Source organism: Streptomyces chengmaiensis (assembly GCF_029846775.1).
GTDB lineage: Bacteria > Actinomycetota > Actinomycetes > Streptomycetales > Streptomycetaceae > Streptomyces > Streptomyces chengmaiensis.
In genome coordinates this window covers 54,984-170,326 of the sequence record NZ_JARWBG010000004.1, presented here as the reverse complement: position 1 = coordinate 170,326, position 115,343 = coordinate 54,984, and the positions used below count along the sequence as shown (strand labels likewise).

The window sequence follows — 115,343 nt, the reverse complement described above, 5'->3', positions numbered from 1 at the left end:
GGGAGGCACCGGGGCTTCAGGAGTCGGCGCTTGAGGGGTCGGCGCCTCCTGCGCGGGTGCGGGACTGCCCTCGGGATCGGGCGCGGCGGCCGGGGCAGTGGGAACGTCTTTGCCCTCGTTCTCGGTGCTCACGCTGTCGTCTCCTCAGTCAGTCTTCACCGGCTTGTTCCGCTGGTCTCCGCTGTGCAGGTGTCTGCACCAGCCTGTCTCACAGCACGTCAGGCCACTGTAAGCAGGACCTGTGCGATTCCCTGGAGTCTTTATATCGGATATTTCAGACGTCGCCCCCGCCAGTGCGACATAGACCCTGCGCGTACCCGCCTCGGACCCCGATGACACCATGACGCGGTGACCCCAGCACGGCAGCATCGCATCCAGGTCGTCGCCCATCGAGGCGCGTCGGAAGACGCCCCGGAACACACCCTCGCCGCGTATATGAAGGCGATCGAGGACGGCGCGGACGCCCTCGAATGCGATGTGCGGCTCACCGCCGACGGCCATCTCGTGTGCGTTCACGACCGCCGCGTCAATCGCACCTCCAACGGCCGCGGCGCCGTCTCCGCCCTTGAGCTGGCGGATCTCGCCGCACTCGACTTCGGGAACTGGAAGGGCCGCGAGGATGCGACGGAGAGCCCTGACTGGAGAGATCCCTCCCTCACCTCCGTACTCACCCTGGAGCGGCTGCTGGAACTGGTCGCCGACTCGGGCCGCCGCATCGAACTGGCCATCGAGACCAAGCACCCGACGCGCTGGGCGGGCCAGGTGGAGCAGCGCCTGATCGAGCTGCTGGAGCGTTTCGGCCTCGCCTCGCCCGAGCGGGCCTCCGAATCCACCGTGCGGATCATGAGCTTCTCGGCACGGTCGCTGCACCGGGTCGCGACGGCCGCGCCGTGCATCCCCACGGTGTATCTGATGCAGTTCCTCAGCCTCCGGCTGCGGGACGGGCGACTGCCGGCCGGCGCACGGATCGCGGGCCCGGGCATCCGGCTCGTCCGGAACCATCCCGGTTTCGTCGAGCGCCTACATCAGGCAGGGCACCGTGTCCATGTATGGACGGTCGACGAACCGGAGGACGTGGAGCTGTGTGTACGGCTCGGCGTGGAGGCAATCATCACCAATCGCCCTAAACAGGTTCTGTCCCAGCTGGGCCGTGCATAACCTCCGTCACAGGGAGTGCACCGGCGCGCTCGTTCCGTGTTCGATCATGTCGAGTGCGTCACCAGCCGGGCGCTGGCCGGTTTCCGGTCCAGTCCATTGGGGCATTCACACCGTGGCGTGGGGCAAAGGAGGTCTCGGGGGTGGCGTTGGTGGTGGCACAGGAGGTGCCCACGTCGTCGAGCATGGCCGTACCCCATGGCCCTGCGGGCGTGGGTGAGGCACGACACCGGATGCGTGAGCAGCTGGGCCGCAGCGGGGTGTCCGAAGCGGTGGTCGACGACGCTGTTCTGATCCTTTCCGAACTGCTCAGCAATGCCTGCCGGCACGGCAGACCGCTGAAGCGCGAAGACATGGGAGACGGCGACGTCCGCGCAGCCTGGCGCGTCGACACGGCCGGGCGGCTGACGGTCGAGGTGACGGACGGCGGCGGCCCGACCCGTCCGGTTCCGGCCACGCCGTCGGTCACCGCGCGCGGCGGCAGGGGGTTGAACATCATCACGGCGCTCGCCGAGGAGTGGGGGGTGCGCGACGGCGCCACGGGCGAGGTCACGGTCTGGGCGGTCGTCGGCAACGCCTGTCGGCATGACGATTTCGCTACGCGCGTCACGGGTCCAAGGTCTGGTTCCATATCCGGTTCCGGCATCGGGTCCGGTTCCGGCATCGGGCACGGTTCCGGCATCGGGCACGGTTCCGGCATCGGGTACGGCGGGTACGGCGGTCTGGACTTCGCGGAGTCGTTCGACGACCTCGTCTAAGGAGCGTGGTGCGGCCCGCCGAGACGTGCCGTTCCCCCCTCGGCACGGCGGACGGCTAGGCTCGCGCCCGAGACAGCAGCAGCACCGCCGCAATCGGGAGAAAGCCACACCATGGCCAAGAAGCGACCCCAGACGAAGGCGACGAAGCCTCAGCGCAAGGACGGAGCCGGCGCCGCGGGCGCGAACGGGACCGTCCCCGTGGTCGGAGGTCGTGAGCCCTGCCCCTGCGGTTCCGGCCGCCGCTACAAGGCCTGTCACGGCCGGGCCGCCTCGCACGCCGCGACCGAGCTGGTGCAGCGGCCCTTCGAGGGGCTTCCCGGCGAGTGTGACTGGGTCGCGATGCGCGAGCTGGTTCCCGCCGCGACCGCCGAGTTGACGCTGAAGGACGGGCTCCCCGAGGGCGTCCCCTCCGTCACGCTCGCCACCGTGCTGCCCATGGCCTGGCCCGCGCTGCGCCGCGACGACGGCTCCGTGCTGCTCGGACTGCAGAACGACACCTCCTCCGGCGACCTCAGCCGCGACCTGGCGGACACGCTGCAGCGCGCGCTCACCGCGGAGCCCGGCAGCCCCGTCGCCGCACAGCGCGTCTCGGCCGACGGCCCCCGGCTGCAGGATCTGCTGGACACGAGCGCAGCATTCCAGCCGACCGTGCACTCCGGCTTCGAGTTCTGGATCCCGGACTCGGCGGAGAACGCCACCCCCGAGGTGGCGGCCTCCCTGGAGCGCGCCAACGCCGCCGCGATCCCTACGGTGAAGCTGTCCGACGTGGACGCCGCGTACTGGTGCGAGACCCCGGAGAAGAACCACCTCCGCTGGGTCATGGCGCACCCCGAGGAGCGGCTGCTGGACTCCCTGGCCCGGCTGCACGCCGCCGGCTCGTCCTCACTGGGCGAGGGCACCAGGCTCGTCGGCTCCTTCCGGGCGCACGGGCTGATGGTGCCGGTCTGGGACCTGCCCAGCGGGATGGGCGCCGACGAGTGCGAGAAGCCCGCGGCCGAGTTCGCCGAGCGGCTCGCCACCGCGCTGGCGAGCGACGCCCCGCTCACCGCCGAGGAGCGCCGGGCCCGCGGCGGGCTCACCAACCGCCAGGTGACCCTCAGCTGAGGAAGTCGAGGAAGCCGGGGAAGCCCCACAACCGTCCGGCTCGGCGCACTGCTGGCGGGCATCTGGTGACGCCAGTCACAACGCGTGGGCTGAGGGCGAGTAAATCTCTGTCCGAATACCAGAGATCGAATTTGCGAACCGGCGATCTCTTGTTACCGTTCTAGAAGCCCGGTCGCTGGTGCATCCCCCGTCGCCAGCGACCGGGCGCTTCCATGTCTACGGAATAGCCCATTCCGGCTCTTGACCGTACGGCCCGTTCAGTCCGCCGCCAGGCGCCGCCACGCCGTAGCCCTGTTCAATGCCGGCGGCCGTCTCAACGCCCTTCACGAGCAGCCGAGTTGCTTCCCGACCGCAGCAGCAGCGGCCCTTCCTCCGCCTGGTCCGCAGCGGCGAACTCGATCACCGCCGAATACTTCCGCGCGTCGCCTCTTGAGGGCTCTCTCGGAGTTTCGCAAACATCCGGCTCGTCGTCCGCCGCCACCGCGCAGTACGTCTGCACGGTGCGGTCCGCGGGACCCATCAGCGTGAGCACCGCCTTCAATTCCCTGCCCATGGCATTGCGGTAGTAGGTGCGCCCCCAGGTTTCACCGGCGTGGGTCAATACACAGGTCTGGGCTTCCACGCCACCGGGAGAGGCGACTTCCGGCCCACATTGCGACGAGCGGTCAGCGCCTCGGTCCCCATCCCCGCCCCCGTCCGCGCCATCGCCACCACCACCATCGCCGCCATCGGCACCATCACCGCCACCGTCGCCCAGGCGGGGCAGCAGCCCAGTCGCCGTCGACGGCCGGGCCGGGCTCCCCCGCTCTCCTCGGACCTTGGCATCGGCCTCAGGCCGTGCCGCCCGCACATCCCGGACCGCCTCTCCGGCCCGCACATCTCCGGCACGTGCATCCCCGGCCGGGCCCGCCGCTGCGGCCAGCGGCAGCAGGGCGGTGCACACCACGACTGCGGCCAGCCCGATCAGACGGAGGTTCATGGTGGGTCCACCTGCCGATGCCGCGGGAGTCGTTGACGGTGGGCCGAAGATAGCGAGGTGTTCAGGACGCGCGGAGGCCCGTGCGCCCGATTCCCGTACAACTCGGTCGAGCTCCTACCCGTACGGGTGACATGCCCGACCCCGGGCGCCGGGCGGCCCTGCGTGCGGCAGCCCAGGTCCGGGTGGCAGCCGAAGTCGGTCCGTCAGTAGGCGAGCTTGCTGTCCTCGCCCGCTTCCGGGGCGCCCACGCTCGCCTCCACGAGCGCGTCCACCACCGCCTCCACATCCGGCAGCCAGGGGGTCGCGGAGCCGGGCAGCGGCGCCCGTTCCCACCACACCTGGCCCATGCCCGTCTCCGAGGGGGGCAGCACCAGATGGCCGCCTTCACCGTGGAAGCGGAGCGAGCTCGGCACGCAGTCCTTGAGGTAGAGGAGTTCGCCGAGGCGCTCCAGGGTGTACGGGGCGACGAGCAGCGACCAGCGGGTGGGGGTGGCCACGACCGGTCCGAGCCGCATGCCCATACGGTCCAGTTCGGACAGGGCGGCCGCGCCAGCGGCCGCGGGCAGGCTCAGTGCACAGGGCGCACGCCCTCCCGTCGCGAGGATGATCGGCGCGTACGGCCTGTTGGTCCACCACCAGCGCACCAAGCGCTCGTCGGTCGTCGCGGCCAGTACGACGGGGTCGAAGGGGTGTGCGCCGGGAACGACGCAATCGGGGTCCGGGCAGGCGCAGCGTCGGCCCGGCCGGTCGCCGCGCCCCACACCGGGAAGCACGGGCCATTCCCACTCGACGGCGCAGACGAGCGCCGCATCAAGCTGAGCAGGCCCTCTCCTGCGCCGGAACCGGAGCCTGCGTCGCCTTCCGAGGATCTCGCGCATGAGCGCTCGTTCCTTTCCGTTGAACGCCGAGGTCCACTTCACACCATGTGAGCAGTCTTCTCTGTGCACACGAACGGCGGCAGGAAGATCGCCGCTCGTACTTCGAGGCCGAACCCGGCCGGTGTCCATTAAACGCATGGCGAGGGGTGGCGCACGCCTGGCGTTTCCCGCCTTGCCCGTCCCGCTGATCCCGCTGGTGCCGCTGATCCCGCTTGCCGCGCCATCGCCGACCCGTCACCGTCTGCTGCCGCCGCCGTCGACCCTGCCGCTGCGGCGGCTCCTGGCTGTTAGGACGCCGGCGCCCGTTTCCGGGTTCCGGGCGCGGCCCCAACTGCCTCTGCCCGTCACCGTTTACGTACCCGTCGGGCTCGGTGTGACGCTCGGCGCGTGCTCGGTGCGACGGCCGACCAGACATCAGCCGGATGTGCTCGGCACTGCCTCAGTCGACCGCAACGGGCCTCCATCCGCTGCTCTTTCCAGCCAAGTTTGGGGCCCCTCGGACACCAGCAATCCCACTGGGACAATGCTGGACATCCACTCACTTGTGCGTGTACATGTGGATGCATTGCTAGCAGCGCAGAATGACATGGGGGTTCGCGATGCTATTGAGCGAAACGCACCAGTCGGAAAGCCGGCTGCCATGAGCGCCCCTCACCTGCCGAAAGTGGCTGGATTCAATACAGAGGTTCCCACTCCCGCGCACACTGCGCCACCCCTGTCACCAACCGTTCCTTCCGCGCCCGCTCCGCCCGGAGCGGTGATCCAGGACCGGCTGGCCGGCTGGGTCTCCGATCTCACCACCCTCCACGAACTGACCGAACGCCTGGTCAGGACCGCCACGCTCGAAGCAGCCCTCCAGGAGCTGCTGCGCGCCGGAGCCGCGCTCGTCGGGGCGCGCCGCGGCATGGTCGTACTCCAACCCCCCGAGGGGGGCCCCGATCGCGCCGACTGCTTCGAAGGCGGCCGCGGCCCGTCCCTGACCAAGGGACTCGGTCTGACGCACGCCGAGCTGGGGCACTTCGAAACCGTGCCGCGCAGCGCCACCGCGCTCGGCTGCATCCTGGACGGCGGAAAGCCTCCGGACGGCGGACCGGCCTTCGGACACGCCGTCTCCAACGCCGATCTGCTCGCCGACGACTCCCTCGACCCGCGCCACCGCGAAGTGGCCGTACGGCTCGGTTACGCCGCCAGCTACACCCTCCCCCTCGCCGCCGAGGACGCGGGCACGCTCGGAGCCGCCGTCTGGCTCTACGACGAACCGGCCTCCCCCATGGAGCGCCAGCGCCATCTCGTGGGCCTGTACATGCGTTACGCCACGGAACACCTGGCCCGGCTGTTGGAGCTGGAGCACGCCCGCGCCACCGTTGCGACGGTCGCCGAGGAGTTGCTGCCCACCAGGCTGCCCCGGGTGCCGGGGGTCCAGCTCGCCGCACGACACCTCACCGGACCGCGCGGCGGCGGCGACTGGTACGACGCGCTGCCGCTGCCGGAGGGCGCCCTCGGGCTGGCGGTGGGCTCCGTCTCCGGATCCGGGCCCAGCGCGCTGGCCGCGATGGGGCGGCTGCGGGCCTCCCTGCGGGCCTATGCGGTGATGGAGGGCGAGGACCCGGTCGCCGTGCTGTCGGACCTGGAGCTGCTGTTGCGGCTGACCGAGCCGGCCAGGACCGCCACCGCGCTGTTCGGCTACGCCGAGCCCGCCGCCGGGAAGATGGTGCTGGCCGGGGCGGGCCACACCCCGCCGCTGATCATCGGCGAGCAGCGTGCCGAGTTCGTGGAGACGTCCCTCTCGGCTCCCCTGGGGATGCTCTCCTGCTGGGAGGCGCCGAGCGTGGAGCTGGCGCCCGCCCCGGGAGAGTCGGTGCTGCTGTACACGGACGGACTGCTGCGTCGTACCGGAGACCCCATGGACCGTGCGTTCGCGCGGCTGCATGCCGCGGCCGCTGGCGTGCCCAAGGCGGCGCGCAAGGACCCGGGGGCGATCGCCGACCATGTGCTGGCCGCGATGCTGCCGGATGCCGCGGCTCGGGTGCGACGGCCGGGCAGGGACGGCCCGGCCGGAGCCCCCGGGCCCGGCCGCGATGGCTACTGCGACGGACGCGGCCACGGCCGCGGCGGAAGCAGCCTCGGCGACGGTGGCGTAGACGCGAGAAGCGCCCAGTTCACCGGGGGCGCCGAAGGCGCTGCGGGCGCCGAGGACGTCGTTCTGCTCGCCGCCCGCTTTGCATGATCCCCCCTGTGTTTTCCACAGGGCCCCGGCAGTCTTCCGGTCGCACATACGATGGTGAGGTCACCCCACCCAGTGGCCCAGGAGGCAGACGTGGCCGAGGAGCTCACCCCGGAGACCCCGGAGATCCCCGAGACCCCGGAAGAGGACGAGCAGCCGATCAAGCAGCGCAAGAACGGCCTGTACCCGGGCGTTTCCGACGAGCTCACCGAGAACATGAAGACGGGCTGGGCGGACACGGAGCAGCACGATCTGCAGCCCGTCCCGCAGGCGTCGTACACGGCCGCGCGGCGTGCCGCGCTGTCGGCCAGGTTCCCGGGCGAGCGCCTGGTGATCCCCGCCGGCAATCTCAAGACGCGGTCCAATGACACGGAGTACAGCTTCCGCGCCGCCACCGAATACGCGTATCTGACCGGCGACCAGACCGAGGACGGCGTCCTGGTGCTGGAGCCGAAGGGCGCCGCGGGCGACGGGGGCCACCAGGCCACGATCTATCTGCTGCCCCGTTCCAACCGGGAGAACGGCGAGTTCTGGCTGTCCGGGCAGGGCGAGCTCTGGGTCGGCCGGCGGAAGTCGCTGGGCGAGGCCGAGCAGCTGCTGGGCATCCCCGCCGAGGACGTCCGAGAGCTGCCGGATCTGCTGCGCGGGCTGTCGGGTCCGGTGCGCGTGGTCCGCGGGCATGACGCGGGCATCGAGGCAGCGCTCACCGACAAGGTCACCGCGGAGCGGGACGAGGAGCTGCGGGTGTACCTCTCCGAGGCGCGGGCGGTGAAGGACGAGTTCGAGATCGCCGAGCTGCAGAAGGCGTGCGACTCCACCGCGCGGGGCTTCGAGGACGTCGTGAAGGTGCTCGACAAGGCGGAGGCGACCAGCGAGCGCTATATCGAGGGCACCTTCTTCCTGCGCGCCCGCGTCGAGGGCAATGACGTGGGCTACGGCTCGATCTGCGCGGCAGGGCCGCACGCCACCACTCTGCACTGGGTGCGCAACGACGGCCCGGTGCGCTCCGGCGAGCTGCTGCTGCTGGACGCGGGCGTGGAGACGACGGAGCTGTACACGGCCGATGTCACCCGCACCCTGCCGATCAACGGCCGGTACACCGAGCTTCAGCGCACGATCTATGACGCGGTGTACGAGGCGCAGGAGGCGGGCATCGCGGCGGTGCAGCCGGGGGCCAAGTTCCGCGACTTCCATGACGCGGCTCAGCGGGTGCTCGCCGAGAGGCTGGTCGAGTGGGGCCTGCTCGAGGGGCCCGTGGAGCGGGTGCTGGAGCTGGGGCTGCAGCGCCGCTGGACGCTGCACGGCACCGGCCACATGCTCGGCATGGACGTCCACGACTGCGCGGCAGCGCGCACCGAGGCGTATGTCGACGGGACGCTGGAGCCGGGCATGTGCCTGACCGTGGAGCCGGGCCTGTACTTCCAGGCCGACGATCTGACGGTGCCGGAGGAGTACCGCGGCATCGGCGTCCGCATCGAGGACGACATCCTGGTCACCGAGGACGGCAACCGGAATCTGTCGGCCGCGCTGCCGCGCCGGGCGGACGAGGTCGAGGCCTGGATGGCGTCGCTCACGGGCTGAGCCGCGGCGCGCCGTACCGGATGCCGGTGACGGGTGGCGCGTGGCAGGCGGCCGTCTCGCCGCTCACCACTCGCCACCTGTCGCTCCTCACCCCTCGCCCCACCCCTCATCCCCGGCTCCTGTGGTGGCCGTGACCCGATGCTCGACGGCGGCCTCTCATGCCTCCGTGCGCCCGGGTGCGGAGACCGCCCACAACGAGTGATCGCGGTCTACGACAGGAGCGTCGATGCCGGCGCCCGGCGGGCGCCGGGCCAGAATGCCCCCATGAGCGGCGCCGATGCCTGGACCGGGGTGGCGGTCGCCGCCGTCACCGGGGGGTACGCACTCGTCTCGCGGCGGCTCGCCTCGACCCCGGTGTCGGCGCCCATGGTCTTCGCCGGCCCGGACGCTCCCGGACATGACAAGTCCGCGCGGGACGGCGTCGGCCTGAGGTGGGCTCCGCTCCTCGTCGTACACCGGCCGTGGCGCAACATCCCGGGATTGCCCTGCCCCAGCCGTACATCACCCGGCCCGGGTGACCTCCTCGGCGCGCACAGCGGTGACCATGCGGGAACGGGGTGTCGGGAAAGGAGATCCGGCCATGGACACGGTGAACGACGGTCCGCTGTCTCCGTCCGAGCGTGCGGCACACGGCAAGCAGGCACGCGCCCGGCTGCGGCGGAGCGCCCATGCCGCCTTCGCGCCCGACGACGGACGGCCGGATCCCCTCGACATCATCGAGCGGCAGTCCGCCGCCCGTGTTCCCGAGCTCGTCCCGCTCCGCTACGGCCGGATGCTGGAGTCCCCGTTCCGCTTCTACCGGGGGGCCGCGGCCATCATGGCCTCCGATCTCGGCGCCGCGCCGCACAGCGGGCTCACCGTCCAGCTGTGCGGCGACGCCCACCTGCTGAACTTCCGGCTGCTCGCCTCCCCCGAACGCCATCTCGTCTTCGACATCAACGACTTCGACGAGACCCTGCCGGGCCCCTTCGAGTGGGACGTCAAGCGGCTCGCTGCGAGCCTGGTGATCGCCGGCCGGGCCAACGGGTTCCCGGCCGGCCGGTGCGGCGATGTCGTACGGGCGGGCGTGAGGGCGTATCGCGAGCGCATGCGGGCGTTCGCCGGGATGCGCACCCTCGACGTCTGGTACGCGAGGGACGACGCCGACCAGATGGAGGCGCTGCTGCCCGGGCGGCCAGGCAGGGACGACCGGCAGCGCGTCGCGAGGGCGACGGCCAAGGCCCGTACGCGGACGAGCCTGCAGGCCGCTGCGAAGCTGACCCGCGTGGTGGACGGCGCGCCCCGGATCGTCTCGGATCCCCCGCTGCTCACACCGCTCGACGAACTGCTGCCCGACGCAGAACGCGAGCAGCTGGAGCAGGCCCTGCACGCGGTGGTCGCGGGCTATGCGCGCACCCTGTCGACGGAGCGGCGGCACCTGCTGAGCCGCTTCCATGTGGTGGACCTGGCGCGCAAGGTGGTCGGCGTCGGCAGTGTCGGCACCCGCTGCTTCGTCATCCTGCTGCTGGGCCGCGATGGCGACGATCCACTGCTGCTGCAGGCCAAGGAGGCCGGGGAGTCGGTGCTCGCGCCCTACTGCGGAGCCAGTGTGTACGACAACCAGGGCCGGCGGGTGGTGGCCGGGCAGCGGCTGATGCAGGCGGCCAGTGACATCTTCCTCGGCTGGCAGCGCGTCACAGGGATCGACGGCCGTGAACGCGACTTCTATGTGAGGCAGCTGCGGGACTGGAAGGGCATCGCACAGCCGGAGACCATGGGACCCGGGACGCTGACCCGCTTCGGGCAGCTGTGCGGAGCCTCGCTGGCCCGGGCCCACGCCCGCTCGGGCGACCCGGTCGCGATCGCCGCCTACCTCGGCCGCGGCGACGCCTTCGACCGCGCCGTGGCGCAGTTCGCCCACGCCTACGCCGACCAGAACGAGCGCGACCACCGGGCCCTGGCGGAAGCGGTGGCCGCGGGCCGCGTCACGGCCGGAACCGAGCCGGCCACGTGACCTTGCGGGGTGTGTCCGGAGGACGAGCGCTACCCGGCCATCAGAGGCGCGTCCTCCCGCCATTTGAGGATCTTGTCAAAGCTGACGACCGCACCGCGTTCCGGGCCGTTGTGGAAGTGCACGTGATCGGCGAGTTGCTCGATCAGGCACAGCCCGCGCCCGCTCTCCGCGCCCTGAGTGGCCAGGGGCGTGGTGTAGCCGCAGGGGCCTCCGGGTCTGACCGGGAATCCGGGACCGGAGTCCGAGACCTCGATACGGCACATCTCGCCGTCCAGATAGGCGGTCACCCGGTACGCCCCCGAGGCCCCGCCGGGCTCCTGGCCGCCGCCGTGTTCCACGGCGTTCGCGCACGCTTCACTGAGCGCAACGGACAAATCGTAAGAAATATCTGGATCGACACCTGCGGTCTCCATGGTGCCGAGCAGCAGACGCCGGGCGAGCGGAACGCTCGCGGCTTCGCGCCGCAAATGCAGAGACCACCAGATGCTCATGCTCCAGCCTCCTGGCTGCGGCTCGACATACCGTTACTTATTGCCCCCAAAGCACTTCCTGTAAGCCCAGAGTTGACGCGATAGCGCTCGTTCGGCGGATGCGACTTCTCCGTACAGCGGTGTACAGCAAAGGGGACCTTCCGGACCTGCCGTACGGGCCGCCTCCTCTCAGTGCGATGATGGCCCGGCCATGTCGTCCACGTCCGTCGTACGCGCCGGAGCCGGTTTGCGGCTTCTGAGGGCCGCGGTGTTCACCGCGGTCTGCGTTGCGCTGTCCGCGACGGGACATGCGCTGGCAGCCTGCGCGGCCGTCCCCTGGTGGACGCTCCCCGTCGGCTTTCTCTTCCTGTTCGTGCTGGTCGCACCGTTTGCGGGGCGGGAGCGCTCGCTGCCGTCGATCGCCGCGGGGCTGGGCGCGGGACAACTCGCCCTGCACGCGCTGTTCGGGGCGGGGCAGCACCAGCAGCTGCGACTGGCGCCCGGCGCCGACGACGCCCTGATCAGGATGGCCGCCAAGCTGATGTGCGGCGCGGGCGCTTCGTCGATGTCCGCGGCGGACGCCCGCCGCATCATCACCACGGCGGGACTCGATCCGGCGACGGCGACCGCCGCCGCATCCTCGGCCAGCACGGCGCAGGCGGCGCACCCGACGCACACCCTGCCCGGAGGTGCACTCCCCTCGGTCACCGAGGCCGCCGCCTCCCCCGAGCTGCTGCCCTCGCTGCCCATGCTGCTCGGGCATCTGCTCGCGGCGCTGGCCACCGGCTGGCTGCTGCGCCGCGGCGACCTGGCGCTCTGCACGCTGGCCCGGCTGTCGGCCGGCCCCGCGCAGTCGGTGGCCCAGGAGGCCCGGCTGCGTTCGCTGCGCGCCGCGCTCGCCCTCGTACGGGCGCTGCGCACAGGGCTGAGGGGTGCGCCCGCGGCCCGGACGCCCTGCCGCCCCCGGCCGGCGGACGAGCCGCCCGTCCCGGCAGCGGACGAGGCACTCCAGCACACGGTGATCAGGCGCGGGCCTCCGGCAGAGCTCGCACTCGCAGCCTGACGCGGCCCACCCTCCGGGAGCACCGGGAGTGGAGTCGCCGTGCCGGCCCTGCCCTCGTGCGCCCGGCACCTCTCACACACCTCTCCCTCACTCTGGAGTGACCTCCGCCATGAGCACCGCCCCCATCCCGCGCCGCACCGCGGCCACGCTGTCCCGTCTCGCCGTCGCCACCGGCGTCGCCGCCTCGTCCGTGCTGCTGCTCTCGGGCACGGCCTTCGCGCACGTCACCGTCCAGCCGCAGGGCGAGGCGGCCAAGGGCGGCTACGCGACGGTCAACTTCAAGGTCCCCAACGAGCGGGACAACGCCTCCACCGTCAAGCTCGAGGTGAGCTTCCCCGCCGACCACCCGCTGGCCTCCGCGATGCCGCAGCCGGTGCCGGGCTGGAAGGCCGAGGTGACCAAGTCCAAGCTGGACAAGCCGCTCGAAGTGCACGGCAAGCAGATCACCGAGGCGGTCACCAAGATCACCTGGACGGCGACCGACTCCAAGATCGCTCCCGGTGAGTTCCAGCAGTTCCCGGTCTCGATGGGCAGACTGCCCGAGAACGCCGAGCAGCTGGTGTTCAAGGCCCTCCAGACGTACGACAACAAGGAGATCGTGCGCTGGATCGAGGAACCGGCCGAGGGCGGCGAGCAGCCCGATTCCCCCGCACCGGTCCTGAAGCTGTCCGCGGCGGCCGACGACCACCACGGCGCCGGCAGCGCCTCGTCGGGCGACGCCGCGAAGGGCGAGGCGAACCACGGGGAAGCGAAGGGCGGAGACGCAAAGGACGGGGAGACGAAGGACGGGGAGACGAAGTCCTCGGCCGCCGCCGACGCCGGCGACACCACCGCCCGCGCCCTCGGCATCGCCGGCATCCTCGTCGGGGCCGCCGGTCTGGCCTTCGGCGTGCTGACCCGCCGCCGCGCCTCCTGACACACCGAACCCGACATCTGGGATATTTCTCAATGCGCACGAAGACTGTGCTCGCGGCCGCGCTCGTCGCGGCCGCCGGGCTCACCCTCTCCGCCTGCGGAACCGACGGCAAGAACGATTCCGCGGACCGCACCGTCGCCGAGGTCTCCGCCCAGCCGAAGACCAAGGCGGCCACGGTGCTCGACCAGCCGTTCACCAAGCCCGACCTGGTCCTCACGGACACCAAGGGCGAGCAGTACGACCTGCGCGAGCGGACCAAGGGCAAGCCGACGCTGATCTACTTCGGCTATACGCACTGCCCCGACGTCTGCCCGCTGACGATGAGCAACATCGCCATCGCCATGAAGCAGCTCCCCCAGGCCGACCGCGACAAGCTCCAGGTCGTGTTCGTCACCACCGACCCCGAGCGGGACACCCCCGCCGAGCTCGCCAAGTGGCTCCCGAGCGCCGGCGATCCGTCCTTCACCGGGCTCACCGGCGACTTCTCGACCATCCAGGCCGCGGCCCGCTCGATCGGCATCGGCATCGACCCGCCGAAGAAGAACAAGGACGGCACGGTCGAGTCCATGCACGGCGCCCAGGTCATCGCCTTCTCGCCGAAGACCGACCGGGGCTATGTGCTGTACGGCGAGGACACCACCGCCGACGAGTACGCCGAGGACCTGCCCAAGCTGATCCAGGGGGAGAAGCCGTGAGCCGCCGCCTCACCCGCACCGCGGGTCCGTCCCGCACAACCAGCACCCGCACAACCAGCACCCGTGCGATCAGCACCCGTGCGGCAAGCACCGCCCACCGCTCTCGTACGTCCCGCGCGGCGGCACTCGCCGCGGCCGCGTCCCTGGCCGCTGCGGCGGTCCTGACCGGCTGCTCGTCGACCGCGTCCGGGCCCGAGTTGAAGGTGAGCGGCGCGTTCATGCCGCAGCCCGTCAGCGATATGGCGGCCGGCTTCCTCACCGTGGAGAACACGGGGGACGCCGGGGACAGGCTGACCGCGGTCACCAGTGACATCTCCGACGACGTCACCATCCACGAGACCGTGGACCAGAAGATGCGGGAGGTGAAGTCCTTCGACATCCCGGCCGACGGCCATCTGGACCTCGAACGCGGCGGCAGCCACATCATGTTCATGAAGCTCAAGAAGCAGCCCCGGCAGGGCGAGAAGGTCGCCGTGGAGCTGCACTTCGAGAAGTCCGACCCGATCAAGGTCGCGCTGCCCGTCGAGGCGCCCAACCACAACCCGCAGCACGCGAAGAAGCACTGAGGGACCGGTCACGCCATGAAAGCCATCCCCGCCCCGGACTTCGGGATCGCCAGAGCCGCCTGCCGGCGGCCGGTCGCCGTGCTGACGCTGGCCGGCACGCTGCTGGCCGCGCTCTGCGCCGTACTGGCCGGTGCGGACCCGGCCGCGGCACACGCCGCTCTGACGGCGAGCGACCCGAAGGACGGGGCGGTGGTGGCCACCGCCCCCAAGCAGGTCACCCTCACCTTCTCCGAACAGATCGCGGTGGGCGAGAACGCCATCCGCGTCCTCGAACCCAGCGGCAAGCGCGCCGACACCGGCGAGATCCGCGAGATCGGGGAGAACGGGGCGATCGTCTACGGCGTCGGGCTGCACTCCGGACTGCCCGACGGCACCTACACCGTGGCCTGGCAGGCTGTCTCCGCGGACAGCCATCCGGTGTCGGGAGCGTTCACCTTCTCCATCGGAGCGCCCTCCGAGACCACGGTCGCGCTCCCCGAACAGACCGCGGGCGGTGGAGTCGTCGGGGCGCTGTACGGCATTGCCCGCTATGCATCGTATGCCGGTTTCATTCTGCTCGTGGGCGGCGCGGCATTCATTCTCGCCTGCTGGCCGCGCGGCGTCCGAGTGCGTCCGCTGCAACGCCTCGTCGTACACGGCTGGGTGACGCTCACCGCGGGCACCCTCGCCATGCTGCTGCTCCGCAGCCCCTACACCACCACCGGTTCGCTCGGGGACGCCTTCGATCTCACCGGCCTCGGGCTGGTCCTGGAGACGAAGACCGGGGCGGCCCTGGTCTCGCGGCTGCTGCTGCTGGGCGCGGCCGCGCTCTTCGTCGCCGTGCTGTTCGGCACGTACGCGCGCGGCGACGACACCGGCACCAGTACCAGCACCGACACCAGTACCGACACCAGCACCAGCACCAGCACCAGCACCGCGGACGCCGAGCGGAGCGAGGAGGGCAGGACCGGACGGAAGGACCTCGCCTTTGGCCTCGCCGTCGGCGGAACGGTCGTCGCCGCGGGCATCGCCGCCACCTGGGCACTGTCAGAGCACGCCTCCACCGGCATCCAGCCGGGCATCGCCATGCCCGTCGACGTGCTGCACCTGCTGGCCGTCGCCGCCTGGCTCGGCGGTCTCGCGGCACTGCTCACCGCGCTGTACCGCGGTCCGGCGATCGAGCGGACGGCGGTGCGGAAGTTCTCGTCGGTCGCGTTGGGCAGCGTCGTCGTCCTGGCCGTGACCGGGCTCTACCAGTCCTGGCGTCAGGTCGGCTCCTGGTCGGCCCTGACCGGGACCGCGTACGGACAACTGCTCGTACTGAAGGTGGGGCTGGTCGTCGTCCTGCTCGGCGTCGCCTGGATCTCACGACGGTGGACGGCGCAGCTCGCCGAGGTGCCGGCGGACGACACCCCCGCCCCCGGCAAGGCGGCGAAGTCCGACAGCGGGAAGCCGTCCAGGAAGAAGGCCGCCGCGAAGCCGGCGGGCGGCGACGTTGAGCGGGCCGGCCAACTGGCGCGGCAGCGGGCGGCGGTGGCCACGGCCCAGCGGAAGAAGGAGCGGGACGCCGACCCGCAGCGCTCCGGGCTGCGCCGCTCCGTGCTGACCGAGACCGGTGTCGCCGTCGTGCTGCTGGCCGTGACGACGGTGCTGACCTCCACGGAGCCCGGCCGCACGGAGGAGGAGGCGGGGGCCGGTCGGTCGGCGGCCGCGGCTCCGGCGGGCGGCCCTGCCGAGCTGAAGCTGCCGTTCGACACCGGCGGTGAGAACGGCAAGGGCACACTGCTGCTCACCCTCGACCCGGCCCGCTCCGGCGCCAATGAGCTGCACATATGGGCCAGCGCACCGGACGGGAAGCCGCTCGACGCCCCCGAGGTGAAGGCGTCCTTCACCCTCGAGGACAAGCAGATCGGCCCGCTGCCGGTCACCCCCGACCGGATCTCGGCAGGTCACTGGAGTGCGGCCGGAGTGCAGGTCCCGATGCCCGGCGACTGGCAGCTCAAGGTGACCGTGCGCACCTCCGACTTCGACCAGACGACGGTCAAGAAGAACGTGAAGATCGGCTGACGTATGACAACGCAGAAAGAGACCCGGAACGACCGCAACGACCGGAACGAGACGGCGGAGAACGGGCAGGGCCGCATCTCGCGGCGCCGGCTGCTCGGCACCGCCGGGGCCGCGGGCGCGACCGGGCTCGCCCTGGGCGCCGCCGGCGGGACCGCGGTCCACGCCGCGACGGCCTCTCCGGCCACGGCGCTGAACACGCTCGGCTCGACCGGCGTCCCCTTCCACGGCGAGCGCCAGCCGGGCATCACCACACCGCTCCAGGCCCGCGGCCATCTGATCGCCTTCGATCTCGCCCCGGGCGCCGGGCGCAAGGAAGCGGCCGCGCTGCTGCGACGCTGGTCGCGGCTGGCGGCCGAGGTGATGGCGGGCCGGCCCGCCGGGGACGGCGACACGGGCGTCGCCCTGGACGCCGGCCCGTCCTCGCTGACGGTCACCTTCGGCTTGGGCCGCACGTTCTTCGACCGTACGGACCTGACCGCCCGCCGGCCCGCGGCACTCGACCCGCTGCCCGCGTTCTCCTCCGACCGACTCGACCCCAAGCGCTCCGACGGGGATCTGTGGGTGCAGATCGGGGCCGACGACGGGCTGGTCGCCTTCCATGCGCTGCGCGCCGTCCAGCGGTCGGCGGGCGACACGGCGCGGGTGCGCTGGCAGATGAACGGCTTCAACCGCTCTCCCGGCGCCACCCGCTCCCCGATGACCTCCCGCAATCTGATGGGCCAGGTCGACGGAACCAACAATCCGAAGCCCTCCGACCCCGACTTCGACCGGCGGATCTTCGTCCCCGCGGAGGGCGAGGCCGCCCAGGGGGATGCGGCGTGGATGGCGGGCGGCTCGTACGCGGTCGTGCGCCGGATCCGGATGCTGCTGGACGACTGGGAGAAGCTCCCGCTCGACGGGCAGGAGGAGGTGATCGGCCGCCGCAAGTCCGACGGTGCACCGCTGACGGGCGGCTCGGAGACCACGCCGCTCGCCCTCGACAAGACCGGCCCGGACGGCAAGCTCGTCATCCCGGCCAATGCGCACGCCCGCATCTCGGCCCCGGAGGCGAACGGCGGCGCGGCGATGCTGCGGCGGCCCTTCTCCTTCCACGACGGGATCGGCCCGGACGGCACCGTGGACGCCGGGCTGCTGTTCGTCTGCTGGCAGGCGGACCCGCTGCGGGGCTTTGTGCCGGTGCAGCGCAAGCTCGACCGCGGCGACGCCCTGTCGGCGTTCATCCGACACGAGGCGAGCGGGCTGTTCGCCGTGCCCGGCGGTGCGCGGGAGGGCGAGTACGTCGGACAGCGGCTTCTGGAGTCGTGAACCTCGTCCGCGACCTGCCGGTGAAACCCGTCCGCGACCTGCGAGTGAACCCCGTCCGCGACCTGCGGCCCGGCAATTTGCGACCCTGCTATTAGGGTGACGGTGATGTCCGCGCCCACCAGCCGCCAGCAGGGATGACGCAATGTCCGCTACCCGCTACACCTATCTCGGCCCCGAGGGCACCTTCACCGAGGCCGCGCTGCGCACCCTCCCCGAGGCCGCCACCCGGGAACTGGTGCCGATGCTGTCGGTGCCCGCGGCGCTGGACGCCGTACGGAACGGGGAGGCCGCGGCCGCCCTCGTGCCGATCGAGAACTCCGTGGAGGGCGGGGTCACCGCGACCCTTGACGAGCTGGCCTCCGGGCAGCCGCTGATGATCTACCGCGAAGTGCTGCTGCCGATCGCGTTCGCGCTGCTCGTGCGGCCGGGGACGAAGCTGTCCGAGGTGAAGACGGTGACCGGGCACCCGGTGGCCCAGCCGCAGGTGCGCAACTGGCTGCGCGACCATCTGCCGGACGCACACTGGGAATCCGCAGCCTCGAACGCGGACGGGGCGCGGCTGGTGCAGGAGGGGCGCTACGACGCCGCCTTCGCGGGCGAGTTCGCCGCGGCCACCTACGGGCTCGAGCCGCTGGTCACCGACATCCACGACGCGGAGAACGCGGAGACGCGCTTCGTCCTGGTGGGCCGGCCTGCCAGACCCGCGGCTCCGACCGGAGCGGACAAGACGTCGGTGGTCATCTGGCTGGGCGACGACCACCCGGGCGCGCTGCTGGAGCTGCTCCAGGAGTTCGCGGTTCGCGGCGTCAACCTGATGCTGATCCAGTCCCGTCCCACGGGCGCGGGAATCGGGAACTACTGCTTCGCGGTCGACGCGGAGGGGCATCTCTCGGACCGGCGGGTGGCCGAGGCGCTGATGGGGCTGAAGCGGATCTGCCCGAAGGTGCGGTTCCTCGGGTCGTATCCGCGCGCCGGGGTCGCGCCGGAGGACGTGCAGCCGCTGCGGAGGGGGACGACGGACGAGGAGTTCCTCGCGGCGTCGGACTGGCTGGCACGGTGCCAGGACGGGCGGGCCTGAGAGGCGGTCGCCGCCCGGACCGCCGGTCGTACCTGCCGATTTTCACTGTCGAGCGCTGTCCACAGGACTTATCCACAGGTGGCCATCTCGATCTGGGGACAAGTCGACATCACCATCGGACCGCCATCCGACATCATCGACAAATCGCCTCTCTGACTTCAGACCGACCCACAGGGGACAGGATTCCCCGTGTCACCCCAATTCCTTCGATCAACTCTTTAGAGCGAGGAATTCCCACCCGAATGAGTGTGTGAAGTGAGCACAGAAGGGGAATCAATGGGCCTCGCACATGGGCAGCAGAACGATCTCCACCCCAGTCCACAGGCGCTTCACACACCCTGTGGATAACTTTCCGCAAGATCGCATTCCTGTGGACAAGTGCACCCGGACAGGAGAGTCGGACGCGGGGCGGCATACCCTGATCCGGCGACCGGCGGCGATTCCCTTGACCGCCGCATTGACGTTTTCGAAATTCGCTGCAATTCCGTCAATTCGGGCAAAACGACACGCATGTCAATATCGCGTGGGGTGGGCTCTGTCCGCACCGGTAGCCTGGTGGGGTGATTGACCTTCGCCTGCTCCGTGAGGACCCCGACCGTGTTCGCGCCTCCCAGCGCGCCCGTGGAGAGGACGTCGGCCTTGTCGACGCCCTGCTCTCCGCCGATGAGCGGCGCAGGTCGTCCGGCGTCCGCTTCGACGAGCTGCGCAGCGAGCAGAAGTCGCTGGGCAAGCTCATCCCCAAGGCGTCTCCCGAGGAGCGCGCCGAGCTGCTCAAGAGGGCCGAGCAGCTGAAGGCCGACGTCAAGGCAGCCGACGCCGCCCAGGGCGAAGCCGACGAGGAGACCAAGCGCCTGCTGCTCCAGCTGGGGAACCTGGTCCACCCGGAGGTGCCCGTCGGCGGCGAGGAGGACTTCGTCGTCCTGGAGACGCACGGCACGATCCGCGACTTCGGAGCAGAGGGCTTCGAGCCGAAGGACCACCTGGAGCTGGGCGAAGCTCTGGCCGCCATCGACGTCGAGCGCGGTGCGAAGGTGTCCGGATCGCGCTTCTACTACCTGACGGGCGTCGGCGCCCTGCTGGAACTGGCGCTGGTCAACGCCGCGATCGCACAGGCCACCGAGGCCGGGTTCACTCCGATGCTGACCCCGACGCTGGTGCGGCCGCGCGCGATGGAGGGCACCGGCTTCCTCGGCCAGGCCGCGGAGAACGTGTACCACCTGGAGAAGGACGACTACTACCTCGTCGGCACCTCCGAGGTCCCTCTCGCCGCGTACCACATGGACGAGATCGTCGACGCCGACAAACTGCCGCTGCGGTACGCGGGCTTCTCGCCCTGCTACCGCCGCGAGGCGGGGACATACGGCAAGGACACCCGCGGGATCTTCCGTGTACACCAGTTCGACAAGGTCGAGATGTTCTCGTATGTCGCGCCGGAGGACTCCGAAGCGGAGCACAAGCGGCTGCTGGAATGGGAGAAGCAGTGGCTGACCAGCCTTGAGCTGCCGTTCCAGGTGATCGACGTCGCCACCGGCGATCTGGGCGCCTCCGCCTCGCGCAAGTACGACTGCGAGGCATGGATCCCCACCCAGGGCAAGTACCGCGAGCTGACCTCCGCGTCGAACTGCAACGAGTTCCAGGCCCGGCGGCTGTCCGTGCGGATGCGCGACGGGAAGAAGGTGGCCCCCCTGGCCACGCTGAACGGCACGCTGTGCGCCGTGCCGCGCACCATCGTGGCGCTGCTGGAGAACCACCAGCTGGCCGACGGCTCGGTGCGGGTTCCCGAGGTGCTGCGGCCGTATCTGGGCGGTCGTGAGCTGCTGGAGCCGGTCGCCCGGTGAGCTTGCCGTACCGCCTGATCGCGACGGACCTCGACGGGACGCTGCTGCGCGCCGACGAGACCGTCTCGCAGCGCACACGCGACGCGCTCGCCGCCGTCACCGAGGCTGGCGCCGCACATATCGTCGTCACCGGCCGGTCGGTGCCGTGGACCAGGCATATCCTCGAGGACCTGGGATACGAGGGCCTCGCGGTCTGCGGCCAGGGCGCCCAGGTCTACCACGCGGGCGAACAACGACTGCTGACCTCGGTGACCCTCGACCGCCAGCTCGCCGGCCTCGCACTGTCCAAGATCGAGGCGGAGGTCGGCCCGCTGGCTCTGGCCGCCAGCCGCGACGGGCTGCACGGCGAAGTGCTGGTGGGCGCGGGCTACCGGGTCCAGGAGGGGCCGCTGCCCGTGGTGCCCTTCGACGACCCGTCGGAGCTGTGGTCCGCGCCGCTGAACAAGGTCTATATCCAGCACCCGGAACTCGACGACGACGCCCTGGCCGAGGCGGCCAGGGCCACAGTCGGCGCACTGGTGGACGTGGTCATGGCGGGCCCCGGGGTCGTGGAGATCCTGCCGCTCGGGCTCACAAAGGCGACCGGCCTCTCCCTGGCGGCCCGCCGCCTGGGGCTGCGGGCCGCGGACACGATCGCCTTCGGCGACATGCCGAACGACATCCCGATGTTCGGCTGGGCGGCGCACGGCGTGGCGATGGCCAACGCCCACGACGGACTGAAGGCCGTCGCCCACGAGATCACGGCCTCGAACGAACACGACGGCATCGCGGTGGTTTTGGAGCATCTGCTCCGCACCATCTGAACCGCTTGGCGCTCTCGTGAACCGCTTGGCGCTCTCGCCGACCGTCTGCTGCCCCTGTCACCCGTGGGTCAGGGGCTCCACCTCGGACCATACGACCGCAAGGCCCCGTAGACGCCCGCCGGCAAGCCGTCCGACGGGAGCTCCGACGGGAGCACGGCGCGAAGCCGCCGGAACGAGCGTGGAGCGGCAGCCCTGCCGCTCCCTCCACTGCAGGGCCTGGGGCGAGTCCCCGGGTTTGCGGGAGGGGGCGGCCCGCGCGGATGCGCGCTCGAAGCGGCCGCCCCCTGGGCAGCTCCCGGGCGGCTCCGCGGAGTGGTCGGTGGCTACTCCGCGGCCTGCCCTGCGCTGCCCCGACGAGAGCCCGACGGCCCCGCGCCCGTACTGTCCGTACCGGCGGTCACCGTCGTGCTCCTCTCCCGGTTGGTGGCCTCACCACTGTGCCGTTCCGGGCACAGCGGACGCCACCGGATTTTCCGCCCGCGACCGGACTCACTGCTCGCGGGACCCACTCCCTACGGGACCCACTCCTTACGGGACTCATTCCTCACAGGGTTCGCTTCTCACAGGGTTCAGTCCTCACACAGGCTCACTCCTCACCGGCGAGCTTGAGCACCCGCAGCTTCTGGCCTGCGTACCACGTCGCCGCGGCCGTTACGCCCACCAGCAGCGCCACCGCGGTCGGCAGGCCCACATCGGAGCCGATCAGCCCCTCGCCCGCGATCCGTTCGGCCAGCGACAGCGCCCACTGCTGGACGCTGAGGGTGCGGGCGCCCGAGACCAGACTGCCGAAGAGGGTCTCCCAGACCAGCGCGTAAACAAGCCCTATGACGACGGCATGCCGGCTGACCGTGCCCAGCAGCAGGAAGAGCGCGCTGTACGCGATCGAGGCGACGAGTGCCGCGACGGTGTACGCCATGGCCACCTGCTGGCCGTTGCCGTTGAGTATGAAACCGGCGATGCGGGTCGGCACGGCGGAGAAGACCATTGTCACCGCGATCGCCACGGTCAGCTTGGTGACGATGATCGTCGGCCGCTTCACCGGCTTGGCGAGCAGATAGACGATCGATCCGTCGTCGATCTCAGGCCCGATCGCGCCGGTGCCCGCGATCACTCCGATCAGCGGGACCATCACAGCGAGCGCGAACCCGCCGAGCACATCCGCCGCGACCTGGTCGTCCACGCCGTTGAAGGTGCGCACCGCGACGGCGATGGCGAGCAGCAGGGCGGGCAGGACGAACAGGATCGCAGCCCGCCGCCTGCCGAGCACGGCCCGATAGGTGAGCCGGGCGACTGTGGGGTTGTACATGGAAGTCACCGCTCCTTTCTGTCGGGCCTTCAGGCCGCTACGAGGTAGGAGAAGACCGACTCGAGCGACTCGTCCGAGGGCGAGACCGTGAGCAGCCGGATGGAGTGTTCGCGGGCGACCCGCGGCAGCAGTTCGGTGAACCGCAGGAAGTCGACGGCCTGGATGCGCAGCCCGCCCTCCGTCATATCGACCTCGATGCCGGCGGTCGACGGGTCGGAGATCAGCGCCGCGGCGAGCGCACGGTCGTCGCTGGACCGGACGAGATAGCGGTGCGGCCGGTCCGTCATCAGCCTGCGGATCCTGCGGAAGTCGCCCGACGCGGCATGCCTGCCGGCGACGATCACCTCGATATGGGAGGCGAGTTGCTCCACTTCCTCCAGGATGTGGGAGGAGAAGAGCACCGTGCGGCCCTCCGCGCCCATCCGCCGCAGCAGATCCATCAGCTGCATGCGCTGGCGCGGGTCCATACCGTTGAACGGCTCGTCGAGCAGCAGCACCGAGGGCTCATGGACCAGCGCGGACGCCATCTTCACCCGCTGGCGCATGCCCTTGCTGTATGTCGCGATCTTGCGGTCCTGGGCATACTCCATCTCGACTGTGGCGAGCGCCTTCTGCGCCTCCCGTTTGCCCAGCCCGTGCAGTTCCGCGTTGGCGACCACGAACTCCCGGCCGGTGAGGAAGTCGTACATCGCCTCCCGCTCGGGCACGATGCCGATCTCCCGGTAGACCGACTCACTGCGCCAGATCTGCTGCCCGTCGAGGGAGACGGCGCCGGTGGACGGGGCGAGGAAGCCGCCCATCATGTTGATGAGCGTGGACTTACCCGCACCGTTGGGGCCCAGCAGGCCGGTGACCCCGGGGCCGATGCGCATGCTGACGTCGTTGACGGCGACGACGTTCCCGAACCAGCGCGAGGCGTGGTCGATGTCGATGACGGACATCACAGACCGACCTTTCGGTAGCGGCGCATCAGGATGCCGTAGGAGCCGGCGATGAGCGCGAGGACGACGAGCAGATAGACGGCGCCCGCACCCGCACCGGGCGCGGAGGGGTCGCCTCCCGGAAAGGCGGTGGCCGCGCCGAGGAAGGCGGTCTGCACACCGTCTATGAGAGTGATCGGGGAGAACAGGCCCAGCCACTTGACGGCGCCGGTCGAGCCCGCCTCGATGGCGATGGCCTGGATGGTGGAGACCGCCCCGTAGGTGATGGTCAGCGTGGCGATCACCGCAGCGACGCCGAACCCGCGGCGCGGGGTGAGCGCGGCCATGACGAGGCCGATCCCGCCGAAGAGGAGTGAGAGCAGCCCCACCGACACCAGTCCCTGTCCCAGCTCCAGCGTCTGGTCGGACAGATCCATCTTGGCGAGCAGGGAGCCCACGTAGAGGATCAGCAGCGGGGCGCCGGTGAGGACGAACAGGGCCGTGGCCATCGCCCCGTACTTGGCGAGGACGTAGTCGACTCGCTCGATGGGGCGGGAGAAGTACAGCGGGACGGTCTTGAAGCGCAGGTCGCGGGAGACGGTCTGCGGCGCCTGGGCGGCCAGGTACAGCCCGATCACCGCCTGCATCACGATCGCGTAGCGCGTGTAGTCGACCGGCAGGTCATCCAGGTCGGTGGCGACGGCGACCGCGACGATGATGGCCGCGGGCAAGCACATCACCGCGAACAGGATCATCGGAAGGACCTTCGACTTGGCGCTGCGGCCCAGTCCGTAGGCGCCGCGGAGCGACTGGGAGTAGAGGGAGCGGCGCGCATAGGCGCGGCCGAGCCGTGTCCCTTCGTAGTTGCGGTACCCGATGTTGTGGATCTGTGTGGCGGTATCGGCGCTCATCGGGCCTGCACCTCCATGGCGTTGTCGGCCGGGCGTGCCGCCCCGTCAGGGCGGGCCGCGGCGGCGTCCGGACGGAAGACCTCGGCGATGTGGTGGCGGCGCTGCTCCATGCGTACGAGGCCGAGGCCGAGTTCGGCGACGGCGTCGCGCACGATGTCGTATGTCTCCTCACCGGCAGCTTCCAGCAGGAGGATGTGACCGGCTCCGGGCAGACCCTCCTCGAAGCCCGCGTGCAGCGTCACTCCGGCGGCGGTGAGCGCCTCGCGCAGGGCCGACGTGCCGTCGGGGCAGACGTCGGAGTCGGTCACCTCGACGGCGAGCGTCGCCGTGGCCTGGGTGAAGTCGCTGGTGGAACTGGACCGCAGCAGCGTGCCGCCGTCGATGACGACGACATGGTCGCAGGTGCGCTCCAGCTCGCCGAGGAGGTGCGAGGTGACGAGGACCGAGATGCCGAAGTCGGTGTGGACGCGGCGGATCAGTCCGAGCATCTCGTCACGGCCGACGGGGTCGAGGCCGTTGGTCGGCTCGTCCAGAAGGACGAGCTTCGGGTCGTGGACGAGGGCCTGCGCGAGCTTGACGCGCTGTTTCATGCCGGTCGAGTAGCCGCCCATGGGGCGGTACCGCTCCTCGTAGAGACCAACGTGGCGCAGCGTGTCCGCGGTGCGCTCACGGGCGGCGGTGGGAGGCAGTCCGGACATGCGCGCCATATGGACGACGAACTCCGTCGCCGAGACGTCGGGCGGCAGACAGTCGTGCTCGGGCATATAGCCGACCTGCTCGCGGATGGCGGCGCCGCTCGTGGCGACGTCGAGGCCGAGCACCGAGGCCCGGCCTTCCGTCGCGGGGGACAGACCCAGCAGGATCTTGATCAACGTGGACTTGCCGGCTCCGTTGGCGCCCACCAGGCCGGTCACACCGGGGCCGATGTCCAACGAGAGCCGGTCAAGAGCGGTCACTCTGGGGAACCGCTTGCTCAGGCTTTCGGTCGCGATCACAGTCACACCTCGACGGTAGTGGCGCAGGACACAGGGGTCGTCAGCCTCGGCGGCTGGTTCCGGATCCGACTCGAGACGTAGAGGCCCGTAGGGGGCTACGACCTAAGAAAGCACAGCCATGCGACTTTCGTGGGTTGTCCACAGGCGGGCCCGGCGGAGGCGGGGAGGGTTTTCCACAGGGCGTGCAGCGCTCTTGACGTCGCCGTCAGGCATTGTCACATTCGTCAGTGTCAAGTTACGTCGGGTGTACCGCTCAGGGACGGACGGTGGTTGGCCTTGGCAGTGGCAAGCGAACTGACCCCGGATCTGCGGGGTTTCAGAGATGTCCGGCGTCTCGCGTATGACTGCGGGGAGGCGGTCGCGTCGGCGCGAGGTTCGAGGAGATCCTGGTGGTCACCGACTCCCGGGATCCGGAGCAGAGCGCGTTCTGGCTGGATGACGATCTGCCGCATGTGCGGCGTCGACGGGAGGACATCTGATGGCGGGCGTGCGAGCAGGGGAGGAGCCGAGCATGTCAGGGGCGTCGTTTTCACGGGGGCCGTCGGACCTGCCGGAGGGGTCGCGGCTGCCGGGGGCGCGGGAGCGCTGGGTGCGTACGGGCGGGGTGGAGCTGTGCGTGGCGGAGCTGGGAGACGCCTCCCACCCGTCCGTCGTGCTGCTCCACGGGTACCCGGACACCAAGGAGGTGTGGTCCAGGGTCGCCGAGCGGCTGGCGGACCGCTTTCATGTCGTGCTCTACGACGTCCGGGGGCACGGCCGCTCGACCGCGCCGGTCCCGCTGCGCGGCGGCTACACCCTGGAGAAGCTCACGGATGACTTCCTGGCTGTCGCGGACGCGGTGAGCCCGGGCCGGCCGGTGCATCTGGTCGGGCACGACTGGGGCTCGGTGCAGGCGTGGGAGTTCGTGACGGTCAGCAGAACCGAGGGCCGTATCGTGTCCTTCACCTCGATCTCCGGCCCTTCGCTCGACCATTTCGGGCACTGGCTGAAGAAGCGGATGAGGCGTCCCACGCCCCGGAGGGTCGGACAGCTGCTGGGCCAGGGCGTCAAGTCCTGGTACGTGTACGCGCTGCACACCCCGGTCCTTCCGGAGCTGGCCTGGCGGGGGCCGCTGGGCAAGCGGTGGCCCGCACTCGTCCAGCGGGTCGAGAAGACGTCGGGGGACGACTACCCCACGGCTTCATTGCCGATGGACGCCGCGCACGGGGCATGGCTGTACCGGGACAACGTCCGTGCCCGGCTGCGCCGGCCGAGGGCCGACGCCTTCGCTCATGTCCCCGTTCAGCTCATCACGCCGAACGGGGACGCGTTCCTCTCCGAGCGGCTCTACGACGATCTGGGCGAATGGGCACCGCAGTTGACGCGCCACACGCTCGCCGCCAAGCACTGGGCGCCGCGTAGCCGACCCGATCAGCTGGCGGCCTGGATCGCCGACTTCGTCTCCGCGCACGAGGCGGGAGCCGGTTCCGGCGGTCCGTCGGCCGTGCCGGTCGTCACGCGTCCGACGGCAGGCCGGCCCTCTGCCGAACGGTTCGGCGGACAGCTGGTGCTGGTGACCGGGGCGGCGAGCGGCATCGGGAGGGCTACGGCCTTCGCGTTCGCCGAGGCCGGAGCACGGATCGTGGCGGTCGACCGGGACGGCGAGGGGGCGGCCAGGACCGCGGAGCTGACCCGGCTGATCGGAGCCCCCGACGCCTGGGGCGAGACGGTGGACGTCAGCGACGAACAGGCCATGGAGAAGCTCGCGGAAAAGGTCGCCGCCGAGTACGGCATCGTGGACGTGCTGGTCAACAACGCGGGCATCGGCCTCTCCGGCCCCCTTCTGGAGACGACGGCCGAGGACTGGCGCGCGGTCCTCGACGTCAATCTGTGGGGCGTGATCCACGGCTGCCGGATATTCGGCAGGCAGATGGCGGAGCGCGGCCAGGGGGGCCATATCGTCAACATGGCCTCGGCCGCCGCCTATCTGCCCTCCAGGACGCTGCCCGCCTACAGCACCTCCAAGTCCGCGGTGCTGATGCTGAGCGAGTGTCTGCGTGCGGAGCTGGCCGGGAAGGACATCGGCGTCACGGCTGTCTGTCCGGGTTTCGTCAACACCAACATCACCTCAACGGCCCGCTTCGCCGGGGTCGACGCGGCGGAGGAGAAGCGCCGCCAGAGGAAGTCGGCCCGACTGTACGCGCTGCGCAACTATCCGCCGGAGAAGGTCGCCACGGCCGTACTGCGAGCCGTACTGCGCAATGAGGCGGTGGCGCCGGTGACACCGGAGGCGCGCGGGGCACTGCTGCTGTCCCGCTTCGCGCCGCGTGTGCTGCGCGCGATGGCACGCTGGGAGCCCCGGCTGTGACGGCGGGGCAGTCGACGCAGTCCGGCGCCGAATACCGGATCGAGGATCTGGCACAGCGCAGCGGCGCCACGGTTCGCACGATCCGGGCCTATCAGGACCGCGGGCTGCTGCCGAAGCCTGAGCGGCGCGGCCGGTCCAATGTGTACGGTGCCGCTCATCTCGCCCGGCTGCGCCAGATCGCGGATCTGCTGGACCGCGGCTACACCCTTGCCTCCATCAAGGAACTGCTTCAGGCGTGGGACACCGGCCGCGGACTCGGCGGGGTGCTGGGGCTCGTCGCAGAGGTACAGGGCCCCTGGTCGGACGAGGAGGCGACCCGGATCACCCGCGCGGAGCTGGATGCCAGGTTCGGCGGTGAGCCGGACGATGAGGCGGTGGCGGATGCGATGGAGCTGGGCGTCCTGGAGCCGGCTCCGGGGAGGGACGATGAATTCCTGGTACCCAGCCCCCAGGAGCTTGCGGTGGCGGTGGAGTTGTATGCCGCGGGTGTGCCGCTCTCCGCGATCTCCGGGCATCTGAGGGAACTTCGCGGTCAGGTCGAGCACATCGCCTCCCGCTTCCTGGAGTTCACCACGGAGCATGTCTTCGCCCGCTACCTGGGGCACCGGCCTCCGACGGACGCGGATGCGGCCGAGGCCGCAGCCCTGGTGCGGCGGCTGCGCCCGCTGGCCCAGCAGACCGTGGACGCCGAACTGGCCCGCGCGATGCGGTTGTTCGCCACGCGCCACCTTCAGCAGCATCTGCGCCCGGACGGCCCGCCGCCCATGGAGTCGGGGCCGCGGGCGGTGGCCCTGCCCCCGGAGACGATACGGGCCGTACAGGGGCTCGTTGGCGACGAGAACACAGCCGCGTTCATCGCGGCTGCCGCTGAACGGGAGGTGAAGGCAAGGACATTGGACACTCTGACCGCAACAGGGCGCTGTCCACCGGATGGTTGCCAACAAGCCTGAATCCTGGTCGCGTTGTCCACAGAAAGTCCAAAAGGCCTGTGGATAAGTCGGGTTGACTGTGGATCAAACCTTTTCGATCACCTGCATTGATTGAATTCTGAGTGGCGAGCCGTCTCGGCCGCCGGGCAGGCTAATGGCATGAGCACGACGCCACAGCGCACCGTGAAGGTGTCGAAGTACCTCTCCAAGCATCTGCGCCATCGACCGGACCGCATCGGCATCGCACTTGACGCACAAGGCTGGGTGGAGATCGACGAGCTGATGCGGGCCGCGGCCGCCCACGGCTTCCCCTTCACCCGATCCGAGCTCGACCATGCCGTCGCCGTCAACGACAAGCAGCGTTTCACGGTCCGGGATGGGCGGATCCGGGCCAACCAGGGCCATACCGTCACCGTCGACCTGGACCTGCCCATCGCACAGCCACCCGGGTGGCTCTACCACGGCACGGTGGCCCGCAACCTGCCCGCCATCCGCACCGAGGGCCTGCTTCCCATGCGGCGCCACCATGTCCATCTCTCACCCGACCGGGAGACCGCCACCGCGGTGGGCGCCCGCCGCGGACGGCCCGTCGTCCTGTCCGTGGACGCGGACGCGATGCACCAGGCGGGTCATGTGTTCCACGTCAGCGCCAATGGCGTCTGGCTGACCGACGCCGTGCTGCCGGAGTTTCTGCGCCTCGCCGAATGAGCCCCGGCTGCCGGCGCCGGACCCGCACGGCTCGGCCGGCCGTCGCCTCAGGCGAGCTGCGCCGGCGCCTCCGCGGCGATCCGCTCGAAGACCGCCTGATCCGCCGAGAAGTCCGAGTCGGGAATCGGGCTGTGGACGGCGATCTCCGTGATGCCCAGAGCGAAGTGCCGACCGGCGAAGTCGACGAAGGCGTCCAGCGACTGCAGCGGGCCGCCGCGATCCGGGGTGAAGCCGGTGAGGAGGACCTTGTCCAGCTCGGCGGAGTCGCGGCCGATGTCCGCGCACGCCTTGTCGAGCTTGTCGATCTGGCCGCGGATCGCCTCGCGGGACTGGGCCGGGGTGCCCGACTCGAACAGCTTGGGGTCCCCGGTGGTGACCCACGCCTGTCCATGCCGCGCGGCGAGCTTCATCCCCCGTGGTCCGGTCGCCGCCACGGCGAAGGGCAGCCTCGGCCGCTGGACGCAGCCGGGAATGTTGCGGGCCTCCACCGCCGAGTAGAACGTCCCGTCACTCGTGACGGCGGGCTCGCTCAGCAGCCGGTCCAGCAGCGGAACGAACTCTGCGAACCGGTCGGCCCGCTCGCGCGGAGTCCATGCCTCCTGGCCCAGCGCCGTCGCGTCGAAGCCCATCCCGCCCGCGCCGATCCCCAGGGTGATGCGCCCGCCGGATATGTCGTCCAGTGAGATCAGCTCCTTCGCCAGGGTCACCGGATGGCGGAAGTTCGGCGAAGTGACCAGCGTGCCGAGACGCAGTCGCTCGGTCGCGGCGGCCGCGGCCGTCAGCGTGGGGATCGCGCCGAACCAGGGGCCATCGCGGAACGAGCGCCACGACAGGTGGTCATAGGTGTACGCGGTGTGGAAGCCGAGCCGCTCGGCGCGCAGCCACTCGTCACGGCCGCCCTCGTGCCAGCGTCGGACGGGGAGGATCACGGTGCTCAAACGCATGACGTCGAGCGTACGGGGTCCCACGGACACGCTCCCATGCGGCACACGAAACCCCAGGTCCCCGCTGCCCCCAGAGGGCTCGCACTCAAATGTGCAACCGGCCGCACGCCCGTGCGCCCTCATACGGGAGAATGGATCTGTGATCCCAGACACTGTTCCCGCCCCGCTGTCCGCCACGCCCCGGTTGATCGCCACCGATCTCGACGGAACCCTGCTACGCGACGACAAATCGGTCTCGGAGCGTACGATCGCCGCCCTCGCGGCCGCAGAGGAGGCCGGGATCGACGTCTTCTTCGTCACGGGCCGCCCCGCCCGCTGGATGGACGTCGTCAGCGCGCATGTGCACGGCCACGGACTGGCGATCTGCGCCAACGGAGCGGCGGTGGTGGATCTGCATGCGGGCGGCGAGCTGCTGAAAGTCCGTGCGCTTCAGAGGGAGCACGCGCTCAGCGTCGTACAGACACTGCGCGACGCCGCGCCGGGCACCTCGTTCGCCGTCGAGCTGACGACCGGAATCCATTACGAGCCGGAGTACCCCCCGTTCCATACGGACCCGGGGGCGACGGTCGCCGCCGCCGAGAAGCTGCTCCAGGAGGACCCGTCCGGCAGCAGCGCTCCGATGCTCAAGCTCCTCGCCCATCACAGCGAGCTGTCCCCCGACGGCTTCCTCACGCTGGCTCGCACGGCGGCGGGAGAGCTCGCGTCCTTCACCCGCTCCAGCCCCAGCTCCCTGCTCGAAATCAGCGGGCTGGGCGTGAGCAAGGCGAGCACGCTCGCGCTGTGCTGCGCGGAGCGCGGCATCTCCGCCGATGAGGTGGTCGCGTTCGGGGACATGCCCAACGACGTGGAGATGCTGGCGTGGGCCGGGATGTCCTATGCGATGGGCAACGCCCATCCGGAGGTGACCGCGGCGGCGTCCGGACGGACGGTGGCCAACAACGACGACGGCGTCGCGGTGGTGATCGAGGAAATCCTCGCCGACCGCGCCCGGAGCACGGCGGGCTGATCTCATCGCCGCGGCCACGCGGTTCGGCCCGCACCCTTGAGTCAGCCCGCCCAGCCCGTCGCCCCTGGGCCGACGCCTTTACCGCGCTCTGCCGGTCCCATGCACCTGAACCGGCCGCGCCCGGCCGGTCGGCCCGCTGCCGCTGCCGCTGCCGCTGCCGCTGCTACAGCGTCACCCCGCGCTCCCGCAGCCACCACACCGGGTCCACGCCGGAGCCCAGGTGCGGGGTGAGCCGTACCTCGAAGTGCAGATGGGGGCCTGTCGAGTTGCCTGTGGTCCCCGCCTGCCCGATCTGCTGACCGGTCGCCACCCGCTCCCCCTGCTCGACGGTGACCGCCGCCAGATGCGCGTACTGCGAGTAGTAGCCTCCCGTGTGCTCGACGATCACTTCGATGCCGAAGCTGCCGCCGCAGGACACGGAGACCACCCGCCCCGCGCCGATCGACCGCACCGGGGTGCCGATGCCGACGGCGAAGTCCTGCCCGGTGTGCCGGTGCGCCCAGCGTTCGCCGACGCTGTCGAAGCCCGCGGACAGCTCATAGTCCTCCACAGGCGGCACCCACTCGACGCCGCTCGGCACATCCGCGCTCTGCTCGAGCTGTACCGCGCCCGCGCAGGCGCCGGCCGCGACGCTGCGGTCTGCCTCCCCCTGGAGCTGCCACTGCGCGGCCTCCAGCTTGGTCTCGATGTCCTTCTTGATCGCCGCCAGCCGGTCCCTGCGCTCCTTGAGCCTCCGCCAGGCCGCTCTGGCCGTCTTCTCGGCCGCTGCAAGCCGGCGCTCGCCCTGCCTGGCGCGTTGCAGCAGCTGGTTGACGGCCAGTTCGGCCTGCCAGACCAGCCGCCGGGCTCGCATGAACTCCTCCGGGCTGCTCGCCATCAGCAGATGGGCGGCGAGCGCGAGCGGTCCTCCGGTTCGGTACTGGTCGCGGGCGACTCCGCCGATCTGATCGTGGAGGGTGGCGAGGTGACCACGCTGTCTCTTCAGCTGCTCCTGGAGGTGCAGAGCCCTGGTGCGCTGTGCGTCGGCGGCGCGTCTGCCCTTCTCGTACACCAAGGTGGCCTGCGCCGCCTCGTCGAAGAGCCGCGCCACCTCGGCGCTCGTCGTGGTGTCCGGCCCGTCGGAGGCGTACGCGGCCGGCGCCGCCGCACTCGCCGCAGTGCCGAGGAGCACGCACAGCACCGCCGGGACGAGCATCAGCCGGTCGCGGTGGATCAAGCGCATTCCCGGATCGTCCCCCGTGGTCCAAGGGTTCCGTGGTACCTGTGCGGTGTGTGGGGCACGGTACGACCGGCTGGCCCAACCTCCCGCCGCCAGCGAGCCTCCTGCGGCAGCAACCGCATCGCCTCCAGCAGCTGCGGCATGCGCGCGGTCAGCTCGGTGGACAGGCCCGGAAGGCCGCGGGTCGCCGCGGGCGCGGCTTCGAGCGGATCATCGTTCGGCTCGGTTCACCGTCGTGACCTTCAGTCAGAAACGTCCGATTCGACGAGAAAAGTCAGCCTCTTGCGCCCGCACCTGCCATGACGCCGGGGGCGGGCGGGCCGGCGAGCAGATCAGCGGCCCGCTCGCGCTCCAGCATCCGGCGCAGCGGCCCGTCCGCCGAGGCCAGCTGCTCGTACGTGCCGCGCTGCACCGTCCGCCCCTCGTCCAGGACCACGATCTCGTCCACCTCCTCCAGCCCCTGCAGCCGGTGGGTGATCAGCAGGGTGGTGCGGCCTTCGGTCGCGCTCAGCAGATCCCGCGTCAGCGCGTCCGCCGTCGCCAGGTCCAGGTGTTCGGCAGGCTCGTCGAGGACGAGCACGGGGAAGTCGGCGAGGAGCGTCCTGGCCAGGGCGAGCCGCTGCCGCTGGCCCCCGGAGAGCCGGGCCCCGTGCTCGCCGACCAGAGTGTCGAGACCGTCCGGCAGGGTGTCCGCCCACGCGAGGAGCCGGGCCGCGGCCAGGGCCTCGCGCAGCTCCGCCTCGCTCGCGTCCGGGCGGGCGAGCCTGAGGTTCTCGCGCAGCGAACTGTCGAAGACATGGGCATCCTGTGCGCACAGGCCGACGAACCGCCGCACCGCGTCCCCGTCGAGGGCACGGGCGTCCACACCGCCGAGGCGGTATGCGCCGTCCCGGGCGTCCAGGAAGCGGAGCAGCACCTGCGCGGCCGTGGTCTTGCCGGAGCCGGAGGGCCCGACCACGGCGACGCGCCGACCGGGGGTGAGCAGCAGGTCGAAGCCGTCGAGGGCGCTCTGCCGCTGCCCGGGATGCCGGGCGGTCACCGACCGCAGTTCGAGAGGGAAGGGCGAGGCGGGCGGCGCGGCGGGGTGCTGGGGCTCGGCCACGGGCACGGGCGCGTCCAGCAACTCGTGGACGCGCGCGGCGCTGTGGGCGACGCGCTGTCTGTGCTGCACCGCCGCGGGAAGCCCGGCGACCGCCTCGAACGCTGCGAGCGGAACGAGCACGACGACCGCGAGGGCCACTCCGTCGAGCCGACCCTCGCCCACCGCCCGTACCCCGGCGAGTGCTGCCCCCGCTGTCGTGAGTCCGCAGATCAGTGCGGACAGGCCGCTGCCGAGCCCGGCTGCGGCGGCTCCGCGGGCGGCGATGCGGGTCAGCTCACGGTCCGCCTCCCGCGCCCTGCCGAGCCGCTCGCGCAGGGCGGCGCCGGCGACCGTCAGCTCGGCGGTGCCGCGCAGCAGATCGACGACATGGACGGTCAGCGCCCCGCGGGCGGGGGCCAGCCGCCGCTCGGCGCGGCGCGCGAACGCCCCGCTGACCAGAGGGACCGCAACCCCGGCAGTCAGCAGCCCGCCGGCGAGCACGGCCCCCGCCTCGGGCAGCAGCCACGCCGTGAAGCCGACCGAGCCCGCGCCGACGGCCAGTGCCGCCCCGGCGGGCAGCAGCCAGCGCAGCCAGTAGTCCTGCAGTGCGTCGACGTCGGCGACGAGCCGCGACAGCAGATCGCCCCGGCGGCTGCGGCGGAGTCCCGCGGGCGCGATCCGCTCCAGCCCGCGGTAGACGGCGACCCGGGTCTCGGCGAGCATCCGCAGCACGGCGTCGTGCGAGACGAGCCGCTCCGCATAACGGAAGACCGCCCGGCCGATGCCGAAGGCCCGCGTCGCGGTGACGGCCACCATCAGATAGAGCACGGGCGGCTGCTGGGAGGCCCGTGAGATCAGCCATCCGGAGACGCCCATCAGACCCACGGCCGATCCCAGCGCCAGGCTCGCCAGCAGCAGCGCGAGCCCGAGCCGCCCCCGCAGCCCGGCTGCCGCGTCGCGTATCCGCGCGAACGGGTCCCGGTGACCGCGCCCGGGTCGACCGCCCCCGGGGCGCTCGCTCTGCCCATCGCCCGTATACCGGGCTGCGGCACGCGTGGCGGCGCCCGTCCGCCCCGCCGCCGCAGACAGTTCTTCCGTCGTACGGTGGCCGGTGGCCGGTTCCGGCTGCGCTGCCGCATCCGGGTCCATGCCCGGTTCCGGCGCCCGGAGTCGGCCCCTTACCGGCACGGACGGCGATGACGCATCGGCGGAGTCCGGTCCGGGGCACGGTCCGCGGTGCGGCTCCACCTCTGCCTCCGCCTCCGCCTCCGCCTCCGGCATCGGCATCGGCATCGGGCACAGCCCAGGGCAGGGTCCCGAGCACGGCTCAGCACAGGCTTCCGCGCGCGGCGGCGGGCCCAGTGCCACCACCCGGTCGGCGACCGCGAGGAGGGCGGGGCGGTGGACGACCAGCAGGACCGTACGCCCCCGGGCCAGCCGACGCACCGCTTCGACGACGGCCTCCTCGGTCGTACCGTCCAGCGCCGCTGTCGGCTCGTCGAGCAGCAGCAGCGGACGGTCCGCCAGAAACGCTCTGGCCAGGGCGAGCCGCTGCCGCTGGCCGGCCGAGAGGCCCGCGCCGTCCTCGCCGATCCGGGTGTCGACGCCCTGGGGGAGTGCGGCGACGAACTCCTCGGCCCCCGCGTCCGCCAGCGCCGACCAGACCTCGGCGTCATCGGCGTCCGGCCTCGCCAGACGTACGTTCTCGGCGACCGTCCCGGCGAAGAGATACGGTCGCTGCGGCACCCAGGCGATCTGCTCGCGCCAGCGGTCCAGGTCCAGCCCCGCCAGATCGGCCCCGGCGACCCGCACCCGCCCCTCGGACGGCTCGGTGAACCCGAGCACCACATCGAGCAGCGTGGACTTGCCCGCCCCGCTCGGCCCGACCAGAGCCACGGTCTCGCCCGGCTCCACCACCAGCGAGGCACGCATCAAGGACGGTTCTGCCCACCCCGAATGCCGGACGGTCACCTCCTCAAGCTCCAGCCGGATTCGGCCGGGCGCCTGCCCGGCGCCGCCGCGCCGAGGCTCGGTCTGCAGTACCCGGAAGATCTCCTCCGCCGCCGAGAGCCCTTCCGCCGCCGCGTGGTAGTGCGTCCCGACCTGACGGATCGGCAGATATGCCTCCGGGGCCAGGATCAGAATCACCAGACCCGTATGGAGATCCAAGTCTCCGTGCACCAACCGCATTCCGACCCCGACGGCCACCAGCGCCACCGACAGCGTCGACAGCAGCTCCAGAGCGAACGACGAGAGGAATGCGATGCGCAGCGTGCGCAGGGTGGCGCGCCGGTACTCCGAGGTGATCGCCCGGATCGACTCGGCCTGTGCCTTGGCCCGTCCGAAGACCTTCAGTGTGGGCAGCCCGACGACCACATCGAGGAAGTGACCCGACAGTCGGGAGAGCGTCCGCCACTGACGGTCCATCCGGGATTGTGTGGCCCAGCCGATGAGCACCATGAACGCAGGGATCAGCGGCAGCGTCCCCACGATGATGGCCGCCGATACCCAGTCCTCGGTCACGATGCGCGCCAGCACCGCGACCGGAACGACCAGGGCGAGCCCCAGCTGGGGCAGATACCGCGCGAAGTAGTCGTCCAGCGCGTCCACCCCGCGGGTGGCGAGCGCGGCCAGCGAACCGGTCCGCTGACGGCCCGCCCAGCCGGGGCCCAGCGCCGCGGCCCGCTCCAGCAGCAGTGCCCGCAGCTCCGACTTGACCGCCGCGCTCGCGCGATGTGCTGCCAGGTCGGTCAGCCAGGCGACCAGGGCGCGGCCTGCCGCCACCGTCGCCAGCAGCGACAGCGGCAGTCCCAGTGCCGAGACCGACAGCCCACGCTGAAACGCCCCGACCACCACTTCGGCGATCAGCATCGCCTGGGCGACGACCAGTCCGGCGCCGACCAGGCCGAGCACCACCACCGCGGCAAGGAAGAGCCGGGTGGCCCGGGCGTACCGCAGCAGACGCGGGTCGATCGGTTTCACGTGAAACACGCCCCTAGCGCGAAGCGTGCGATGGGTGCGAAGCGTCGGCGATGTGCTGGGTGCCGATCCGCTTGCGGAACACCCAGTACGTCCATCCCTGGTAGAGCAACACCACAGGAGTGGCGATGCCCGCGCACCAGGTCATGATCTTCAGCGTGTACGGGCTCGACGAGGCGTTGGTCACCGTCAGGCTCCAGGCGTCGTTGAGCGAGGACGGCATGACGTTTGGGAAGAGCGTCAGGAAGAGCATCGTCACGGCGGCCGCGATCGTCACCCCGGACAGGGCGAACGACCAGCCCTCGCGTCCGGCCCTGATGGCGGTGATCGCACCGGCGAGTGAGGCCACGGCCACGATCATCGCGATAAGGCTGACGCCGTCGCCGCGTTGGGCCTGGGTCCAGAGCAGAAAGGCGAGTGCCAGTGCCGCCGTCAGCAGCCCCAGTCCCAGAGCGGCTTTCCGGGCTCGCTCACGGATGTCCCCCACCGTCTTGAGCGCCGTGAACACGGCTCCGTGGAAGGTGAACAGCGTCAGAGTCACCAGTCCGCCGAGCAACGCGTACGGGTTCAGCAGATCGACCAGGGAGCCGACATACTCCATCTCCGCGTCGATCTTCACTCCGCGCACGATGTTGCCGAAGGCCACACCCCACAGGAAGGCCGGCAGCAGCGAGGTCCAGAAAATCGCATGCTCCCAGTTGGTCTGCCAGCGCTCCTCCGGCCGCTTCGCCCGGTACTCGAAGGCGACTCCGCGCACGATGAGGCAGACCAGGATGAGCAGCAGCGGCAGATAGAAGCCGGAGAACAGTGTGGCGTACCACTCGGGGAAGGCGGCGAAGGTGGCGCCGCCGGCCGTCAGCAGCCATACCTCGTTGCCGTCCCAGACGGGCCCGATCGTGTTGATCAGCACCCGGCGCTCCGCACGGTCGCGAGCCAGCAGCTTGGTCAGAACCCCGACCCCGAAGTCAAAGCCCTCGAGGAAGAAGTAGCCGATCCACAGAACGGCGATCAGCACGAACCAGACGTCGTGGAGTTCCATTGCTCGACTCCTCAGTACGAGAAGGCCATGGGCCTGTCGGCGTCACGGTCGTCGCCGCCGATCCTGGTGGGCGGGTTGAGATCGGACTCGCTGAGTTGGGGCGGTCCCGCCTTGACGTACTTGACCAGCAGCTTGACCTCGATCACTGCGAGCACCGCGTACAGCAGGGTGAAGACGATCATCGAGGTGAGCACCTCGCCCTGAGAGACACCGGGGGAGACGGCGTCGCGGGTGCGCAGCACGCCGTAGACGACCCACGGCTGGCGTCCCATCTCCGTGAAGATCCATCCCCAGCTGCTGGCGATCAGCGGGAAGCCGAGCGTCCATACGGCGGCGAGCCAGTACCACCTGGTCAGCCGGGGTCCCAGCGCCTTCCGGCGGAAGAGCACCAGATGCGGCACCTCGTCCTCGCCCGTCCTCAGCCCCCGCGGCAGCAGGAACTTCCTGCGGGTCAGCCACAGCCCCGCCATGCCGATGGCGAAGGAGGCCATGCCGAAGCCGATCATCCAGCGGAAGCCCCAGTAGGTGACCGCGATATTGGGCCGGTAGTCGCCGGGGCCGTACTGCTCCTGGAGCGCTTTGTTGGTGTCGTTGATGCCGGGGACATGGGAGGAGAAGTCGTCGTTGGCGAGGAAGGACAACAGCCCCGGTATCTCGATGGCGACCTTGTTGTGCCCTTCCTCCACATCGCCGTACGCAAAGACGGAGAAGGGGGCGGGGGCTTCGCCGTCCCACAGGGCCTCGGCGGCGGCCATCTTCATGGGCTGCTGCTGGAACATGACCTTGCCGAGGAGGTCGCCGCTGACGGCGGTGAGCAGTCCCGCGACGGCCACGGTGACCAGACCGAGACGGAGCGATGTCCGCATGACCGGGATGTGCTTCTTGCGCAGCAGGTGGTACGCAGCGATGCCGACCATGAACGCGCCGCCGGTGAGGAAGGCCGCCGACATGGTGTGGAACACCTGGGTCAGGGTGGTGTTCTGGCTGAGCACCGCCCAGAAGTCGGTGAGCTCCGCGCGCCCCGACTCCTCGTTGATGCGGTAGCCGACCGGGTGCTGCATCCAGGAGTTGGCGGCCAGGATGAAGTAGGCGGAGAGGATGGTGCCGATCGACACCATCCAGATGCAGGCCAGATGGATCTTCTTCGGCAGCTTGTCCCAGCCGAAGATCCACAGCCCGATGAAGGTCGACTCGAAGAAGAACGCGATCAGCGCCTCAAAGGCGAGCGGCGCGCCGAAGACATCGCCGACGAAGCGCGAGTAGTCGGACCAGTTCATGCCGAACTGGAACTCCTGGACGATGCCGGTGACCACACCCATGGCGATGTTGATCAGGAACAGCTTGCCCCAGAACTTGGTGGCCCTGAGGTACTTCTCCTTGCCCGTGCGCACCCAGGCCGTCTGCAGACCGGCGGTGAGCGCGGCCAGGGAGATCGTCAGGGGAACGAAGAGGAAGTGGTAGACGGTGGTGATGCCGAACTGCCATCGCGCCAGGGTTTCCGGCGCCAGAGCCAGGTCCACGTCGCTTCTCCTTACATCGCCGTGGTCACAGCGGCAGCCCGCCCTGCCGATTCCTCCGATATCTGGAGAAGCAAGGCGCGCTTGTGAACGCGTTCACATTCACAAGCATTATGGACCACGCCTCTCGGCGGCCATTCGGGGGGGGTCCCCTTTCCGCCATCCCTTCCCAAGAACTTCAACATATTGTTGAATCCGCGGCATGCAGATTCGCATCTCCTGGCCCGCAGGACAGCTGACCGCGACCCTTGGGGACACCCCCACGAGCATGGCGCTCGCCAAGGCTCTCCCGATCGTCTCCACCGCCTGCACCTGGGGCGAGGAGGTCTACTTTGACACACCGGTCTCCGTCGCCGCGGAGCCGGACGCCCGGCAGGTGGTGGATCCGGGCACCGTCGCTTTCTGGACCGAGGGCGATGCGCTCGCACTGCCGTACGGCCCCACCCCCATCTCCCGGGGCGAGGAGTGCCGGCTGGCGAGCCCGTGCAATGTCCTCGGACGTTTCAACGGAGATCCCCGGCTGCTGGCCACCGTCCGCTCAGGCGACCCGATCCGCGTGGAACGCGTCGACCCGGCCTGAGCCACGCAGGTCAGGCCGGGTCGAGGGGCGGTGTGCGGCGGCGCCGGGACGGCGGCCGCCCGCTCATGCCTCCTTGCGGAAGCCCTCCGCAGTCTTGAGGAAGACGTCGTTGGCCTCGTGTTCGCCGATGGTGACGCGTACGCCCTCGCCCGCGAACGGCCGGATGACCACTCCGGCCTTCTCACAGGCCGCGGCGAAGTCGACCGTGCGGTCCCCGAGCCGCAGCCAGACGAAGTTCGCCTGTGTCTCGGGGACGGTCCAGCCCTGCTCCACGAGGCCGTCCCGGACCCTCACCCGCTCGGCGACCAGGGAGCCGACCCTCCCCAGCAACTCGTCCTCCGCGCGCAGCGAGGCCACCGCGGCGTCCTGGGCGAGCTGGCTGACGCCGAAGGGGACCGCGGTCTTGCGCAGCGCGTCCGCGACCGGCTCATGGGCCACGGCGAACCCGACCCGCAGGCCCGCCAGCCCGTACGCCTTGGAGAAGGTGCGCAGCACCGCCACATTGGGACGGTCGCGGTAGATCTCGATGCCGTCGGGGACCTCGGGGTCCCGGATGAACTCGCGGTAGGCCTCATCCAGCACCACCAGGACATCGGAGGGGACCCGGTCGAGGAATCGTTCCAGCGCGGCCCGGCGCACCACCGTGCCGGTCGGGTTGTTGGGGTTGCAGACGAAGATCAGCCGGGTCCGGTCGGTAATCGCGTCGGCCATCGCGTCGAGATCGTGGACCTCGCCCTCGGTCAGCGGCACCCGCACCGCCGTCGCCCCGCTGATCTGCGTGATGATCGGGTAGGCCTCGAACGAGCGCCAGGCGAAGATGACCTCGTCGCCCGGCCCGGATGTGGACTGCAGCAGCGACTGTGCGACGCCGACCGAACCGGTGCCCGTCGCCAGATGGGTGAGCGGCACCCCGAAGCGGTCCGCGAGCTCCTCCATCAGCCCGGTGCACGCCATGTCCGGGTAGCGGTTGAAGGACTGGGCGGCGGACAGTGCGCTCTCCATCACACCCGGCAGCGGCGGATACGGGTTCTCGTTGGAGGACAGCTTGTATGCGACCGGCCCGCCGGCGGCGGCCGGCCTGCCGGGCTTGTACGTGGGGATGCCGTCCAGCTCGGGGCGCAGCTTGGGGGTCGTCTCGCTCACCGCAGGTCCTCCTCGACCTTCCACATCCTCGACATCGCCGATCTCACCGCCGACGCTCAATGCTTCTCACCCTATGAGGATTCGGGCCCGCTGCGAATGCCGTGACCAAGTTGGTGTGCACGACCGGCTCCGGCGGCCGCCACGACCGCAGGCACCCGGCGGGAAGCAGCGCTCTTTCAGGACAATCAGGCGCGCATTCAGTGAGCTATGCGCCCCCTGCGATGTCACGCGCTGGTGGCTCGCTCCGTGGCGCGCATCCCCCGTAGTAGTGAGTTGAGACCTCTTCGAAACTTCGCCCGTATGCCAGGCCTATGCCGTCAGAGACCCGAGGCCCCACGTCGGCAGGAGGTAACTCCCTATGTTTCCAAGGCAATTGACGAGGTTCACCCATGCAGAAACGTACCTGTCAACGAGTGAATATGCGACCGGCTCAACCACCCGCCCTCGCCCTACTATCGGCTCGCCATGACAGCAGCAGGGAAGCACCAGGTGAGCCGGACGGACACATCCCGTCGGGGCAGCCGGCAGAGCCGCGCGGGCATCCGAGACGTCGCCGCAGCAGCCGGTGTCTCCATCACGACTGTCTCCGACGCGCTCAACGGCAAGGGCCGTCTCCCCGACGCCACCCGCCGCCACGTCCGGGAGGTCGCCGACCGGCTCGGCTACCGCCCGTCCGCAGCGGCCCGCACACTGCGCACCGGAAAATCGGGCCTGATCGGTCTGACGGTCACGACATACGGGGATGAACCTTTCACCTTCACCGAGTTCGCCTACTTCGCCGAGATGGCCAGAGCCGCCACCTCCGCTGCGCTCGCCCGCGGCTACGCCCTGGTGATCCTGCCCGCCACCTCACGCCATGACGTCTGGCAGAACGTCGCCCTCGACGGCACCGTCGTCATCGACCCCTCCGATCACGATCCGGTCGTCACCGAACTGGTCCGCCAGGGTCTGCCCGTAGTCTCCGACGGCCGGCCCGCCGGCACCCTCCCCGTCACCGCCTGGGTCGACAACGACCACGAAGCCGCTGTGCTCGGCCTGCTCGACCATCTCGCCGCCGCGGGCGCCCGACGCATCGGCCTGCTCACCGGCAACACCACCGACACCTACACCCGGCTGTCGACCACGGCCTATCTGAGCTGGTGCGAGCGCATCGGCCAGGACCCGGTGTACGAGACCTACCCGGCCCACGACCCGTGCGCCGGGGCCGTCGCAGCCGACCGGCTGCTCGCCCGGCCCGACCGGCCCGACGCCGTCTACGGGCTCTTCGACCCCAACGGCACCGATCTGCTCGCCGCCGCACGGCGGTACGGACTGCGCGTACCCGACGATCTGCTGCTCGTGTGCTGCAGCGAGTCGACCGTGTACGCCGCCACCGAGCCGCCGATCACCACCCTCTCACTCAAGCCGCGCCGGATCGGCACGGCCGTCGTCCAGCTTCTGATCGACGCCATCGAAGGAATCGACGAGAACCGGCCGGTCGAGCAGGTGATACCGACGGAGCTGATCGTCCGCACGTCCTCGCAGCGGCGTCGTTCACCGCGGACGAAGGTCAGCCCTCCGCGCTCCCCGGCACAGGACTAGGGCCCTCCCCGCACGATGGCAGAGGAGAGGGCGTGGACGCGGGTAACCGGTCTGACCAGAAGCAGCCTGGACTAGACCTCCCTAAAGGGGACGAATCGATCGACCAAGCAGGAGTGCGTGCGGATTCACCACCCCTGGTGCGTCACAGAGCGGGGACCTCATTCCTATGATGGGCGCACGACACCGCGGGCCACCCCGACCAGGCTGGACCGACTGGTGAACGGCGCAACGGTGGTGGAGGGGTCGATGACTCAGGGGGCCGGTCAGGGACCCGTGGTGCGGACGGCGACGTTGCGTGACTTCCGCGTACCGCCGTATGCGCAGGTTCCCGTGCAGTCGCAATCTCCGGGCCACCCGGATCACCTGGACCACAAGGACGACCCGAGCGACCGACGGCCCCCGGAACACCAGGGGTCTCCCGAGACGGCGCAGGCCCCGCACCCCGTGGCCGGCCGGCCGCACCCCGCCGCCGTACCCACCCCTGTGCACCCCCCGCACCCCGCCGCCGTCCAGGCCGGCACGGACGGGCCTCATCCGGACCCGGTCCACCCCGGCAACGCCGTCCCCGAGAGCGAGCCGGACGGCTACACCCCCACCGAGCGGGATCTTCCCGTGCTCGGCGACGGGCCCGGTCACACCCTTCAGGTGCAGATCACCCCGTCCCCGGCACCCGTCCCCGAGGGCCTCGGCCCGCTCTACGTCGTCGGCGACATCCACGGCTACCTCGACGAACTCCTCGCGGCGCTGGCCGCCCAGGGCCTCATCGACTCCGAAGGCCACTGGGCCGCGGGCAACGCCCGTCTGTGGTTCCTCGGCGACTTCACCGACCGGGGCCCCGACGGCATCGGCGTCATCGACCTCGTGATGCGGCTCTCCGCCGAGGCGGCAGCGGCCGGCGGCTACTGCAAAGCCCTGATGGGCAATCACGAGCTGCTGCTGCTCGGCGCCAAGCGTTTCGGCGACACACCCGTCAGCTCAGGTGCGGGAACGGCTACTTTCCAGGCCGCCTGGCTCCTCAACGGCGGCCAGAAGTCCGATATGGACCGGTTGCAGGATGTGCATCTCCAGTGGATGTCACGGCTCGACGCGGTGGTGGAAGAGGACGAGCACCTGCTGCTTCACTCGGACACAACCGCCTATCTGGAGTACGGCGACACAATCGCCGATGTCAATGACACGGTCCATGACATCCTCAACCGCAATGACGCCGACGAATGCTGGGACCTGTTCCGCAAGTTCACCAAACGCTTCGCCTTCCGCGACGACGAGGCCGGACCGATGGCCGTGCGCGAGCTTCTCGACACCTATGGCGGCCGGCGCATCGTCCACGGCCACAGCCCCATTCCGTACCTCCTCGGCGAGGTCGGCACCGAAGACGGCGAGGAAGGCGAGCAGCCCGTCGTCAAAGGACCGCATGTGTACGCGGACGGGCTCGCCATCGCCATGGACGGAGGCATCACCATGGCCGGAAAGCTCCTTGTGGCACAGCTTCCCCTGCATAACTGAACCGTTCCGAGACGGGCGATTTACGGAAACCCCCTGTCTCCGCGCGGCTTGACCGCTCTACCATCGGCTTATCCGCAGCAGGCTCTCCTCCGTTTCCGCCCGACTGCCCGCTCGACACGGGCGATCCGGCCCTACGGAGCATCGGGGGATGCACATGAACAGCGCTGGGCACCTGATGGCCGAGGACCGCGCCGAGTACGGGCGCCTCCTCGACGAGGCGCTGCGCACTGCTCGTCACCGCCCTGAACCGGCAGCCAAACGGCGTCTCACCACCGAACAGCTGCGCACGATGGCCCTGAACGCCACGGCATTGATCACCGCTTCAGCCGCGGCCGAGTACGAGCACTACGTCAAGGTCCGCGACGAACTGCGCGCCTCGGCTTCCTCCGCATCCATGCACCACTCGGTGCTCGCCCCCGCCACCGTCGGCGAGGCCGCCGAGCGCGGCGCCGGCCTCGGCGCCGTCATCACCGTGCTCGCGCCGGTCCTCGCCGGGGCCGCCGCGGCGATATTCCTGATCGTCGGCTACATCCTGAAGCTCCTCAGCCCCACCCCGACCTTCGCCGAGACGCTGCTCACCGCGGGCTGGCTCTTCGGCGCGCTCACCGCGGTCGGCATATTCGCCGCCGCGGTCGGGCTGCTGGTCACAGCCCTGCGCAACGGCCCGACCCAGGTCTCCGCAGACGCCTCGGCTGCAGGTGTCCCCGACGAGCTGTCCCGCGCCAGGGACGCCTGGCGGGAAGCCCTCCTCGTGCGGGGCATCCTGCCCTTCCTCGATGCCGCCCTCACCGCCCCGGGCGCGACGCCGGGGACGGTTCCCGGCCAGGGCCGCACTCCCGCCGACGACGCCTTGGAGGACGGCACGCCGTCGTCACACCGACCCGGCAGCCGTATGCCCAAGATCGGCTACAGCGGACCGGACTTCACCAGTCCCGACTTCGGCGGCCATGACTACGGCACCCCGGAACGCCGTCAGGACTGACCCCGGCGACCGACCCCGGCATGGGCCCCACCTGCCGACACACACGGTGAAGGGGCTGTGTGCGGCTCACAGCCGCACACAGCCCCTTCCCATGCTCCGAACCGGGACCGTCGTCTCAGGCGGCGGACACGAACTTGGGATTCGGGCCGTACTTGTTCTCGGCGGCCTGCCCCTCCGTCGCCATGAAGACCAGCATGACGATGGCGCCGACGAGCGGCACGAAGTACATCAGCAGCCACCAGGCCGAACGGTCGGTGTCATGCAGCCGACGGACCGTCACGGCGATCAGCGGAACGAGGATCGCGATGTAGTAGAGAGCGTAGGGGACCATCGACTCGATCAGAGCGCCGATGATCGCCAGCAAGACGAAAGCGATGATGTTGAAGAGGGTGAACATCCAGTATTCCTTGCGGCGCGCACGGCCGCCGAATCCGGCGTAGTTCTTGAGCACTGCCAGGTACCAGTCCACTGCGGTTCCCCTCCCAATGTCCCTTGTCAGGGACGCATCGTTTTCAGCCAAGCAGGCGGAAACCTAACCATGCGCCGACGGCAGATCAAGTCCGTTCTCCCCACTGCCAAAAGGGACGCCGACCTGCCGCACAACCGTGTCCATACCGATGCCAAGACGACCGGTCCGACTCCGCAGAACGGGAGAAAGACGACCGGCCCGCGACCCCCCGTGGGTCGCGGGCCGGTCCTGTGCGCTTGGCCCTCGGTCAGCTCAGCCCTCAGTCCGCCAGCGGCAGATACACGCGGTTGCCCGCGGCTGCGAACTCCTTGGACTTCTGGAGCATGCCCTCGGCGATCTCGTCGTCCGTCGCCTCGGACGCGTCGCCCCCGAACTGTTCCGTGATGCTCCGACTGATCTTCATGGAGCAGAACTTCGGCCCGCACATGGAGCAGAAGTGCGCGGTCTTCGCGGGCTCCGCCGGAAGCGTCGCGTCGTGGTACTCCCGCGCCGTGTCCGGGTCGAGGGCCAGGTTGAACTGGTCCTCCCACCGGAACTCGAAACGGGCGTCCGAGAGTGCGTCGTCCCACTCCTGCGCCCCGGGGTGCCCCTTGGCGAGGTCTGCCGCATGGGCGGCGATCTTGTAGGTGATGACGCCGGTCTTCACATCGTCGCGGTCCGGCAGGCCCAGATGCTCCTTGGGTGTGACGTAGCACAGCATGGCCGTGCCCCACCAGGCGATCATGGCGGCGCCGATGCCGGAGGTGATGTGGTCGTAGGCCGGCGCCACATCGGTCGTCAGGGGCCCCAGGGTGTAGAAGGGCGCCTCTTCGCAGATCTCCTGCTGCAGATCGACGTTTTCCTTGATCTTGTGCATCGGGACATGGCCCGGCCCCTCGATCATCGTCTGCACATTGTGCCGCTTGGCGATCCGGTTGAGTTCCCCGAGCGTCTTCAACTCGGCGAACTGCGCCTCGTCGTTGGCGTCCGCGATCGAGCCGGGCCGCAGGCCGTCACCGAGCGAGAACGTCACGTCGTACGCCGCGAGAATCTCGCAGAGCTCCTCGAAGTTCTCGTACAGGAACGACTCCTTGTGGTGCGCCAGACACCAAGCGGCCATGATCGAACCGCCGCGGGAGACGATGCCGGTCTTGCGGCGCGCGGTCAGCGGCACATAGCGCAGCAGCACGCCCGCGTGGACCGTCATGTAGTCCACGCCCTGCTCGGCCTGCTCGATCACCGTGTCCTTGTAGATCTCCCAGGTCAACTCCTCGGCCCGGCCGTCGACCTTCTCCAGGGCCTGGTAGAGCGGCACGGTCCCGATCGGGACGGGGGAGTTCCGCAGCACCCACTCGCGCGTGGTGTGGATGTTGCGGCCCGTCGACAGGTCCATGACCGTGTCCGCGCCCCAGCGGGTCGCCCAGGTCATCTTCTCGACCTCCTCCTCGATGGAGGAGGTGACCGCGGAGTTGCCGATGTTGGCATTGACCTTCACCAGAAACCGCTTGCCGATGATCATCGGCTCGATCTCCGGGTGGTTGACGTTGGCGGGCAGCACGGCCCGGCCGGCCGCGATCTCCTCGCGTACGACCTCGGGCGAGACGTTCTCGCGGATCGCCACGTACTCCATCTCCGGGGTGATCTCACCTCGGCGGGCATAGGCGAGCTGGGTTACGGCCTGGCCGCCGCGGCCGCGGCGCGGCTGGCGCGGGCGTCCGGGGAACACCGCGTCGAGATTGCGCAGGCCGCCGCGCGGCGACGTGTGCTTGACCCCGTCGTCCTCGGGGCGGACCGGGCGGCCCGCGTACTCCTCCGTGTCACCGCGGCCGATGATCCAGTTCTCTCGCAGCGGAGGAAGCCCCCGGCGTACGTCGGTCTCGATGTTCGGGTCGGTGTACGGCCCGGACGTGTCGTAGAGGGTGACGTCCTTGCCGTTGGTGAGATGCACCTTGCGGACCGGCACCCGGATGTCGGGGCGTGTTCCCGCCGGACCCTCGATGTATCCCTTGTGCCAGCCGATGGACTTCCCGGCCTCGCTGCTCGGAGCACTCGAAGTGCTCGAAGTGCTCGAAGCGGAAGCGCCCTGAGCGGAGGCAGGCGTGCGTGAAACGTCCGATGTGGTCATGAGACCTACTCCCTACGCCGGCATTACCCGGTAACAGGTTCGGCGGTCGACGCAGCGGCTTCCGTACCCGTCGTACGGAGGTCAGCGCCCTCTCAGCCCGGTGCTCCGAGCTCCCGCGTGTGCAAAGGTGCCACCACGCTAGCGCCATTTCTGGCGTGCTGAACAGAGGGGTCCCTCCGTTCTTGCGATGATCGGTCGGTGACTTCCTCGCCGCAGACGCCCGAACCCCACAGCCACGGCCATGCCCACGGTCCCGCCGCGCCTGTCTCACAGCACCTCCGCAGAGTGATCGCGGCGGTGCTGATTCCTTTCGCCACCGCGGTCTTCGTGGGCCTCGCCGTTCTCTGGCCCGGTGGGGCCCCGGCGCATGAGCGCACCGGTGTGGGATTTGACCGGCAGACCCAGCAGGGAGAGGTCGTCAAGATCGAAGAGGTGGACTGCGCGGACGTGAACGTCGGGCAGGTCCCTCCGACCGGAGACTCCTCGACGGCACAGGGCCGTGAGGCGATCAACTCCCAGCAGGGCGTCTGCAAGCGAGCGACGGTGGAGGTCACCAGCGGACCGGACAAGGGGCGGACCTTCGTCGAGATCGTGCAGCCCGACGCGCCACGGCAGTTGGAGGAGGGGCAGGGCGTGGTGGTGGCCTATGCGCCGGACGCACCGCGTGATCTCCAGTACTCCGTGATCGATGTGGACAGAAAACTCCCCATCGCCCTGCTTGCCGGGATTTTCGCGCTTGCAGTGATTCTGGTGGGCCGTATGCGAGGGGTGATGGCGCTGGTCGCACTGGCGGCATCCTTCGCCGTGCTGACGCTGTTTATCCTGCCCGCGATTCTGCAGGGCTCGAACCCTCTGGTCGTGGCCGTGGTCGGAGCCAGCGCGATCATGCTGATCGCGCTCTATGCCTGCCATGGCGTCACCGCACGCACTTCGGTGGCGGTGCTGGGCACATTGATCTCGCTGCTGCTGATCGGGCTGCTCGGCTCCGTCTTCATCGACTGGGCCAGTCTGACCGGCGACACCGACGACTACACGGGTCTGATCCACGGCTTGTACCCGGATATCGACATGAGCGGCCTACTGCTGGCCGGGGTGATCATCGGATCGCTCGGCGTGCTCGACGATGTGACGGTGACACAGACCTCCGCGGTCTGGGAACTGCACCAGGCGGACCCCGGGATGGGGCCCCGCAAGCTGTATCAGGCCGCCATTCGGATCGGCCGCGACCACATCGCGTCCGTTGTCAACACCCTTGTCCTCGCCTATGCGGGTGCGGCGCTGCCGCTGCTGCTGCTCTTCTCGATCGCGCAGAGCAGTGTGGCCACGGTGGCCAACAGCGAGCTGGTGGCACAGGAGATCGTACGGACGCTGGTCGGCTCGATCGGGCTGGTCGCCTCGGTGCCGCTGACGACGGGCCTCGCCGCGCTCGTCGTCTCGGCGGACCGGCCCGCCGAGGGGGCCGTCGGCGCGGGGGCCGGTGCGGGCGGCCCGGGGGCCGGTGCGGCGTCGGCGGAGAAGTCGAGCGGTCCGCGGCGGGGCGGCCGGGGCCGCCGGCGCAAGAAGTAGCCGCCGGGGAGCAGCTCCACCGGGCTCCATGGGATGCCGGGCTCAATGCCGGTCGCGGCGCGGCGCCGGGTGCGGAAGGAGGGCTCAGCCGGCGTTCTCCTCGGCGAGGATCCGTCCGAGCGCCGCCTCCAGATGTCCCTCGAAGTCCGAGAGCGCCCACTCCTGCCCCAACGGGACCAGCGCGTCCGTACGGTCGAGAAAGGCCACCAGAGGCGCCGCGCCCACCCGGAACAGCGCCCGGTCCTCCCCGACCTGCAGCCTGATGGTCACATCGCGCAGGACTCCCGATTCGCCGTGATCCAGTGGTGCGATGTGCACATCACCGCGTCCCGACGGGGCGTTGACGCCGTCGAGCAGCAACTCTCGCCCGAACGCCCAGGTCACCGGCGCGTCCCCGGGGAGGTGAAAGGTCATGCGCACCGCATAGGGATCCTCAGTGCCATAACACAGCTCCACTGGGACTTTGAAGGAGAGCTCCTCCGAGACCAGAAAGCACATGAGGACCTCGGCCTGAACCGACTCGCGCATCAGATACCCCGCAGCAGATGAAACAATGAAATGAAATTCATGGTGAGAAAGGGACGCTGCTCGGGAATGACCCCATCGGCCTTCTTGAGCAGCCCACTTGACGCCATCGTGCTGGAATCCGCACCTGATCACAAGCAGTGGTTTTTCAGATACTGATAGAGAAGGCGAGGGAGCTCAGAAGCCGGCCAATTCCGCTGCGCAACTGCTCCACCGCCGGAAGCAGCCGTCCCTGCTGATCGGACGGCAGGGAAATGGCCATCGCCGCGGCGCCGGAGCCGGCGGTGATCGGAATCGCGGCGCACACGGTGCCCAGCGCATATTCCTGCCGCTCCACGACGGGCTGCATACGGTCCATGGCGTTCAGCCGCTCCAGCAGTGTGCGCTGGTCGCGCACCGTGTACGGGGTGATGGCCTGGACGGGGTGCCGGTCCAGATGCTCGAGACGGGACGGTTCATCGAGCTGGCTGAGCAGACACTTGCCCAGCGCATGGGCATGCCCCGTCTCGCGGAAGTCCGCCCACTCGTCGACGGCGGGCGCGTAGGGGGTGTCGGCAACTGCAACGATTTCGATTTCACCCTCGCGGTAGACCGCGAAGTAGACGGGCACTCCGATCGCATCCCGCCAGTACGTCAACGACTCCTCGAGCTTGGTCAGACGATTCTGCTGTGCCGCGTCCATGGCGAGCCGGCTCACCGAAGCGCCGAGGACGAACACGCCGTTCTCACGCCGGAGATAGTCCTCGTGCGTCAGAGTGCGCAACAGGTGATAGGCGGTGGGCAGGGGGAGCCCGGCTTCCCGTGCGAGCTGCTTGGCGGGAGCTCCGTCCGGGTGGGAACCCACGGCTTCCAGAAGTCTCAGCGCCCGCTGCACCGAGCCGATCAGCGTAGGGGCAGCGGCGTGGGCCGCCGTTGTCGCCATGGCCGTGGTCACCCCCAGGCATGGTGACGGGCCGCAAAGACCCGCCCGCGGGGGCCGCCCCCGCGCACCCGCCGCCCCTTCTGTCGACCGCAAGGGCGGCAGAGCTTTGCCACTGTAGGGGCAGGTCCTGCCCGGGCAAGGGGTTTGCCTGGGGCGTTCCCCCCTGCGGGCTAATGCCGGGGGCGAGGGTGTGCGAGCCCCGCTCTACCAGTCGCCGCGTGAGCCCGACGACGACATGAACTTCCGAACGACGAAGATGAGCCCGCCGACCAGCGCGACGAAGAGCAGTACCTTGAACAGCAGGCCGATCACAAAGCCGACGACACTGGCGATCATCCCCCCGAACAGGACGAGGGCGATGACGGGCACCGCTACCCACTTCACCCACCAGGGCATCCCTGCGAATATCTCCCGCACGGCCATCGTCCATACCTCGCTTCTGAAGACTCGCTGCGTTCTCTCGGTATCGATGCTAGGCGTGCGGGGGAGGTGAGTGGGGGAACGCCGGCCCTTGATAACCCCTGAGTGAGCCCCTAGGGATTGCCGGGCGCGGCCGTCAGCCCTCCGGCGGAGAGAAGACCACCATCACCCGCAGGTCCTCGGTGATGTGGTGGAACTTGTGCGGGACCCCGGCCGGCACGTAGATCACGCTGCCCCGTGCCACCTCCGTCGTCTCCGTGCCCACCGTGATCGACGCGCGGCCGCTGACGACGAAGTAGACCTCGTCCTGGTTGTGCGGAAGCTGCGGGTCCAGCTCCCCCGCATCCAGTGCGTACAGCCCGACCGACATGTTCCGCTCACGCAGGAACTGGAGGTATGCGCCTTCGTTGGCGGCGCGCTCCGCCTCCAGCTCATCCAGTCGGAATGCCTTCATCGTCCGTCCGCCCCTGCCCTTCACCCGATCGCGTCTGCCACGATCGGACCCATGATGAATTTTATAGTCAAGACGATCGCCAACGCGGTGGCTCTGGCGGTCGCCATCTGGCTCTTCCAGGACATCACCCTCACCGGTGAGAGCACCGGCAAGAAGACCGTGACGCTGATTCTGGTGGCTCTGCTCTTCGGTCTGGTCAATGTCATCGTCAAGCCGTTGGTGAAGCTGCTCACGCTGCCGCTCTTCATCCTCACCCTCGGACTGATCACCCTGGTGATCAACGCGCTGATGCTACTGCTGACCTCGTATCTCGCCGACACGCTCGATCTGGACTTCCATGTCGACGGCTTCTGGACGGCCGTCGGGGGCGCGCTGGTCATCTCGATCGTCTCGTGGGCGATGAACGTGGCCCTGCCGGACGGGGACTGACCGGATGAGCGGCACTGTCGAGCCGGGAAACCGGGCCGGCGACCCGGTGGGCGACGGCACCAGGGCGGTACGGGCGGGACTGCCCGATCCCGTGCCGTACGAGCCCGCGCTGCCGGGACCGGTCTTCGCGGCCCACTTCCATCTGCCGGGCGAGCCGACCGGACCATACACCTACGGCCGGGACGAGAATCCGACGTGGACGCGGCTGGAACAGGCCGTCGGGGAGCTGGAGGCGCCGGGGGAGAACGTCGAGACGGTCGCCTTCGCCTCCGGCATGGCGGCCGTCTCGGCGGTGCTGTTCTCACAGCTGCGGTCCGGAGACGCGGTGGTCCTGCCGGACGACGGCTATCAGGCGCTGCCGCTGGTGCGGGAACAACTGCGGACGTACGGAGTCGAGGTGCGGACCGCTCCCACCGGCGGCGACGCCCAGCTCGGCCTGCTGGACGGGGCCCGGCTGCTGTGGATCGAGTCGCCGTCCAATCCGGGGCTGGACGTCTGCGACATCCGCCGGCTGGCCCGGGCAGCCCACGCCGCCGGCGCGCTGGTCGCCGTCGACAACACACTCGCCACCCCTCTGGGGCAGCGCCCCCTCCAGTTGGGCGCCGATTTCTCGGTGGCCAGCGACACCAAGGGCACAACGGGCCATGGCGATCTGCTGCTCGGCCATGTGACCTGCCTCGATGCGGAGCTCGCAGCCGCCGTGCGGCGCTGGCGGAAGGTCGTCGGAGCCATTCCGGGGCCGATGGAAGCCTGGCTGGCACACCGCTCGCTGGCCACGGTGCAGCTACGGGCCGACCGGCAGTGCGCCAATGCGCTGGCCCTCGCCGAAGCGCTGCGCCGACGCGCCGAGGCCGGTGACCCGCGGGACGTGCGGACGGTGCGCTACCCGGGGCTGCCGTCCGACCCCTCATACCCGACCGCCTCACGGCAGATGCGACGCCACGGCTGTGTCGTCTCCTTCACCCTCCCGGACCGCGCTCACGCCGAGCGGTTCCTGTCCGCGCTGACGCTGGTCGACGACGCCACCAGCTTCGGGGGCGTCCGGTCCACCGCGGAGCGGCGCGGCCGCTGGGGCGGCGATGCGGTGCCGGAGGGCTTCATCCGCTTCTCGGCGGGGATCGAGGACACGGACGACCTGGTGACGGACGTCCTCAGGGCGCTGGACAAGGCAGCGGGCTGAACGGGGCGGTCCGAGCCTCCCCCCTCCTGGCTCGGACCGCCGGCGGTCCGAGCGTGAAGAGCCGCTGCAAGGACCGCGCCAACAAGGCTAGTTGACTCTGCGTCAGTGTCCAATCACAGTAGCGACAGCGACCTATCGACTTATTTATAGTTGGACTGGTCCGGGGGAAAGGTCGGATCGGGAGGGGCATGGCATGGATCTGGCCCTGCTGCGCACGTTCGTCACGGTGCACCGGGCCGGCTCCTTCACCCGTGCCGCCGCACTCCTCGGGCTCTCCCAGCCCGCCGTGACCGGGCAGATCCGCACGCTGGAACGGCAGCTCGGCCGCCCGCTGTTCCTCCGTCAGGCCCGCGGCGTCACCCCCACCACCATCGGCGACGAACTCGCCCACCGCGCGGCGCCGCATCTGGACGCCCTGGTGGAGATCGCGGAAGCCGGTCTGGACGAGGAGTCCGGGGTGCGGACCCTGCATCTGGCCGGGCCCCCCGAGTTCACCTCGCAGCGCGCCCTGCCGGCGCTCACCCCGCTGATCGCCCAGGGTCTCGCCGTGCGGGCCGCCTTCGGCACCTCCGAGGAGACGCTGGACGGGCTCGCCGCGGGCCATCACGACCTGGCCATCGCCACCGCGCGGCCGCGCGGCCGGCTGCTCGCCTCGACCCCGCTCTGCGACGAGGAGCACGTCCTGGTCGCCGCGCCACGCTGGGCCGCCCGGCTGGGTCCCGACGTCCTGCGCGAGGGCCGCGTGCTGCTGGAGCAGTTGCCGGTCGTGGAGGTTCATGAGTCGCTGCCGCTGGTCTCCCGCTACTGGTCCGCGGTCTTCGAGTCCAAGCCGGCCGCCGCCGCGGCCGTCATCGCACCCGACCTTCGGGCTGTGCTAGAGGCGACGACGACGGGGGCCGGGCTCGCCGTGCTGCCGCGCTATCTGTGCGAGGAGGCGCTGGCAAAGGGCCGGGTGGTCGCCCTGCTGGAGCCCCCGGTGCCGCCGCTGCGCACCTACTTCCTGGTCGTACGCACAGGAACGCTCGCCCTCCCGCATATCGCACGGGCGCATGAGCGGCTGCTGCGGGCCGCCGCGGGCTGGTGACAGCGAGCCCCGCACCATGAGAGGGCCGCCGCGGGGTCGAGGGGAGTTTCAGAACCGCCCGTACGGGCGACTCTCTTGCCATGACCGAACGACCAGTGGTCAAGCGCACCGCACGCGCCATCCTCCTCGACGGAGACGATCTCATCCTGATCAAGCGCACCAAGCCCGGGGTGGATCCCTACTGGCTGACTCCGGGCGGCGGGGTCGAGCCGGGCGACGCGACCGTCGTCGACGCCCTCCACCGGGAAGTCGACGAAGAGCTCGGCGCGAAGATCACTGATGTGGTGCCCTGTTTTGTGGACACCGTCGAGCACATCGCCGAGGGCGGTGTGACCGGAGTGAAGGTGCAGCACTTCTTCGTCTGCCGACTGGAGTCGATGGACCCCGCACGGCGTCATGGGCCGGAGGTCGACGAGCCCCTCGGCGAGTACGAGATCGTACGGGTGCCGTTCAGCCGGGTCGGCATCGCCGCGGTGCACCTGGTTCCGCTGTCGCTGCGGCACTATCTGGACGGCAATATCGAGGGTGTACGGGCGATGCACGCCCCCGACCTGGGCTGACCGCCGGACATCAGGCGGTTCAGGCGGTCAGTCGGCTGCGGTGACGAGCTCCTCGAGCGAGTCATGGCGGATCCGCTCCGACGGGATGCCGACACCGCGCAGCGCGTCCACGCCACTGCGGATCATCCCTGGCGGGCCCGAGAGATAGGCGTCGTACTCGTACCAGGGGCCGAACTCGCGTACGGCGTCCGGGAACTGCGCGCGGTCGTCGACCACCGCGCGCACCGACAGCCAGGGATGCGACTGCTGGAGCCGGAGCATGGTGTCGATGTCGTACAGATCGATACCCGTGCGTGCCCCGTAGAAGACCTCGACAGGACGCCGCTCGCCATGCTCGGCCACATCCTCGACCAGCGCCTTGATGGGGGCGATGCCCGTCCCGCCGCCCAGGCAGAGCAGTCCGCTGTCGGTGCTGTGGTCGACCGTCATGGAGCCTGCGGGCGGACCGAGGCGCAGCACATCGCCCGGGCGGGCGTGGTGGACCAGGGCATTGGAGACCCAGCCGGCCGGAACAGCCTTCACATGGAACGACAGCAGGCCGTCCGCGCGGGGTGCCCCCGCGAAGGAGTAGTGCCGCCAGACCCTAGGCCACCAGGGTGTCTCCAGGCTGGTGTACTGCCCCGCCAGAAACGGATACGGCTGATGGGGCCGCACCGTGACAATCGCGATGTCGGAGGTTCTGAGCTCATGCGAGACCACCTCGGCCTCCCACCACGCGGGCGCGCGGAGTTCGTCCTCGGACGCCGCATCGATCATGATCTGGGAGATCGTCGTATAGGTGCGCACCCAGGCTGCCTCGGTCTCCTCGTCCCAGGTGGTCGTGGCATAGCGGGTCAGCGCGCCGATCAGCGCGTCGCCGACGGCCGGGTAGTGAGCGGGCTCGGTGCCGTACTTGCGGTGACCGCGGCCCAGGTTGCGCAGATAGTCGGTCAGCACGCCGGCGTTGTCCATATGCTCCGCGGCCGTCAGCAGGGCTTTGAGCAGACGGTCGCGCTGGGCGTCCATGGCGGCCGGGAAGAGGGCCCGCAACTCGGGGTGGCGCACGAAGAGCAGCGCGTAGAAGTACGAGGTGACCTTGTCGGCGACCGGTGCGATCTCGGCCATCGTCCGTCGGACCAGCAGTGCGTCTGGCGAACCGCCGGGCGAAGCGCCCGTGACCGGTGCGGAGGCCGCAGGGGCGGGTGCCGGGTTGGCAGACATCGCCGGGGCGGGAACGGATGCCCGTTCCGCAGCCGCCGGCGCGACCGGTTCATGGTCGTGTGGCCGGCCTGCAGTCGCAGTCTCCGGCCGGGCCGGGGCATGCTCGGCTGCGGGCGGCTCATGCCGCGGCGGAGGGGCCGGGCGTGACCCGCTGGAGCCCACCGGCCTTATCGCGGCGACGGTGCGCCGTGGCGGGGGTATTCGCTCCCGCCCCGTCTCCTCCCCCGCGGACTGCTCGGCCTCCGCCGGACTCCCTTCAGGCGTCTCGGCGGAGTCGGTGGCAGGGCGGGGTGTCGGCTCCTTACGAGGGGTGAACCATCCGCCGCCCCCTCCCTGCCCGTCGGAAGAACTTCCCCCCGAGGTGCCGTTTCCGGCCGCCGTAGTGGTCGGAGCGTCCATCGTGTGCCTCGCCTCGAACATCTCTCGGTCGGTCCACGCGCTTCCGCCGATCCGGAAGTGCCTTGAATTCCCGCCCTGCCCAGGACTGCCCCCAGCCCACACTAACGTTTGGCCGCTCACTGATTCGGGAGAACCGGCACCGGAATGTGACTTTGGCCGTAGCACGCCCGTCCACCCCTGCCCCGGGTTCTGCACAGAGCCAACGCCCGATCTTCACGGTGACGCTTCTCAGCCGGTGTTTCACGTGAAACCCCGCTCCAGGGCGGCTCACTTGTGGATCTTGGCCAGATCATGGAAAGCGCTGGACGAGCGATCACTGCATCCGACAGCCTGATCCCCATGCCGACATCCCTTGCCGCACTGCCCGTCAGACGTCTGACCTTGGGCGACCTCCACTTCTGCGCCGATCTGTCGGAGGATCGCGGCTGGCCGCGCGAGGAGCACAAATGGGGTCTGCTGCTCAGCGCCGGCACGGGCTATGGCATCGACGACCCTCAGGGCAAGGGGCTGATCGCCGGCTGTGTGGTCACGTCATACGGCCCCGGCCTCAGTGCGATCGGCATGGTGCTCGTGGCCGAACGGCATGCACGCCAGGGCATCGGAAAGCGGCTCATGCAGTATGTGTTGAAGGAGCACGAAGGCACCCCGCTCACCCTGCACGCCACCCCGAACGGTCAGCCCCTGTATGAACAGTTGGGCTTTGTCACGACAGGCCGTGCCGAGATGGTCCGCGGCGCCTTCGTGCCCTCCGGGGAAGCGCCCCGGGTGAGCACCCGGCCGGCCACGGCTGATGACCTCCAGGCCGTTCTGCGGCTGGATGCCGAGGTCTTCGGGCAGGACCGCACCCATATCATCGCCCGCCTTCCCGCCTTCGCCGATCAGCTCCGGGTCGCAGAGGAGTCCGGCGCACTGATCGGGTTCGCCGCGGCCTGGCCCAATATGGGCACCTATGTGGTCGGCCCGCTGATCGCCCGAGACACGGAGACGGCCAAGGGCTTGATCTCCTCGCTCGCGGTAGAGGCGGAGCGCCCGCTCCGTACGGACATCGATGTACGTCATGAGGAGCTGCTCACCTGGGTGAAGGCCCAGGGGCTGGAGTCGATCGCCCACAATGCAGTGATGACCCTTGGCATCCCGGCCCTGCCCGGCGACTGGACACGTCGCTTCGCGCCTCTCACCGTCGCCGCTGGGTGAACCCGCGACGACCAGGGCCGTCGCCTAGGCTGCGAGCTATGAGCGATCTGGAGATACGCCCCGCGTCAGTGGACGATGTCCCCACCATCGTCGCCATGCTCGCCGACGACCCGCTTGGCGCCCAGCGGGAGTCGCCCGACGACCTCACGCCCTATCTGGTGGCGCTTGAGCGCCTGGCCCAGGACCCGCTTCAGCACCAGATCGTCGCGGTGCGGGACAACCGGGTCATCGGCACCCTCCAGCTCACCATCATTCCGGGCCTGTCCCGCAAGGGCGCGACGCGGGCTCTCATCGAGGGGGTGCGCGTCCATTCCGAGGAGCGCGGCAGCGGGCTCGGCGCCCAGCTCATCGAATGGGCCATCGCCGAATCCCGCCGCCAGGACTGTCAGTTGGTCCAGCTCACTTCGGATGCCACGCGCACCGATGCCCGGCGCTTCTATGAGCGGCTGGGCTTCGAGCCTTCCCATATCGGTTTCAAGATGAAGCTCTGATTGCCGGTCAACCAGGCGCGGGTCCCACGTTTCACGTGAAACGCCCGCATCGGTCAGAGGTCACGTCCACGCCAGCCGTCCTTGTGTACGCCTCCGGGCACCGCTGCGTGCGGCTCATACGGCTCCCGGGTGAAGACGAACGAACCGAGGTCAAGGTGGCTGACCGATCCATCGGTGCGCTGGACGGTTCGCAACGTCTCCCCCGCGAAGTACCCGTCGAGCCCGATCCAGGTTCCGTCGGGCTGCGCATGGAACCGTGATCCCCGGCCCCGGCCTGCCAACGGCTCCAGTTCGACCCCGCGGTCGGCCGCGAGCCGCAGCGCATAGGCGTATGTCCCCCAGTACCAGGTGCCGGTGAGGTCCAGCAGCTCCTGCTCGACGTTGTGCAGCGGCATCCACGGCTGGGGGATGCGGGGCTCGGCCTCGGCCACGGTACGGATGAGATCGCCCGCCACCATGCCGGGCAGCGGCCCCGAGGTGGCGTTGGCGAGCACCGCCGCCCCCACTCCGTCCTCGACGCTCAGCCAGAGTCCGGCGACAAAGCCGGGCAACGAGCCACCGTGTCCCACGAGTGTGCGGCCATCCATCCGTAGGAGCTGCATGCCCAGGCCGTAGCCGCTGTCCCACCCGCCCGGCTCGCACGGCGCGGCCGGAGTCCGCATCTCGCACATGGACGCCGCACTCAGCACCCGCTCATCCCCATCGGCGAGAAAGGCTGCGAACCGGCACAGATCTGCGACTGTCGACCAGAGCTGCCCGGCGGGAGCCATCAGCCCGAGATCCTCGGACGGCTCGGGCAGCAGCGCATCCGCCCAGGGATGCACTGCCCACCCCTCGGCATGGGGCGCCTGTGGCTGCACAGTCGTACGCGTCATCCCCAGTGGTTCCAGGATCTCTCTGTTCAGCGCCTCCTCCCAGGATGCTCCGCGCACCGCCTCGACCAGCGAACCCAGCAACGTATAACCGGGGTTGGAGTAGTGATGCCGTCGCCCGACGGGATGCTTGAGCGGCTGAGGGCCCAGTACATCGGCAAGCTCCGGGCGCAATGTCCCCGGCGTACGCTCCCACCACGGCGACGGCGTCTCGGCTCCCAGGCCGGCGGTGTGCGCGAGAAGCTGAGCGATGGTCGCCTCCCCCACGCCGGTTCCCGGCAGATGCTTCTCCAACGGATCGCTCAGATCGAGTAGTCCTTCATTCCGCAGCCGCATCACCAGGACGGCGGTGAACGTCTTGGTGATCGACCCGATCCGGTACTGCGCCTCAATGCCCTCAGCCGCCTCTCCGCGGCCCTGCCCGCCCGTCCACACCAGACGCCCGTCCCGCACCACACCCGCGACCAGCGACGGCGTCCGCCCCTCGACCTGCGCCACGGCGACCCGATGCAGCAGCGCCCGCCGGGTGGCCGGCAGCAGTTCTTCGTTCAGTGAAGTCATGGAGCAGGTCTACCGGCACCGTGATCACGGCGTCGAACTCGTGGATTCGAGAGGAAGGGATGACAGGAGGAAGAAGGGCATCCGTCCACACCTCTCACAGGCTCGCGAGGAGGCCGTCGAGCGGGGGCGGTGTCCGGTCCGGTGCGAGGGCATTGACAAGGAGACGGCCGTAGCGGATCTTGCGGCCCTTCTTCGTGCCGAGGAAGCGCCGCACCTGCTGATGCCGGGGCCGACCGTGCTGTGCGGGCTGACGCTGGAAGGACTGCCAGGCACGGAAGTCACCCTCGGCGCGGAGGATCTCCTCGACTCCTGCCGTACCGAGCGCGCGGATGAGTTCGTCCTCCAGATCCGCGGTGCATACGTAGATGTCCTGGAGCGGAGCCTGTGAGCGCGTCAGCCCGCGCTCGTAGAAGCCCTTCTCTCCCTCATCACACAGCCCTGTCAGGCGCAGACCGAGGCCGGGCGGCCCCAGGAGCCCGGCATAGCGGCCGACGCTCATCGCCCCGCCCATCGGCACGACACACACTCCCTCGGCGGACAGGTTCCGGCCGCGCCGGGCGGCCAGCGCCTCGACGGCCGCGAGATCGCTCAGCCCCTCCAGGAGCACCGCGGTCCGCACTCCCAGGCGTTCCGCCAGATCGCGTGCCGACCCGTCGGGTCCCCCCGTCGCCCAGCCGGTGACCGCATCCTGGAACGCCCTCATGTCCGCCATGGGGTGAGTCTGCACGTTTCTGGGCGGCTGCAGCGACGCGTTTCCCGAATCGGGTGCGGGCTCAGGTCTGAGCCATGTCGACGAAGCGGGAGTAGTGGCCCTGGAAGGCGACCGTGATGGTCGCCGTGGGGCCGTTGCGGTGCTTGGCGACGATCAGATCGGCTTCTCCCGCACGCGGGGACTCCTTCTCGTAGGCGTCCTCGCGGTGGAGAAGAATCACCATGTCCGCGTCCTGCTCGATCGAGCCGGACTCTCGCAGGTCCGAGACCATCGGTTTCTTGTCCGTGCGCTGTTCCGGTCCGCGGTTCAGCTGGGAGAGGGCGATCACGGGGATCTCCAGCTCCTTGGCGAGCAGCTTGAGATTCCGGGACATGTCCGAGACCTCTTGCTGGCGGCTCTCCGCGCGCCGGGAGCCGCCTGACTGCATCAGCTGGAGGTAGTCGATGACGACCAGCTTCAGATCGTTGCGCTGTTTGAGCCGACGGCACTTGGCGCGGATCTCCATCATCGACAGATTCGGCGAGTCGTCGATATAGAGCGGGGCCTGCGACACATCCGGCATCCGGCGCGCGAGCCGGGTCCAGTCCTCATCGGTCATCGTGCCCGAACGCATATGGTGCAGGGCCACCCTCGCCTCGGCGGAGAGCAGGCGCATCGCGATCTCGTTGCGGCCCATCTCAAGTGAGAAGATGACGCTCGGAAGATTGTTCTTGATGGAACAAGCGCGGGCGAAGTCCAGCGCCAGCGTGGACTTGCCCATGGCCGGACGCGCCGCGATGACGATCATCTGGCCCGGGTGCAGACCGTTCGTCAGAGAGTCGAAATCCGTGAAGCCCGTGGGCACACCGGTCATCTCACCGCTGCGGGAGCCGATCGCCTCGATCTCGTCGAGGGCGCCCTCCATGATCTCGCCGAGCGGAAGATAGTCCTCGCTGGTGCGCTGCTCGGTGACCGCGTAGATCTCCGCCTGAGCGGAGTTCACGATCTCGTCGACGTCGCCGTCGGCCGCATAGCCCATCTGCGTAATCTTGGTGCCGGCCTCTACCAGTCTGCGCAGGACCGCTCGCTCATGCACGATCTCCGCGTAGTACGAGGCATTGGCCGCGGTGGGCACCGTCTGGACCAGGCCGTGCAGATAGGGGGCGCCGCCGACCTTGGCGATCTCGCCCCGCTTGACGAGTTCGGCGGCTACGGTGATCGGGTCCGCCGGCTCGCCCCGTGCGTAGAGGTCGAGAATCGCCTGATAGACCGTCTCATGAGCCGGCCGGTAGAAGTCCTGGCCCTTGATGATCTCCACGACGTCGGCGATGGCGTCTTTGGACAGCAGCATGCCGCCCAGCACAGACTGCTCCGCGTCGAGATCCTGGGGCGGCACTCGCTCGAAGGCTGCCGAGCCGCCGTCCCAGCCGTGGTCGACACCGCGCTCGTGCTGGTCCTCACGCCCGGTGCGGCTGTCGCCACGGCGCTGGCGGGAGACGGGCAGACGGTCCCCTGGGCTGCTGCTGTCGGCCCACGGGTCGTCCAAAGGCTCGGAAATGCTCACCGGACCACCTCCTCCCGCCCGCTCCGCGGACCTCGCCGTGCCCCTCTTTCTACGGCACGACACTGACAAAACACGCTGCCAGACTCCGCTTCCGGCGCGTCAGGCGACGGTCCACGGTAGGCCCGCGGGCACCGTCAGCCAATCTGGTTATCCACAGGCAGCGGGGGCAGGGTGTGGATGACGGACCAGATGCTGTGGAGAACGTCCGCAAACCTGTGCACGGAGCGGGGGACAGGCCTGTGGACAAAGTCTCAGCGCCGCTTCCCAACCCCTTCTGACCTGCACTTTCTCCATCCACCGGCTGTGGGGGAGAAAAACTTTCCCGACTGGACCAAGATCAGAACAAACGGCGCACAGCAGTTACCGCCCCCACCCTCTCAGTAAGGACTGATCTTTATTTGCATCTATTACCTGTGGAAGACTAGATTGCCGCCATGACGCAGGCCCCCGAGTTGCCCAAGGAACGCCGACACCGACACGACCGAGAGATCATCGGGCTCGCCCTGCCCGCCTTCGGCGCTCTGGTCGCCGAACCGCTCTTCGTGATGGCCGACAGCGCCATCATCGGCCATCTCGGCACCACGCAACTCGCAGGCCTGGGTGTGGCGGCAGCCCTGTTGATGACCGCCGTCAACGTCTTCGTCTTTCTGGCCTATGCGACCACCGCCGCCGTCGCCCGCCGTGTCGGCGCCGGCGATCTGACCTCCGCCATTCGCCAGGGCATGGACGGCGTCTGGCTCGCCCTCCTGCTCGGCGTGGCGGTCGTCGCCATCGCGCTCCCCGCCGCCCCCTGGCTGGTGCATGCCTTCGGAGCCTCCGAAACCGCGGCCCCCTATGCGATCACCTATCTGCGTATCTCCAGCCTCGGCATACCGGCCATGCTGACAGTCCTGGCGGCCACCGGCGTGCTGCGCGGTCTGCAGAACACACGGACTCCCCTCTACATCGCCATCGGCGGTTTCACATCGAACGCGGCTCTGAACGCGCTGCTCGTCTACGGGGCGGGCCTCGGCATCGCCGGCTCTGCCTGGGGGACCGTCCTCGCCCAGTGCGCCATGGCCATCGCCTACCTGATCGTTGTGGTCCGCGGGGCACGGCGGCACGGCGCCTCGCTCCGGCCGGATGCCGCAGGCATCCGCGCAAGCGCCCAGGCAGGTGTCCCACTGCTGATCCGTACGCTGTCCATCCGCGCCGTACTGTTGATCGCCACCGCGGTCGCGGCACGGCTTGGGGATGTGGACATCGCCGCCCATCAGATCGTGCTGGCTCTGTGGAGCCTGCTGGCCTTCGCACTCGACGCCATCGCCATCGCAGGGCAGGCGATCATCGGACGGCATCTGGGGGCGGGGGACGCCGTGGGCGCACGGCAGGCCTGTCGCCGGATGGTCGAATGGGGTGTGGCTGCAGGGGTGGTGCTGGGGCTGCTGGTCTCGGTCTCGCGACCGCTCTTCATTCCGCTGTTCACCAGCGACCCTGCCGTCTACGACACCTTGCTGCCGGTGCTCCTCATCGTCGCCGTAAGCCAACCGATCGCGGGTGTGGTCTTCGTTCTCGACGGCGTGCTGATGGGCGCCGGGGACGGTCCATATCTGGCCGGGGCCATGCTGGTGACCCTCGCCGTGTTCGCGCCGGTCGCCCTGCTGGTGCCCACGTTCGGAGGCGGGCTGAGCGCACTGTGGTGGGCCATGGCGCTGATGATGACGGTGCGCATGCTGACTCTGTGGTGGCGTACTCGGTCCGGGCGCTGGATCGTCACCGGTGCGACGCGGTAGCGCTCCCGGCATACGGCAGTCGCCGCTTCCGGCGTTTCACGTGAAACAGCGCAATGAGGCAACGCAAAGGGGCCGCGCTCCGAAGAGTGCGGCCCCTTCCGACTGCAAGAGTCAGGCGCTTGCTCAGGCGGCGATGACCTCGACGCCGAGAGTCGCGGCGACCTCGGGGTGCAGACGCACGGACACCCGGTGCGAGCCCAGGGTCTTGATCGGCGAACCGAGCTCGACACGGCGCTTGTCGACCTCCGGACCACCGGCGGTCTTGATCGCCGAAGCGATGTCAGCCGGGGTGACGGAGCCGAAGAGGCGGCCGGAGTCGCCGGAGCGAACAGCCAGACGCACCTTGACGGCCTCGAGCTGAGCCTTGATCTGGTTGGCCTGCTCGATGGTCGCGATCTCGTGGATCTTGCGGGCGCGACGGATCTGCGCCACGTCCTTCTCGCCGCCCTTGGTCCAGCGGATCGCGAAACCGCGCGGAACCAGGTAGTTGCGAGCGTAGCCGTCCTTGACGTCGACGACGTCGCCGGCGGCGCCGAGGCCAGAGACCTCGTGGGTGAGGATGATCTTCATATGCTGGTCACCCTCTCCTTAGCGCGCGGTGGACGTGTAGGGCAGCAGCGCCATCTCACGGCTGTTCTTGACGGCCGTGGCGACGTCACGCTGGTGCTGAGTGCAGTTGCCGGTGACGCGGCGGGCACGAATCTTGCCGCGGTCGGAAATGAACTTCCGCAGCATGTTCGTGTCCTTGTAGTCCACGTACGCGGTCTTGTCCTTGCAGAATGCGCAGACCTTCTTCTTCGGCTTGCGCACAGGCGGCTTCGCCATGGTGTATCTCCTGTGTGATCAAGAAGTGGGGGTACGAGCTGCCCCGGAGCCCTCAAGAGGCCCGGGACCCCTTAGAAGGGGGGCTCGTCCGAGTAGCCGCCGCCGGAACCGCCGGAGCCGCCGCCCCAGCCTCCTCCGCCGCCCTGCTGGCCGCCGCCGGCCGGCGCGCTGGTGGCCCAGGGGTCGTCGGCGGTAGCGCCGCCGCCCTGCTGACCACCGCCGGGGCCGCCGCCCCAGCCGCCGCCCTGCTGTTGCCCGCCGCCGTATCCACCCTGGGCACCGCGGCCGCTGGTCTTGGTGACCTTGGCGGTCGCGTTCCGAAGGCTGGGGCCGACCTCGTCGACGTCCAGTTCGAAGACCGTGCGCTTGATGCCCTCGCGGTCCTCGTAGGACCGCTGCTTGAGCCGGCCCTGAACGACGACGCGCATGCCGCGCTGGAGCGACTCGGCGACGTTCTCCGCCGCCTGACGCCAGACCGAGCAGGTGAGGAAGAGGCTCTCGCCGTCCTTCCACTCATTGGTCTGGCGGTCGAAGGTGCGGGGAGTGGACGCGACGCGGAACTTCGCGACCGCCGCACCGGACGGGGTGAAGCGCAGCTCGGGGTCGTCGACGAGATTGCCGACGACCGTGATGACGGTCTCGCCTGCCATGGGTGAACCTCTCGGCGGGGATTGCTTCTGGCTGCTTGTTGCCACTCGGGCCCGATGGCCTCTGAGCTAGGCGCTCAGTGGGTCTCGGGGCGGAGGACCTTGGTCCGGAGGACCGACTCGTTCAGGTTCATCTGGCGGTCGAGCTCCTTGACGACCGCAGGCTCGGCCTGCAGGTCGATGACCGAGTAGATGCCCTCGGGCTTCTTCTTGATCTCGTAAGCGAGACGACGACGGCCCCAGGTGTCGACCTTCTCCACCTTTCCGTTGCCCTCGCGGACGACGGAGAGGAAGTTCTCGATCAGCGGGGAGACAGCGCGCTCCTCGAGATCGGGGTCGAGGATGACCATCACCTCGTAGTGACGCATGTGTAACCCACCTCCTTTGGACTCAGCGGCCACGGTCGTTCCGTGGCAGGAGGGTCGTGATGCGTTGGCACCGATGTCTGACGAGTAAAACAGCCGCCACTGACAATCCGGTCTGACGAGCCCGGTCGACCGTCGCGGTCGGGTCGGGTGCAGCTCTCGGAATTGCGTTTCCGGCCTGGACAGACACCAGTGCAGAACGTACACAGTACCCGTCGATCCCCTTCCGGTTGAAATCCGAGGGCCTGCGGACGCAATCTGTACACATCGGGTGTGCGCGGCGCTACAGTGCGCCGCGCTCCGGCTACGCCAGGAGGTGCCTCATGGCACAGGCAATGCGTCCCTCCGGATCTCTGCTCGCCACGGACGGCAAGCCCCACCCCGTCCAGGACACCCTGATGGTCGTGACGCTGGTGCTCGGCGCACTGTCCTTCACCTCGGCGCAGTTCCACGATCTGCATCTGCTCAGCTCGTGGTCGGGGCTCGTGGGCATCCTCACCGGCGCGTACGGGCAGTACATCTCGGCGACCACGCGCGAGCGCTTCCTGCTGATCATCGGGCTCGGCGCGTCCGCCGTGGGGTTCTTCCTCGGCATGGCACACGGCGGACTCTTCGGCGGCGTCGTCGGCTGACGCCTCGGCGAAGGCCCGGCTTCGGCAAACTGAGTCATCCACAGGCCATTCGGGGCGCTCACCCCGCCCAGTAGGCTTCGGCACGAGAGCCGGAGCCCCTGACCCATGGGGACACACCAGCCGAGGAGCGCCCCGCAATGAGCCTGACCCTGAGGACCATCAGCCGCGAGCAGCATCTGGCCTATATCCAGAGCCTGCCCTCGGCCAGTCACTGCCAGGTCCCGGCATGGGCGGATGTGAAGACCGAGTGGCGTTCGGAGAGTCTGGGCTGGTTCGACAGGAACGGGCAGCTCGTGGGCGCGGGCCTGGTGCTCTACCGGCAGCTTCCCAAGATCAAGCGCTATCTCGCGTACCTCCCCGAGGGCCCGGTCATCAACTGGTACGCCCCGAACCTCGAGGACTGGCTGCAGCCCATGCTGGCCCACCTCAAGCAGCAGGGCGCGTTCTCCGTGAAGATGGGTCCCCCGGTGGTCATCCGGCGGTGGGACGCAGCAGCGATCAAGGCGGGCATCCAGGACCCCGATGTGAAGCGCCTCCGGGACGTCGAGGCTACGCACATCGAGCCACGTGCCTTCGAGGTGTCCGACCGGCTGCGCAAGATGGGCTGGCAGCAGGGCGAGGACGGCGGCGCCGGCTTCGGCGACGTCCAGCCGCGCTATGTCTTCCAGGTGCCGCTCGCCGACCGTTCGCTCGACGATGTCCTCAAGGGCTTCAACCAGCTCTGGCGGCGCAACATCAAGAAGGCGGACAAGGCGGGGGTCGAGGTCGTCCAGGGCGGCTATGACGACCTCGCCGAGTGGCAGCGGCTCTACGAGGTGACCGCCGAGCGCGACCGCTTCCGGCCTCGTCCGCTGTCGTACTTCCAGCGGATGTGGACCGTCCTCAACAACGAGGACCCCAACCGCATGCGTCTGTACTTCGCACGCCACGAAGGGGAGAACGTGGCCGCGGCGACCATGCTGATCGTCGGTGGCCACGTCTGGTACTCGTACGGCGCCTCGGCCAATCACAAGCGCGAGGTCCGCCCGTCGAACGCGATGCAGTGGCGGATGCTGCGCGATGCATACGCCATGGGCGCCACCGTCTACGACCTGCGAGGCATCAGCGACTCCTTGGACGAGACCGACCACCTCTTCGGACTGATCCAGTTCAAGGTCGGCACCGGCGGTGAGGCCGTCGAGTACGTGGGCGAGTGGGACTTCCCGCTCAACAAGCTGCTCCACAAGGCGCTGGACATGTATATGTCCCGCCGCTGACCGCAGCGCAGCCCCCTAGTCTGAACATTCCCGACACCCCAGAGAGGTACCGGACCGCATGGCGCTCTCCCTCTACGTCGACACCGCGCGCTGGCGGGCGCACCAGAAGTCCGTGATCGACCAGTTCCCAGGGCTGGTCCCCGTGTGCAAGGGCAATGGCTATGGCTTCGGCCATGAGCGGCTCGCCGAGGAGGCGACACGCTTCGGGGCCGGTCTGCTCGCCGTGGGCACCACCTACGAGGCGGCGCGGATCAAGGACTGGTTCGGTGGGGACCTGCTGGTTCTGACCCCCTTCCGGCGCGGCGAAGAACCGGTTCCGCTGCCGAACCGGGTGGTGCGCTCTGTCTCCTCCGTCGACGGTGTGCACGCCCTGGTGGGGGCGCGTGTGGTCATCGAGTGCATGAGCACCATGAAGCGTCACGGCGTCAGCGAGCAGGACCTCGGGCAGCTTCACTCGGCCATCGAGGACGTGCGCCTGGAGGGGTTCGCGCTGCATCTGCCGCTCGACCGCACGGACGGCACGGACGCGGTCGAGGAGGTCATCGCATGGATGGACCGGCTGCGGGCCGCTCGGCTGCCGCTGCACACCATGTTCGTCAGCCATCTCAGGGCCGAGGAGCAGCAGCGGCTGCAGCAGCAGTTCCCGCAGACCCGCTTCCGCGCGCGCATCGGCACCCGGCTCTGGCTGGGCGACCATGACGCGACCGAGTACCGGGGCGCGGTGCTCGACGTGACCCGTGTGGTCAAGGGAGACCGCTTCGGCTACCGGCAGCAGAAGGCCGCTTCGGACGGCTGGCTCGTCGTCGTGGCGGGAGGGACCTCCCATGGCGTGGGCCTGGAGGCGCCGAAGGCAATGCATGGCGTGATGCCGCGCGCCAAGGGCGTGGCGAGGGCCGGCCTGGCGACGGTGAACCGCAATCTGTCGCCGTTCGTATGGGGGGGCAAGCAGCGCTGGTTCGCCGAGCCACCGCATATGCAGGTGTCGATCCTGTTCGTTCCGTCGGATGCGCCGGAGCCGAAGGTCGGGGACGAACTGGTGGCGCATCTGCGGCACACGACGACGCAGTTCGACCGGCTCGTCGACTGCTGACCTGACGGCTGACCTAACTGTTGACCGCCCCCTGCCGCTGCCGCTGCCGGGGGACGCTCAGCGCATCCCCCACTCCACCCGCACCCCGTCGGCCGTATGGGCGGCAGGGCGCGGATCGCGTTCGGCGGCTCCGCCCAGGACGAAGACGTCCTCGGCGCCGTCGAGCACTCCGCCCGAGGGGTCGTCCGACCCGTCCCGGCGTACGCCGTCCCGTTCCGGCTTGAGAATGTCCCGTACGACCACGGCGCACAGATACAGGGTTCCCAGCAGATGCAGGGCGATCGCGATCTGGTAGCCCTCAGGCGGCAGACCCTGGTGGTTCTCGCTGGTCGTATAGGCGAGGTACGTCCAGATGCCCAGGAAGTAGACGACCTCGCAGGCCTGCCACACCAGGAAGTCCCGCCAGCGCGGACGGGCCAGCGCGGCGAGCGGGATCAGCCACAGCACGTACTGCGGTGAATAGACCTTGTTGGTGAGGATGAACGCGGCCACCACAAGGAAGGCGAGCTGGGCGAGGCGCGGCCGGCGAGGCGCGGTCAGGGCGAGCGTGGCGATTCCCGCGCAGGCCAGCAGCATCAGCAGCATGGCGTAGGCGTTGACCGACTCGACCTCGATGCCCCTGCCGGTGCGCTGGGTGATGATCAGCCAGAAGGAACCGAAGTCGATCTGCCGCTCCTGGCTGAAGGTGTAGAACTTCTTCCAGCCGTCCGGCGCCAGGGCCATCACTGGCAGATTCACCGCCAGCCACGCCCCGGCGGCCCCCAGAAACGCGAGGGCGAATTCCCGCCACTTCCCGGCGCGCCAGCACAGCAGCAGCAGCGGGCCCAGCAGCAGCACCGGATAGAGCTTGGCCGCGGTGGCCAGGCCGATGAGGAGGCCGAAGGCCAGCGCGCGGCCGCGGGACCACATCAGCATCGCCGCGGCGGTGAGGGATACGGCCAGCAGATCCCAGTTGATGGTCGCGGTGAGCGCGAAGGCGGGCGCCAGGGCCACCAGCAGCGCATCCCACGGGCGGCGGCGGTGTGTGCGGGCTACGCACACGGCGATGACCGCGGCGCAGACCATCAGCATGCCCGCGTTGACCATCCAGTACATCTGCTCCTGGCTCTTCAGATCGCCGCCCGGCAGGCCCAGCCAGGACGCCGCATCGTTGATCCAGGAAGCGACCTGCATAAACAGGCCGGTCAGCACGGGGTACTCGAGGTACTCCATGTCGCCGGGCAGCCGGTCGAAGTACGGGATGAGCCCATCGGAGAAGCCGCGGCCGAGATAGAGGTGCGGAATGTCCGAATAGCAGGCATGTGTGTACTGGGAGCTGGCACCCCGGAACCACGCCCAGTTGTAGCAGGGCAGCTTCTGCACCATCCCGAGCGCGAACATCCCGATGGCGACCAGCGCCACCACGCGCACGGGGGTCAGCCGGCCGTTGCCGCCGCGCCTGGCCCAGCGGCCCGCCGGGCCGCCGATCAGCTCGCTCCCGGCCGCGGCGATCTCGTCCCGCCGGGTGGGGCGCACCTCGGTCCGGTTCTTGGTCGTCGGGCTCGTTCTCTCCGCGCTGGGCATGCTGCACATCCTGCCGTACGAATCGGGGGATACGGCGAGGGCCGCCGTACCCGGCCTGCACAGGGCTGTGCGTCCGGGTGCGGCGGCCCTTCGCCGGCCACGGCCGAGGGCGGCTACTCGGCCCCTGAGGAGGCTCCGCCGAAGAAGCCTCCGTCGGTGGTGCCCTCGTCCGCGCCCGGCGAGCTGGACGTGGAGCTGCTCGGTTCGCTGCTGCCGCCGCCTCCGTTGCCGCCGCCCCCATTGACAAGGCCGCCGTTGCCGCCGCCTCCGGCGGGATTGCCCGGCCCGCCGTTGTCACCGCCGTCGGTTCCGCCGTTGCCGCCGGTCTCACCGTCGTCGGGGCGGCAGCGCCAGTCCTCCCACGGGTTGCAGGACTCGGTCGGGTCCGGGCTGGTGGAGCCCGACGGGGTCTCGGACGGCGTCTGAGAAGGCGTCTCCGAGGGCGTCTCGGACGGATCCGCCGGCGGGGTCGGCTTCGGGCTGACCGCGCCGCCGCCCCAGACGGCCTCCCCGTCGATCGACTCCGGCTCGGGGAACTCCTTGACCGGCGTGCCCTTGACTGCCTCGGTCATATACGCGCGCCAGATCTGCGACGGGAACGACGAACCGTGGATCTTCTGCTCGCCGCCGGTGCCGTACATCTCCTCGAACTTGCGGTCCTTGTTCGTCTCGTCGTCGTCGAGGCGGTACATGTCGATCGCGGTCGACAGCTGCGGGGTGTAGCCGACGAACCAGGCGGAGCGGTTGCCGTCGGTGGTGCCGGTCTTCCCGGCCACCTGGCGGCCGTCGATCGCCGCCTTCCGGCCGGTGCCCTCCGGGTCCTCGACGACGGACCGCAGCACATCGGTGACATTGCCGGCCACCGCCGTGGAGAAGGCCCGCTTGGACGTGTCCTCGTGCTCGAAGACGGTCTTGCCCTTGTGCATGACCTTGGTGACGGAGTACGGCTCGCGCTGCTCGCCGTTGGCGGCGAACGTGGCGTAGGAGCTGGCCATGCGGATCGCGCTGGGCTCGGAGATGCCGAGTGAGAAGGAGGGCACGTTCGCCTTGGAGAGGCTGGACTCCAGCAGTCCGGCGTCGATCGCCGCTTCCCTGACCTTGCCGATCCCGATGTCCATGCCGAGCTGGACGAACGGCGAGTTGGCGGAGTGGATCATGGCCTCGCGCAGGCTGATGTTGTCATAGCTCTGATCGCCGTCGTTGACCTGCAGCCACTCCTTTCCTTCCTCGTTCTGCCAGACGCTCCCGTCATAGTTCTTGATCTTGAGCTTGTTCTTGCCGTTGTAGCGGCTCTTGTCGGGGTCGACGATCCGCCGCGAGTCAGGGCCCTGCACCTGCGGTCCCTGAGGGTCGCGTACGCCGTCCCGCATCGCCGCGGCCAGCACAAACGGCTTGAAGGTCGAACCGACCTGGGCGCCGGTCTGGTCGGCGTTGTTGGTGAAGTGCTTGGTGGCGTCCTCACCACCGTAGATGGCGACGATCGCCCCGGTCCCGGTGTCCACGGACGCGCCGCCGAACTGGACGTGCGTATCGGTCTTCGGGCGCTTCTCGGGGTCGATCTTCTTCTCCCGGAGATCCTTGACCGCCTTCTCGAGCTGCTTGACCTTGGTCTTGTCGAAGGTGGTGTGGATCTCGTAGCCGCCCGTGCCCAGAGCGTCGGCCGTGATGCCCTGATCGTTGTTGTTGATGAAGTACGCCTTGGCGAGGTTCACCAGATAGCCGATCTGCCCGCCGAGCTGGGCGCTCTTACGCGGCTTCGCGGGCATCGGGAACTCGGTGTACTTCGCCCGCTCCGCGGCGCTGAGGTGGCCGTCCTTGACCATCTCGTCCAGGATCCACGCCCAGCGCTTGGTCGCCCGCTCGAGGTTGGACTTGGCGTCAGCCTTGGGGTCGATCTCGGCGTTGCCCGCCGGGTCGTAGTACGTCGCGCCCTTCAGCAGCGAGGCGAGGACCGCGCACTCGCTGGCGCTCAGGTCCTTGGCGTCCTTGTTGTAGTACGTGCGCGCCGCGGCCTGGATGCCGTACGCGCCGCGGCCGTAGTACGAGGTGTTGAGATAGCCCTCCATGATCTCGGGCTTCTTCATCTCGTTGTTCACCTTTATCGAGATGAACAGTTCCTCGACCTTGCGGCTGAGGGTCTGCGACTGGTCGTTGAGCCGGGCGTTCTTCACATACTGCTGGGTGATCGTGGAGCCGCCCTGGGTCTGCTGCCCCCTGGCCATGTTGAACACGGCCCGCCCGATGCCCATCGGGTCAATGCCCTGGTCGGTCCGGAAGGTCTTGTTCTCCGCGGAGATGACGGCGTTCTGCATCTCCATCGGGATCTCTTCGATGGAGATGATCTGGCGGTTGACCTCGCCGCCGGTGGCAGCCATCTGGGTGCCGTCCGACCAGTAGTAGACGTTGTTCTGCGCGGTGGCCGCGTCCGCCGGGTTGGGCACGGCGACCATGGCGTACGCGATCGTCGCGGCGCCCATCAGCATGCCGAGGAAGCCCAGGCACAGACCGGTGAACAGCTTCCAGGACGGCACCCATCGCCGCCATCCGTATTTGCCGTGGCGCGGATAGTCGATCAGCCGCCGTTTGCCGGGCTGCCCGCCGCGGCCGGGGCCCTCATCACGGCCGTTGCCGCCGCCTCCGCGCCGGCCGCCGCCGGATCCACGGCCTCCGTGGCCCGCGTCCTCGTCCATACGGCGGCGTCCGCCGGAGCGCTGAGCCGCCTTTCTCGCCTCGGCCCGGCCCATATAGGGCCGCTCCTCGCCATGGGCGTCATGGGAGACGGAAGGGGAGGCCGAGGCGGCGCCCCTGGGCGGGGCTGCGCGGCGGCCGGCGGACTGCTGGGCGGCGCGTCTGGCCCCGGCACGTCCGCCGCCCTGCGACTGCGGCGGTTTGCGACGGTGCTCGCTCATCGAACGACTACTCCTCGGACAGGCGAGACGCCTGGAAGCGGCAGTTGGGTTCCGGTCCCCCCGACTTGGATACGGACGAGTTCTGGAACACGCTCATCCGCACTGCACCCACGGCGAGGACGCGGCGAGGCGTCACTTGGTTCCCGGTGGTCTGCATGCCGCACAGACTACGCACGGTCAAAACCCACCTAGCCCTGAAGTTCACCCCATATCAGGCAAGTTCCTTCCGACGAATTGACGATGTGACGCCGTTCACCGCCGCACCACTTGTCGCAGCAGGCACGCCGTTCTATCGTGCTGATGTATCGACTCGATACATCAGGACAACACATCGTCCCGCTTGAGAGGCCTGACGGGACGGGGTGCGGCGAGGGAGGCGACGATGAGCAGACGCTCCGGGATCCTCGAGTTCGCCGTGCTCGGTCTGCTCCGCGAAGCCCCGATGCACGGGTATGAGCTGCGTAAACGACTCAACACCTCGCTGGGGATCTTCCGTGCGTTCAGTTACGGAACCCTCTACCCGTGCCTGAAGACGCTGGTCGCCAACGGCTGGTTGATCGAGGAGCCGGGCAGCGCCCCGGAGGACGCCCTCGCGGCCTCACTGGCCGGGCGGCGCGCCAAGATCGTCTACCGGCTTACGGCGGAAGGAAAGGAACACTTCGAGGAGCTCCTCTCCCACACCGGCCCCGACACCTGGGAGGACGAGCACTTCGCGGCCCGCTTCGCCTTCTTCGGGCAGACGGAGCGCGAGGTGCGCATGCGGGTGCTCGAAGGCCGCCGCAGCCGGCTGGAGGAGCGTCTGGAGAAGATGCGCGCTTCCCTGGCCCGCACCCGCGAGCGCCTCGATGACTACACGCTTGAGCTGCAGCGGCACGGCATGGAGTCCGTGGAGCGCGAGGTGCGCTGGCTGAACGAGCTCATCGAGAGCGAGCGGGCGGGGCGGGATCAGCGTCGAGCCTCCCCCGGCGGCTCTGCTCAGCAGGACAGCACATCTGGAGAGACGGGCGGCCTGCCCCGGCGGGGTGTCGCCTCCGGGGGCACGCCCCCTGGAGGCGACACCCCGCCGGATCCGTCCGACGACACCACCACGTGAGCCTTCTGCGGTCCGCAGAGGCTCATCCGGAATACCGAGATCAAACAGGGAGCAACCGGAAATGGGTTCGGTTCGCGTAGCCATCGTCGGCGTGGGCAACTGCGCCGCCTCGCTGGTGCAGGGCGTCGAGTACTACAAGGACGCCGACCCGGCCAGCAAGGTGCCGGGGCTGATGCACGTCCAGTTCGGCGACTACCACGTGCGGGACGTCGAGTTCGTGGCGGCGTTCGACGTGGACGCCAAGAAGGTCGGCCTCGACCTCGCGGACGCCATCGGCGCCAGCGAGAACAACACCATCAAGATCTGCGACGTGCCCGCCACGGGCGTGACGGTGCAGCGCGGCCACACCCTCGACGGCCTGGGCAAGTACTACCTGCAGACCATCGAGGAATCGTCCGAGGCCCCGGTCGACGTCGTCCGGACGCTCAAGGACAAGCAGGTCGACGTCCTCGTCTGCTACCTGCCCGTCGGCTCCGAGGAAGCCGCCAAGTTCTACGCCCAGTGCGCCATCGACGCCGGGGTTGCCTTCGTCAACGCCCTCCCGGTCTTCATCGCGGGCACCAAGGAGTGGGCGGACAAGTTCACCGAGGCCGGTGTCCCGATCGTCGGCGACGACATCAAGTCCCAGGTCGGCGCCACCATCACGCACCGTGTGATGGCCAAGCTGTTCGAGGACCGGGGCGTCATCCTGGACCGCACGATGCAGCTCAACGTCGGCGGCAACATGGACTTCAAGAACATGCTCGAGCGTGAGCGCCTGGAGTCCAAGAAGATCTCCAAGACGCAGGCCGTCACCTCGCAGATCCCCGACCGGGACCTGGGCGAGAAGAACGTCCACATCGGCCCGTCGGACTATGTCGCATGGCTGGACGACCGCAAGTGGGCGTATGTGCGCCTTGAAGGCCGCGCCTTCGGCGACGTCCCGCTGAACCTGGAGTACAAGCTCGAGGTCTGGGACTCCCCGAACTCGGCGGGCGTCATCATCGACGCGCTGCGCGCCGCGAAGATCGCCAAGGACCGGGGCATCGGCGGCCCGATCCTCTCCGCCTCCTCCTACTTCATGAAGTCCCCGCCGGTTCAGTACTTCGACGACGAGGCCCGTGAGAACGTCGAGAAGTTCATCAAGGGCGAGGTCGAGCGCTGAGTCCTGGTCCTGCGACGGCCAGGCCGTCCGCGGCCGAGGACGGCTGTTCCTTTAGGAGGGTCCCCGGGCAATCCGCCCGGGGACCCTCCTCATATGTGACGCTTGCTCGCATGCCTGTCGTGCGTGATCTGCGCGTGCTGCTGCGTCTGGCCAATTTCCGGCGGCTGCTCACCGTTCGGCTGCTCTCCCAGGCGGCCGACGGCGTCTACCAGGTCGCGCTCGCCACCTATGTGGTCTTCTCTCCGGAGCGGCAGACCTCTCCGGCCGACATCGCCTCCGCCATGGCAGTGCTGCTGCTGCCGTACTCCCTGATCGGGCCGTTCGCCGGCGTTCTGCTCGACCGCTGGCAGCGCCGTCAGGTGTTTCTGTACGGCAATCTGCTGCGCGCCGTCCTCGCCGTCGGCACCGCCGTGCTGATCCTGGCCGCAGTGCCAGACTGGCTGTTCTACGCCTCGGCCCTGTCCGTCACCGCCGTCAATCGGTTCGTGCTGGCCGGACTGGCCGCCTCGCTGCCCCGCGTCGTGGACCGCGAGCGGCTCGTCCTGGCGAATTCCCTTTCGCCGACCGCCGGCACCCTGGCCGCGACGGCGGGCGGCGGACTGGCCTTTCTGGTGCGGATTGTCGCCTCGGACTCCGACGCGGTCGTCGTGCTGCTCGGCGCAGGTCTGTATATGTGCGCAGGGCTCGCCTCCCTGCGGATGTCGCGTGAACTCCTCGGACCTGACCCGCAGTTGGTTCAGCCACGGCTGTCCACCGCCATCTCCTCCACCGTCCGCGGTCTATGGGAAGGGCTGCGGCATCTGGCGGAACGGCGAAACGCGGCTCGCGTGCTGACCGCCATGACACTGATGCGCTTCTGCTACGGGGCACTGACGGTGATGGTCCTTATGCTCTGCCGCTACGCCTGGTACGACAGCGAGGACGAGGGACTGGCCTTGCTCGGCGTGGCCGTCGCCGTCTCGGGCGCGGGTTTCTTCGCCGCTGCCGCCCTCACCCCTTGGACGGTAGAGCGGATGGGCCCCTACGGCTGGATGGTGACCTGTGCGGCCACCGCCGCCGTACTGGAGCCCGCCCTGGGTCTGCCCTTCGCTCCCGGCCCGATGCTGGTCGCCGCCTTCGTTCTGGGACTCGTCACTCAAGGAGTGAAGATCACTACCGACACAGTGGTGCAGACATCGGTGGACGACGCCTATCGCGGCCGGGTCTTCTCGCTCTACGACATGCTGTTCAACGTGGCATTCGTCGGCGCCGCCGGGGTCGCGGCCCTGATTCTTCCCGCCGACGGACGGTCCGCGACGCTGGTGCTCATGGTGGCGTCCCTCTATGCGGCCGTCGCCCTAACCCTGGTCCATTGGAAGAGACTTGACCCGATGCTATAGCGTGCGCGCGTCAAACAAGCGATCGCATGCATCGGGGGAGTCCACAGATGACGCATCCACCACAGCCGGGGCCACACGCATATGGGCAGCCGGGCCCCTACGCCCAGCAGCCGCCGCAGCCCCAGCAGCAGCCCGGCTACGGCTATCCCCAGCAGCAGCCCTACCCGCCCCAGCAGCCGGGACAGGGGTTCCCTCAGCAGCCCGCCCAGCCTCAGCAGCAGTGGGGCACTCCCCCTCCGCCACCCCCGTCTTCCGGGGGCCGGCGGATAAGCATCAAAACGATCTTCAGGATCGTGGTCGCCGTGGTCGCCGTGATCGGCTTCGGCGTCTTCTGGCTGCTGAGCCAGAACGACGCAGAGAACGCCGAGGCAGGCGACTGCATGCACAACAACGGAACGACGATCAGCCCTGATCTCGAAATCGTGGAGTGCGGCGACACCAAGGCCGAGTTCAAGGTGGTCTCGGTCCACGCGGACACCACGGACAGCTCGGTCTGCGACGGCAAAGCCGACATCGGCTACTACGAGCAGACCAGCGGCGGCCGCCGGAGCTCCGGCCAGAAGTTCGTCCTGTGCCTCAACGAGATCGAAAAATAACCGAAGCGACGGCCTTGTAGCCCGAGGGGCGATGTTTCACGTGAAACATCGCCCCTCGGCGATCTCCTTCGACACCTGTCGTCATGTTTCACGTGAAACATGACGCCCCCATCGGGCTCCTCCCGGCTTACACCCCGTCCTGGGCCGCCCACCACTCCTTGAGGGCGGCGACTGCGACATCGTGCTCCATGGGGCCGTTCTCCAGTCGCAGCTCCAGCAGATGGGCATACGCCCTGCCGACGAGCGGACCGGGACGGATGCCCAGGATCTCCTGGATCTGGTTGCCGTTCAGGTCAGGCCGGATCGCATCGAGCTCCTCCTGCTCCTTCAGCTGGTCAATCCGCTCTTCAAGTCCGTCGTAGGCGCGGGAGAGGGCGGCAGCCTTCCGCTTGTTGCGGGTGGTGCAGTCGGAGCGGGTGAGCTTATGCAGCCGGGACAGTTGCGGACCCGCATCACGCACATACCGGCGCACGGCGGAGTCGGTCCACTCCCCGGTTCCATATCCATGGAAGCGCAGATGCAGCTCGACCAGTCGAGAGATGTCCTTCACCAGTTCATTGGAGTACTTCAGCGCGCTCAGCCGCTTCTTGGTCATCTTCGCGCCCACCACTTCGTGATGGTGGAAGGAGACCCGGCCATCCTTCTCGAAGCGCCGGGTACGCGGCTTGCCGATGTCATGCAGGAGCGCCGCCATCCTCAGCACCAGGTCCGGACCCTCCTCCTCCAGCGCGATCGCCTGTTCCAGAACGGTCAGAGAGTGCTCATAGACGTCCTTGTGACGGTGGTGCTCATCGCCCTCCAGGCGCAGCGCGGGCAGCTCAGGCAGCACATGTCCGGCGAGCCCGGTGTCGACGAGCAGGGCGAGGCCCTTACGGGGGTGGGCGGAAAGGATCAACTTGTTCAACTCGTCCCGCACACGCTCGGCCGAGACGATCTCGATACGGCCCGCCATAGCCTTCATGGCGGCGACAACCTCGGGCGCAACCTCGAAGTCAAGCTGCGCGGCGAACCGCGCGGCCCGCATCATGCGCAGCGGGTCGTCGGAGAACGACTCCTCCGGGGTGCCCGGCGTACGCAGCACACCCTCGGCAAGATCCCTCAGGCCTCCATGCGGGTCGACGAACTCCTTCTCAGGGAGTGCCACGGCCATCGCATTGACGGTGAAGTCCCTCCGGACCAAGTCCTCCTCGATCGAGTCGCCATAGGAGACCTCCGGTTTGCGCGACGTCCTGTCGTACGCCTCCGAGCGGTAAGTGGTGACCTCGATCTGGAAACGCTGAACGTCATCGCCGACGCGAGCATCCTTCTGGGAGCCGACCGTGCCGAACGCGATCCCGACCTCCCAGACGGAGTCCGCCCATGGACGAATGATCTTCAGCACGTCCTCGGGGCGGGCGTCCGTGGTGAAGTCCAGATCGTTGCCGAGCCGGCCCAGCAGGGCGTCCCTGACCGATCCACCGACCAGGGCGAGGCTGAAACCGGCCTTCTGGAATCGGCGAGCGAGCTCATCGGCGACAGGAGAGACACGCAGCAGTTCGCTGACCGCTCGGTGTTGCGCCTGGCTCAGGGCAGTGGGGATGTCTTCATAGGCGTTCGGCACAACAGAAGAGGGTACGTGCCCAGGCCGACCCCGGCGTCCCCGTTTACCGTGGCCCTGGGACACTTCCTCCGATCATGTGAGCTGTACCGCAGCACTTCGGCACAGCGCGCCTCGTTACCATGCGTGGACGCACAAACCGACAACCACCCACCAGCGGCAGCAGACGACGAGAGACGGGCGAGCACGTGGCCGAGGCTGCAGACTTCCAGGGGATGAACACCTCTCCTGCCCGCCGGCGGCTGCGGCGTACGGCCTCGCTCATCTTCGGTGCTCCGCTGCTGGCCGGCCTGGTCTGCGGCCCCGCCGCTTCCACGGCCCACGCTGCCGAGCGGGCGATCACCGCCGAGGACGCGACGGGGTCGCGCACGGTCGATGTGTCCTTGACCACGATGACGCCGGTCGCTCCGGAGAAGGACGACACGATCACCATCTCGGGCACGCTGGTCAACAAGGGCAAGCAGACGATCACTGAGCCCGAGCTGGACCTCCGGGTGGGCCAGCGGCTGACCAGCAGAAGCTCCATCGACCGTGCCTCCGAGCGCACGGGCTATGCGCCAGGGCTCGACGGACCGCCGGTCGGCGGCAAGTACACGCTCAAGATCCCTCAGCTTGTCCCGGGCATCAGCCGTGACTTCACACTCTCGGTCCTGGCCGACGAGCTGGATCTGAGCGACGACGGCGTCTATCAGCTCGGGGTGTCCCTGTCGGGCAGGACAGCCGACACCCGCTATGAACGGGTCCTCGGCATCGAGCGGACCTTCCTTCCCTGGCAGCCCGAAGCCATGGAGAAGAAGACCCAGCTCACCTATCTGTGGCCGCTGATCTCATCGACCCATCTCACGTCCGAGTCGGGTTCGGACGAGCAGCAGACGCCCGTCTTCGAGAACGAGTCACTGGCCGCCGAGCTCGCTCCTGGCGGCCGGTTGGACCAGCTGGTCACACTGGGTGACGATCTGCCGGTGACGTGGGTGATCGACCCTGACCTGCTTGCCACGGTTGACGCAATGACCAGGAACTACGAGGTCAAGTCCGGTGACTCCACCGTCAAAGGGAAGCATCAGGCGGTCGCCAAGCGCTGGCTGACCGCGCTGGAAGCCGCGGTGCAGGAGAGCAAGGTCATCGCGCTGCCCTTCGCCGACCCCGATCTGGCGTCCCTGGCGCACCGGGGCAAGAACGTCTCCGGCTCCCTCAGCCATCTCCAGCCGGCCACCGAGGTGGCCGAAACCACGGTCGAGACCATCCTCCATGTGAAGCCGTCGGTCGACTTCGCCTGGCCGGTGGACGGTGCCATCGACTCCTCGATCGTCGACGTCGCAACCTCCGGCGGGGCGCACAAGGTACTCGCGCGCAGCGACAGTCTCCGGGACACCCTGGACTACACGCCCACGGCTGCCCGCCCCATCGGCGGCGGTACGACTGCGGTGGTGACCGACGCCCGGCTGTCCACCGCTTTCGAGGGCGACATGGTCCGCGCCGACAGCTCGGCACTCGCCGTCCAGACGTTCGCCGCCCAGTCCCTGGCCGTGAGCCTGGAGAGGCCGGAGGACCAGCGGAGCATCGTCGTCGCCCCCCAGCGGATGCCCACTGCCGCACAGGCTCAGTCGATGTCGCGGGCCCTGCACGCGCTCGACGGCCGGCGCTGGACGCAGCCGCAGGACCTGACGGCCGCCGCGGCGGCCAAGCCCGACCCCGACGCCCACACCATCGTGCCCGGCTCCTCCCAGTACCCCTCGGAGCTGCGCAAGCAGGAGCTGCCGGTCAAGGCGTTCCAGGACATCAGGGCCACCCAGACCGTCCTCGACAGCTTCAAGGTCATCCTCACCGCACCCCATCGCGTGGTCACTCCGTTCGGCCGGGCCATCGACCGGGAGATGTCCACGTCCTGGCGCGGTCAGGGAGCCGCCGCTCTGAGCTACCGCACAGCGGTGAGCGACAATCTGGTGGGGCTGACCGAAGAGGTGCGGCTGATCGAGAAGTCCGATGTGACACTGTCGGGACGGAGTGCGACGATCCCGGTCACCGTGCAGAACAAGCTGCTCCAGGGTGTCGATCACCTGGTGCTGCGACTGAGGTCCGAGAGCGCCACCCGGCTCAACCTGGACGACGACAACCCGATCGCAGAACAGCCGATCGTGGTGGACGGCGGTCACAGCCAGTCGGTGAAATTCGACGCCAACGCCAATGCCAACGGCCCGGTGCAGATGACGGCGCAGCTCTACACCGCGGACGGAAAGCCGTACGGTCTGCCGATGACCTTCACGGTTAAGGTCTCCGAGATCACTCCGACGGTGATGCTGGTCATCGCGGGCGGCGTTCTGCTCCTGGTGCTCGCCGGCGTCAGGATGTACACGCAGCGCAAGCGGGCGGCCGCGCGGGAGTCCGCGGCGGAGGCGGACAGCTTTGGCGAGGCTGAGGACGCCAAGCGCGCCGAGAACACCACGGCCGTTCCGACAGGCGGGGCAGACGGCGGCGACGGGTCCGATCCCGAGCAGCCGAGTGACCCGACGCCGGACACCGGGACCGAAAGCGGCGACCCGTCGGGCGCGGGTGAGAAAGTGGACCGTTGAGCGATGTCGTGGCCGGCCGGCCGGGGACGATGAGGTGGGGTGGCAATGAACGCGCCGTATGACGGTGACCGCGGTCAGGGCGCGGGCGGAAACCCGGCAGACCAGGGCCCACCGCCGTCCCAGCCTTCACCCGACCCCTATGGGCAGAGCCCCTATGCGCAGGATCCGTATGTCCAGGACGCCTACGCCGAGGACCCGTACCAGGCGCAGGGGCTGCCCTCTCAGGATCCCGTGGACGAGGCGCTCTACGACCGGGCGGCTCATCCGCCGCCGCCCCCCGGCAGCTACCCGGAACCTCAGCCGCTCTACCACCAGCCGCCCGCGCCCCCGCACGCTCCCGACCCCAGGATCTGGGCGCAGACCCCGCCGCCCGAGCCTTCGGGGCCGTCCCGGCACCTCCCGTACGGTGAAGACGCCAGGACCACCCAGTTCACCGGCGTGGACGATCTGGTGACGCAGGCTGGTGAGGAGAAGCAGGAGCCCGACGCGTTCGCGCACCTCTTCCGTGACCAGCAGACGTCGGGGCAGCAGACCGCGATGCCCGTAGCGGAACCGGCGCCCGCACCCGCGCCCGCTCCGCCGAAGAAGCCGGGCGGCAAGGCTGCCGGGCTGCTCAAGTCGAGTGCGGTCATGGCAGCCGGCACGATCGTCTCCCGCCTTACCGGCTTTCTGCGCACCCTCGTGATGGCGGCGGCCATCGGCGTCGGCACGCTCAACGACTCCTACCAGGTCGCCAACACCCTGCCGACCATGATCTACGTCCTCGTCGGGGGAGGCGCCCTCAACGCCGTCTTCATCCCCCAGCTCGTCCGGGCGATGAAGAACGACGACGACGGAGGCGAGGCATACGCCAACCGGCTGCTGACCCTCGTGGTGGTCCTCCTGGCAGGCGTCACCACGCTGTGTGTGCTTGCCGCGCCCCTGTTCATCCGGATGATGTCAGCGGAGATCGCCTCCGACCCGCAGCGGATGGAGGTCACGGTCACCTTCGCCCGCTACTGCCTGCCCACCATGTTCTTCATGGGCGTGCATGTGGTGCTCGGTCAGATCCTCAACGCCCGTGGCCGCTTCGGCGCGATGATGTGGACGCCGGTCCTGAACAACATCGTCGTCATCTCCACCTTCGGCGCTTTCATCTGGGCCTTCGGCAGCTTCACCGAGTCGGGCGTCGACGCCTCCACCATCACCCCGGAGGGCGTGCGGCTGCTGGGCATCGGCACACTGCTCGGACTGACCGTCCAGGCGCTGGCCATGGTCCCGTATCTGCGCGAGGCCGGTTTCAGCATGCGGCTGCGCTTCGACTGGAAGGGCCATGGCCTTGGCAAGGCCGTCGGCCTCGCCAAGTGGACCTTCTTCTTCGTGCTCGCCAACCAGCTCGGGATGATCGTCGTCACCCAGTTGGCCACCTGGGCCGGTTCCGTCGCCGAGGGCGAGGGCTTCACCGGCACCGGGATCACGGCCTACAACTACGCACTGCTGCTGTGGCAGATGCCGCAGGCGATCATCACCGTCTCCGTGATGACGGCGGTTCTCCCCCGGATCTCGCGCTCCGCACACGACGGAGACCCGGCCGCGGTCCGCGACGACATCTCCTACGGTCTGCGCACCTCGGCCGTAGCCATCGTGCCGTGCGCCTTCGCCTTCCTCGCCCTCGGCGTTCCGATGGCGACGCTGCTGTATGCCGGCTCCGGCGCGGACGGCGCACGCAACATCGGATACACCCTGATGGCCTTCGGTCTGGGACTGATCCCGTACTCCGTGCAGTACGTCGTCCTCCGCGGCTTCTACGCCTACGAGGACACTCGCACGCCCTTCTACAACACGGTCATCGTCGCGGCGGTCAACGCCGCCGCCTCCGGTGTGTGCTTCGCGCTGCTGCCCGCCCGCTGGGCGGTCGTGGGCATGGCCGCCTCTTACGGCCTCGCCTACGCCGTCGGCGTAGGCATCGCCTGGCGGCGCCTCAAGCGGCGGCTGGGCGGCGATCTGGACGGCACCCATGTGATGCGCACCTACGCCCGGCTGGCGATGGCGTCCGTGCCGGCCGCCATCGCCGCAGGCGGGGTCGCCTTCGCCGCCACCAGGGCCTTCGGCAGCGGGGCCGCCGGTTCCCTGGCCGCGCTGGCAGGCGGGGCCGTGGTACTGCTGGGTGTCTTCTTCGCGGCGGCGAAGCGGATGCGGATCGAAGAGCTCAACGCCATGGTCGGAATGGTGAGGGGCCGTCTCGGCCGCTGAGACCGTCCTGCGGGCCGGGCACCGAAAAGGCCCTCCCGCACAACCATCGCCGGACGCCATGTGTCGTGCATAGCGCCGGACTGTGGGCACAATTGGCTTGGCTGTCGGACAAGGCGCATCGGATGGGGAGGCAGGAACGACGGTGGCGGAACGTAGCACGGCTGCCGTCGACGTGGCCGACAACAGCGGAGACGAACCGCTGACCGCCCAGGCGGGCAAGGCCACGGCCGACGGGGCGGCTGGATCCCAGACCTCTGCCGAGAGCAGCGCCGCGCCCGGCGGGAGCGGCGGGCGGACGGAGGCCGAACCCTCCATCTCCGCGCCCGAACTCCACAGCGGTTACAAACTGGCCAGACGCTACCGCCTCGAGGAGTGCGTCACCCGTCTGGACGGTTTCAGCAGTTGGCGCGCCGTCGACGAGAAACTCCGCCGGGCCGTCGGCGTCCATCTGCTTCCCGCCGACCATCCCCGGGCCCGCTCGGTACTGGCTGCGGCCCGCTCCGCCGCACTGCTCGGCGACCCGCGCTTCGTCCAGGTCCTGGACGCCGTCGAGGAGAACGACCTCGTCTATGTCGTCCATGAGTGGCTGCCCGACGCGACGGAGCTGACCGCGCTGCTCGCGGCAGGCCCGCTGGAGCCGCACGACGCCTACCAGCTCGCCGAACAGGTCTCCCAGGCCATGGCCGCCGCCCACCGCGAAGGGCTCGCCCATCTTCGGCTCACGCCGGGCGCGGTGCTGCGTACGTCGACCGGCCAGTACCGCATCCGCGGGCTCGCGGTGAACGCAGCGCTGCGCGGCATCACCGCCGACCGTCCGCAGCGCACCGACACCGAAGCGATCGGAGCGCTGCTCTATGCCGCGCTGACCCAGCGGTGGCCGTATGAGAGCGATGCGTACGGCCTGTCGGGACTGCCCAAGGGCGTCGGGCTCATCGCCCCGGACCAGGTCCGGGCAGGAATCCACCGGGGTCTGTCCGAGCTCGCCATGCGGGCACTGGTCAACGACGGGGCGACCGCCTCCCGGCAGGAACCGCCGTGCACCACGCCCGAAGAGCTGGTGAAGGCCGTCTCGGCGATGCCGCGGATCCGTCCGCCGGAGCCCGCCTTCGCCTCACCGCCCGACTACCAGCACACCAACTATCAGCGGGGCGTATACGGCCGTCCTGCGGCTCACCAGCCGCCCACGGCCACCCAGCCCCTCGCCCCTCCGCCCCCGCCCCTACAGAGCCGGGCCGGACGTGCGCTGAAGTGGACCGTGTCGGCGCTCCTCATCGCCGCCCTCGGCCTCGGCAGCTGGCAAGTCGCCGACAAGCTGCTCGACCGCGACACCTCTCCCAGCGAACCCGGCACCTCTCAGCCGGATCCCGAGGAGAAGAACCCGGCACCGGAGCCGGAGCCGGGAAAGCCGATCGCGATCGTCGACGCCCAGGATTTTGACCCTCTCGGGAACGGCTCGGAGAAGCCCGCCGACGTCAAGGACAGCTACGACGGCGACCCGAGCACCTACTGGCCGACGGACAACTACTTCCGCGCGGATCTCGGCGGGCTCAAGCCAGGCGTGGGCATCGTCCTCGACCTGGGCAAGGTCCAGCGGGTCGGGTCAGTGGATCTCACCTTCCTCGGCGGCGACACATCGGTGGAGCTGCGGACCGCGCCCGCGGACGCCTCCGCCGCTCCGACCGGATACAAGGACTTCACCAAGGTGGCCGAAGGAAGCGGCACCAGCCTCTCCCTCAAGCCGGACGAGACGGTGCAGACCCGGTACGTTCTGGTGTGGCTGACCGAGCTCCCGTCGAGCGGCGGCGGCTTCCGCGGCAAGCTCTCGGAGATCAAGATCACGAGCTGAGACACCAGGGGAGGGGGCTCATCGTTGGAATACGCGAGACTCGGCGACACCAGCGACCAGGAGCTTCTCGCTCGCCATGTAGCGGGAGACCCGGATGCCTTCGGTGAGCTGGTACGGCGGCATCGGGACCGGCTCTGGGCCGTCGCTCTGCGCACCCTGGGGGACAGGGAGGAGGCCGCCGACGCGGTCCAGGATGCCCTGGTCTCCGCTTTCCGGGCGGCCCATACGTTCCGCGGTCAGTCCGCCGTCACCACCTGGCTGCATCGCATCACGGTGAACGCCTGCCTCGACCGGGCCCGCAAAGCGGCTTCCCGCAAGACATCACCGGTCGACGACACGGATCGCCTGGAGCAGCTTCTGGAACCGTATGAGTCGGCCGAGGCACCTGCCGAGCGACAGGATCTCCACCGCCAGCTGCTCGCTGCGCTCGCCAGGCTCCCTGTCGACCAGCGTGCCGCGCTGGTGCTGGTCGATATGCAGGGCTACTCCGTCGCCGAGGCCTCAGAGGTTCTCGACATACCGGTCGGCACCGTCAAGAGCCGCTGCGCCCGCGGCAGAGCGCGACTGCTCCCCATGCTCACTCATCTGCGCGGTGACGGCGGTGACGGCGGGGGTAACACAGTCATCAGCCGGGGAAGGAACCGGACGCCGGGGACATCCGTCCCACCGGCGTCGGGACAAAGGGAGACAGGGCCAGGCGACCCTGCAGCCGTGAAGGGCGGAGGTGGACGCGCGTGACATCCACGGCCGACACGACGCAGCACCCGGACGTCTCGGAGATCTCCGACCTCACCGAGGGGCTGCTGCCACCGACGCGTATGGCCGACCTACGGCAGCACCTGGACGGCTGTCCGCTGTGCGCTGACGTCCGGGCCTCGCTCGATGAGATCCGTGGGCTTCTCGGCACACTGCCCGGCGCGCAGCGTATGCCGGCCGATATCACCGAGCGGATCGACGCCGCGCTGGCCGCAGAGGCCCTGCTGGACTCAACAGCTCCGGCGGGCGGCGCGCATGTTTCACGTGAAACGTCGCCGGCGCCGCTACGTGTCGACGTCGTCCCATCCACCCCCTCCTCCCTCCGCTCCCCTGACCGGCCTGCAGGGCGCCCAGGCGCCGCCACAGGGCCTGGGCGTGCCCGTCGCTCCTCTTCACGGCGGCGCACGGTCCTCACGACCGCCGTCATCGGTGCGGCAGCCGTAGGGATGGGCACCCTGCTGTTTCAGACGCTGGGTACGGCCGGGAGCACCAGCAGCTCGTCCGGGAAAGAGGACACGGCCGTCAGCGCGGCAGTGGGGAACGAGCATGAATTCTCCGGCACGGCACTACAGGACCGGGTCCACTCGTTGCTTGCCAGTCGCCCCGCAGAGGCAGAGCCGAAAATCGACAAGGGACCCTCCGTAGAGCGCCAGGAAGGCTCGGTTACGCCCAAGCTCACTCCGGACGCCGTACCACCGTGCATCCAGAAGGGCACCGGACGGGCTGAATCGCCCCTCGCCTTTGAACAGGGCGAGTATGAGGGAACGGCCGCCTATCTCGTGGTGATGCCGCACCCGCGTGATGCACGGCAGGTGCAGGCGTTCGTGGTGGATGCCTCCTGTGTGACTGCCACCCCCGCAGGCACTGGCAAGCTGCTGCACACCACCGCATACGCCCGCGGCTGAGACACGCGGCGAACTCTGCATCATGCCGCTCCGACATCCCGGGAATGTGGGCCCCGTAGGATCCGTTGGGTGGGGTGAGAGTTGATGACCCGCCCCCCGTAGGCAGTAGGCAGTCTGCAGAGACGAGGAAGAACCCGTGAGCGACGTCCGCAAGGTGATCATTATCGGTTCCGGGCCGGCGGGTTACACGGCCGCGCTCTACACCGCGCGCGCATCACTGAAGCCGCTGGTGTTCGAAGGCGCCGTTACCGCCGGTGGTGCGCTGATGAACACGACCGATGTGGAGAACTTCCCCGGTTTCCGCGACGGCATCATGGGCCCCGACCTGATGGACAACATGCGGGCACAGGCCGAGCGCTTTGGCGCCGAGCTCGTTCCGGACGATGTCGTGTCCGTTGACCTCTCCGGTGACATCAAGACGGTCACCGACACCGCCGGTACCGTCCACCGTGCGAAGGCTGTGATCGTCGCCACCGGATCGCAGCACCGCAAGCTCGGTCTGCCCAACGAGGACACACTCTCCGGCCGCGGTGTCTCGTGGTGCGCGACCTGCGATGGGTTCTTCTTCAAGGACCAGGACATCGCAGTGGTCGGCGGCGGTGACACCGCCATGGAGGAGGCCACCTTCCTCTCCCGCTTTGCGAAGTCAGTCACCGTCGTCCACCGCCGCGACACTCTGCGCGCCTCCAAGGCCATGCAGGAAAGGGCCTTCGCCGACCCGAAGATCTCCTTTGCCTGGGACAGCGAGGTCGCCGAGATCCATGGCGACCAGAAGCTCACCGGGCTGACCCTGCGCAACACCAAGACAGGCGAGACCTCGTCCCTGCCCGTCACCGGGCTGTTCATCGCCGTGGGCCACGACCCGCGCACGGAACTGTTCAAGGGCCAGCTCGACCTCGACGACGAGGGCTATCTGAAGGTCGATGCCCCGTCCACCCGCACCAACATCGCCGGTGTATTCGCCGCTGGCGATGTCGTCGACCACACCTACCGTCAGGCGATCACCGCCGCCGGCACGGGCTGCTCCGCCGCCCTCGACGCCGAGCGGTTCCTGGCCGCCCTGGCCGACGGCGAGAAGGTCGCCGAGCCGGAGAAGACCCCCGCGGTCTGAATCCTCCGAACCTCACCCCCTCACACCCCGCAACATAAGGAGGCCGCCGTGGCCGGCGCCGTATCTCATGTGACCGACAGCGACTTCGAGGAGAAGGTCCTCAAGAGCGACAAGCCGGTGCTTGTCGACTTCTGGGCCGAGTGGTGCGGCCCGTGCCGCCAGATCGCGCCTTCCCTCGAGGCCATCGCGGCGGAACATGGCGACAAGATCGAGATCGTGAAGCTCAACATCGATCAGAACCCGGGTACCGCTGCCAAGTACGGCGTGATGTCCATCCCGACGCTGAACGTCTACAAGGGTGGCGAGGTCGTCCAGACCATCGTCGGCGCCAAGCCGAAGGCCGCCCTGGAGCGTGACCTCGCGGACTTCATCGCCGAGTAGGCGACTGCAGCGGCAACGCTGACTGTTTCACGTGAAACATGAAGGGGCTCATCCCTGTCCGGGATGAGCCCCTTCATATGTATGGAACTCAGAGCGGTCGCAGTGCCGGCTCCTTCTGAACGGCCCCCAGCAACCGGTCCAGTGCCAGCTCCACATCTTCTTTCCAGGACAGAGTGGTACGCAGTTCCAGTCGCAGCCGGGGGTAGGAGGGATGGGGCCGCACTGTCTTGAACCCGACCGCCAACAGATGCTCGGCGGGCAGCACACACGTCGGCTCCTTCCAGCGAGCATCGGCAAAAGCCTCTATCGCCCGGAAACCGCGGCGGAGCAGATCCTTGGCGACCGTCTGCACGATCACCCGGCCAAGCCCCTGCCCCTGATAGCCCGGCATGATCCAGGCGGTCATCAACTGCACCGCATCCTGGGATACGGGACTGGTCGGGAACGCCATCGAGCGCGGGACATACGCCGGAGGGGCGTAGAGCACATAGCCCACCGGAACCTCGTCGACATAGACGACACGGCCGCAGGAGCCCCACTCGAGCAGCACGGCCGAGATCCATGCCTCCTTCTCAAGATCGGGAGTTCCGGCCCTTACCGCAGCCTCCCCGCTGACCGGATCAAGCTCCCAGAAGACACATGTGCGGCACCGCTTGGGAAGGTCCGCCAGGTTGTCCAGTGTGAGCGGTACGAGTCGACGCCCCATAGGGGTTGCTCCTCACTTCCCTCGCCTGCCGCGTCGCGAGCGACTGCCAGCGCCTGCTTCTCCCTGAGGAGACTGCTGATGAACCCTCCGACTGCGCCCAGTCCCAAGCCCGCTGTCACCCACTGGCTGCGGCTCACCGATCGCATTGGCCCCTTGCCCTCTCTCTGAGGCGGATCAAGGCGGATGCGCTATACCAGAACGCATCGTATCCACCCAGCCCCGACACGGGTACCGGCAAGAGCAAAGGGCGGGCTGTGTCCGGCAGATGCCATACACAGCCCGCCCTTTGAGACAGGACGACGTCCTAGTAATCCTCGCCCTCGGCCGGCTCCTCGCTCAGCCCCTGCTGCAGAACCCGCCCCTCACCGGGGGCGAGGGTGGTGAGGATCCGCTCCAGATCGTCCATCGAAGCAAACTCGACGACGATCTTTCCCTTCTTCTGGCCGAGGTCGACCTTCACCCTGGTCTCAAACCGGTCGGAGAGCCGGGAGGCCAGGTCGGTGAGCGCCGGCGAGAGCCGGGTCCCCGCACGGGGGCTCTTCGGCTTGGCCGGACTCTTGGGACTTGAGTTGATCAGCGTCACGATCTCTTCGACCGCACGCACCGAGAGTCCCTCGGCAACGATCCGGTGCGCCAGGCGGTCCTGCTCCTCGGAATCATCCACCGAGAGAAGGGCCCGGGCGTGCCCTGCGGACAGCACTCCGGCAGCGACCCTGCGCTGCACTGGCGGCGAAAGACGCAGCAACCGCAGCGTATTGGAGACCTGAGGGCGCGAGCGGCCGATCCTGTCCGCAAGCTGGTCATGCGTGCAGTTGAAATCCTTCAGCAGCTGGTCATAGGCGGCGGCCTCTTCCAGTGGGTTCAGCTGAGCCCGGTGCAAGTTCTCCAGCAGAGCATCCAGAAGGAGCTTTTCGTCATCCGTCGCACGGATGATCGCCGGAATCTGCTCCAGACCGGCTTCGCGGCAGGCCCGCCAGCGGCGCTCACCCATGATGAGTTCATACCGCTCGGGTCCCAACCGCCGCACGACGATGGGCTGGAGAAGGCCCACTTCCTTGATGGATGTGACCAGCTCCGCCAGAGCGTCCTCATCGAAGACCTCACGCGGCTGACGAGGGTTGGGAGTGATGGAGTCGAGAGGCAGCTCAGCGAAGTGTGCCCCGGCCGGCTCCGCCGAAAGCTCCGTGGGCTCCGGCGTGGAGACGGCCTCGGGAGCCTCGGCCGCGGCGGGCAGAGTCGCCACCTTGGCTGCCGCCACACCACGCTCGGTGGTCAGCGTCGGGATGGCCCCCGAGGAGGCAGACGCCCCAGACGTCGACACCTGCTTCTCCTGAGGAGCAGCGGGGATCAGCGCACCGAGCCCACGCCCCAGTCCTCTACGTCGCTCGCTCACTGGATCCCTTCCGACACACTGTGCTGGCTGTTCCTGCCGCCCGCATGGGCATGCTGCGGGTCATAGTGCACCCCGACACCCCGCAGGGCGATCTCACGGGCAGCTTCAAGATACGACAGCGACCCGCTGGACCCGGGATCATAGGTCAGCACAGTCTGCCCATAGCTGGGCGCCTCGGAGATCCGCACCGACCGCGGGATGCTGGTCCGCAGCACCTCGTCTCCGAAGTGGCCGCGTACCTCTTCCGCCACCTGGGAAGCCAGACGCGTTCTGCCGTCGTACATGGTGAGCAGAATCGTCGACACATGCAGAGACGGATTGAGATGTCCCCGCACCAGGTCCACATTGCGCAGCAACTGCCCCAGCCCCTCCAGCGCGTAGTACTCACACTGAATCGGGATCAGCACCTCGGCGCCGGCCACCAGCGCATTGACCGTGAGCAGCCCGAGGGACGGGGGGCAGTCGATGAGGATGTAATCCAGCGGCTGCTCATACGCCTGGATCGCCCGCTGAAGCCTGCTCTCCCGCGCCACCAGGGACACCAGCTCGATCTCCGCACCGGCGAGATCGATGGTGGCGGGGGCACAGAAGAGGCCTTCGACGTCCGGGACCGGCTGGACCACATCGGAGAGGGGCTTGCTCTCCACGACGACGTCATAGATTGAGGGGACCTCGGCATGGTGATCGATCCCCAGCGCTGTGGAGGCATTGCCCTGCGGGTCCAGGTCGATCACCAGGACACGCGCGCCATGCAAGGCCAGCGAGGCAGCGAGGTTGACCGTGGTTGTGGTCTTGCCCACGCCACCCTTCTGGTTGGCAACGACCATGATGCGTGTCTGCTCAGGCCGCGGCAGACCCTCGCCGGCACGCCCCAGCGCCTCCACCGCCAGCTGGGCAGCACGGCCGATGGGGGTGTCATCCAGTGGAGGAAGGGGTGTTTCACGTGAAACATCCTCCCCGGCGGACTCGGTACGGGGACCAGGGACCGGATCGGTCATCGGTCCCGCGATATTGGCGTCGGACCGCAAGGATTCACTCTCCTCGGCTTCAGGCTCGCGATGAACAGAGCCTGCCATGCTTTCGGGGTCGTGAACCAGCGAGGCCGGTCGTTCTGTGGACGAATCCACCTCTGTGGACAACTCTGTAGCCCTCAAGAGGGACCTACGGTCACGCGCCGGCGCGGCGGCGCGACCGCGGCTGATGATTCCTTGCAGCAGCGAGCGACGTTTCACGTGAAACACGATGCATACGCCGCCCGGTCAGACCTGGTCGACACTCCGAAATGGATACGTATGGCAGCTTGTACGGAGCATTGTTCATGCTCAGTACAACTCAGACAGAGGGTCAGGCTACAGCGCACCCAGCCCAGCGCCGTGTGCGCATCAGCGCCGACGGCGGGAGCGGCTCACTCGGTTGGCCTTGGCGCGTTTGGCGGCGAAGCGGATGCCACCGGGACTCTCACCCACCTCCACCCGGACGACAGTGGAGAGCGGATCCACAATCCCCTCACCCACCTGGATCACCGAGGTGTCGACCACTCCGAGCTTGCTGAGCGCGGCCCGCGCCCCCTGAAGCTCTTCCTCAGCAGTGTCGCCCTTGAGCGCCAGCATCTCGCCGTAGGGACGGAGCAGCGGAACGCCCCAGCCGGCCAGCCTGTCCAGCGGTGCCACGGCGCGGGCGGTGACCACATGGACCTGCGGCAGCTTGCCCAGCATCTCTTCGGCCCGGCCCCGGACCACCGTCACATGATCCAGACCCAACAGTTCCACGACTTCCTGAAGGAACGTCGTACGCCGCAGCAGTGGCTCCAGCAAGGTGATCTTGAGATCCGGGCGTACCAGCGCCAGCGGAATGCCCGGGAGCCCGGCCCCCGAGCCGACATCGCAGACCGTGACACCTTCCGGCACCACTTCCGAGAGCACGGCGCAGTTCAGCAGATGCCGCTCCCACAGGCGCGGCACCTCACGCGGACCGATGAGTCCGCGCTTGACGCCTGCGTCTGCCAGCAGCTCCGCGTACCGCACGGCCTCCGGGAAGAACTCACCGAAAACCGTCCTCGCCGCTTCAGGCGCCTGGGGAAGCTCTGCTGCCTCCGTCACGGGGACCGTCCTTCCGTACTGCACCGCCGCATCGTGGACCATGGCGGCTGACTATCAGGCTGACAAAGACCGGCCCCGCCTGCGAACAGACGGGGCCGGGACAACAGTGGAGGTCAGGCAGGGAGCACAACGACGAAGCGCTGCGGCTCCTCACCCTCGGACTCGCTGCGCAGACCCGCGGCTGCGACCGCGTCGTGCACGACCTTGCGCTCGAAGGGCGTCATCGGGTCGAGGTGGACCGGCTTGCCGGTGCTCTTCACCTCTTCAGCGGCCTTCGCACCCAGCTTGGCCAGCTCCTCGCGCTTCTTGGCGCGGAAGCCCGCGATATCCAGCATCAGCCGGCTGCGGTCCCCGGTCTCCCGGTGCACGGCCAGTCGCGTCAGCTCCTGCAGAGCCTCCAGGACCTCGCCGTCTCGGCCGACCAGCTTCTGCAGGTCGCGGCTGCCCCCATCACTGATGATCGAGACCGAGGCGCGGTCGGCCTCGACGTCCATGTCGATATCACCGTCGAGATCGGCGATATCGAGCAGGCCCTCGAGGTAGTCGGCCGCGATCTCCCCCTCCTGCTCAAGGCGGGTCAGGGTGTCGCCACCCTCGGCGGCGGCGGAGATGGTGCCTTCCGTCACGGATGGACTCCTTCTAGTTACTTCTTGGACGAGGGGTGCTTGGGCCGCTGCGGGCCCTTCCGCTGTCCGGACTTGGCCTGCCCCGATTTGGCCTGGCCGGACTTCGGCTCACCCGACTTCTGCTGACCGGCCCTTGCACGCTCGGAACCCGAGCTTGGAGTGCTCTTCGTCGTGCTCGGCTGGGTACCTGTGGACTGCCGCTGGGACTTGCTCTGGCGCTTGGGCTGCTGCCGCTTGTGAGCGGAGCCGGTGCCCTCGGCCTCGAGCAGCGCAGTCTCGCTCTTGGCTACGGTTCCGTCCGCCTGGGCGGCGAAGCCCGCCTTGGCCAGTCCGGTGATGAATCGGCGCTCGTTGTCGTTGCGGTCCGGTCCCTTGGCGACGATCGCCTGGATGACGCTGCGCTTGCGCCGCGAGCGGACCTGCCCGTGGGAGGTGATGCTCTTGATCAGACGCTGGAGGTAGTGATCCTGGGCCTTGCTGCCCGGGGTCGGGTTCTGGTTGATCACGTACATCTGCTGGCCCATGGTCCACACGTTGGTGGTCAGCCAGTAGATGAGAACACCGACGGGGAAGTTGATGCCCAGCACGGCGAAGATCACCGGGAAGATGTACATCAGCATCTTCTGCTGCTGCATAAACGGCGTCTTGACCGTGAGGTCGACGTTCTTCTGCATCAGCTGGCGCTGCGTGTAGAACTGCGACGCCGACATCAGAATGATCATCACCGCGGTGACGATGCGCACATCGGTCAGGGAGGCGTTGAGAGCCTCGACCTTCTCGGGGCTGTCGGTGAACTTGGCAGCGATCGGAGCGCCGAAGATGTGAGCCTGCCGGGCGCTGTCCACCAGGCTCTGGTTGAGAACGCCGATCTCGTCGCCAGAGGCGATCTTGCTGAGCACATGGTAGAGCGCGAAGAAGAACGGCGACTGCGCCAGGATGGGAAGGCACGAGGAGAGGGGGTTGGTGCCCGTCTCCTTGTACAGCTTCATCATCTCTTCGGACTGACGCTGTTTGTCGTTCTTGTAGCGCTCCTGGATCGCCTTCATCTTCGGCTGGAGCGCCTGCATGTTCCGGGTCGCCTTGATCTGCTTCACAAAGAGCGGGATCAGACAGATCCGGATGACGACCACCAGCGACACGATGGACAGCCCCCAGGCCCAGCCCGTGTCAGGGCCGAAGATCGCCCCGTACAGCGCATGGAACTGGACGATGATCCAGGAGACGGGCGTGGTGATAAAGCTGAAGAGGCTGGCAATCGTGTCCACTAATCAGGCTCCTTGAGCATGGGGCGAGGTCTCTGCGGCCGGGCTGGTCTCAGGGTTCTGCCCGCCCTTGCTGCCATTGCCGCGCAGGGCGTCGCGCAGCATTTCGTGCCATCGCGGACGCTTGCGCTCCGGCACATAGTCCACTCCGCCGGGCGACCACGGGTTGCACCGCAGAATGCGCCAGGCGGTCAGGGCCGTGCCTTTGACCGCACCGTGCCGGTCGATGGCCGTGTATCCGTAGTGCGAACACGACGGGTAGTACCGGCAGACGGGGCCCAGCAGCGGGCTGATCGTCCACTGGTACAGCTTGATCAGAGCCAGCAGCGGATACTTCATCGCGCGCCCCCTCCCAGCAGCCGCTTCAGCGCGGCGTCCAGGTCTCGGGCCAGCTGTGCTGAGTCGGCGTCGCCCGCACCGGGCAGCGCCCGTACCACAACCAGGCTACCGGGGGGAAGCTCGACCAGTCGGTCGCGTACCAGGTGCCGCAGTCTGCGCTTGACCTGGCTCCGCACCACCGCCCCGCCGACGGCCTTGCTCACGACGAAACCCGCACGCGTCGGGGGAGCGCTCTCCCCAGGCGCGTGCGGGTCCGTGGCACCGCTGCGTAGATGGACGACGAGAAGCGGGCGTCCGGCCCGGCGTCCCCGGCGTACCGCGGTCGCGAAGTCTTCGCGCCGCCTCAGCCGATTCTCGGAAGGCAGCACGTCACGACCTGTACGCGAATCAGGCGGACAGGCGGGCGCGACCCTTGCTGCGGCGGGACGCGAGGATCGCACGGCCGGCACGGGTACGCATACGCAGCCGGAAACCGTGGGTCTTCGCGCGACGACGGTTGTTCGGCTGGAAGGTGCGCTTGCTCACTCGGGGGCTCCAGAAATGAATCGTTGGTGGCGGGACTATCGCCTGGCTGTCACCGTGCGCCCACGAGTAGCTCGCGATTACGCCCGAGTGCACCGCTTTCACAACCACAGAAAGTGATCTCCGTGATGAGATCTCCGTGATCCTTGCCCATCGGAGGCAGGCGGCAGCAGCCATCGACAACTCGACCTGGTTACGGTACGCGCGGCTACGCCATTCGGTCAAACCAGCCCCATGCCCCGGCCCACTGTGCACAGCCTGTGGACAACAACTTGAACCGCGTGGGTCGCCCTGACTACCGTGGCTGAACTCCGATTCCTTTCCTGCCTGTCTTCCCATCCCGTCCCGAGAACCACACATTCGTGGGACCTGCGAGAGAGCGTGCCTTGTGGCTGACGTACCTGCCGATCTTGCCGCAGTGTGGCCACGCGTGCTGGAGCAGCTCCTCGCCGAGGGCCAGCAGGGCATCGAACCCAAGGACAAGCAGTGGATCGAGCGCTGCCAGCCACTCGCACTGGTGGCCGACACGGCGCTGCTGGCCGTCCCCAACGAGTGGGGCAAGCGGGTACTGGAGGGCAGGCTCGCCCCGCTGATCAGCGAGACGCTCAGCCGGGAGTGCGGCCGCCCGATCAGGATCGCGATCACCGTCGACGACTCCGTGGGCGGCGGGAGCACGGCCGCGCAGCCGCCCGCTGCTCAGCCGCAGCGCGAGGCGCCCCGCTACACGGGTCCGCAGCATGACGACCCGCGCCAGGACGAACTGCGCCACGACGAGCTGCGGCGCGACGAAACCCGGCGAGCGGAGCGCGGCGACCCGTACGAGACCTACGGCCAGCAGCCCGGCGACGACGGGCTGCCGTCGGCCCGCCCCGCCTACCCCGAGTACCACCAGCAGCGCCCGGAACCCGGCGCCTGGCCGCGTACTCAGGACGAGCTGTCCTGGCAGCAGCCGCGCCTCGGCTACCAGGAGCGCGACCAGTCCGCCGACCAGTGGCGTGAGCCCTACGGCGGGTCCCGTCCGCACCAGTCCCCGCACGACTACCGGGGCCCGCAGCCGCCGGAGGGCCGGCCGTACGAGCCGCAGCGCGGCGACCGCCCCGATCTCCCCCAGCGTCCCGACCTGCCCGAGCGGCCGGGTCCGCACCGCGGGCCCGGGGGCGTGCCCACCGGTGCGCCCGGGCCGCTGGGCGCCCAGCCCGCACCGGCGCCGGGCCCCGGCGAGCCGCACGCCCGGCTGAATCCGAAGTACCTCTTCGACACCTTTGTGATCGGCGCGTCCAACCGGTTCGCACACGCCGCGGCCGTCGCGGTCGCCGAGGCCCCGGCGAAGGCGTACAACCCCCTGTTCATCTACGGGGAGTCGGGGCTGGGCAAAACGCATCTGCTGCACGCCATCGGGCACTATGCGCGCAGCCTCTACCCGGGCACCCGGGTGCGGTATGTGAGCTCCGAGGAGTTCACCAACGAGTTCATCAACTCCATCCGCGACGGCAAGGGCGACACCTTCCGCAAGCGCTACCGCGATGTGGACATCCTGCTCGTCGACGACATCCAGTTCCTGGCGAGCAAGGAGTCGACGCAGGAGGAGTTCTTCCACACCTTCAACACGCTGCACAACGCCAACAAGCAGATCGTGCTCTCCTCCGACCGGCCCCCCAAGCAGCTGATGACGCTGGAGGACCGGCTGAGGAACCGTTTCGAGTGGGGTCTGACCACCGACGTGCAGCCGCCGGAGCTGGAGACGCGCATCGCGATCCTCCGGAAGAAGGCGGTGCAGGAGCAGCTCAACGCCCCGCCGGAGGTGCTGGAGTTCATCGCCTCCCGGATCTCGCGCAACATCCGCGAGTTGGAGGGCGCGTTGATCCGTGTGACGGCGTTCGCCTCGCTCAACCGGCAGCCTGTGGACCTGGGGCTCACCGAGATCGTCCTGAAGGATCTGATCCCCGGCGGCGAGGACGCCGCCCCTGAGATCACCGCAGGCGCGATCATGGCGGCGACGGCCGACTACTTCGGCCTCACCGTGGAGGACCTGTGCGGCTCGTCGCGCAGCCGGGTGCTGGTCACCGCCCGGCAGATCGCCATGTATCTCTGCCGTGAGCTGACGGATCTCTCCCTGCCCAAGATCGGCGCGCAGTTCGGCGGCCGCGACCATACGACCGTGATGCACGCGGACCGGAAGATCCGCGCGCTGATGGCGGAGCGGCGCTCCATCTACAACCAGGTCACCGAGCTGACCAACCGCATCAAGAACGGCTGACGCAGGCCCGCCCTGCAGCGGCTGACGCGAGGCCCTGCACGGCTGCTGCACGGCTCAGCTCTCCGCGGCTCCGAAGAAACGCTTCCACGGGCGCTCCGGGACGACTCCCCGGAGCGCCCTGTGCCGTTTCGGAGGCCGTCCCGGAGACCGCTTCGGAAGCCGTTCCGGAAGCCGTTTCGGCATGCGTACCCCGCCCGGCTCCCGATGCCCGCTGTTCGAATACCTGCCGGTCATAGCCCGTTCTCCACAGATTCGGGGAGAATCTTCCGTCCACAGCCTGGGGACCTGTGAGTTATCCAGACTGTGTCCACAGCCAGGCTCCCCAGGAGATCATCTTTCCAGGTCAGATGGCTGTGGAATTGTGGCTGACCAAACTCCACAGCCTGTGGACGCATGCTCCGTCCACAGGCTGTGATCACCGTTGTCCACCGGCAGCCCACAGGCTGAGCCGCGTTGCCCACAGCTTCTCCACACCCCTGTCCACTGTTCGGCAAGGAAACGCCCAGTCTCACTGATGCGAGTGAAAGCCGTCACACCAAGGCGCTGGGTTGGGCTGTGGGGAACCTGGGTAAAGCTGGGGACGGCGCTGGGGAGAACTCCCCATGGGCTGTGCATCGCCTGTGCAGAACTTTCGCGCGTCCACAGAGGGCCCCGGTTGTCCACCGGCTCCACCCACAGGCCCGGTGGATAAAAAAGCCGCTCTGACCTGGGTATACGACGTTATCCACGGTTTCCACAGGCCCTACTACCACTCCCACCTAGAGTTAGCGGGGAATCCGTTTCGAAGCGGGGCCTGTGCACAACTCGAGGCCGCGGCGGCATGAGGCCGCTCTGCTCGACTTGACCCCGACCGGCATCGGCTGTCGGTGCTGTGCGTCAGACTGGGACCCGGCAACAGGCCAGTGCGACGACGATCTGGACCTGACGACCTGACGAAGACCAGTAGGGCGAGAGCCAGCAACAGCAGGAGGCGGTTCCGGTGAAGATCCGGGTGGAGCGCGATGTACTCGCGGAGGCGGTGGCCTGGGTGGCCCGCAGCCTCCCGGCCCGTCCGCCGGCGCCCGTTCTCGCGGGCCTTCTTCTGAAGGCGGAGGACGGCGCCCTCAGCTTCTCGAGCTTCGACTACGAGGTCTCGGCCCGGGTGTCGGTGGAGGCCGAGGTGGAGGCGGACGGCACGGTCCTCGTCTCCGGCCGGCTCCTCGCCGACATCTGCCGTGCCCTCCCCAACCGCCCTGTGGAGATCTCCACGGACGGGGTGCGGGTCACCGTGGTCTGCGGCTCCTCCCGGTTCACGCTCCACACCCTCCCTGTGGAGGAGTACCCGGCGCTGCCTCAGATGCCCACCGCGACCGGCACCGTCCCCGGAGAGGTCTTCGCCTCCGCCGTCTCCCAGGTCGCCATCGCCGCCGGCCGTGACGACACCCTGCCCGTGCTGACCGGCGTCCGCATCGAGATCGAGGGCGACACCGTCACGCTGGCCTCCACCGACCGCTACCGCTTCGCGGTCCGCGAGTTCCTGTGGAAGCCGGAGAACCCGGACACCTCCGCCGTCGCGCTCGTGCCTGCGAAGACCCTGCTGGACACGGCCAAGGCGCTGACCAACGGCGACACCGTGACGCTGGCGCTGGCCGGCTCCGGCGCCGGTGAGGGCCTCATCGGCTTCGAGGGCGCCGGCCGGCGCACGACCACCCGGCTGCTCGAAGGCGATCTGCCGAAGTACCGGACGCTCTTTCCGACGGAGTTCAACTCGGTCGCGGTGATCGAGACCGCGCCGTTCGTGGAGGCCGTCAAGCGCGTGGCGCTGGTCGCCGAGCGGAACACGCCGGTCCGGCTGAGCTTCGAGCAGGGCGTGCTGATCCTGGAGGCCGGCTCCAGCGACGACGCACAGGCTGTGGAGCGTGTCGACGCCCAGCTGGAGGGCGACGACATCTCGATCGCCTTCAACCCGACCTTCCTGCTCGACGGACTGAGCGCCATCGACTCCCCGGTCGCCCAGCTCTCGTTCACCACGTCCACCAAGCCCGCGCTGCTCAGCGGCAAGCCGGCCGTGGACGCGGAGGCGGACGAGGCCTACAAGTACCTGATCATGCCGGTCCGTCTGAGCGGCTGACCGCCCGGCGGACGAGCGGCAGACCGGAACAGGTGTGCCCCCGCGTCCGGGCGTAGGCTCGGACGCGGGTACGAAACTGCACACAAGCAAAAGGAATCTCTGATGGAGCTCGGTCTCGTCGGCCTCGGCAAAATGGGCGGCAATATGCGTGAGCGCATCCGCCGCGCAGGCCACACCGTCGTCGGATACGACCGCAACCCGGACCTCGCGGATGTCCACAGCCTCAAGGAGCTTGTGGAATCTCTGGAGGGTCCGCGGGTCGTGTGGGTGATGGTCCCGGCCGGCGCCCCGACGCAGTCCACGGTCGACGAGCTCGCCGAGCTGCTGGAACCCGGCGATGTGGTGGTCGACGGCGGGAACTCCCGCTGGACGGACGACGAGAAGCACGCCGAGGAGCTCGCCGCCAAGGGCATCGGCTTTGTCGACTGCGGTGTCTCCGGCGGAGTCTGGGGCCTGGAGAACGGCTATGCGCTGATGTACGGCGGCACCGCGGAGAACGTCGCCAAGGTGCAGCCCGTCTTCGACGCCCTCAAGCCCGAGGGCGACTTCGGCTCCGTCCACGCGGGCAAGGTCGGCGCCGGCCACTTCGCGAAGATGGTCCACAACGGCATCGAGTACGCCATGATGCAGGCGTACGCCGAGGGCTGGGAGCTGCTGGAGAAGGTCGACTCCGTCACCGACGTGCGCGAGGTCTTCCGCTCCTGGCAGCAGGGCACGGTCATCCGCTCCTGGCTGCTCGACCTGGCGGTCAACGCGCTCCACGACGACGAGCACCTGGACGAGCTGCGCGGTTATGCACAGGACTCCGGCGAGGGCCGTTGGACCGTGGAAGCCGCGATAGACCATGCGGTGCCGCTGCCCGCGATCACGGCGTCGCTGTTCGCACGGTTCTCGTCCCGGCAGGACGACTCCCCGCAGATGAAGATGATCGCGGCTCTGCGCAACCAGTTCGGCGGCCACGCGGTCGAGAACGCGCAGAGCACGAAGTGACACATGGGCACACAGTGCCGCAGCAACTCTGAGCCGGGGGAGGTCGGCGTACATCCATGCATGTGACGCATCTGTCGCTGGCCGACTTCCGCTCCTACGCCCGGGTCGAGGTCCCGCTCGACCCGGGCGTCACCGCGTTCGTGGGGGCGAACGGGCAGGGCAAGACGAATCTGGTCGAAGCGGTCGGCTATCTTGCGACCCTGTCCAGCCACCGGGTCGCCTCGGACGCTCCGCTGGTGCGGATGGGGGCCGAGCGAGCGGTCATCCGGGCGGCGGTCACGCAGGGCGAGCGCTCCCAGCTGATCGAGCTGGAACTCAACCCGGGGAAGGCGAACCGGGCCAGAATCAACAGGTCGTCGCAGGTCAGACCGCGTGACGTCCTCGGGATCATACGGACGGTGCTGTTCGCGCCGGAGGACCTCGCGCTGGTCAAGGGCGATCCGGGAGAGCGGCGGCGGTTCCTGGACGAGCTGATCACGGCGCGCTCGCCGCGGATGGCAGGGGTGCGGTCGGACTACGAACGGGTGCTCAAGCAGCGCAATACGCTCCTGAAGTCCGCGGCCATGGCGCGGCGGCACGGCGGCCGGGCGGGGGCGCCTCCCGCGACGAGGTCTGCGGGGGCGGACCTGTCCACCCTGGACGTATGGGACCAGCATCTGGCGCGGGCGGGCGCGGAACTGCTGGCGCAGCGCATGGACCTGATCGCGGTCCTGCAGCCGCTGGCGGACAAGGCATACGAGCAGCTCGCGCCGGGCGGCGGTCCGGTGGCCCTGGAGTACCGGTGCTCCGCGCCGGGAGGTGCGCAGGACCGGCAGGGGCTGTACGGGCAGCTCCTCGACGCCCTGGCGGAGGTCCGCAAACAGGAGATCGAGCGCGGTGTGACGCTGGTCGGCCCGCACCGGGACGATCTGCTGCTCAAGCTGGGGCAGCTGCCGGCCAAGGGGTACGCCAGCCACGGGGAGTGCTGGTCGTACGCCCTGTCGCTGCGCCTGGCGTCGTACGACCTGCTGCGCGCGGAGGGCAATGAGCCGGTGCTCGTGCTCGACGACGTCTTCGCGGAGCTGGACGCGCGGCGGCGTGAACGGCTGGCGGAGTCGGTCGCGCCGGGCGAGCAGGTCCTGGTGACGGCGGCGGTCGACGACGATGTGCCGGGGGTGCTGGCGGGGGCGCGGTACACGGTCGAGAACGGTTCGGTGGTACGGGTATGAGCGGGACCGGTCCAGCCGGTGATGCCCCCGGGGTGTCGGGTGCGGCGGGGGCACCCGGCGCCGGTGGAGCATCAGCGGTCCCCGAGCCGTCGGGTGTCGATCTGGCGCGGGTCGCCCTGCGGGCGGCCAAGGAGCAGGCGAGGGCACGGGGCGCCGCCGCACAGCAGAAGAAGCAGGCGCGGCGCGGCGGCGGACTGCGCTCCGGGGCCCGGGCGGACGGGCGCGATCCGCTGCCGCTGGGTGCGGCGATCAACCGGCTCATCACCGAGCGGGGCTGGGAGACGCCGGCCGCCGTGGGCGGGGTGATGGGCCGCTGGCCGCAGATCGTGGGCGAGGACCTGGCGAAGCACTGTGTGCCCCTGAAGTACGACGACGATCCGGCGGAGCGCGTGCTGACGGTGCAGTGCGACTCGACGGCGTGGGCGACGCAGCTGCGGCTGCTCGCGCCGAGGCTGGTCGCCCGGTTGAACGAGGATCTCGGGCAGGGGACGGTCCGGTTGATCAAGGTCTTGGGTCCGGGCGGTCCCCGGTGGTCGCCCGGACCCCTGCGGGCGCCGGGCAGCCGCGGCCCCGGCGACACCTACGGCTGACGTCCCTACGGGGGCGTACGGTCGCCCGCCTGCCCGCCGGTGCGTTGCCTGCGGGCGTGCTTCGCCGCCGCATGCCCTGCGGGGCGGAGTTCCTCGCACCCGCTCCCGGGTGCGGCCCCTCTCCAGTGCGTCGCCCGCTCCCGGGTGCGGCCCCTCCGGGCGTGCCGCTTTCCGTCGTGGTGCGGGCCCGCACTTCGGCCGCGGGTTGCCCCCCCCGGTGCGGGAGGCGGCTTCCCGGCTCCGCGCCGACCGTTGCGTGCCGTTCCATGCTGTTGCGTACCGGCGGTTACCAGGAGCTCGACACCCCCGGGAGGTATCCGGCCGTCCGGAGGTCCCGGAACGTAGCCGGACCCTGACAGGGCGAGGCGCTCAACGCCCGTGTGAGCCTCTCGGAGCCCCACCCCGGATATGGGGATTCGGACGCTTGGTGTTCAGGGCGGCACATGCGGACTCAGCTACCGGCAAACCCCCATTCATGTCGGCGCTACCGGTAGACTGGTCCACAATCCCGCGCTGTCGCGGGACACGTCGACACAACGGCGTGCCTACGTCGAACCAACACTGAACGACGCAGCCGCTCCCGCTTGCCCGGAGAACGGCCTGTGCTGTGCCAGAAAGGGCGCTTCGTGGCCGATTCCGGCAACCTCAACGAGAACATCCCGACCACCGCTGCCAGCGCGAACGCCGAGGCCTCCGAGGCCGCCGTCACCGCGTACGACGCCAGCGCGATCACCGTCCTCGAGGGTCTGGACGCGGTCCGCAAGCGCCCCGGCATGTACATCGGCTCGACCGGTGAGCGCGGTTTGCACCACCTGGTGCAGGAGGTCGTCGACAACTCCGTCGACGAGGCGATGGCCGGCCACGCCGACACCATTGACGTGACGATCCTCCCGGACGGCGGCGTCCGCGTGGTCGACAACGGCCGGGGCATCCCGGTCGGCATCGTCCCGTCGGAGAACAAGCCGGCCGTCGAGGTCGTCCTCACCGTGCTGCACGCGGGCGGCAAGTTCGGCGGCGGCGGCTACTCGGTCTCCGGCGGTCTGCACGGCGTCGGCGTGTCCGTCGTCAACGCGCTCTCCTCCAGGGTCGCGGTCGAAGTCAAGACGGACGGCTACCGCTGGACGCAGGACTACAAGCTCGGCGTGCCCACCGCCCCCCTGATGCGCAACGAGGAGACCGAGGAGACCGGCACCACCGTCACCTTCTGGGCCGACGGCGACATCTTCGAGACGACCGACTACTCGTTCGAGACGCTCTCGCGCCGCTTCCAGGAGATGGCCTTCCTCAACAAGGGCCTGACCCTGACGCTGACCGACGAGCGCGAGTCGGCGAAGGCCACGGCCGGCGCGGACACCGCCGAGGAGGCGGAGGCCGAGCAGGCGCGCAAGGTGAAGTACTACTACGAGGGCGGCATCGTCGACTTCGTGAAGTACCTCAACTCCCGCAAGGGGGAGCTGGTTCACCCCACCGTGATCGACGTCGAGGCCGAGGACAGGGAGCGGATGCTCTCGGTCGAGATCGCGATGCAGTGGAACTCGCAGTACACGGAGGGCGTGTACTCGTTCGCCAACACGATCCACACGCATGAGGGCGGCACCCACGAAGAGGGCTTCAGGGCGGCGCTGACAGGTCTGGTCAACCGATACGCCCGCGACAGGAAGCTGCTGCGCGAGAAGGACGACAACCTCTCCGGCGAGGACATCCGCGAGGGCCTGACCGCGATCATCTCGGTCAAGCTGGGCGAGCCGCAGTTCGAGGGCCAGACCAAGACCAAGCTGGGCAACACGGAGGCGAAGACCTTCGTCCAGAAGGTGGTGCACGAGCACCTCACCGACTGGTTCGACCGCAATCCCAACGAGGCCGCGGACATCGTCCGCAAGGCGATCCAGGCGCAGACCGCGCGGGTCGCGGCCCGCAAGGCACGCGATCTGACCCGCCGCAAGGGCCTGCTGGAGAGCGCCTCCCTGCCGGGCAAGCTCTCCGACTGCCAGTCGAACGACCCGACCAACTGCGAGATCTTCATCGTCGAGGGTGACTCCGCCGGCGGCTCGGCGAAGTCCGGACGCAACCCGATGTACCAGGCGATCCTGCCGATCCGCGGCAAGATCCTGAACGTCGAGAAGGCGCGGATCGACAAGATCCTGCAGAACACCGAGGTCCAGGCGCTGATTTCGGCCTTCGGCACCGGAGTCCATGAGGACTTCGACATCGACAAGCTCCGCTATCACAAGATCATTCTGATGGCGGACGCCGACGTCGACGGCCAGCACATCAACACCCTGCTGCTCACCTTCCTGTTCCGCTTCATGCGGCCGCTGGTCGAGGCGGGCCATGTCTTCCTGTCCCGCCCGCCGCTCTACAAGATCAAGTGGGGTCGGGACGAGGTCGAGTACGCGTACTCGGACCGTGAGCGCGACGCCCTGATCGAGCTGGGCAAGCAGAACGGAAAGCGGATCAAGGACGACTCGGTCCAGCGCTTCAAGGGTCTGGGCGAGATGAACGCCGAGGAACTGCGCGTCACCACCATGGACATCGAGCACCGGGTGCTCGGCCAGGTGACGCTGGACGACGCGGCCCAGGCCGACGACCTGTTCTCGGTGCTGATGGGCGAGGACGTAGAGGCGCGCCGCTCGTTCATCCAGCGCAACGCCAAGGACGTCCGCTTCCTCGACATCTGAGTCGGTCTGTCGCTGACCGCACGAAAGGACTGAAGACCAGCAATGGCCGACGAGAACACCCCTGTCACGACCGACGCCGCCGGGGCCGCCGAAGCCGAGGAGCAGCAGCTGCGGATCGAGCCCGTCGGGCTTGAGACCGAGATGCAGCGCTCGTATCTCGACTACGCGATGTCCGTGATCGTCTCGCGTGCGCTGCCCGACGTGCGGGACGGCCTCAAGCCCGTCCACCGGCGTGTGCTGTACGCGATGTACGACGGCGGTTACCGCCCCGAGAAGGGCTTCTACAAGTGCGCCCGCGTCGTCGGCGACGTCATGGGCAACTACCACCCGCACGGCGACACCTCGATTTATGACGCGCTGGTGCGTCTCGCCCAGCCGTGGTCGATGCGCATGCCGCTGGTGGACTCCAACGGCAACTTCGGCTCCCCGGGCAATGACCCGGCCGCCGCCATGCGCTACACCGAGTGCAAGATGGCGCCGCTGTCCATGGAGATGCTCCGGGACATCGACGAGGACACCGTCGACTTCCAGGACAACTACGACGGCCGCAGCCAGGAGCCCACGGTTCTGCCGTCCCGCTTCCCGAACCTGCTGGTCAACGGCAGCGCCGGCATCGCGGTCGGCATGGCGACCAATATTCCGCCGCACAATCTGCGCGAGGTCGCGGCAGGGTGCCAGTGGGCGCTGGAGCACCCGGAGGCCTCGCACGACGAGCTGCTGGACGCCCTCATCGAGCGCATCAAGGGCCCGGACTTCCCGACCGGCGCGCTGGTCGTGGGCCGCAAGGGCATCGAGGAGGCGTACCGCACCGGCCGCGGCTCGATCACCATGCGCGCCGTCGTCGAGGTCGAGGAGATCCAGAACCGCCAGTGCCTGGTGGTCACAGAGCTGCCCTACCAGGTCAATCCAGACAACCTCGCGCAGAAGATCGCCGACCTGGTGAAGGACGGCAAGATCGGCGGCATCGCCGATGTGCGCGACGAGACCTCGTCGCGCACCGGCCAGCGCCTCGTCATCGTGCTCAAGCGGGACGCGGTCGCCAAGGTCGTCCTCAACAACCTCTACAAGCACACCGATCTGCAGACCAACTTCGGCGCCAACATGCTGGCGCTGGTCGACGGAGTGCCGCGCACCCTTTCGCTGGACGCGTTTATCCGCCACTGGGTGACGCACCAGATCGAGGTCATCGTCCGCCGTACGCGCTTCCGGCTGCGCAAGGCGGAGGAGCGGGCGCACATCCTGCGCGGTCTGCTCAAGGCGCTGGACGCCATCGACGAGGTCATCGCGCTGATCCGGCGCAGCGAGACCGTCGAGATCGCGCGCGAGGGCCTGATGGGCCTGCTGACGATCGACGAGATCCAGGCGAACGCGATCCTGGAGATGCAGCTGCGCAGGCTGGCCGCCCTGGAGCGGCAGAAGATCGTCGCGGAGCACGACGAGCTTCAGGCGAAGATCAGCGAGTACAACACGATCCTCGCCTCCCCCGAGAAGCAGCGGCAGATCGTCAGCGAGGAGCTGGCCGTCCTCGTCGAGAAGTACGGCGACGACCGACGCTCCAAGCTGGTGCCCTTCGAGGGCGACATGTCCATCGAAGACCTGATCGCCGAAGAGGACATCGTCGTCACGATCACGCGCGGCGGCTATGTGAAGCGGACGAAGACGGACGACTACCGCTCGCAGAAGCGCGGCGGCAAGGGCGTACGGGGCACGAAGCTCAAGGAAGACGACATCGTCGACCACTTCTTCGTCTCGACCACCCACCACTGGCTGCTGTTCTTCACCAACAAGGGCCGGGTCTACCGGGCCAAGGCCTATGAGCTGCCGGACGCGGGCAGGGACTCGCGGGGCCAGCATGTGGCCAATCTGCTGGCCTTCCAGCCGGACGAGCAGATCGCGGAGATCCTCGCGATCCGCGACTACGAGGCGGTGCCGTATCTGGTGCTCGCCACCAAGGCGGGTCTGGTGAAGAAGACCCCGCTGAAGGACTACGACTCTCCCCGGTCGGGCGGCGTCATCGCGATCAACCTTCGCGAGATGGACAACGACGCCGATGGCGCAGCCGATGAGCTGATCGGCGCCGAGCTGGTGTCCGCAGAGGACGATCTGCTGCTCATCAGCAAGAAGGCGCAGTCGATCCGGTTCACGGCGACGGACGAGGCGCTGCGGCCGATGGGGCGGGCGACGTCCGGTGTGAAGGGGATGAGTTTCCGGGAGGGAGACGAACTCCTCTCGATGAATGTCGTCCGGCCCGGTACGTTCGTCTTCACCGCTACCGACGGCGGGTACGCGAAGCGGACCGCCGTCGACGAGTACCGCGTCCAGGGCCGCGGCGGCCTCGGAATCAAGGCCGCCAAGATCGTGGAGGACCGTGGTTCGCTCGTGGGCGCGCTGGTGGTCGAGGAGGCGGACGAGATCCTCGCCATCACGCTCGGCGGCGGTGTGATTCGCACGCGAGTCAACGAAATCAGGGAGACGGGCCGTGACACCATGGGCGTCCAACTGATCAACCTGGGCAAGCGGGACGCCGTCGTCGGCATCGCGCGCAATGCCGAGGCCGGCCGTGAGGCCGAAGAGGTCGACGAGGCCGCCGGGGTCGAAGAGGCCACAGAGGCCATGGAGGCCGCCGATATGGCGGTGACTGACGCAGTCGCAGCCGAGGGCGCGCAGCCCTCGGCAGGGGAGCACGAGGAGTAGAGCGTGAGTGGAGCCACGGGCGCCGGTGCGGACGCTTCCGGAGCGAACGGTGCCCGTGGCCCAGCCGCGGACTCCCAGGGGGTTGCCGTGACGGACACCCGGGGGGCCCAGCCCCCGTATGAGACATACGGCGCAGAGCGCGAGGCCGGGGGCGGCCGGACCCAGCCGGGCCCAGCCCAGGGCCCGGCCGCGGCGCAGCAGGACCAGCCCTACCACCCGCCCCAGGCCTATGCCTCCCCCGCCGCCTCCCACGGCGGCGGAGGGACGGCAGCGGCGGTGCGCGTGCCCCGCACGGGGGCGCGCACCACCCCGCGTACGCGCAAGGCCCGGCTGCGGGTGGCCAAGGCCGACCCGTGGTCGGTGATGAAGGTCAGCTTCCTGCTCTCCATCGCGCTGGGCATCTGCACGGTCATCGCGGCCGCGGTGCTGTGGATGGTCATGGACGCGATGGGCGTCTTCTCCACCGTGGGCGGCACGATCAGCGAGGCCACGGGCTCCAACGAGAGCAACGGCTTCGACCTCCAGGCCTTCCTCTCGCTGCCGCGCGTCCTGATCTTCACCTCGGTCATCGCGGTGATCGACGTGGTGCTCGCCACCGCGCTGGCGACGCTGGGGGCCTTCATCTACAACCTGTCCGCGGGTTTCGTGGGCGGTGTCGAGCTCACCCTGGCCGAGGACGAGTAAGGGGTCCCGGCATCGATTTTGGGACTGGCCACGACGTGCGCTAATCTTCAGGGGTCAGCGCGCAGCGCGGCGGGGCTATAGCTCAGTTGGTTAGAGCGCATCCCTGATAAGGATGAGGCCACAGGTTCAAATCCTGTTAGCCCCACAGATGAAGTAGCAGCAAAGAGGGCGTTTCCCCAGGTGGGAAGCGCCCTCTCTGCGTGCCGGGCTCCGGCGGACCTGTCGGTCTGCGTCGGTACGGCCTGGCCTTCGCCGGAACCCCCCGACTTGATCGTCTCCCAGTCTTCTCCCAGCCACCTGCGGGGTGGGCGGGCGCGCGTCTGACGATCGCCAGGGCCAGGGCGAGCGCGGCCGGCAGTGCTCGGCGAGGCTGCCGGTGCAGCCGCCATGGCGAGGCGGTGGTGGGCGAAGTGGCGGGCCGGCGGGCGGGACGCGCTGGTGATGTGTCCTCGCGGCAAGCCGGTCGGGGTGCACCAGGTGCTCGGAGAGGCTGAGCAGGCCGCCGTGCGGCAGGCGATCCTCGATCACGGGCCATGTGACGTGGGGCTTTCTGGGCAGTTGTGGACGTGGCGGCTGGTGGGCGACCTCGTCGCGAAGCTGTGCCGGGTGCGGCTGACCGGACCGGGGGTGGGCAAGTACCTCAAGCGATGGGGACTGTCCTTCCAGCGCCCGGACAAGCGGGCCGTCGAGCAGGATTCCGAGGCTGTGGCGGGCTGGCATCAGGAGACCTGGCCGAAGATCCGCGCGAAGGCGAAGAAGGACGGTGGAGAGATCTTCTTCGCCGACCAGGTCGGGATCCGATCCGACCAGGTCACCGGCCGCCCATCCCGGTGACGTCGAGCTGCACTTCCTGCCGCCGCACTCACCCGAGCTCAACCCCGATGAGCTGGTCAACGCGGAGACCTCAAAGACAGCCTGCCAGGCACCACCGAGCCCGAGACCAGGCCGAACTCGCCGCCGAAACCCGACGTTTCTTCCGTAGACGCCAGCGTCAGCCACACATCGTCCGCAGCTACTTCGGCGGCTCACACGTCCGCTACGTCCTCGACGAGAACCCCATGAGTTTCTGATCAATATCAGCTCGAGTATGGGATGCTGCAAACGCAGGCCCTGTCCCAGGGGACAGCGCCTGCCTGCTGGACGATCTTCTGGGAGAGTCATGAAGCACTGGTGCAAGTCGAGATACAGCGGCGACGAAAGCGGTGCCTGCGTCGGGGTCGCCACCCGTCCCTCTGACGTCCACATCCGCGACTCCAAGAACCCGGACGGCCCGATGCTCACCGTTTATACCGCCTCTTGGGCGGCCTTCGTCACGCTCAGCCCCGGGAGGTAACGGGTCTGTGGGCGGGATAGCTTCAGAGGCCGCAGAGTCCTTCGTAGTGCGGGTCGTTCCCGGGGTGGACGAGGACGCAGCCGAACTAGACGCTTTGGCCCGGCAGTTGCGTGCAGAGTTGCTTGAGCTGGACGTGGACGGCGTCGAACGGCTGACGGCTGAGGACCTGCCGGCGCTGGCCAAGGGCGTGGGCACCACGATGGGCGCTTTGGTCGTCCGGCTCGGTATCACACAGGGCTTGCGGGCCGTCGTCAACGCCGTCAAGCGGTGGGCCGCGCGCAGCGAGAAGTCCGTGGAGATCACCTTCGGTGAGGACTCGCTGAAGGTAACGGGCATCAGCTCGGAGCAGCAAGAGCGACTGATAGAGATCTGGCTTGAGCGGCAGAACATCTCTTAACGGCACTCTTCCTGAGCTGCCGCCTGGGCCACGGTCCGCCTTCGTCGTCACCGTCTCCGCATACACGGATGCCGGTCTCGCCCGCCTTCGGGCACCTGCCCAGGACGCGGCTGCGCTCAAGGAGGTCCTGGGCTCCTCGGATATCGGCGGCTTCGACGTGCACGGGCTCACGGACCCGACGGCGCAGGAGATCCGTAGCGGTGTGGACGACTTCCTCGCCGGGCGGGGCACTGACGAGCTGTTGGTGGTGTACTTCTCCTGCCATGGCCTGCTCGACGCGCGCGGGCGCCTGTATTTCGCGGGCGTGGACACCCGCAAGGACCGCCTCGCTTCCTCCGGCGTCGAGGCTGGGTGGCTCCTGGAACGGCTCGACGAGTGCCGGGCCCGGTGCCAAGTAGTCATCCTGGACTGCTGCTTCAGCGGCGCCTTCGCGCAGGGGGCCAAGGCAGGTGCACGGGACGTGGACCTCGGGCACCGGCTGGTGGGGCAGCACGGCCGCGGGCGGGCCGTACTCACGGCCTCGCGCTCGCGTGAGTACTCCTTCGAGGGCGAGAGCCTGGCTGGGACGGCTGCCCCGACCGGCTCGGTCTTCACTACGGGTCTGGTCGACGGGCTGCGGACGGGCGCCGCCGACGGCGACAGCGATGGGTACATCTCGGTTGAGGACGCCTTCGACTACGCGGCGGCCTATGTGGCGGAGCGCGGTGCCGAACAGACGCCGCAGCGTTGGGTGTATGGCGCGGAGGGCCGGATCTGGCTCGCGCGGACGGCGGTTCGTGCCGCTGTCGTCGACGACGACCTCCCGGAGGCCCTGCGGGTGGCCTTGGACAGCCCGCTGCCCGATGTCCGAATCGGCGGTGTCAGGGTGCTCGGCACGTGGCTGTCGGATGAGGACAGGGACGAGGCTCGTTCCCTGCTCGCCCGGCAGCACCTGGAGCGCATCGCCGCGACCGACAACCCAGCGGTCGCGCAGGCGGCACGCGCACTGCTCGTGCCGCCGGACGCCGCCCCTGTGTCCCCGACCCCGCCAGAGGCCGCGCGCTCCACCGCGATCCCCTCGCCTCTGCGGAGGACCGCACAACCACGTGTAGTACGGCCAGCGCCGCGACGGGGCGCGCGCCCGCCTGTGGTGCAGCAGCCCCCGCAAGGAACCGCTCGGCCACGTGTGACGCCCCCGCCCCCGGCCCCGCCCGCACAACCACGTGAGGCACCCCCGTCCACGCCTGTGCCCATGGCAGCGGCCCGTGTCCGTACCGGGCCGCTGCACACCCTGCCGGTCTGGGACGCCTCCGGCACCTCTGCGGAGGAGCAGAGGCTAACCGCCGTGGCCATTCACCCCACGGCCCCGGACCCCTTGGTCGCCATCGTGGCCAATGGCGGGCCTCCGCAGCTCTGGAGTGCCAGGGAGTGCCGCCTGCTGCGTACGCTGCACGGCCATGACGGCGAGGTCCGCGCCCTCGCCTTCAGCCCTGACGGGGACTTTCTCGCCACCTCCGGCTTCGACGACACTGTTCGCCTCTGGAACACACAGCACTGGAGTGAGCTGCGCACCCTGGCGGACGCCGAGGCATGGTTCCCCGGACCGCTCATAGTCGATCCCCGTAGCCAACTGCTCGCGGCTGTCAGCGGTAACGGGTCGGTCCACGTCTGGGAGACGGCGACGGGGCAGCTAGTGCACAGAATCGGTAAGGACGACCACGGACGTAATCCGCTCGTCGAGGCACTCGCCTTCAGCCCTGACGGGTCTGCCCTGGCCATCGGGACCGACGCGGGGGTGGTGCGGGTGGTGAGCATGGGCTCGGGCAAGCAAGTGGCGCGGGCGAAGTGCCACGGGGGTGAGGTGACCGACCTTGCGTTCAGTCCCGACGGCCGACTGCTGGTCAGCGCTGGCAGCGTGGACGGCTCCATCGTCCTCTGGAACACCGGGAAGTGGCGCAAGCCACGGGAACGCCAGGTCGGCAGCGGGTGCGTGGATCGCGTTACGTTCAGCCCGAACGGACGGCTCCTCGCCATCAGTTCAGGACTTGACATACGCCTGCTGAACCCGGACACCGGCAAGCGGCTGGCCACGCTGGGCCAGAACCTCGGCGACGCCACCGAGGTCTTTGCCTTCAGTCACTCCCACCAGCTCCTAGCCGCCGCCAGCACCAATGGCGAGGTGGGCATCTGGGATCCATGGACCGCGCAGCGCCTCCATCTCCTGACGGGCGGCCACCGCATCAAGCCCAGCGCCCTCGGCTTCACCCCGGGCGACGAGCATCTCGTCACTGCGGGCCACGACGGCGTACACGTCTGGTCCCTCAGGGCGGGCCGCGACAAGGTGTACGTCTGGGAGCTGCTGCGGTAGCGCCGCGAAATCCGTCAAGACCAAGGACTCCGTCCGCGCCGAGACCTGCCACCGCACCGGGTGCTTGGGACACTCGCGCGCCGCCACCGACCGCAGCGCGTCCAGGACCCGGGCCACTGCGGGGCCATCCTCCGCGCCCCTCTGCACCGCCGAGACCGCGTGCCGCCGCGGCTGATCGCCGGACACCACGCAGATCGCCACACCCGCCCGCCATACCGCCGCCATGCGCAGCACGGGGACGACGCCCATGCCTGCCTCGACCATGGCCATGATCGCCATCCACCGGCGGCACTGTGCTCCTGCTCGGGCACAAACCCGGCCGCCTCGCAAGCCGCGAGCGTGATCGCTGACCAAGGTCCACCCCCCGAAGATCCACGCTCTCCGGCGTGGTCGACGAGTCGGAGTTCGGGCTAGTGCCGTGGGCCCTGGCGCAGCGGCGGTTGCCGTAGGCGATGAACGCGATGTGCCGGGGCAGCGTGCTGTCGAGGACGGCTGGCACGGGGCCGAGATCAGTGGTCGTCACGGGCGTGATCTCTATGATCGGGCGTTCCCAGCGTCATCCGTTGACAACGCGATGGCCGAAGCCCTGAACGACACCTTCAAGGCGGAGCTGAGCGAGATGCAGGGCCCTGGAAGGACGTCGACCAGGTCGAACGCGCGATCTTCCAGTGGATCACGTCCGCCGAGCACATGAAGGCTCTGGACAGAAGAATCGCCAGACTCGCGGTTGGAGGACCACCGAACGCCCCCACTCGGCACGTCCGCAGGTAAGAGCTGTGCACCCAAGTCGACTCGCTCCCGCAATCCGGGCATGCCGCCCCGGCCGCCGTAGTGATCAGGTGTGTGAGTCGTCATCTCGACGTGCGGGTGGAAGGAGTAGGTCGCGCTCTGGGTGTTGCTCGCCCATAACGCTGCCGTCCACTCCCAGATCTGTCCGGGCAGCCTCATGGAAGTCGTTGATCGCGCGGAACACTGCGCGGTTGCGCTCCCGCCAGTCCTCTACGCGCCCAGCGATCTTGCCCGTGGCCTGCCAGTCGACTTCGAGCGATGCGGCATTCAGGCCGTGCGACGCCTCCACGACCTCGTCGCCACCGAGCAGCATGATCCGTTCGAACGCCCTCCCCCGCTGGCGGGCCGCCTCGGCGAGCTCCTCAAGCATCTCCTGCTCAGCCTTGTCGCTCGGACGAATGCCCACCCTGTGCTCGAAGAGTTGGACCCCGAGGAAGATGCTGGCCCGGACGCGGTCTATGTAGCCCTCGTAGGCGTCCAGCTTCTTTGTGTCCCAGCGCGTTACGAGCTCGTGCTTCTTGCGCTGGCGCTCCATCGCATAGTTGGTCAGATGGGTCATCAGCGCGCCGAGCAGCACCGCGGCGATCGTGACTAACTGTTCCCCGGTACCCACGCGCCACCAGCCCCCGCACTCATGTAGATATCAAGAGGATCTTAGGAGTGCTGGAGGCTTCCTGCTGTGGCGCGCTCACAACGGCTGAAACATAGGTGTGTCACGGACGGTCGCACTGTGTTTCCGCTGGATATGTGATCGTTCGTGACACCGGTACGGCTGTGACACTCGATGTTTCAGCCATGGCAGGGGCCTGGAGGCGGGCAGCAGGGCTACAGGAACAGCCCCCACATGCTGTCGAGCGACCACGCTTGCCAGCTCATGGCGAGCAGGGCAACCCCGGAGATCAGCATCATCATCAGGTTCTGACCTTGCTCTGCCCAGTCATGGATCATCAGCAGGAAGTAGATCAAGTTGAGGAGCAGACCGCCGGCGAGGGCGATCGGCGTGAGGAACCCGAGGATGAGGCCCAGGCCGAGCGCCAGCTCCGCGTAGGCCACCACGTAGGCCATGAGCCGCGCCCGCGGCTGTACGACAGCTTCGAAGGATCGCAGCACGAACGGCCAGCGGTGCTGGGCGGCGACCCCGGCAGCCCACCGGATGCCGCCGCCGGCGAACCAATCCTTCTTGTCCTTGTGGTGCCAGCTCTCCAGCCACCAGAGGCCGAGGCCTATTCGCAGGACGGCGAGCAGCTCGGCACCGCTGAGCCAGACGGTCTGCATCGGACATACTCCCCTCGAAAGCTGACACACCGTCAGTTGAGCGAATCGCGGCGAGCTTTGCAAGGCCGATGCAGAGGGCGGCGTCTTTCCAAGGTCGGTGTCAGGCTCGTGATCCTGACCCACAGTCGGTCTTCGCCTGTGGGCGACTGGCGCGGCGGAGGTACCCCGGGTGATTCGCGCAGATCACGAGTTCGCAGTGTGTCCCGGGGACTTCCCCCTACCGGCAAGTCAGTCCTTGGTCACCAGCCACTCCACCTGCTCATCCAGTCCTTCGGGCCAGTACAGCACGCGCTCTGCACGTCCCTCTTTCGGTACCTCGAACAGGATGTTTCCTCGTACGCAATCGCCGCCCTTCACCGGCGCGTCCAACGGGTACAGCGGCCTCGGGGCGTCTCCACCGCTCATATGCATGGGGGCTCTACGCGTGCACCGTCCTGGTACGCCAGCGACACGCGAACGGCCAAGAGGCCCTGTTTCCATGCCCGTGGCCAACCGCGATCACCCGATCGAGACTCCCGTTCGAAGCCCACCCCCCAAGATCGGAA

General features: G+C 69.0%; 101 protein-coding genes, 1 tRNA gene and 2 pseudogenes (2 of these 104 cut by a window edge). 60 read left to right on the top strand and 44 right to left on the bottom strand.

Going from position 1 to position 115,343, the window contains the following annotated elements; genetic code table 11:
* A protein-coding gene (locus tag QCN29_RS05655) for a S1C family serine protease (protein ID WP_398859122.1) crosses the window boundary here: on the bottom strand, nt 1-132 show its 5' portion. 1,431 nt of this gene lie to the left of the window's left edge; only the first 132 of its 1,563 coding nucleotides appear in the window; the start codon lies at nt 130-132; its stop codon lies beyond the left edge, outside the window.
* A 216-nt stretch (nt 133-348) separates the two neighbouring features.
* Here QCN29_RS05655 and QCN29_RS05650 point away from each other — a divergent pair, with 216 nt between their 5' ends.
* From QCN29_RS05650 to QCN29_RS05640, 3 genes are all read left to right on the top strand, one after another.
* Nucleotides 349-1,158 (top strand): glycerophosphodiester phosphodiesterase, encoded by an 810-nt coding sequence (locus QCN29_RS05650; protein ID WP_279926581.1) that lies wholly within the window; start codon nt 349-351, stop codon nt 1,156-1,158.
* A gap of 53 nt (nt 1,159-1,211) precedes the next feature.
* The gene (locus QCN29_RS05645; RefSeq protein ID WP_279926580.1) at nt 1,212-1,913 is read left to right on the top strand and encodes an ATP-binding protein; all 702 of its coding nucleotides are present in this window, start codon (nt 1,212-1,214) and stop codon (nt 1,911-1,913) included.
* Nucleotides 1,914-2,024: 111 nt separating this feature from the next.
* Nucleotides 2,025-3,017, top strand: a complete 993-nt coding sequence (locus QCN29_RS05640; protein ID WP_279926579.1) for a DUF5926 family protein — start codon at nt 2,025-2,027, stop codon at nt 3,015-3,017.
* A 313-nt stretch (nt 3,018-3,330) separates the two neighbouring features.
* Here the strand turns inward: QCN29_RS05640 and QCN29_RS36820 are convergent, their stop codons facing one another.
* A complete protein-coding gene (locus tag QCN29_RS36820) occupies nt 3,331-3,639 on the bottom strand; it encodes a hypothetical protein (RefSeq protein WP_318036694.1) in 309 nt (102 codons plus the stop codon).
* Nucleotides 3,640-4,199: 560 nt separating this feature from the next.
* Entirely contained in the window at nt 4,200-4,874 is a 675-nt protein-coding gene (locus QCN29_RS05630) for a bifunctional DNA primase/polymerase (protein WP_279926577.1), read from the bottom strand.
* A 523-nt stretch (nt 4,875-5,397) separates the two neighbouring features.
* Here QCN29_RS05630 and QCN29_RS05625 point away from each other — a divergent pair.
* The 3 genes from QCN29_RS05625 to QCN29_RS05615 all read left to right on the top strand — a co-directional run bounded on the left by QCN29_RS05625 (nt 5,398) and on the right by QCN29_RS05615 (nt 10,672).
* Nucleotides 5,398-7,101: a PP2C family protein-serine/threonine phosphatase gene (locus QCN29_RS05625; RefSeq protein WP_279926576.1), complete on the top strand. Its 1,704-nt coding sequence runs from the start codon at nt 5,398-5,400 to the stop codon at nt 7,099-7,101.
* Nucleotides 7,102-7,191: 90 nt separating this feature from the next.
* Nucleotides 7,192-8,679: an aminopeptidase P family protein gene (locus QCN29_RS05620; protein WP_279926575.1), complete on the top strand. Its 1,488-nt coding sequence runs from the start codon at nt 7,192-7,194 to the stop codon at nt 8,677-8,679.
* 580 nt (nt 8,680-9,259) lie between these two features.
* Complete coding sequence (locus QCN29_RS05615; RefSeq protein WP_279926574.1) at nt 9,260-10,672, top strand: DUF2252 domain-containing protein; 1,413 nt, start codon at nt 9,260-9,262, stop codon at nt 10,670-10,672.
* A 29-nt stretch (nt 10,673-10,701) separates the two neighbouring features.
* Here QCN29_RS05615 and QCN29_RS05610 read toward each other — a convergent pair whose 3' ends face one another.
* On the bottom strand, nt 10,702-11,163 hold the full coding sequence (locus QCN29_RS05610) for an ATP-binding protein (protein WP_240136914.1): 462 nt from the start codon (nt 11,161-11,163) through the stop codon (nt 10,702-10,704).
* A gap of 190 nt (nt 11,164-11,353) precedes the next feature.
* Between QCN29_RS05610 and QCN29_RS05605 the strand changes: the two genes are divergently transcribed.
* The 9 genes from QCN29_RS05605 (at nt 11,354) to QCN29_RS05565 (ending at nt 21,452) form a co-directional block, all read left to right on the top strand.
* Nucleotides 11,354-12,205: a hypothetical protein gene (locus QCN29_RS05605; RefSeq protein ID WP_279926573.1), complete on the top strand. Its 852-nt coding sequence runs from the start codon at nt 11,354-11,356 to the stop codon at nt 12,203-12,205.
* A gap of 109 nt (nt 12,206-12,314) precedes the next feature.
* Nucleotides 12,315-13,121: a YcnI family copper-binding membrane protein gene (locus QCN29_RS05600; protein WP_279926572.1), complete on the top strand. Its 807-nt coding sequence runs from the start codon at nt 12,315-12,317 to the stop codon at nt 13,119-13,121.
* 32 nt (nt 13,122-13,153) lie between these two features.
* The gene (locus tag QCN29_RS05595; RefSeq protein WP_279926571.1) at nt 13,154-13,816 is read left to right on the top strand and encodes an SCO family protein; all 663 of its coding nucleotides are present in this window, start codon (nt 13,154-13,156) and stop codon (nt 13,814-13,816) included.
* A gap of 143 nt (nt 13,817-13,959) precedes the next feature.
* Nucleotides 13,960-14,382 (top strand): copper chaperone PCu(A)C, encoded by a 423-nt coding sequence (locus tag QCN29_RS05590; RefSeq protein ID WP_279926694.1) that lies wholly within the window; start codon nt 13,960-13,962, stop codon nt 14,380-14,382.
* A gap of 15 nt (nt 14,383-14,397) precedes the next feature.
* Nucleotides 14,398-16,428 carry a copper resistance CopC/CopD family protein gene (locus tag QCN29_RS05585; protein WP_279926570.1) on the top strand — a complete coding sequence of 677 codons (2,031 nt, stop codon included), beginning with the start codon at nt 14,398-14,400 and terminating at the stop codon, nt 16,426-16,428.
* Between the two features lie 3 nt (nt 16,429-16,431).
* A complete protein-coding gene (gene efeB / locus QCN29_RS05580) occupies nt 16,432-17,733 on the top strand; it encodes an iron uptake transporter deferrochelatase/peroxidase subunit (RefSeq protein WP_279926569.1) in 1,302 nt (433 codons plus the stop codon).
* Nucleotides 17,734-17,875: 142 nt separating this feature from the next.
* Nucleotides 17,876-18,811 (top strand): prephenate dehydratase, encoded by a 936-nt coding sequence (gene pheA, locus QCN29_RS05575; protein ID WP_279926568.1) that lies wholly within the window; start codon nt 17,876-17,878, stop codon nt 18,809-18,811.
* A 560-nt stretch (nt 18,812-19,371) separates the two neighbouring features.
* The gene (gene serS / locus QCN29_RS05570; RefSeq protein ID WP_240136921.1) at nt 19,372-20,649 is read left to right on the top strand and encodes a serine--tRNA ligase; all 1,278 of its coding nucleotides are present in this window, start codon (nt 19,372-19,374) and stop codon (nt 20,647-20,649) included.
* Nucleotides 20,646-21,452, top strand: a complete 807-nt coding sequence (locus QCN29_RS05565; protein WP_279926567.1) for an HAD family hydrolase — start codon at nt 20,646-20,648, stop codon at nt 21,450-21,452. Before serS ends, QCN29_RS05565 begins: the two co-directional genes overlap by 4 nt.
* Nucleotides 21,453-22,038: 586 nt before the next feature.
* Here QCN29_RS05565 and QCN29_RS05560 read toward each other — a convergent pair.
* Genes QCN29_RS05560 through QCN29_RS05545 form a run of 4 tightly spaced genes read right to left on the bottom strand, consistent with a single transcriptional unit; the run spans nt 22,039 to nt 25,584 of the window.
* The gene (locus QCN29_RS05560; protein ID WP_279926566.1) at nt 22,039-22,758 is read right to left on the bottom strand and encodes an ABC transporter permease; all 720 of its coding nucleotides are present in this window, start codon (nt 22,756-22,758) and stop codon (nt 22,039-22,041) included.
* Between the two features lie 29 nt (nt 22,759-22,787).
* Nucleotides 22,788-23,699, bottom strand: coding sequence for an ABC transporter ATP-binding protein (locus QCN29_RS05555; RefSeq protein ID WP_279926565.1), 912 nt, complete (start codon nt 23,697-23,699; stop codon nt 22,788-22,790).
* A complete protein-coding gene (locus QCN29_RS05550) occupies nt 23,699-24,589 on the bottom strand; it encodes an ABC transporter permease (protein ID WP_279926564.1) in 891 nt (296 codons plus the stop codon). The genes QCN29_RS05555 and QCN29_RS05550 overlap by 1 nt, the downstream gene beginning before the upstream one ends.
* Nucleotides 24,586-25,584 (bottom strand): ABC transporter ATP-binding protein, encoded by a 999-nt coding sequence (locus QCN29_RS05545; protein ID WP_279926693.1) that lies wholly within the window; start codon nt 25,582-25,584, stop codon nt 24,586-24,588. Before QCN29_RS05545 ends, QCN29_RS05550 begins: the two co-directional genes overlap by 4 nt.
* Before the next feature lie 365 nt (nt 25,585-25,949).
* Here QCN29_RS05545 and QCN29_RS05540 point away from each other — a divergent pair.
* The 4 genes and pseudogenes from QCN29_RS05540 to QCN29_RS05525 form a co-directional block, all read left to right on the top strand.
* Nucleotides 25,950-26,063: pseudogene (locus QCN29_RS05540) on the top strand (M24 family metallopeptidase); the annotation flags it as partial.
* Nucleotides 26,064-26,095: 32 nt separating this feature from the next.
* Nucleotides 26,096-27,931 (top strand): SDR family oxidoreductase, encoded by a 1,836-nt coding sequence (locus tag QCN29_RS05535; RefSeq protein ID WP_279926563.1) that lies wholly within the window; start codon nt 26,096-26,098, stop codon nt 27,929-27,931.
* Nucleotides 27,928-28,881, top strand: coding sequence for a MerR family transcriptional regulator (locus QCN29_RS05530; RefSeq protein ID WP_279926562.1), 954 nt, complete (start codon nt 27,928-27,930; stop codon nt 28,879-28,881). The genes QCN29_RS05535 and QCN29_RS05530 overlap by 4 nt, the downstream gene beginning before the upstream one ends.
* A gap of 138 nt (nt 28,882-29,019) precedes the next feature.
* Nucleotides 29,020-29,568, top strand: coding sequence for an RNA 2'-phosphotransferase (locus QCN29_RS05525; protein WP_279926561.1), 549 nt, complete (start codon nt 29,020-29,022; stop codon nt 29,566-29,568).
* A 47-nt stretch (nt 29,569-29,615) separates the two neighbouring features.
* On the opposite strand, the gene QCN29_RS05520 is transcribed toward QCN29_RS05525, so the two are convergent.
* Nucleotides 29,616-30,512, bottom strand: coding sequence for an LLM class flavin-dependent oxidoreductase (locus QCN29_RS05520; protein WP_240136929.1), 897 nt, complete (start codon nt 30,510-30,512; stop codon nt 29,616-29,618).
* 139 nt (nt 30,513-30,651) lie between these two features.
* On the opposite strand from QCN29_RS05520, the gene QCN29_RS05515 reads away from it, so the two are divergent.
* On the top strand, nt 30,652-31,518 hold the full coding sequence (locus tag QCN29_RS05515) for a Cof-type HAD-IIB family hydrolase (RefSeq protein WP_398859121.1): 867 nt from the start codon (nt 30,652-30,654) through the stop codon (nt 31,516-31,518).
* 163 nt (nt 31,519-31,681) lie between these two features.
* On the opposite strand, the gene QCN29_RS05510 is transcribed toward QCN29_RS05515, so the two are convergent.
* The 4 genes from QCN29_RS05510 to QCN29_RS05495 form a co-directional block, all read right to left on the bottom strand.
* Nucleotides 31,682-32,740 (bottom strand): M23 family metallopeptidase, encoded by a 1,059-nt coding sequence (locus tag QCN29_RS05510; protein WP_279926558.1) that lies wholly within the window; start codon nt 32,738-32,740, stop codon nt 31,682-31,684.
* A 271-nt stretch (nt 32,741-33,011) separates the two neighbouring features.
* Entirely contained in the window at nt 33,012-36,800 is a 3,789-nt protein-coding gene (gene cydD, locus QCN29_RS05505) for a thiol reductant ABC exporter subunit CydD (RefSeq protein ID WP_279926557.1), read from the bottom strand.
* 13 nt (nt 36,801-36,813) lie between these two features.
* Nucleotides 36,814-37,836 carry a cytochrome d ubiquinol oxidase subunit II gene (gene cydB, locus QCN29_RS05500; RefSeq protein WP_279926556.1) on the bottom strand — a complete coding sequence of 341 codons (1,023 nt, stop codon included), beginning with the start codon at nt 37,834-37,836 and terminating at the stop codon, nt 36,814-36,816.
* 11 nt (nt 37,837-37,847) lie between these two features.
* Nucleotides 37,848-39,356, bottom strand: coding sequence for a cytochrome ubiquinol oxidase subunit I (locus QCN29_RS05495; RefSeq protein WP_279926555.1), 1,509 nt, complete (start codon nt 39,354-39,356; stop codon nt 37,848-37,850).
* 199 nt (nt 39,357-39,555) lie between these two features.
* Between QCN29_RS05495 and QCN29_RS05490 the strand changes: the two genes are divergently transcribed.
* Nucleotides 39,556-39,933 (top strand): cyclophilin-like fold protein, encoded by a 378-nt coding sequence (locus QCN29_RS05490; RefSeq protein WP_279926554.1) that lies wholly within the window; start codon nt 39,556-39,558, stop codon nt 39,931-39,933.
* 63 nt (nt 39,934-39,996) lie between these two features.
* On the opposite strand, the gene hisC is transcribed toward QCN29_RS05490, so the two are convergent.
* Nucleotides 39,997-41,076, bottom strand: a complete 1,080-nt coding sequence (gene hisC / locus QCN29_RS05485; protein ID WP_279926553.1) for a histidinol-phosphate transaminase — start codon at nt 41,074-41,076, stop codon at nt 39,997-39,999.
* Between the two features lie 465 nt (nt 41,077-41,541).
* Between hisC and QCN29_RS05480 the strand changes: the two genes are divergently transcribed.
* The 3 genes from QCN29_RS05480 to QCN29_RS05470 all read left to right on the top strand — a co-directional run bounded on the left by QCN29_RS05480 (nt 41,542) and on the right by QCN29_RS05470 (nt 45,145).
* Entirely contained in the window at nt 41,542-42,657 is a 1,116-nt protein-coding gene (locus QCN29_RS05480; RefSeq protein WP_279926552.1) for a LacI family DNA-binding transcriptional regulator, read from the top strand.
* A gap of 231 nt (nt 42,658-42,888) precedes the next feature.
* The gene (locus QCN29_RS05475; RefSeq protein WP_398859132.1) at nt 42,889-44,163 is read left to right on the top strand and encodes a metallophosphoesterase; all 1,275 of its coding nucleotides are present in this window, start codon (nt 42,889-42,891) and stop codon (nt 44,161-44,163) included.
* A gap of 148 nt (nt 44,164-44,311) precedes the next feature.
* Nucleotides 44,312-45,145: a hypothetical protein gene (locus QCN29_RS05470; RefSeq protein WP_279926550.1), complete on the top strand. Its 834-nt coding sequence runs from the start codon at nt 44,312-44,314 to the stop codon at nt 45,143-45,145.
* Between the two features lie 115 nt (nt 45,146-45,260).
* On the opposite strand, the gene QCN29_RS05465 is transcribed toward QCN29_RS05470, so the two are convergent.
* Both QCN29_RS05465 and thiC read right to left on the bottom strand, forming a co-directional pair.
* Nucleotides 45,261-45,614, bottom strand: coding sequence for a DUF805 domain-containing protein (locus tag QCN29_RS05465; RefSeq protein ID WP_279926549.1), 354 nt, complete (start codon nt 45,612-45,614; stop codon nt 45,261-45,263).
* Between the two features lie 259 nt (nt 45,615-45,873).
* Nucleotides 45,874-47,718, bottom strand: a complete 1,845-nt coding sequence (thiC, locus tag QCN29_RS05460; protein WP_279926548.1) for a phosphomethylpyrimidine synthase ThiC — start codon at nt 47,716-47,718, stop codon at nt 45,874-45,876.
* 198 nt (nt 47,719-47,916) lie between these two features.
* Here thiC and QCN29_RS05455 point away from each other — a divergent pair, with 198 nt between their 5' ends.
* Entirely contained in the window at nt 47,917-49,284 is a 1,368-nt protein-coding gene (locus tag QCN29_RS05455) for a YibE/F family protein (protein WP_279926547.1), read from the top strand.
* Between the two features lie 84 nt (nt 49,285-49,368).
* On the opposite strand, the gene QCN29_RS05450 is transcribed toward QCN29_RS05455, so the two are convergent.
* The 4 genes from QCN29_RS05450 to QCN29_RS05435 all read right to left on the bottom strand — a co-directional run bounded on the left by QCN29_RS05450 (nt 49,369) and on the right by QCN29_RS05435 (nt 51,605).
* On the bottom strand, nt 49,369-49,812 hold the full coding sequence (locus QCN29_RS05450; RefSeq protein ID WP_279926546.1) for an SsgA family sporulation/cell division regulator: 444 nt from the start codon (nt 49,810-49,812) through the stop codon (nt 49,369-49,371).
* A 145-nt stretch (nt 49,813-49,957) separates the two neighbouring features.
* On the bottom strand, nt 49,958-50,731 hold the full coding sequence (locus tag QCN29_RS05445) for an IclR family transcriptional regulator (RefSeq protein WP_279926692.1): 774 nt from the start codon (nt 50,729-50,731) through the stop codon (nt 49,958-49,960).
* A gap of 204 nt (nt 50,732-50,935) precedes the next feature.
* Entirely contained in the window at nt 50,936-51,148 is a 213-nt protein-coding gene (locus tag QCN29_RS05440) for a DUF5326 family protein (protein ID WP_240136945.1), read from the bottom strand.
* A 139-nt stretch (nt 51,149-51,287) separates the two neighbouring features.
* The gene (locus QCN29_RS05435) at nt 51,288-51,605 is read right to left on the bottom strand and encodes a cupin domain-containing protein (RefSeq protein ID WP_279926545.1); all 318 of its coding nucleotides are present in this window, start codon (nt 51,603-51,605) and stop codon (nt 51,288-51,290) included.
* A gap of 51 nt (nt 51,606-51,656) precedes the next feature.
* On the opposite strand from QCN29_RS05435, the gene QCN29_RS05430 reads away from it, so the two are divergent.
* From QCN29_RS05430 to QCN29_RS05415, 4 genes are all read left to right on the top strand, one after another.
* Nucleotides 51,657-52,034, top strand: a complete 378-nt coding sequence (locus tag QCN29_RS05430; protein ID WP_279926544.1) for a phage holin family protein — start codon at nt 51,657-51,659, stop codon at nt 52,032-52,034.
* A 4-nt stretch (nt 52,035-52,038) separates the two neighbouring features.
* Complete coding sequence (locus QCN29_RS05425) at nt 52,039-53,214, top strand: cystathionine gamma-lyase (protein ID WP_279926543.1); 1,176 nt, start codon at nt 52,039-52,041, stop codon at nt 53,212-53,214.
* A gap of 193 nt (nt 53,215-53,407) precedes the next feature.
* Entirely contained in the window at nt 53,408-54,298 is an 891-nt protein-coding gene (locus QCN29_RS05420) for a LysR family transcriptional regulator (RefSeq protein ID WP_279926542.1), read from the top strand.
* Nucleotides 54,299-54,378: 80 nt separating this feature from the next.
* Nucleotides 54,379-54,858, top strand: coding sequence for an NUDIX hydrolase (locus QCN29_RS05415; RefSeq protein WP_279926541.1), 480 nt, complete (start codon nt 54,379-54,381; stop codon nt 54,856-54,858).
* Between the two features lie 27 nt (nt 54,859-54,885).
* Here the strand turns inward: QCN29_RS05415 and QCN29_RS05410 are convergent, their stop codons facing one another.
* Nucleotides 54,886-56,457, bottom strand: a complete 1,572-nt coding sequence (locus QCN29_RS05410) for a globin domain-containing protein (RefSeq protein WP_279926540.1) — start codon at nt 56,455-56,457, stop codon at nt 54,886-54,888.
* Nucleotides 56,458-56,796: 339 nt separating this feature from the next.
* Here QCN29_RS05410 and QCN29_RS05405 point away from each other — a divergent pair, with 339 nt between their 5' ends.
* Both QCN29_RS05405 and QCN29_RS05400 read left to right on the top strand, forming a co-directional pair.
* Nucleotides 56,797-57,651, top strand: coding sequence for a GNAT family N-acetyltransferase (locus QCN29_RS05405; protein ID WP_279926539.1), 855 nt, complete (start codon nt 56,797-56,799; stop codon nt 57,649-57,651).
* A 38-nt stretch (nt 57,652-57,689) separates the two neighbouring features.
* Nucleotides 57,690-58,142, top strand: a complete 453-nt coding sequence (locus tag QCN29_RS05400; protein WP_279926538.1) for a GNAT family N-acetyltransferase — start codon at nt 57,690-57,692, stop codon at nt 58,140-58,142.
* A 53-nt stretch (nt 58,143-58,195) separates the two neighbouring features.
* On the opposite strand, the gene QCN29_RS05395 is transcribed toward QCN29_RS05400, so the two are convergent.
* The 3 genes from QCN29_RS05395 to dnaB all read right to left on the bottom strand — a co-directional run bounded on the left by QCN29_RS05395 (nt 58,196) and on the right by dnaB (nt 61,830).
* On the bottom strand, nt 58,196-59,575 hold the full coding sequence (locus QCN29_RS05395) for a serine hydrolase domain-containing protein (protein ID WP_279926537.1): 1,380 nt from the start codon (nt 59,573-59,575) through the stop codon (nt 58,196-58,198).
* Between the two features lie 94 nt (nt 59,576-59,669).
* Nucleotides 59,670-60,287 (bottom strand): TOPRIM nucleotidyl transferase/hydrolase domain-containing protein, encoded by a 618-nt coding sequence (locus QCN29_RS05390; protein ID WP_279926536.1) that lies wholly within the window; start codon nt 60,285-60,287, stop codon nt 59,670-59,672.
* A 61-nt stretch (nt 60,288-60,348) separates the two neighbouring features.
* On the bottom strand, nt 60,349-61,830 hold the full coding sequence (gene dnaB / locus QCN29_RS05385) for a replicative DNA helicase (RefSeq protein ID WP_398859119.1): 1,482 nt from the start codon (nt 61,828-61,830) through the stop codon (nt 60,349-60,351).
* Nucleotides 61,831-62,264: 434 nt separating this feature from the next.
* Here dnaB and QCN29_RS05380 point away from each other — a divergent pair, with 434 nt between their 5' ends.
* Nucleotides 62,265-63,602, top strand: coding sequence for an MATE family efflux transporter (locus QCN29_RS05380; RefSeq protein WP_279926535.1), 1,338 nt, complete (start codon nt 62,265-62,267; stop codon nt 63,600-63,602).
* A 123-nt stretch (nt 63,603-63,725) separates the two neighbouring features.
* On the opposite strand, the gene rplI is transcribed toward QCN29_RS05380, so the two are convergent.
* The 4 genes from rplI to rpsF form a co-directional block, all read right to left on the bottom strand.
* Entirely contained in the window at nt 63,726-64,172 is a 447-nt protein-coding gene (gene rplI, locus QCN29_RS05375; RefSeq protein WP_279926534.1) for a 50S ribosomal protein L9, read from the bottom strand.
* Between the two features lie 18 nt (nt 64,173-64,190).
* Entirely contained in the window at nt 64,191-64,427 is a 237-nt protein-coding gene (gene rpsR / locus QCN29_RS05370; protein ID WP_005315025.1) for a 30S ribosomal protein S18, read from the bottom strand.
* Nucleotides 64,428-64,498: 71 nt separating this feature from the next.
* The gene (locus tag QCN29_RS05365) at nt 64,499-65,077 is read right to left on the bottom strand and encodes a single-stranded DNA-binding protein (protein ID WP_279926533.1); all 579 of its coding nucleotides are present in this window, start codon (nt 65,075-65,077) and stop codon (nt 64,499-64,501) included.
* A gap of 74 nt (nt 65,078-65,151) precedes the next feature.
* Nucleotides 65,152-65,442 carry a 30S ribosomal protein S6 gene (rpsF, locus tag QCN29_RS05360; RefSeq protein WP_004950685.1) on the bottom strand — a complete coding sequence of 97 codons (291 nt, stop codon included), beginning with the start codon at nt 65,440-65,442 and terminating at the stop codon, nt 65,152-65,154.
* A gap of 320 nt (nt 65,443-65,762) precedes the next feature.
* Between rpsF and QCN29_RS05355 the strand changes: the two genes are divergently transcribed.
* From QCN29_RS05355 to QCN29_RS05345, 3 genes are all read left to right on the top strand, one after another.
* Nucleotides 65,763-66,071: a hypothetical protein gene (locus QCN29_RS05355; RefSeq protein WP_240136959.1), complete on the top strand. Its 309-nt coding sequence runs from the start codon at nt 65,763-65,765 to the stop codon at nt 66,069-66,071.
* 137 nt (nt 66,072-66,208) lie between these two features.
* Nucleotides 66,209-67,327 carry a lipid II:glycine glycyltransferase FemX gene (locus QCN29_RS05350; protein ID WP_279926532.1) on the top strand — a complete coding sequence of 373 codons (1,119 nt, stop codon included), beginning with the start codon at nt 66,209-66,211 and terminating at the stop codon, nt 67,325-67,327.
* Nucleotides 67,328-67,385: 58 nt separating this feature from the next.
* The gene (locus QCN29_RS05345; RefSeq protein ID WP_279926531.1) at nt 67,386-68,417 is read left to right on the top strand and encodes an alanine racemase; all 1,032 of its coding nucleotides are present in this window, start codon (nt 67,386-67,388) and stop codon (nt 68,415-68,417) included.
* Nucleotides 68,418-68,474: 57 nt separating this feature from the next.
* Here QCN29_RS05345 and QCN29_RS05340 read toward each other — a convergent pair whose 3' ends face one another.
* The gene (locus tag QCN29_RS05340; protein WP_279926530.1) at nt 68,475-69,980 is read right to left on the bottom strand and encodes a glycosyltransferase family 87 protein; all 1,506 of its coding nucleotides are present in this window, start codon (nt 69,978-69,980) and stop codon (nt 68,475-68,477) included.
* A gap of 113 nt (nt 69,981-70,093) precedes the next feature.
* Complete coding sequence (locus QCN29_RS05335; RefSeq protein ID WP_279926529.1) at nt 70,094-72,889, bottom strand: transglycosylase domain-containing protein; 2,796 nt, start codon at nt 72,887-72,889, stop codon at nt 70,094-70,096.
* Nucleotides 72,890-73,271: 382 nt separating this feature from the next.
* Here QCN29_RS05335 and QCN29_RS05330 point away from each other — a divergent pair, with 382 nt between their 5' ends.
* The 4 genes from QCN29_RS05330 (at nt 73,272) to QCN29_RS05315 (ending at nt 77,101) form a co-directional block, all read left to right on the top strand.
* On the top strand, nt 73,272-73,982 hold the full coding sequence (locus tag QCN29_RS05330; RefSeq protein WP_279926528.1) for a PadR family transcriptional regulator: 711 nt from the start codon (nt 73,272-73,274) through the stop codon (nt 73,980-73,982).
* Between the two features lie 61 nt (nt 73,983-74,043).
* Nucleotides 74,044-75,126: an inositol-3-phosphate synthase gene (locus QCN29_RS05325; protein ID WP_279926527.1), complete on the top strand. Its 1,083-nt coding sequence runs from the start codon at nt 74,044-74,046 to the stop codon at nt 75,124-75,126.
* Between the two features lie 110 nt (nt 75,127-75,236).
* Nucleotides 75,237-76,505, top strand: coding sequence for an MFS transporter (locus QCN29_RS05320; protein ID WP_279926526.1), 1,269 nt, complete (start codon nt 75,237-75,239; stop codon nt 76,503-76,505).
* Between the two features lie 47 nt (nt 76,506-76,552).
* On the top strand, nt 76,553-77,101 hold the full coding sequence (locus tag QCN29_RS05315) for an LppU/SCO3897 family protein (RefSeq protein ID WP_279926525.1): 549 nt from the start codon (nt 76,553-76,555) through the stop codon (nt 77,099-77,101).
* A 127-nt stretch (nt 77,102-77,228) separates the two neighbouring features.
* Here QCN29_RS05315 and QCN29_RS05310 read toward each other — a convergent pair whose 3' ends face one another.
* Nucleotides 77,229-78,701: a CCA tRNA nucleotidyltransferase gene (locus QCN29_RS05310; protein ID WP_279926524.1), complete on the bottom strand. Its 1,473-nt coding sequence runs from the start codon at nt 78,699-78,701 to the stop codon at nt 77,229-77,231.
* A gap of 185 nt (nt 78,702-78,886) precedes the next feature.
* Between QCN29_RS05310 and QCN29_RS05305 the strand changes: the two genes are divergently transcribed.
* From QCN29_RS05305 to trxA, 7 genes are all read left to right on the top strand, one after another.
* Entirely contained in the window at nt 78,887-81,268 is a 2,382-nt protein-coding gene (locus QCN29_RS05305) for a DUF6049 family protein (RefSeq protein WP_279926523.1), read from the top strand.
* Nucleotides 81,269-81,313: 45 nt separating this feature from the next.
* Nucleotides 81,314-83,500, top strand: coding sequence for a murein biosynthesis integral membrane protein MurJ (murJ, locus tag QCN29_RS05300; protein WP_279926522.1), 2,187 nt, complete (start codon nt 81,314-81,316; stop codon nt 83,498-83,500).
* Nucleotides 83,501-83,642: 142 nt separating this feature from the next.
* Nucleotides 83,643-85,346: a protein kinase family protein gene (locus QCN29_RS05295; protein WP_279926521.1), complete on the top strand. Its 1,704-nt coding sequence runs from the start codon at nt 83,643-83,645 to the stop codon at nt 85,344-85,346.
* A 24-nt stretch (nt 85,347-85,370) separates the two neighbouring features.
* On the top strand, nt 85,371-86,084 hold the full coding sequence (gene sigM, locus QCN29_RS05290; RefSeq protein ID WP_279926520.1) for an RNA polymerase sigma factor SigM: 714 nt from the start codon (nt 85,371-85,373) through the stop codon (nt 86,082-86,084).
* A 464-nt stretch (nt 86,085-86,548) separates the two neighbouring features.
* Nucleotides 86,549-87,007: a hypothetical protein gene (locus tag QCN29_RS05285; RefSeq protein ID WP_279926519.1), complete on the top strand. Its 459-nt coding sequence runs from the start codon at nt 86,549-86,551 to the stop codon at nt 87,005-87,007.
* Between the two features lie 136 nt (nt 87,008-87,143).
* Nucleotides 87,144-88,118, top strand: coding sequence for a thioredoxin-disulfide reductase (gene trxB / locus QCN29_RS05280; protein WP_279926518.1), 975 nt, complete (start codon nt 87,144-87,146; stop codon nt 88,116-88,118).
* A 48-nt stretch (nt 88,119-88,166) separates the two neighbouring features.
* On the top strand, nt 88,167-88,499 hold the full coding sequence (gene trxA / locus QCN29_RS05275) for a thioredoxin (RefSeq protein WP_240136975.1): 333 nt from the start codon (nt 88,167-88,169) through the stop codon (nt 88,497-88,499).
* Between the two features lie 88 nt (nt 88,500-88,587).
* Here trxA and QCN29_RS05270 read toward each other — a convergent pair whose 3' ends face one another.
* The 9 genes from QCN29_RS05270 to rpmH form a co-directional block, all read right to left on the bottom strand.
* Nucleotides 88,588-89,205: a GNAT family N-acetyltransferase gene (locus tag QCN29_RS05270; protein WP_279926516.1), complete on the bottom strand. Its 618-nt coding sequence runs from the start codon at nt 89,203-89,205 to the stop codon at nt 88,588-88,590.
* Nucleotides 89,206-89,509: 304 nt separating this feature from the next.
* The gene (locus QCN29_RS05265) at nt 89,510-90,598 is read right to left on the bottom strand and encodes a ParB/RepB/Spo0J family partition protein (RefSeq protein ID WP_279926515.1); all 1,089 of its coding nucleotides are present in this window, start codon (nt 90,596-90,598) and stop codon (nt 89,510-89,512) included.
* A complete protein-coding gene (locus QCN29_RS05260) occupies nt 90,595-91,674 on the bottom strand; it encodes a ParA family protein (RefSeq protein WP_279926689.1) in 1,080 nt (359 codons plus the stop codon). Before QCN29_RS05260 ends, QCN29_RS05265 begins: the two co-directional genes overlap by 4 nt.
* A gap of 306 nt (nt 91,675-91,980) precedes the next feature.
* On the bottom strand, nt 91,981-92,697 hold the full coding sequence (gene rsmG / locus QCN29_RS05255; protein ID WP_279926514.1) for a 16S rRNA (guanine(527)-N(7))-methyltransferase RsmG: 717 nt from the start codon (nt 92,695-92,697) through the stop codon (nt 91,981-91,983).
* Between the two features lie 113 nt (nt 92,698-92,810).
* Nucleotides 92,811-93,323: a Jag family protein gene (locus QCN29_RS05250; protein ID WP_279926513.1), complete on the bottom strand. Its 513-nt coding sequence runs from the start codon at nt 93,321-93,323 to the stop codon at nt 92,811-92,813.
* Nucleotides 93,324-93,340: 17 nt separating this feature from the next.
* On the bottom strand, nt 93,341-94,588 hold the full coding sequence (gene yidC / locus QCN29_RS05245; RefSeq protein ID WP_279926512.1) for a membrane protein insertase YidC: 1,248 nt from the start codon (nt 94,586-94,588) through the stop codon (nt 93,341-93,343).
* Nucleotides 94,589-94,591: 3 nt separating this feature from the next.
* On the bottom strand, nt 94,592-94,924 hold the full coding sequence (yidD, locus tag QCN29_RS05240) for a membrane protein insertion efficiency factor YidD (RefSeq protein ID WP_240136981.1): 333 nt from the start codon (nt 94,922-94,924) through the stop codon (nt 94,592-94,594).
* Nucleotides 94,921-95,292 (bottom strand): ribonuclease P protein component, encoded by a 372-nt coding sequence (gene rnpA, locus QCN29_RS05235; protein ID WP_240136982.1) that lies wholly within the window; start codon nt 95,290-95,292, stop codon nt 94,921-94,923. Before rnpA ends, yidD begins: the two co-directional genes overlap by 4 nt.
* 19 nt (nt 95,293-95,311) lie before the next feature.
* A complete protein-coding gene (gene rpmH, locus QCN29_RS05230; RefSeq protein WP_003956500.1) occupies nt 95,312-95,449 on the bottom strand; it encodes a 50S ribosomal protein L34 in 138 nt (45 codons plus the stop codon).
* A 385-nt stretch (nt 95,450-95,834) separates the two neighbouring features.
* Between rpmH and dnaA the strand changes: the two genes are divergently transcribed.
* The 13 genes from dnaA to QCN29_RS05165 all read left to right on the top strand — a co-directional run bounded on the left by dnaA (nt 95,835) and on the right by QCN29_RS05165 (nt 112,734).
* On the top strand, nt 95,835-97,703 hold the full coding sequence (gene dnaA / locus QCN29_RS05225; RefSeq protein ID WP_279926511.1) for a chromosomal replication initiator protein DnaA: 1,869 nt from the start codon (nt 95,835-95,837) through the stop codon (nt 97,701-97,703).
* A gap of 979 nt (nt 97,704-98,682) precedes the next feature.
* Nucleotides 98,683-99,813: a DNA polymerase III subunit beta gene (dnaN, locus tag QCN29_RS05220; protein ID WP_240136984.1), complete on the top strand. Its 1,131-nt coding sequence runs from the start codon at nt 98,683-98,685 to the stop codon at nt 99,811-99,813.
* 102 nt (nt 99,814-99,915) lie between these two features.
* Nucleotides 99,916-100,803 carry a phosphogluconate dehydrogenase (NAD(+)-dependent, decarboxylating) gene (gnd, locus tag QCN29_RS05215; protein WP_279926509.1) on the top strand — a complete coding sequence of 296 codons (888 nt, stop codon included), beginning with the start codon at nt 99,916-99,918 and terminating at the stop codon, nt 100,801-100,803.
* Between the two features lie 56 nt (nt 100,804-100,859).
* Nucleotides 100,860-102,011: a DNA replication/repair protein RecF gene (gene recF / locus QCN29_RS05210; protein ID WP_279926508.1), complete on the top strand. Its 1,152-nt coding sequence runs from the start codon at nt 100,860-100,862 to the stop codon at nt 102,009-102,011.
* Nucleotides 102,008-102,601 (top strand): DUF721 domain-containing protein, encoded by a 594-nt coding sequence (locus QCN29_RS05205; protein WP_279926507.1) that lies wholly within the window; start codon nt 102,008-102,010, stop codon nt 102,599-102,601. The genes recF and QCN29_RS05205 overlap by 4 nt, the downstream gene beginning before the upstream one ends.
* 602 nt (nt 102,602-103,203) lie before the next feature.
* Nucleotides 103,204-105,279 (top strand): DNA topoisomerase (ATP-hydrolyzing) subunit B, encoded by a 2,076-nt coding sequence (gene gyrB, locus QCN29_RS05200; RefSeq protein ID WP_279926506.1) that lies wholly within the window; start codon nt 103,204-103,206, stop codon nt 105,277-105,279.
* A 42-nt stretch (nt 105,280-105,321) separates the two neighbouring features.
* The gene (gene gyrA, locus QCN29_RS05195) at nt 105,322-107,973 is read left to right on the top strand and encodes a DNA gyrase subunit A (protein WP_279926505.1); all 2,652 of its coding nucleotides are present in this window, start codon (nt 105,322-105,324) and stop codon (nt 107,971-107,973) included.
* Nucleotides 107,974-107,976: 3 nt separating this feature from the next.
* Complete coding sequence (locus QCN29_RS05190; protein ID WP_398859118.1) at nt 107,977-108,657, top strand: DUF3566 domain-containing protein; 681 nt, start codon at nt 107,977-107,979, stop codon at nt 108,655-108,657.
* A 71-nt stretch (nt 108,658-108,728) separates the two neighbouring features.
* Nucleotides 108,729-108,802: transfer RNA gene (locus QCN29_RS05185), tRNA-Ile, on the top strand.
* Nucleotides 108,803-109,044: 242 nt separating this feature from the next.
* Entirely contained in the window at nt 109,045-109,491 is a 447-nt protein-coding gene (locus QCN29_RS37025; RefSeq protein WP_398859117.1) for a winged helix-turn-helix domain-containing protein, read from the top strand.
* Between the two features lie 253 nt (nt 109,492-109,744).
* Nucleotides 109,745-109,990, top strand: coding sequence for a DUF397 domain-containing protein (locus QCN29_RS05175; RefSeq protein WP_318036693.1), 246 nt, complete (start codon nt 109,745-109,747; stop codon nt 109,988-109,990).
* A 46-nt stretch (nt 109,991-110,036) separates the two neighbouring features.
* Nucleotides 110,037-110,387 (top strand): hypothetical protein, encoded by a 351-nt coding sequence (locus tag QCN29_RS05170; RefSeq protein ID WP_279926502.1) that lies wholly within the window; start codon nt 110,037-110,039, stop codon nt 110,385-110,387.
* On the top strand, nt 110,365-112,734 hold the full coding sequence (locus tag QCN29_RS05165) for a caspase, EACC1-associated type (RefSeq protein ID WP_279926501.1): 2,370 nt from the start codon (nt 110,365-110,367) through the stop codon (nt 112,732-112,734). Before QCN29_RS05170 ends, QCN29_RS05165 begins: the two co-directional genes overlap by 23 nt.
* Nucleotides 112,735-112,815: 81 nt before the next feature.
* On the opposite strand, the pseudogene QCN29_RS05160 reads toward QCN29_RS05165, so the two are convergent.
* The 4 genes and pseudogenes from QCN29_RS05160 to QCN29_RS05145 form a co-directional block, all read right to left on the bottom strand.
* Nucleotides 112,816-113,144 (bottom strand): annotated as a pseudogene (locus QCN29_RS05160) (LysR substrate-binding domain-containing protein); the annotation flags it as partial.
* 425 nt (nt 113,145-113,569) lie between these two features.
* On the bottom strand, nt 113,570-114,100 hold the full coding sequence (locus QCN29_RS05155; protein WP_318036692.1) for a hypothetical protein: 531 nt from the start codon (nt 114,098-114,100) through the stop codon (nt 113,570-113,572).
* Nucleotides 114,101-114,348: 248 nt separating this feature from the next.
* The gene (locus QCN29_RS05150) at nt 114,349-114,798 is read right to left on the bottom strand and encodes a DoxX family membrane protein (protein ID WP_279926499.1); all 450 of its coding nucleotides are present in this window, start codon (nt 114,796-114,798) and stop codon (nt 114,349-114,351) included.
* Nucleotides 114,799-115,026: 228 nt separating this feature from the next.
* Nucleotides 115,027-115,167 (bottom strand): hypothetical protein, encoded by a 141-nt coding sequence (locus QCN29_RS05145; RefSeq protein WP_279926498.1) that lies wholly within the window; start codon nt 115,165-115,167, stop codon nt 115,027-115,029.
* Nucleotides 115,168-115,276: 109 nt separating this feature from the next.
* Between QCN29_RS05145 and QCN29_RS05140 the strand changes: the two genes are divergently transcribed.
* Nucleotides 115,277-115,343: the start of a tetratricopeptide repeat protein gene (locus QCN29_RS05140; protein WP_279926497.1), read on the top strand. Its footprint extends 296 nt past the window's final position; 67 of the gene's 363 nt are visible here — the first part of the coding sequence; its start codon is at nt 115,277-115,279; its stop codon lies off the right edge, out of view.

What these genes read in the sequence shown, in the direction of transcription:
- QCN29_RS05640 (WP_279926579.1), top strand. Translation starts at nt 2,025, where the DNA reads ATGGCCAAGAAGCGACCCCAGACGAAGGCGACGAAGCCTCAGCGCAAG.
- QCN29_RS05630 (WP_279926577.1), bottom strand. Translation starts at nt 4,874, where the DNA reads ATGCGCGAGATCCTCGGAAGGCGACGCAGGCTCCGGTTCCGGCGCAGG.
- QCN29_RS05625 (WP_279926576.1), top strand. Translation starts at nt 5,398, where the DNA reads ATGCTGGACATCCACTCACTTGTGCGTGTACATGTGGATGCATTGCTA.
- QCN29_RS05615 (WP_279926574.1), top strand. Translation starts at nt 9,260, where the DNA reads ATGGACACGGTGAACGACGGTCCGCTGTCTCCGTCCGAGCGTGCGGCA.
- QCN29_RS05610 (WP_240136914.1), bottom strand. Translation starts at nt 11,163, where the DNA reads ATGAGCATCTGGTGGTCTCTGCATTTGCGGCGCGAAGCCGCGAGCGTT.
- QCN29_RS05605 (WP_279926573.1), top strand. Translation starts at nt 11,354, where the DNA reads ATGTCGTCCACGTCCGTCGTACGCGCCGGAGCCGGTTTGCGGCTTCTG.
- QCN29_RS05600 (WP_279926572.1), top strand. Translation starts at nt 12,315, where the DNA reads ATGAGCACCGCCCCCATCCCGCGCCGCACCGCGGCCACGCTGTCCCGT.
- QCN29_RS05595 (WP_279926571.1), top strand. Translation starts at nt 13,154, where the DNA reads ATGCGCACGAAGACTGTGCTCGCGGCCGCGCTCGTCGCGGCCGCCGGG.
- QCN29_RS05585 (WP_279926570.1), top strand. Translation starts at nt 14,398, where the DNA reads ATGAAAGCCATCCCCGCCCCGGACTTCGGGATCGCCAGAGCCGCCTGC.
- efeB (WP_279926569.1), top strand. Translation starts at nt 16,432, where the DNA reads ATGACAACGCAGAAAGAGACCCGGAACGACCGCAACGACCGGAACGAG.
- pheA (WP_279926568.1), top strand. Translation starts at nt 17,876, where the DNA reads ATGTCCGCTACCCGCTACACCTATCTCGGCCCCGAGGGCACCTTCACC.
- QCN29_RS05560 (WP_279926566.1), bottom strand. Translation starts at nt 22,758, where the DNA reads ATGTACAACCCCACAGTCGCCCGGCTCACCTATCGGGCCGTGCTCGGC.
- QCN29_RS05555 (WP_279926565.1), bottom strand. Translation starts at nt 23,699, where the DNA reads ATGTCCGTCATCGACATCGACCACGCCTCGCGCTGGTTCGGGAACGTC.
- QCN29_RS05550 (WP_279926564.1), bottom strand. Translation starts at nt 24,589, where the DNA reads ATGAGCGCCGATACCGCCACACAGATCCACAACATCGGGTACCGCAAC.
- QCN29_RS05535 (WP_279926563.1), top strand. Translation starts at nt 26,096, where the DNA reads ATGTCAGGGGCGTCGTTTTCACGGGGGCCGTCGGACCTGCCGGAGGGG.
- QCN29_RS05525 (WP_279926561.1), top strand. Translation starts at nt 29,020, where the DNA reads ATGAGCACGACGCCACAGCGCACCGTGAAGGTGTCGAAGTACCTCTCC.
- QCN29_RS05520 (WP_240136929.1), bottom strand. Translation starts at nt 30,512, where the DNA reads ATGCGTTTGAGCACCGTGATCCTCCCCGTCCGACGCTGGCACGAGGGC.
- QCN29_RS05510 (WP_279926558.1), bottom strand. Translation starts at nt 32,740, where the DNA reads ATGCGCTTGATCCACCGCGACCGGCTGATGCTCGTCCCGGCGGTGCTG.
- cydB (WP_279926556.1), bottom strand. Translation starts at nt 37,836, where the DNA reads ATGGAACTCCACGACGTCTGGTTCGTGCTGATCGCCGTTCTGTGGATC.
- QCN29_RS05490 (WP_279926554.1), top strand. Translation starts at nt 39,556, where the DNA reads ATGCAGATTCGCATCTCCTGGCCCGCAGGACAGCTGACCGCGACCCTT.
- QCN29_RS05480 (WP_279926552.1), top strand. Translation starts at nt 41,542, where the DNA reads ATGACAGCAGCAGGGAAGCACCAGGTGAGCCGGACGGACACATCCCGT.
- QCN29_RS05470 (WP_279926550.1), top strand. Translation starts at nt 44,312, where the DNA reads ATGCACATGAACAGCGCTGGGCACCTGATGGCCGAGGACCGCGCCGAG.
- thiC (WP_279926548.1), bottom strand. Translation starts at nt 47,718, where the DNA reads ATGACCACATCGGACGTTTCACGCACGCCTGCCTCCGCTCAGGGCGCT.
- QCN29_RS05450 (WP_279926546.1), bottom strand. Translation starts at nt 49,812, where the DNA reads ATGCGCGAGTCGGTTCAGGCCGAGGTCCTCATGTGCTTTCTGGTCTCG.
- QCN29_RS05445 (WP_279926692.1), bottom strand. Translation starts at nt 50,731, where the DNA reads ATGGCGACAACGGCGGCCCACGCCGCTGCCCCTACGCTGATCGGCTCG.
- QCN29_RS05435 (WP_279926545.1), bottom strand. Translation starts at nt 51,605, where the DNA reads ATGAAGGCATTCCGACTGGATGAGCTGGAGGCGGAGCGCGCCGCCAAC.
- QCN29_RS05430 (WP_279926544.1), top strand. Translation starts at nt 51,657, where the DNA reads ATGATGAATTTTATAGTCAAGACGATCGCCAACGCGGTGGCTCTGGCG.
- QCN29_RS05425 (WP_279926543.1), top strand. Translation starts at nt 52,039, where the DNA reads ATGAGCGGCACTGTCGAGCCGGGAAACCGGGCCGGCGACCCGGTGGGC.
- QCN29_RS05420 (WP_279926542.1), top strand. Translation starts at nt 53,408, where the DNA reads ATGGATCTGGCCCTGCTGCGCACGTTCGTCACGGTGCACCGGGCCGGC.
- QCN29_RS05415 (WP_279926541.1), top strand. Translation starts at nt 54,379, where the DNA reads ATGACCGAACGACCAGTGGTCAAGCGCACCGCACGCGCCATCCTCCTC.
- QCN29_RS05410 (WP_279926540.1), bottom strand. Translation starts at nt 56,457, where the DNA reads ATGGACGCTCCGACCACTACGGCGGCCGGAAACGGCACCTCGGGGGGA.
- QCN29_RS05405 (WP_279926539.1), top strand. Translation starts at nt 56,797, where the DNA reads ATGCCGACATCCCTTGCCGCACTGCCCGTCAGACGTCTGACCTTGGGC.
- QCN29_RS05400 (WP_279926538.1), top strand. Translation starts at nt 57,690, where the DNA reads ATGAGCGATCTGGAGATACGCCCCGCGTCAGTGGACGATGTCCCCACC.
- QCN29_RS05395 (WP_279926537.1), bottom strand. Translation starts at nt 59,575, where the DNA reads ATGACTTCACTGAACGAAGAACTGCTGCCGGCCACCCGGCGGGCGCTG.
- QCN29_RS05390 (WP_279926536.1), bottom strand. Translation starts at nt 60,287, where the DNA reads ATGGCGGACATGAGGGCGTTCCAGGATGCGGTCACCGGCTGGGCGACG.
- QCN29_RS05380 (WP_279926535.1), top strand. Translation starts at nt 62,265, where the DNA reads ATGACGCAGGCCCCCGAGTTGCCCAAGGAACGCCGACACCGACACGAC.
- rplI (WP_279926534.1), bottom strand. Translation starts at nt 64,172, where the DNA reads ATGAAGATCATCCTCACCCACGAGGTCTCTGGCCTCGGCGCCGCCGGC.
- rpsR (WP_005315025.1), bottom strand. Translation starts at nt 64,427, where the DNA reads ATGGCGAAGCCGCCTGTGCGCAAGCCGAAGAAGAAGGTCTGCGCATTC.
- QCN29_RS05365 (WP_279926533.1), bottom strand. Translation starts at nt 65,077, where the DNA reads ATGGCAGGCGAGACCGTCATCACGGTCGTCGGCAATCTCGTCGACGAC.
- rpsF (WP_004950685.1), bottom strand. Translation starts at nt 65,442, where the DNA reads ATGCGTCACTACGAGGTGATGGTCATCCTCGACCCCGATCTCGAGGAG.
- QCN29_RS05355 (WP_240136959.1), top strand. Translation starts at nt 65,763, where the DNA reads ATGGCACAGGCAATGCGTCCCTCCGGATCTCTGCTCGCCACGGACGGC.
- QCN29_RS05350 (WP_279926532.1), top strand. Translation starts at nt 66,209, where the DNA reads ATGAGCCTGACCCTGAGGACCATCAGCCGCGAGCAGCATCTGGCCTAT.
- QCN29_RS05345 (WP_279926531.1), top strand. Translation starts at nt 67,386, where the DNA reads ATGGCGCTCTCCCTCTACGTCGACACCGCGCGCTGGCGGGCGCACCAG.
- QCN29_RS05340 (WP_279926530.1), bottom strand. Translation starts at nt 69,980, where the DNA reads ATGCCCAGCGCGGAGAGAACGAGCCCGACGACCAAGAACCGGACCGAG.
- QCN29_RS05335 (WP_279926529.1), bottom strand. Translation starts at nt 72,889, where the DNA reads ATGAGCGAGCACCGTCGCAAACCGCCGCAGTCGCAGGGCGGCGGACGT.
- QCN29_RS05330 (WP_279926528.1), top strand. Translation starts at nt 73,272, where the DNA reads ATGAGCAGACGCTCCGGGATCCTCGAGTTCGCCGTGCTCGGTCTGCTC.
- QCN29_RS05325 (WP_279926527.1), top strand. Translation starts at nt 74,044, where the DNA reads ATGGGTTCGGTTCGCGTAGCCATCGTCGGCGTGGGCAACTGCGCCGCC.
- QCN29_RS05320 (WP_279926526.1), top strand. Translation starts at nt 75,237, where the DNA reads ATGCCTGTCGTGCGTGATCTGCGCGTGCTGCTGCGTCTGGCCAATTTC.
- QCN29_RS05315 (WP_279926525.1), top strand. Translation starts at nt 76,553, where the DNA reads ATGACGCATCCACCACAGCCGGGGCCACACGCATATGGGCAGCCGGGC.
- murJ (WP_279926522.1), top strand. Translation starts at nt 81,314, where the DNA reads ATGAACGCGCCGTATGACGGTGACCGCGGTCAGGGCGCGGGCGGAAAC.
- QCN29_RS05285 (WP_279926519.1), top strand. Translation starts at nt 86,549, where the DNA reads ATGGGCACCCTGCTGTTTCAGACGCTGGGTACGGCCGGGAGCACCAGC.
- QCN29_RS05270 (WP_279926516.1), bottom strand. Translation starts at nt 89,205, where the DNA reads ATGGGGCGTCGACTCGTACCGCTCACACTGGACAACCTGGCGGACCTT.
- QCN29_RS05260 (WP_279926689.1), bottom strand. Translation starts at nt 91,674, where the DNA reads ATGGCAGGCTCTGTTCATCGCGAGCCTGAAGCCGAGGAGAGTGAATCC.
- yidD (WP_240136981.1), bottom strand. Translation starts at nt 94,924, where the DNA reads ATGAAGTATCCGCTGCTGGCTCTGATCAAGCTGTACCAGTGGACGATC.
- gnd (WP_279926509.1), top strand. Translation starts at nt 99,916, where the DNA reads ATGGAGCTCGGTCTCGTCGGCCTCGGCAAAATGGGCGGCAATATGCGT.
- recF (WP_279926508.1), top strand. Translation starts at nt 100,860, where the DNA reads ATGCATGTGACGCATCTGTCGCTGGCCGACTTCCGCTCCTACGCCCGG.
- QCN29_RS05205 (WP_279926507.1), top strand. Translation starts at nt 102,008, where the DNA reads ATGAGCGGGACCGGTCCAGCCGGTGATGCCCCCGGGGTGTCGGGTGCG.
- gyrA (WP_279926505.1), top strand. Translation starts at nt 105,322, where the DNA reads ATGGCCGACGAGAACACCCCTGTCACGACCGACGCCGCCGGGGCCGCC.
- QCN29_RS37025 (WP_398859117.1), top strand. Translation starts at nt 109,045, where the DNA reads ATGGCGAGGCGGTGGTGGGCGAAGTGGCGGGCCGGCGGGCGGGACGCG.
- QCN29_RS05175 (WP_318036693.1), top strand. Translation starts at nt 109,745, where the DNA reads ATGGGATGCTGCAAACGCAGGCCCTGTCCCAGGGGACAGCGCCTGCCT.
- QCN29_RS05150 (WP_279926499.1), bottom strand. Translation starts at nt 114,798, where the DNA reads ATGCAGACCGTCTGGCTCAGCGGTGCCGAGCTGCTCGCCGTCCTGCGA.